This window comes from Rathayibacter sp. VKM Ac-2879 (assembly GCF_015351245.1).
GTDB lineage: Bacteria > Actinomycetota > Actinomycetes > Actinomycetales > Microbacteriaceae > Rathayibacter.
The window spans coordinates 1-85,147 of the sequence record NZ_JADKSO010000006.1 but is presented as its reverse complement, the minus strand read 5'-3'; the positions used below and the strand labels follow the sequence as shown (position 1 = coordinate 85,147).

The window sequence follows — 85,147 nt, the reverse complement described above, 5'->3', positions numbered from 1 at the left end:
CGCTGTTGAGTTCTCAAGAATCGGACACACCCCACCTCCACACCACAAAGATGCTTCACAACGAGAGTGATCGAATAAAAATTGCCATGTGCTTGCTTCACATGAAGCGACTACACTAAGCTTGAGAGAAGTAAAAACCTCTCTGCCGCCGTGGCAACTTGCCTAACCTAGCACATCCACAAGACCCGGTCAAACCCGGTCTCCTTCACGATGCTCGACCAGACCGAAGATCTGATCGTTGCGCCGAAGCCGGAATCGTTGATCCCGTGGAGGCTTTGCATCTTACGCTCGCATCCTGCGATCTTCAAGAGACGAATCTCTTGCGAACCTGGAGCGAGGGGATGGTCCCCGCTTGAGGTGGGCCAGCTGGTCTCGACGCTCTGCGTCCGACTCTCGCTTGCCGCTCCTTTGGGGTGACGAGGAGTTACATTACGTCGGTGCTCGGCGGGCGGCAAATCGCTGATGTCCCGGGCGTGTCGCGATCAGGCTCCATCGGGCGCGCGATCGACGTGCCTCGCCTGTCGCCGGTTCGTCGTGCTCAGCGGACGAACGCGCCGGCGAAGCTCTTCTTGCCCCGGCGCAAGACGGCGATGCCGTCGATGAGGGGCAGATCACCGAGCACGGCGGACTCGTCGGCCACGAGGACGTTGTTCACCGAGAGCCCGCCCTGCGCGAGAGCCCGACGAGCCTCCCCCATGCTCGCGACGAGCCCCGTCTCGAGGAACGCCTGGATCACGGGGGTCGTCGCGCTCACCTCGGTCGACGGCACCGCCTCCAACGCACCGCGGAGGATCGCCGGCTCGATGCCGTCGAGAGCGCCCCGGCCGAAGAGCGCGGCGGACGCCTCCACCACTGCGCGCGTCACGGAGGCGCCGTGCACGAGCGTCGTGACCTCGTCGGCGAGCGCACGCTGCGCCTCCCGACGGAACGGCTCGTCGACACTCGCCCGCTCGAGACGGTCGATCTCGGTGCGCGGGAGGAAAGTGAACACCTTCAGCCGGTCGACGACATCCCGATCATCGGTGTTGAGCCAGAACTGGTAGAAGGCGTACGGGCTCGTCAGCTCGGGGTCGAGCCACACGGCGTTCCCCTCGCTCTTGCCGAACTTCGTGCCGTCGGAGTTCATCACGAGCGGCGTGCCGATCGCATGGACCGAGACCCCCTCGGTGCGGTGGATCAGATCGGTGCCGCTGGTGAGATTGCCCCACTGGTCACTCCCCCCGGTCTGCAACACGCAGCCGTAGTGGCGGTACAGCTCGAGAAAGTCCAATCCTTGGAGGATCTGGTAGCTGAACTCCGTGTAGCTGATGCCCGCCTCGGAGTTGAGCCGCGCGCTGACCGCGTCCTTTTTGAGCATCGTGCCGACCCGGAAGTGCTTGCCGATCTCGCGGAGGAAGTCGATCGCCGAGAGCGGGGCCGTCCAGTCGAGGTTGTTCACGAGGCGCAGCCCGTTCTCTCCGTCGACAGCGAGGAAGCGCGACACCTGGGCCTGTAGCCGCGCCACCCATTCGACGACCGTCTCTCGGGAGTTGAGGGTGCGTTCGGCGGTCGGGCGCGGGTCGCCGATCAAGCCGGTGGAGCCTCCGACGAGACCTAGAGGCCGGTGACCGGCGAGCTGCAGGCGTCGCATCACGATGAGCTGCACCAGGTTGCCGAGGTGAAGGCTCGGCGCTGTGGGGTCGAATCCGCAGTAGTAGGTGATCGGCTCGCCCGAGAGCAGGAGACGCAGAGCATCGCGGTCGGTCGAGACGTGCACAGAGCCACGCCAGACGAGCTCGTCCCAGACGGAGTCGAACGAGCGGTCGAGCAGCGGGGTGGTCGCGGAACCCTGGACGTCCTGGTCGGTCACTCCCCCACGATACCGTGGGTGGATTCCTCTCCTACCGCTTTAATCAAGCTTCAGGACTTGATCGAAGCTGATCAAGCGTGCATGCTTGATTGCGGAGGCCCCATGTTCGTCATCACCGCCGACCAGCGCGACAGCCGTCACGACGACGACCGCGTCGAGACGGCCATCGCCCGCCTGCTCGAGACCACGCTCGAGGGGTTCGTCCTGCCTCCCGAGCGCACCGCGGGAGACGAGTTCCAGCTCGTCCTCGACCGGGCGGACGCGGTCGTCTCGGTCGTCCTCGCCCTGCACCGGAGCACGCACTGGAGCATCGGTCTCGGGATCGGCGCGGTCGAGCGTCCGCTCCCTCCCACCACGCGCGCCGCTCGAGGAGAGGCGTACTTCGCCGCTCGCCGTGCGGTCGAGGCAGCGAAGGGGCGGCCCAGCCGCTTCTCACTCGATCCCGACTCCCCCGTCGGCGCCTTCCCCGCAGCGGCCGACATCCAGGCGCTCGCGGACCCGCTGCTGCACCTCCGAGACGCGCGCACCGAGGCCGGCTGGCAGATCGTCGACTTGCTCGAGAGCGGGCTCTCGCAGAAGGAGGCGGCCGAGCACCTCGACGTGTCCCCCCAGGCAGTGAGCCTGCGGGTGCGCGCCGCGAGCGCCCGGGTCGATGCGCCTGCTCGCGACGCGCTCGCCCGGCTGCTGTCGGTGCTCGACAGTACGCTCGACCCCGTCGACGAAAGGACCTCCCGATGACGGACTTCCCCGCCCCTCCGGGCCTGCTGATAGCCGGGCTGCACGCGAGCTCGCAGCTCGGAGTCGTCCTCGTCCTGATCGCCGGGCTCGTCGGCGCGGTGCTCGCGGTCCGCCTCCGCCGACCGACCCTCGCGTGGATCGCTCTCGGAGCGGCGGCGGCCGCGTTCCTCCTGACGGCGGTCGCGAACGCCTCAGGTCTTCCGGTGCACGGCATGCCGGCGGCCGTGCTCGCTTTCGCGCTGGCGGTCGTCGGCGGTGGTCCGATCGTGCTGCTCACACTCGACCTCGCGACCGCCGACTCGCGTAGCGGCACTCACGGCGGCATCATGGTCGCCGGAGAGCCCCGGCCCTCGACCGAGGCGAGACCCACCGCGATCGGTCAGCCGATCGAGGTGCTGCGCGGCGGCACGACCATCGGGGTCCTCGAGCGGATCGCCGCCGCGGGGGCGATCCTGAGCGGTCTCCCCGAGGGCATCGCCGTGGTCGTCGCGATCAAGGGCGTCGGCCGGTTCAGCGAGCTCGCTTCGCCGGAGGCACGCGAGCGCTTCATCATCGGGACCCTCGCGAGCCTCGCCTGGGCGGCGGCACTCGGCGTGCTGGGCCGGCTCTACCTGGCGGGCTGACTGCGACGCCGGGGCACCGCCGCCCGATAGGGCGAGACCGTCGGATCGCCCACGATGCTGAAACGCCACGGGAAGTCCGCCCCTCCGCCCTGTCCCGAGACCCCGGTCCTCACGCCGGCCACCACCTCGACCGGAGCCTCCCGTCCGCGCAACTCGAAGGCAGCGTCCAGCGGGTCACCCGACTCCTCGAGCCGCACACCGAGCGCCTTCGCCAAACGCGCGGGGCCCCGCGCGAGATCCCGCGAGCGCACCGGGCCGCGCCGGAGCAGGGCGAGCCCCTCGCCGACGACGACCTCGCCGGCCCTCACCAGCACGGCTGAGGCAGTGCCTGCGGGCGAGCAGACGATGTTCATACACGTGTGCATGCCATAGCTGAAGTAGGCATAGACGGAGCCGGGCGAGCCGAACATGGGCTCGGTCCGTCGGGTCGGGCCACGGTGCGCGTGCGACCCGGGGTCCTCGCCGGTGCCGAGGTACGCCTCCACTTCGGTGAGGCGCACCCCGACCACCCCCGCCTCGGTGCGATGCAGGAGCACGCAGCCGAGGAGCTCCGGGGCGACGTCGAGCGCAGACCGCGAGAGATCGGGGACGCCCACCTCTAGAAGAAGCTCTTGCCCGAGACCAGGGTGATCACGAGGACGGCCACGATCACCACCCCCGCGAGGACGACCAGGGTGCGCTGCTGCCAGGGTCGCAGCGGCGGCCGGCTGTCGCCTCCCGGCCCGCGGAGCGTCATGAGCGCTCTCCGCGGAGCGCTGCCCGCACCACACGCACCCGCTCGGTGAGCTGGGCGAGCTGCTCCGCCACTCGGGCGGGCGCGGTACCACCGACCCCGTCGCGGCTGGCGACCGAGCCCTCGATGCTCAGCACCGAGCGCACCTCGGGCGTCAGCAACGGCGACACGGAGGCAAGCGCCACGTCGTCGAGATCCTCGAGGCCCAGGCCGCGGGACTCCGCGAGCTTGACCAGCTCACCGGTGATCTCGTGCGCATCGCGGAACGGCACGTGCTTCTTGACGAGCCACTCGGCGACGTCGGTCGCGAGCGAGAAGCCCTCGGGTGCGAGCTCGGCCATCCGCTCGGTGTGGAAGGTCAACGTCGCGATCATGCCGCTGAAGGCGGGAAGCAGGACTTCGAGCGTCGTGACCGAGTCAAAGACCGGCTCCTTGTCCTCTTGCAGGTCGCGGTTGTAAGCGAGCGGCAGCGCCTTGAGGGTGGCCAGCAGGCCGGTCAGGTTACCGAGGAGGCGGCCGGCCTTGCCTCGCGCGAGCTCGGCGATGTCGGGGTTCTTCTTCTGCGGCATGATCGACGACCCGGTCGAGTAGCCGTCGTCCAGGGTGACGAACGCGAACTCGCGGGTGTTCCAGAGGATGATCTCCTCGGCGATCCGCGACACGTCGACGCCGATCATGGCGCTGACGAAGGCGAACTCGGCAACCAGGTCTCGGCTCGCGGTCCCATCGATCGAGTTCGGCACGCTGGAGCCGAAGCCGAGGTCGCGGGCGACCGCCTCCGCATCGAGACCGAGGGTCGAGCCCGCGAGGGCCCCCGAGCCGTACGGCGAGACGTCGGCGCGCGCCGCCCAGTCGCGCAGACGCTCGAGGTCGCGCAGCAGCGCCCAGCCGTGGGCCAGGAGATGGTGCGCGAGGAGCACGGGCTGCGCATGCTGGAGATGCGTGCGTCCAGGCATGATCGCCGCCGGGTGGGCCGAGGCCTGCGCGGCGATCGCGTCGATGAGCTGCAGGACGAGCTCGGCCACGATGGCGGCATGGTCGCGGAGGTACATCCGCACGAAAGTCGCGATCTGGTCGTTGCGCGAGCGGCCGGCACGCAGCTTGCCGCCGAGTTCGGCCCCCGCCTCGAGCAGAAGGCCGCGCTCGAGGGCGCCGTGCACGTCCTCGTCGGAGTCCTCGGCCGTGAAGCTCCCGTCGGCAACGGCCGTGCCGAGCCGCTCGAGTGCGGCGAGCATTCCCGCGAGCTCGGACTCGTCGAGGTAGCCGGCCGCGGATAACGCTCGCGCGTGGGCACGAGAGCCGGCGAGGTCGTAGGGCGCGAGCTGCCAGTCGAAGTGCGTCGACTTCGACAGTGCGGCGAGCTCGGGCGAAGGACCGCCGGCGAAGCGGCCTCCCCACAGGGCTCCCGCCTCGCCCGCGCGGGCGGAGGGTCGTTCCGTCATGGTTCTCCTCGGTGTCGGTCGTCGAGTCTAGTGAGCGACGCCGGCGACGCCGGCGACGCCGGCGCGCGCGAGGAGCCAGACGAGCAGTGCCTTCTGCGCATGCAGGCGGTTCTCGGCCTCGTCCCAGATCACGCTCTGCGGACCGTCGATCACGTCGGCCGTGACCTCGTAGCCGCGGTCGGCCGGGAGGCAGTGCAGGAACAGTGCGTCGGGAGCCGCCGCCGCCATCGTGCCGGCGTCGACGCGGTAAGCGCCGAAGGTCGCGACCCGCGCGGTCTTCTCGTCTTCCTTGCCCATCGACACCCAGGTGTCGGTGACCACGATGTCGGAGCCGGCAGCACCCGCGACGGAGTCCGTGGTGCTCAGCGCGGAGCCTCCGGTCGTGGCCGCGATGCGCTGGGCATCGGCGAGCACCGCGGAGTCGGGAGCGTACGACTCCGGCGAGACGATGCGCACGTGCATGCCTGCCGTCGCACCGGCGAGGAGGTAGGAGTGCGCCATGTTGCTCGCACCGTCGCCGAAGAAAGTCAGGGTGAGGCCGGCCAGCCGCCCGCGATGCTCGCGGATTGTGAGCAGATCGGCGAGCAGCTGACAGGGGTGGAACTCATCAGACAGCGCGTTCACAACAGGGACGCGGGTGCCGCGCGCCATCTCCTCCAGGCCCGACTGCGCGTAGGTGCGCCACACGATCGCGGCGACCTGGCGCTCGAGCACACGAGCCGTGTCGGACGCCGTCTCCTTGCCGCCGAGCTGGCTGTTCGCGGTCGAGATGATCAGCGGGACTCCGCCCAGATCGGCGATACCGACCGCGAACGACACGCGAGTGCGTGTGGAGGACTTGTCGAAGATCACGGCGACGGTCTGCGGGCCGGCGAGCGGCTTCTGAGCGAAACGGTCGCGCTTGAGCTTGAGCGCCAGGTCGAGGATCTCGGCCTGCTCGGCCGGAGTGATGTCGTCGTCGCGGAGGAAGTGGCGGGTCACGGGTGCAGGTCGCTTTCGATGGAGGGGAAGGTGGGCACGGTCACGCGTCGAGCATCCGGAGCGCGCGTCCGAGGCGGGCGGCGAACTCCTCGACCTCCGCAGAGGTGACGATGAGGGGCGGGGCGAGGCGGAGGGTCCGCTCATTGGCGGCGTTCACGATGAGCCCCTCACGGAGCGCAGCGGCGGCGAGCTCGACACCGACCGGGCGTGCGAGCGCAATGCCCAGGAGCAGGCCCGAGCCGCGGACCCCGTCGATGTCCGGCGAGCCGAGGGCTGCGACCGCCTCGACGATCTGCGCGCCTCGCTCGCGCGCGTTGCGGAGCAGCTCCGCGCGCTCGATCTCGCCGATCACCGCTCTGGCGACGGAGGTCGCGAGAGGGTTGCCGCCGAAGGTGCTGCCGTGTTGCCCCTTCTGCAGCAGATCGGAGGCGTCGCCGAAGGTCACGAGGGCGCCGATCGGGAAGCCACCGCCCAGCCCCTTCGCGATCGTCACCGCGTCGGGGACGATACCGGTCGCCTGATAGGCGAACCAGTGACCCGTGCGCCCGATACCGGTCTGGATCTCGTCCACGATGAGCAGCGCGCCGTGCTCGCGGGTCAGCTCGCGCGCGCCCTCGAGGAATCCCGGGGGAAGCGGGAGGACACCCGCCTCACCCTGGATCGGCTCGACGATCACCGCGGCGACCGAGTCGTCGAGGGCCGCGGCGAGCGCCTCCAGCCGTGCCTCGATGTGCTCGACACCACCGGGCATGGGCTCGAAGGGGGCCCGCATCGCAGCCTTACCGCTGAGCGCGAGCGAGCCCATCGTGCGCCCGTGGAACCCGTTTTGCAGCGCCAGGATGCGGTGGCGGCCACCCGCGGAGTTGAGGCGTGCCAGCTTGAACGCCGCCTCGTTCGCCTCCGCACCCGAATTGGCGAAGTACACGCGGCCGCGCTCGCCCGCGCCGGTGAGGCTGCGGAGGGTCTCGGCCAGCTCGATCTGCGGGCTGGTCGCGAAGTAGTTCGAGACGTGGGCAAGGATGCCCGCCTGGCGCGTGACGGCCTCGACGAAGACCGGATGGGCGTGGCCCAGCGAGTTGACGGCGATGCCGCCGAGGAAATCGAGGTACTCGCGCCCGTCCACGTCCCAGACACGGCAGCCCTCGCCGCGCTCGAGCACCGCGAGCGGTGGCGCGAAGGTGCGCATCATCGCGGCCGAGTACCGGTCGCGGGCCGCGTCGGCGTGCGAGTGGGTGTCGGTGACAGTGGACATGGGGGCCTTTCGATCGGAGCGGTCCGGCCGCGAGGGCCGTCGGTGCGCCGATCCGGGACGGGATCGACGCTCGGAGCCGGGGCCATTGAGGATCAGCGGCCCGACATTCGCTCCCGGTCGCGCGGGTCGGCCGAGGCGACGACCTCGGTGCCGATCCCCTCGGAGGTGAACACTTCGAGCAGGATCGAGTGCGGAATGCGGCCGTCAATGATCGCGGCCTTGTGGACACCGCCGCGCACGGCGTCGAGGCACGCCGTCATCTTCGGGATCATCCCGGACTCGAGAGACGGCAGCATCGCGGCGAGGTCGTCGGAGGAGATGTGCGACACGAGCGAGTCTCGGTCGGGCCACTCGGAGTAGAGGCCCGCGACATCGGTGAGGACGACGAGCTTCTCTGCGCCGAGCGCGACGGCGAGCGCGGCGGCGGCTGCGTCGGCATTCACGTTGAGCGACTGGGTGGGGTCGTCGGAGTCAGGCGCGATCGAGGACACCACCGGGATGCGACCGGCCTCGAGCTGGGCGAGGACCGCCGCAGGGTCGACGGCGATGACGTCGCCGACGAGTCCCAGATCGTGCTCGACGCCGTCGATGACGGCCGAGCGGCGGCGACCGACGAAGAGCCCCGCGTCCTCTCCGGAGATCCCTGCGGCCAGCGGGCCGTGCTCGTTGATCCGGCGGACGATGTCGCGACTGATGCTGCCGGTGAGCACCATGCGCACGACCTCCATCGCCTCGGGGCTCGTCACGCGGTAGCCGCCCCGGAACTCGCTCTCGATGCCCAACCGGTCGAGCATCCGGGTGATCTGCGGGCCTCCGCCGTGCACGACGACGGGCCGGATGCCGGCGTACCGCAGGTAGACGATGTCTTGCGCGAAAGCGCGCTGCAGCTCCTCCGAGACCATGGCGTTACCGCCGAACTTGATCACCATCGTGCGTCCGTGGAAGCGCTGCAGCCACGGCAGCGCCTCGATGAGGGTCTCCGCCTTCGCCGCTGCCGCGTCGCGCAGGGCGAGGCTCTCTGCGGGGGTGGGAGTCACGTCGTCCATCGGCTCAGCTCGAGTAGGCGGAGTTCTCGTGCACGTAGTCGTGCGTGAGGTCGTTGGTCCAGATCGTCGCCGTCGCGTCTCCCGCGTGCAGGTCGATATCGACCGCCACCCGGCGGGGCGCAAGGTCGACGAGGTCGCGGCTCTCGTGCGGCTCGCCGGCACGACACACCTGCACCCCGTTCATCGCCACGTCGATGCCGTACGGGTCGAACTGCGCGTCGGTCGTGCCCACGGCGGCGAGGACCCGGCCCCAGTTGGGGTCGTTGCCGAAGATCGCGGCCTTGAAGAGGTTGCTCCGCGATATGGCGCGGGCGACGACGACCGCCTCGTCCTCGGTCGCGGCGTGGACGACGCGGATCGCCACGTCGTGCGCCGCCCCCTCGGCGTCGGCCTGCAGCTGGAGGGTGAGGTCGCGGCACAGCTCGGTGAGCGCGGCGGTGAAGTCGACGACCTCCGGGCGGACCCCGCTGGCGCCGCTCGCCAGAAGAGCGACCGTGTCGTTGGTCGACATGCAGCCGTCGGAGTCGAGGCGGTCGAAGGTCACCCGGGTGGAGGCGCGCAGGGCGGCATCGAGTTCGGCGGAGTCGAGGACCGCGTCGGTCGTGATGACCACCAGCATCGTGGCAAGACCTGGCGCGAGCATCCCGGCACCCTTGGCCATGCCGCCGATCGTCCACCCGTGCTCGGAACGGACGGTCGACTGCTTGGGCACGGTGTCGGTCGTCATGATCGCGCGAGCGACCGACTCGCCCGCCTCCGTGCCGTCGGCGAGGGCCGCGGAGGCGTCGGTCACGCCGCTCGTGATCTTCGCGAGATCGAGCTGGTCGCCGATGAGCCCCGTCGAGCACACGAGGACATCGCCCGCCGAGACCCCGAGCCGCTCGCCGACGAGCTCGGCGGTGCGGTGCGTGACCTGGAAGCCCGCGGCGCCGGTGTAGCAGTTCGCTCCTCCGGAGTTGAGGACGATCGCCGAGACGACGCCGTCGGCCATCACCTGCTCACTCCAGAGCACGGGGTTCGCCTTGCAGCGGTTGCTCGTGAAGACGGCCGCCGCGTTCTGCAGGGGGCCGAGGTTGTGCACGAGCGCGACGTCGCGCGCGCCCGTGGACTTGAGCCCCGCGACGACTCCCGCCGCGGTGAATCCGGCTGCTGCGGTGACGCTCACGGCGCGACTCCGTTCACGCTGAGGCCGAGGGACTCGGCGAGGCCGAGGGCGATGTTGGCCGATTGGATCGCGGCACCCGCTGTCCCCTTGACCAGGTTGTCGAGGGCGGTGACGACGACGACACGGTGCGCGCGCTCATCGACGGCGATGCCCACGAGGGCGGTGTTCGCTCCGACGACGTCCGCCGTACGGGGGAAGGAGCCTTCGGGCAGCAGCTGCACGAAGAGCTCGTCTCCGTACGCGGCCTCCCACGCGGCGCGGACGTCATGTGCCGAGACACCAGGCGCGAGACGAGCCGTCGAGGTGGCGAGTATGCCCCGGGCCATCGGCACGAGGACCGGCGTGAACGAGATCGACACGGGACCGGCACCGGCCAGGAGGAGGTTCTGCCGGATCTCCGGATTGTGGCGATGGGAGCCTCCGACGCCATAGGCGTGCGCCGAGCCGAGGAGTTCGCTCGCCAAGAGATCCGTCCGCAGGTTCTTGCCCGCGCCCGAGGGCCCGACGGCGAGCACCGACACGAGGTCGGCGGGCTCGATCACCCCCGCATGCAGCCCGGGGGCGAGACCGAGAGTGATCGCCGTGACGTTGCAGCCGGGTACCGCGATGCGCCGGACTCCCCGAAGCAGCTCGCGCTGAGTGCGCCCGCCGCCGATGAGGAGCTCTGGCAGGCCATACGGCCACGCACCGGCGAAGTCGCCGCCATAGTATGCGGCCCAGTCCGCGGGATCGGTCAGTCGGTGGTCGGCTCCACAGTCGACGACGAGGACGTCCTCGGGGAGGGTCGCGGTGATCTCGCCCGAGGCGCCGTGCGGCAGGGCGAGGAAGACGACATCGTGGCCGGAGAGATTCTCGGTCGTCGTGTCGACGAGAACCAGCTCGCGGAGCGAACGAAGATGCGGATGCACGGCCACGAGCGGCTGCCCGGCGTTGGAGTGCGCCGTGACGGTGCGCACCTCGAACTGGGGATGGCCGGCGAGCAGACGCAGCAGCTCGCCGCCCGCGTAGCCGCTCGCGCCGGCCACCGCCACGGAGAAAGTCATGCCGGAAAGCCTAGCCGGTGCCGGTCGGGGCCCCGTTCGTCGGGGAGCCCCGCGCTCACTCGCGCAGGCGCGCGCCGAACCGCTCGGCCGCGAGGGCGACCCCGCTCTCCTTCGCCTGCGTCGCCTCCGCCGCCGTCAGCGTCCGGTCGCTCGCTCGGAAGCGCAGTGCGAACGTGAGCGACTTCGTTCCCGGCTCGAGACCGGTCCCGCGATAGTCGTCGACGAGACGGATCGCCTCGAGCAGGTCGCCAGAGCCTTCGGCGAGGGCCGAGCGCACGTCTCCCGCCGCCACCTCGACCGGGACGACGACCGAGAGATCCTGGGTCGCGGCGGGGAGCGCACCGACCGGACGGGCGACGACGACGCGTCCCGCCCGCGCGATCAGCGGTTCGAGATCGAGCTCGACCACCGCGACGCGGCGCGGCAGGTCGAGGTCGTCGGCGAGCGCGGGGAGCAGCTCGCCCGCGTGGCCGACGGTAGCCCCGTCGAAGAGGACCTCCGCGGTCCGGCCCGGGTGCATCGCCGCATGCGAACCCTGTCGCAGCACGAGCTCGGTGCCGGTCGCGGCAGAGACTTCGCGCACGATGTCGAGCGCATCGCGCCAATCGGCGTCCCGGCTCGTCACGCCCGGCTGGCGCTCCAGGGCCGCGCCGGTCAGCAGCGCCGCGACGTGCAGCGGCTGGGGCGGGATGCCCGCGTCGAGGGCAGCCTCCACCGACGCCGAGGGCCGCACCCCGCCGAGCGGGAGCGTCGCGGAGCCGAAGGGGCGCCCCTTCTCGGGCAGGAACACCGAGCCGAGCTCGTAGATCGCGAGGTCGACGAGCCCGCGGGAGCGATTGCGTGCGGCGGCCTGCGCGAGTCCGGGCAGGAGCGAGATCCGGAGCTGCCCGGCGGTCGCGTCGAGCGGATTCGCGAGGGTCACCTGCTCCTGGGGCTCCCCCGTGACCGAGCCGAGCCGGTCGTTGAGCGCGCGCGACAGGAACGGGTAGGACAGGATCTCGGTCAGCCCGGAGGCGGCGAGCACCTGAGCGACCGTGCGGCGCAAGCGCTGGCCCGGGGTGAGCCCGCGTCCGGGAGGCGCGACGGGGAGGATCGCGGGGATGCGGTCGTAGCCGGTGATGCGGGCCACCTCCTCCGCGAGCGTCGCGCGATCGGTGAGATCGGGCCGCCAGCTCGGCGGGGTGACCAGCAGACCGGCTTCTCGTGCCTCGACGGAGGCGCCGATCTCGACGAGCGCGCCGCGGATCTCCTCCGGGGTGTAGTCCACCCCGATCAGGCCGGAGACGTAGCCGTCGGGCAGCGCGATCGGCTCGACCACGCGAAGGTCGGCGAGGGCTGAGCCGAGCTCGTCGGCGGTGCCTCCCGCCAGCTCGACCAAGAGCTGCACCGCGCGCGCGGCCGCGACGGGAGCGACCAACGGGTCGACTCCACGCTCGAAGCGTCGCGACGCCTCGCTCGGCAGCTTGTGCCGACGGGCGGTTCGGGCCACCGTGACGGGGTCGAAGTTGGCGGCCTCGATCAGGACATCGGAGGTGCCCGCCGAGATCTCGGTGCGCGCGCCTCCCATCACCCCGGCCAGGCCGATCGCGCCGCGGTCGTCAGCGATGACGAGGTCCTCGGCGTGCAGTCGCCTGGTCTGCCCGTCGAGGGTCTCGAGGGTCTCGCCCGAGACTGCGCGCCGCACCAGGATCCCGCCCTGGAGGGTCGCCAGGTCGTAGCCGTGCAGCGGCTGCCCGAGCTCGAACATGACGTAGTTGGTGATGTCGACGACCAGCGAGATCGAGCGGACGCCGGCGAGCCGAAGACGCGCCACCATCCACGGCGGTGTGGGCCGGGAGGTGTCCACGCCACGCACCACGCGGGTCACGAAGACAGAGGCGCCCACGCGAGCGCGGATCGGTGCCTCGTCGGCGATCGTCACCGGGAACACCGGTGCCGAGTCCTCTCGCTCCGGCGCAGCGACGGCCGCCGCCGGGTCGCGGAAGGCTGCTCCCGTCGCGTGCGCGTACTCGCGGGCAATGCCGCGGATCGAGAAGGCGTATCCGCGGTCGGGCGTCACATTGACCTCGACCGCAGCGTCGTCGAGTCCGAGGAGCGCGATCGCGTCGGCGCCCGGCTCCGGGTCCACGCCGAGGGTCGCCAGACGGAGGATGCCGTCATGGTCGTCGCCCAGGCCGAGCTCGCGGCTCGAAGCGATCATGCCGTCGGACACGTGACCGTACGTCTTCCGTGCCGAGATGGGGAACGGGCCGGGCAAGACCGCGCCCGGGAGGGTCACGACGACCTTGTCTCCGACGCCGAAGTTGTGGGCGCCGCAGACGATCCCGCGGACGTCCTCGCCTCCGTCGGCCGCTCGCGCGCCTTCCGGTGCCACTCGGACGCGGCACCAGTTGATCGTCTTGCCGTTCTTCTGCGGCTCGGGAGTGAGATCGAGCACCTGACCCACGACGACGGGGCCGGACACGTCGAAGCGATGCACGTCCTCCTCCTCGAGGCCGACCGACACGAGCGCCGCGTGCACGGCCTCGGTGGTCACCCCTTGCTCGAGGTCGACGTACTCGCCCAACCAGCTCAGCGGGATGCGCATCAGATCACCATCCCGTACTGCCCGCTGAAGCGGACGTCGCCCTCGACCATGTCACGCATGTCCTTCACGTCGTTGCGGAACATCAGGGTCCGCTCGATCCCCATGCCGAAAGCGAAACCGGAATACTCCTCCGGGTCGATTCCCGCTGCCCTGAGCACGTTCGGGTTGACCATTCCGCAGCCGCCCCACTCGATCCAGCGGGCGCCGCCGACGAAGGTGGGATGCCAGATGTCGAGCTCGGCGCTGGGCTCGGTGAAGGGGAAGTAGTTGGGGCGCAGGCGGATCCTTGCGTCCTCGCCGAAGAGGATGCGCGCGACGTGCTCGAGCGTGCCGCGAAGGTGCGCCATCGTCAGGCCGCGATCGACGGCGATGCCCTCGAACTGCGTGAAGACGGGCGTGTGGGTCGCGTCGAGCTCGTCGGTGCGGTAGACCCGCCCCGGCGCGATGACGTAGAGGGGAAGGGGACGCTCGAGCATCGAGCGGATCTGCACCGGCGAGGTGTGAGTCCGCAGCACCAGGTGGGAGTCGACCGGGTCGACGAAGAAGGTGTCCTGCATCGCGCGGGCCGGGTGGTCCTCGTCGAAGTTGAGGGCATCGAAGTTGAACCACTCGTTCTCGAGCTCCGGTCCCTCTGCGATCTCCCAGCCCATCCCGACGAACACGTCGGCGATCGACTCCTGGAGGAGCGAGAGCGGGTGGCGGGCCCCGCGACGGACGAAACTCGCCCCGGCCGTGACGTCGACGCGCTCGGCCTCGAGAGCGGCAGCCTCCTCGGCCTCGACCAGCTCGATCTCGCGGGCGGAGTAGGCGTCGCCGACCTGCTTGCGGGCGCCTCCCACGAGCTTGCCGGACGCGGCCTTGAGCTCGGGCGGCACCGCGCGCATCTGCGCGTTGAATCGCGCGAGCGTCGACCCTTCGCCCAGATGAGCCGCGCGGGCGGCCTTGAGAGCGGCGGAGTCGTGGGCCGCGCTGATCGCGGTGAGCGCCTCGGCGACGGCCGCCTCGACGGCCTCGTCGGTGATCGGGTTGCTGTCAGACACGGTTCCCCAGTGTAGGCGAGCCCCTGCCGCTCCCCTGCGCGACGGGCGGCCCGCCGGGGCAGAGGCCGTCGCCGGAGGTCGACGGCTCAGTCCTGAGCGGCAATCAGTTGCGTGTCCGTGGTCGCGCGAGCCGCGGGGTGCCCGCCGATCGTGCGTCCGCCGCGCCCGCTCCCGCCCTTCGTGCGGATCTCGATCCACTTCGCCAGTCCCGACAGCAGGAGGCAGATCCCGATGTAGATCGCTCCGATGACGAGGGCGGCGGGGATGATCGGGCTGTCGAGGCTCGACTGGTTGCCGAGATACTTCGCGTAGTAGAGGAGCTCGTTGTAGGTGATGATCGAGCCGAGCGCCGTGTCCTTCAGGGCGACGACGAGTTGCGCGATGATGACCGGCAGCATCGAGCGGATCGCCTGAGGGAAGAGGATGAGTCGCATCACGCCGGACTTCCGCAGGCCGATCGCATACCCCGCCTCCTTCTGGCCCCGCGGCAGGGCTTCGATGCCCGCCCGGAAGATCTCGGAGAAGACGGAGCCGTTGTAGAGCGTCAGCGCGATGACGACGGCGAGGTAGGGCGTGAGCTTGAGCCCGACGAACGGCAGACCGTAGTACATCAGCATCATCAGGATCAGCACGGGGATCGCACGGAAGAGCTCGATGAAGAGGGTGACGGGGATGCCGATCCAGCGACGGTCAGAGAGGCGCCCGACCGCGAGGAGGAGGCCGAGGACGAGGCTGGCAACGCCGGCCGTCGCGAAGGCGGCGAGCGTCTGGCCGAGCGCCCCGAAAATGCTCTGCCAGATGCGCGGATAGCCGAAGGCCCGCCACTTCGCGGCCGAGAACTGGCCGGATTCGGCGAAGCGCCAGAGCACGAACGCGACGATCGCGAGGAGGAGGAGCACGACGGCCACGCCGATGACACGGTTGCGGGCGACGGCGCGCGGTCCGGGGTTGTCGAAGAGGACGGAGCTCATCGGGCGACCCTCCACTTCTGCTCGAGACGGCGTTGGATCAGGGACAGCAGTGTCACGAGGATCACGAAGGCGAGCGCGACCCAGAGCACCACGATGAGGCTGTTCTCGCCGCGCTCGTTGAGCACGCGGACGATGGTGCCCGCCTCCGCGACCGAGAAGCCGGCGGCGACGGTCGTGTTCTTGAGCAGCGCGATCAGCACGCTCATGAGCGGAGGGATCACCGAGCGGAACGCCTGCGGCAGGACCACCTGGGTCATTGTGAGGCCGAAGTCGAGGCCGATGGCGCGCGCCGCCTCCGCCTGCCCGATCGGCACGGTATTGATGCCGGAGCGCAAGACCTCAGCGACATACGTGGCGGTGTAGAGGCTGAGCGCGCTGATGGCGAGGTTCGTGTAGCCGACATCCGGCAGGCCGAGCTTGGGATAGCCGAAGGCGAAGAAGAACATCAGCAGTGTCAGCGGAGTGTTGCGAACGGTGTTGACGTAGACGGTGCCGACGGCGCGTGCGATCGGCACCGGCGACACGCGCATCGCGCCGATGACGGTCCCGATGATCAGGGCGAAGACGAGCGAGACGGCGAACAGCAGCAGCGTGTTGCCGAAGGCAGGGACGAACACGTCGAGGTTGTTCAGCAGAACGTCCATGCGGCGGGCCCTTTCATCAGGGGGAGGGAGCGGTGAGCGCGGGAAGAACGGCCCCCGGACGGCGCGGACGCCGCCCGGGGCGCCTCCTAGTAGTCGTCGACCGCGGGCTGGGCGACCTTCGTGCCCGACTTGCCGAGCGTGGCGTCGTAGATGCTGGTCCAGGTGCTGCCGCCGTCCGTGAACATCGCGTTCACGAAGTGACGGAGCGCCGCATCGTCCTTCGGGAGGCCGACGCCGTAGCGCTCGGTGCTGAAGGGCTCGCCGACGACCTTGAGCTCCTCGGGGTTCTGTGCGGCGTAGCCGATGAGGATCGCGCCGTCGGTGGTGACCGCGTCGACCTGGCCGTCGCGCAGGGCATCGACACACTGCGAGTAGGTGTCGAACTCGACCGGCTTCACGTCAGGGTAGTTCGCGCGGATGTTCTGGATCGGGGTGGACCCGGTGGCCGAGCAGACGCTCACTCCGGCCGTGAGATCGTCCGGGCCGGTGATCGTCTCGTTGTCGGCTTTCACGAGCAACTGCTGGCCGGTCTCGAAGTAGGGACCGGCGAAGCCGACCTGGTCCTTGCGCTTGTCGGTGATCGAGTAGGAGCCGACGTAGTAGTCGATGTCGCCGTTCACGATCGCGGCCTCCCGGTTGGCGGAGGGGATCGCGGTGTAGTTGATCTTGTCGGCGGAGAAGCCGAGGGAGGCGGCGATCCACTTCGCGATCTCGATGTCGAAGCCGGAGCGCTCACCCGTCGCCGCGTCGAGGTAGCCGAGTCCGGGCTGGTCCTCCTTCACGCCGACCGTGACCGTTCCGTCGGACTTCATGGCGTCGAAGGTGGGGCTGCCCTCGAGGGTCACGTCGGAGGCGACCTCGTAGGTCGTCCCGCCCCCCGAGGCGCCCGGGTCGCCGGCGCAACCGGCGAGGGCGAGCGTCGCGGCGGCGAGGCCTGCGGTCATGAACATGAGCGTGGAGCGCATGATCGTCCTTCCTGGGTATGGCCCGCACGAGCGGGCGATGGTCGAGGTCTGATCCCGGTGGGGGCGACCCGTGTGCTGGCTTCGGGGACGGAGCGCTGTCTAGTGCGTGATGAGCTTCGAGAGGAAGTCCTTGGCCCGGTCGGTGCTGGGAGCGGTGAAGAACGACTCGGGGTCGGTGTCCTCGAGGATCTCGCCGTCGGCCATGAACACGACTCGATCAGCGGCCTTGCGGGCGAAGCCCATCTCGTGGGTGACGACGATCATCGTCATCCCGTCCTTGGCGAGGCCGACCATGACGTCGAGCACCTCGTTGATCATCTCGGGGTCGAGCGCCGAGGTCGGCTCGTCGAAGAGCATGACCTTGGGCTTCATCGCGAGGGCGCGAGCGATCGCGACGCGCTGCTGCTGCCCACCCGAGAGTTGCGCCGGGGTCTTGGAGGCCTGGTGGCCGACGCCGACCCGATCGAGCAGCGCGCGGGCCTGCGCCTCCGCCTCCTTGCGCGGGATCTTGCGCACCTTGATCGGCCCGAGGGTGACGTTCTCGAGGATCGTCTTGTGCGCGAAGAGATTGAACGACTGGAAGACCATGCCGACGTCGGCGCGCAGGGCGGCGAGGCCCTTCCCCTCCTCGGGCAGCATCTGGCCGTCGATCGAGATCGTGCCGCCCGAGATCGTCTCGAGACGGTTGATCGTTCGGCACAGCGTCGACTTGCCCGAGCCCGATGGGCCGAGGACGACGACGACTTCACCGCGGTGGACCGTGAGGTCGATGTCTTTCAGCGCTTGGAACTCGCCGTAGTGCTTCTGGACACCGTCGAGGACGACGAGAGGGTCACCGACGGGCGCGGAGGACCGCTCGTCCTGGGGAGCTGCAGCCATGCCGCCAGGCAAGCACACGGGAATGGGCAGGTCAAATCATGAGCGGATTCTTAACAAGGGCGTGACAATCGGGCCCTGTTCCCAGTCTCGCGCGCCTTTCGGGGCGAATCCTCTCAGGAACGCAGGGCGAAGGCGCTTTCGTAGAGACAGACGGAGGCGGCCGTCGCGAGGTTCAGCGACTCCGCCGCCCCATAGATCGGCACCGAGACGACGCCGTCGACGAGCTCGAGCGACTCGTCCTCGAGCCCCCTCGCCTCGTTGCCGAACACCCACACGGTCGGCTGGGCGAGGTCTCCGCGCGCCCGCACGGCGAGCAGATCCTCGCCTTTCACATCGGCCGCGACGGGACGCAATCCGGCTCCGCGGAGGCGCTGCAGGACGTCCGAGAGCTCGGCACCGACCGCGACGGGCAGATGGAAGAGCGATCCGGTCGTCGAACGGACCACCTTCGGGTTGTAGAGGTCGACGGAACGACCGGTGAGCACCACCGCGTCGGCTCCCGCAGCATCCGCGGCGCGCACGATGGTGCCGAGATTGCCCGGGTCACGCACCTCCTCAAGGACCGCGACGAGACGCGGGGAGGAGGCGACGATGTCCTTCAACGAGGTCGGGAACTGGCGGCAGACCGCCACGAAGCCCTGCGGGGTGACGGTGTCGGCCATCGCGTCGAGCACGTCCTCGGTGACGTACTCGATCTCGACCTCCGCCTCCTCGGCGGCGGCGACGATCTCGGGATGGCGCTCGAGAGCGGTCGGAGTCGCGAACGACTCGACGAGCAGCTCGGGACGGTACTGGAGCGCCTCCGACATGGCCTGCGGGCCCTCGAGCAAGAAGAGCCCCGTCTCCTGGCGAGCCGGACGCCGAGTGAGCTTGGCGACGGAGCGGACACGCGGAGAACGGGGGTTGTCGAGCATGCGTCGAGCCTATCGGCGCGCCCGGCGACCCCTCGGTCGACACGTCGCGCCATCGGGACTGCCGTGCCCGAAGTGCGACGACGGTCCGGGAACGACGAAGGGGGCCACGACCGAGGTCGTGACCCCCGTGTCGGGGAGCTGCGCGGACTACGCGGCCTTCGGGGCCGAGGTGTCGGCGGGAAGGGCGTTCTTCGCAGTCGCGACGAGCGCGGCGAAGGTCGCGGGCTCGGTGATCGCGAGGTCGGCGAGGATACGACGGTCGACCTGAACGCCCGCCAGGGCGAGGCCCTGAATGAAGCGGTTGTAGGTCAGGCCGTTCGCGCGCGACGCAGCGTTGATGCGCTGGATCCAGAGACGACGGAACTCGCCCTTCTTGGCGCGGCGGTCGCGGTACGAGTAGACGAGGGAGTGGGTGACCTGCTCCTTCGCCTTGCGGTAGAGGCGCGAACGCTGACCGCGGTAGCCCGACGCGCGCTCGAGGATGACGCGACGCTTCTTGTGGGCGTTGACGGCCCTCTTCACTCTTGCCATTGCTGTTTCTTCCTATCGATCCTGGTCGGTGAAGTAGCGGACTACTTGCCGAGAAGCTTCTTGGCGACCTTCGCGTCCTGCGGCGCGAGGACCTGGTCCTGGTTGAGGCGACGGGTGCGGACGCTGGACTTGGACTCCAGGTTGTGACGCATACCGGCCTGCTGCTTCATGACCTTGCCGGAGCCGGTCAGCTTGAAGCGCTTCTTGGCACCCGAGTGGGTCTTCATCTTGGGCATGTTCTCTCCTTGTGAACGTCACACCGCGCGCGGCGGGGCGAAACCGATGCCCCGCGAGCGGGGCGTCCACCGGCCCCGTGGCCGGGGCGGCGAAGTATCAGACGGACTCGGCGGCGGCCGACTCCTCGGGGGTGTTCGCCTCTCGGCGCGCGGCACGGACCGCGTTGGCCTCGGCCTTGGCCTCGGACTTGTTCTTCAGTGGGCCGATGACCATCACCATGTTGCGACCGTCGATGGTCGGGGTGGACTCGACCTGGCCGAACTCGGCGACATCCTCCGCGAAGCGCTGGAGGAGTCGGACGCCCATCTCGGGGCGAGACTGCTCGCGGCCGCGGAAGAGGATCATCGCCTTGACCTTGTCGCCGGCCTTGAGGAAGCCCTCGGCACGCTTGCGCTTCGTCTCGTAGTCGTGCTTGTCGATCTTCAGACGGAAACGGACCTCTTTGAGGATCGTGTTCGCCTGGTTGCGACGGGCTTCCTTGAGCTTCTGTGCCTGCTCGTACTTGAACTTCCCGTAGTCCATGATCTTGGCGACGGGAGGCTTCGAGTTGGGAGCAACCTCGACCAGATCCAGGTCTGCGTCCTGCGCGAGTCGCAGGGCGACCTCGATTTTCACGACGCCGACCTGTTCTCCGGCGGGACCCACGAGGCGGACCTCAGGGACGCGGATACGGTCGTTGGTACGGGGATCGCTGATTGCGTTTCTCCTCTGATCTCGGTGTGGCGGCTGCGCGGCCGGAGTGTCCTCCGGCGCACCCCGAGAGAGGTGATCGTCCCGTACGCGTCGTGCTCACAGCACATCGCTCGCACCCTCCGGCGCGGCTGCCGAGGCGGACCTCGGGAACCGCAACCCTGCCCCCTCCGGTCGTGACGACCATCGGAGGCGGAGTGCTTCAGACCCGGTAACCTTGTGAAGCGGTCAAGCGCGGGTGGGAGAATCTCCACTTTCGAAACCGAGGACGTGCCTCGGAGCCCGCATTACCTTAGCAGAATCCCGGCCCGAGCGACAGCGCCGGATGACCGGGGCGCCGCTTCCCCGCCGGAGAGCCTCCGGCCCCACCGAACGAAGGACCCATGGCCCAGTACGACGACGACTACGCGCGACGATTCGGCGACGACGCCTCCTCCGACCTGGACGCCGCTCGCGACATCGCCGAGGTTCCGGCTGTCGAGATCATCACCACCGCGGCCGTCCACCTGATGAGCGCCGCGGCCGTCAAGTGCGGCCTCGCCGACGAGCCCGGCGCTCAGGTCGACCTTGACGAGGCGCGCAAGCTCATCAACGCCCTCGCCGGCCTGGTCACCGCCGGGGCACCGGACATCAGCGACATGCACGCTCGGAGCCTGCGCGACGGCCTGCGGACCCTCCAGCTCGCGTTCCGGGAGGCGTCGCCCCTCCCCGACCCGATCGGCAAGGGCCCCGGAGAGAAGTGGACGGGCCCGGTCACCTGAGCCTCAGCTCGGCGGGGCCGCCACGAGCTGGAGGGTCATCGAGTCGACCCGCGCCGCGACGACCTCGTCAGCGGCCCACCCTTCGCCGAGCCGCGCGAGAAGCGCATGCAGCGCCTCCTCGTCGAGGCCGGGGCGCAGCTCGAGCGCGATGACGAGCTCGGCTCCGCGGAGGCGCTGCGCGGGATCGCCCGCGTGCACCGCGAGAGAGACCACCGCTTCCTCCCTGTCGGCGCCCGAGCGCAGCGCCGCGAGCACCTCGAGATCGCTCGGGCTCGAGCGCCACGGCGTCCCCTCCGCGATGGCCCACAGTGCGGGCCGCCGCACCACGAACTCGTGCTCGGAGGCGGGATCGAGGACCATCACCTCGGTGCCCTCGGCGACGGCCGCCACCGCCGCCCGTCGAGCGTCGACCGGGACGGGGCGCGCAGACGCGTCCCAGCGTCGCATCGCCTCCACACTGCTGAACACCGGCAGCACTGTGCGGCCATCGGGACCCGCGACCGTCACGATCGCGAGCTCCTGGCTCTTGTCGGCGCGGAGACCGTCCACGCCCTCCCCCTCCTCACCCAGATGGGCGACGAGGGGAATGAGCAGCCGGGCGTCCCGCAGGGCGTCCACGACCGCCTCCGGACCCGTCCTCCCGGTGCCGAACGCTGCCCACGCGCGGGCGAGCGCCTCCGGCGCGCTGCCGTCGTCGCCGGCCGCCGTGCTCGGCGAGAAGCGGCGCCCCGCCCACGGGGTGCCCGCCGAGTCGCTCAGGTGTGCGGGCAGCGACGGCGGCTCACTCGGAGGCGACATCCAGTGCCTCCGCGAGCGTGAACGCGCCCGCGTACAGCGCCTTGCCGACGATGGCGCCCTCCAGCCCCTGCGGGACCAGGTCGCGCAGCGCGGCGATGTCGTCGAGGCTCGAGATGCCTCCCGAGGCGATGACCGGGCGGTGCGTACGCGCCATGACCTGCTCGAGCAGCTCGAGGTTCGGGCCCCGGAGAGTGCCGTCCTTCGTCACGTCGGTCACGACGTAGCGGGTGCAGCCCGCTTCCTCGAGGCGGTCGAGGACCTGCCAGAGGTCGCCGCCCTCTTTGGTCCAGCCACGCGCGGCGAGCGTGGTGCCGCGGACGTCGAGGCCGACGGCGATCTGGTCGCCGTACTGCGCGATGACGCTCGCGGCCCACTCCGGGTTCTCGAGCGCCGCGGTGCCCAGGTTGATGCGCTTGGCGCCCGCGCTCAGCGCCGACTCGAGGCTTCGGTCGTCGCGGATGCCACCGGACAGCTCGACGTTGACGCCTTTGACCTGGCGGATGACCTTCTTCATGATGCCGTGGTTGTCGCCCCGACCGAAGGCGGCATCGAGATCGACGAGGTGGATCCACTCCGCGCCCTGGTCGGCCCAATCCCCGGCCGCGTCGATAGGGTCGCCGTAGTTGGTCTCCGTGCCAGCCTCGCCTTGCGTGAGCCGGACGGCCTTGCCGCCCGCCACGTCGATCGCCGGCAGGAGGACCAGGCCCGGGGCCTTGGTGAACTCGCTCATCGTCATCCTCAGTCTCGGAGCTGGTGCCGGCCGCTCGCGGCGCCGACCACCGGCCGATCCTAGTTCGTGCGGAGGCTGCCCAGCCAATTCGAGAGCAGGCGCAGGCCTGCGGCACCGGACTTCTCGGGATGGAACTGCGTCGCCATAAGCGGGCCGTTCTCGACAGCCGCGACGAACGGTCCGCCGTGATCGGCCCAGGTGACCGCTGGACGGGGGAACGGGGGCGTCACGTCGAGCGACCACTCCCGCGCCGCATAGGAGTGCACGAAATAGAAGCGCTCGTCGGCGATGCCGTCGAAGAGCACGGATCCGTTCGGCGCGGACACCGTGTTCCAGCCCATGTGCGGAACGACCGTCGCCGGAAGGAGGTCGACCGTGCCCGGCCACTCCCCCAGGCCCGCGCTCTCGACGTCGCGCTCGACCCCTCTCTCGAAGAGGACCTGCATCCCGACACAGATCCCCAGAACCGGACGTCCGCCGGCAAGGCGCTTCTCGATGATCTCCCCGCCGCGCGCGCGGTTGAGCGCCGACATCACCGCGTCGAACGCGCCGACCCCGGGTACCAGAAGGCCGTCGGCCTCGAGCGCGCGGTGACGGTCGCCGGTCAGCTCGACGTCGGCGCCCGCGAGCTCGAGCGCCTTGACCGCCGAGTGCACATTGCCGGAGCCGTAGTCGTAGACGACGACGGACGGACGGACCACGGTCACAGCGCGCCCTTGGTCGAGGGGATGCCGGCGACGAGCGGGTCGAACGCCTTCGCTTGGCGGAATGCGCGCGCGAACGCCTTGAACTCGGCCTCCGCGATGTGGTGCGGATCGCGGCCGCCCAGCACCGTGACATGCACGGTGAGGCCGGCGTTGAAGGCGATCGCCTCGAAGACGTGCCGGACCATCGATCCCGTGAAGTGGCCGCCGATCAAGTGAAGGGCGAACCCCTCCGGCTCGCCGGTGTGCACGAGGTAGGGACGTCCCGAGATGTCGACGACCGCCTGCACGAGCGCCTCGTCGAGCGGCACGAGCGCGTCGCCGAAGCGCGAGATGCCCGCTTTGTCGCCGAGCGCCTGCCTGATGGCCGTGCCGAGGACGATCCCGATGTCCTCCGCCGTGTGGTGGACGTCGATCTCGACGTCGCCCCGGGCTCGCACGGTGAGGTCGGTGAGAGAGTGCTTCGCGAACGCGGTGAGCAGGTGGTCGAAGAACGGCACACCGGTCTCGAGGTCCGCGATGCCTGTGCCGTCGAGGTCGATCGAGAGCTCGACGCTCGACTCGCTGGTGGCACGGCTGAGGGAGGCGGTACGCCCGGACACGGCGCTCGGGGAGGTCATGGATCAGAGTCTATTCGGGGCCATGCGCGCTCATGGGCGGGCGAGCCGGCCCTCCGCGACCCCTCCTTCGCGAGCCGACGCCGCCGCGGGATCGCGATCGGGCGCGGGGAGCGAGGCGAGCGCGTCGAGGAAAGCGGTCGTCTCCTCCGTCGTGCCCGCGCTCACCCGCAAGTGCCCGGCGATGCCAACATCGCGGATGAGCACTCCGCGCGCCAGGAGCGCCTCGAACGTGGCGTGCGGGTCGGCGACTCCCCCGAAGAGGACGAAGTTGCTGCCTGTCGCGTGCGGGCGGTAGCCGAGCGCGCGCAGACCATCGACCATGCGGTCACGCTGCTCGATGATCTCTCCGACCATCGCGAGCATCTCGTCGGCGTGTGCGAGCGCCGCGGTCGCGGCAGCCTGCGTCAGCGCGGAGAGGTGGTAGGGGAGGCGGACCAGCCGTAGCGCGTCGACCACGGCAGGATTGGCGGCGAGGTATCCCAAGCGCACTCCCGCGAAAGCGAAGGCCTTGCTCATCGTCCGCGAGATCAGGAGGCGTGGCCGCCCGTGCAGGAGGCTCAGCGCCGTCGGCGCCCCCGGACCGGCGAACTCGGCGTACGCCTCGTCCACGACGACGATGCCGTCGGTCGCGGCGTAGACCGCCGCGATGGTGTCGAGGTCGAGCGGAGTACCGGTCGGGTTGTTGGGGGCGCAGAGGAACACGACGTCGGGCTGAGCGCGACGGACCTGCTCCGCCGCATAAGAGGCTCCGACCACGAAGTCGGCTTCACGTTCGATCGGGACCCACGAGGTGCCGCTGGCCGAGGCGAGGATCGAGTACATCGAGTACGTGGGGGTGAAGCCGAGCACGGAGCGGCCCGGGCCTCCGAAGGCTTGGAGCACGTGCTGCAGCACCTCGTTCGAGCCGTTGGCGGCCCAGATGTTCGTGGCGGTGAGCCCGTGACCGACGTATCGGGCGAGAGCTTCACGCAGCTCGAGGAACTCACGGTCCGGGTAGCGGTTGACGCTCCGCAGGGCGACGGAGACCCGCGAGACGATATCGGCGATCACGTCATCCGGAATCGGATGGGTGTTCTCGTTGACGTTCAGTGCCACCGGGACGGTCGCCTGCGGTGCGCCGTAGGGCTCCTTGCCTCGAAGGTTGTCGCGGAGAGGAAGGTCGTCGAGAGTCGTCACCAGGAGATGCTAGCGAAACGACTCAGGCCGACACACGACTCGGGCCGACACACGACTCAGGCCGACAGCGGCAGCAGGCCATGGCGCACCCCGAGGAGGGTGTCAGCCGGCCGGAGCGTACTGCGCGGGGATCGCGAGCCGCTGGCCGGGCTCGAGGCAGGCGCTCTGAAGCTGATTGAGGGAGACGATGTCGTCCACGACGTCACGCGGATCCGCATGCGGCGCGAGGGTCTCGGCGAGCGACCAGAGCGACTCACCCGCGTGCACGGTGACGTACGGGAAGTCGGCGACCACTGCATCGCTCGAGGCGACGGCGCCTCCACCGTTGAGACCGAGAACGAACGCGCCCGCGATGATCGGCAGCGCGGCAAGCGCCCCGAGGACGACCCGGCCGCGGCGCGTCAGGCGGAGTCGGGTGCGGGCCGCTCGCGCACCTTCGCGCGCAGCGTCGGCGGAGTTCAGGCGGGCGCTCAGCGGCAGGGGCTCGCTCGAGCGGATGGGCTGGACGGTCGTCATACTCGCGGTCATGGGGATCGCTCCTCTCAGGAGGGACTCGGGACGGACTCGGCCGAGAGGCCGTCCCGAATCTCTGTTCCGAATATATCTTCGAATCACTCGTTCGGCAACTCGTCGAAGCACCTGGCTGAGCCTTGTGGCGCGAGACGAGCACGACACACTCGAACGAATGTTTCGAACGGGCCGCTCCACCGGATACAGTTTCGAGTGCCCAGGAGTAGTAGAGCAGCGACCACCGACATTCGACGTCGGTGCGCCTGCCGGGCTGGTGCGCACGCGGAGTGCGCGCCGAGAGAGGGATCATCGTGAGCGACGCGCAGACGCCCGAGACGACGCCGGCGGCACCGTCTCCCGCAGCATCGGGGAGCCGAGCGGCGAAAGCGGGCACGAAGGCGACCGCGGGCCGACGTCGCAAGAACCTGAGCGCCAAGCAGCTCGCCATCCTCGACGCCATCCAACGCTCCGTCGCGAGCCGCGGTTATCCGCCGAGCATGCGCGAGATCGGTGACGCCGTCGGGCTCGCCTCGCTCTCGAGCGTGACCCACCAGCTCAACCAGCTCGAGCTCAGCGGCTACCTCCGTCGCGACCCCAACCGGCCGCGCGCGCTCGAGATCCTCATCGACGTGCCGAGCTCGACCGAGGACGACGGCTCTTTCGAGTCGACCGCCACGGTCGCCGATGCCGCGATGGTGCCGCTCGTCGGCCGCATCGCCGCGGGCGTGCCCATCACGGCAGACCAGCAGGTCGACGAGGTGTTCCCCCTCCCCCGTCAGCTCGTCGGCAAGGGCGAGCTGTTCATGCTCAAGGTCGTCGGAGAGTCGATGATCGACGCGGCGATCTGCGATGGAGACTGGGTCGTCGTCCGAGCACAGCGCACCGCCGAAAACGGCGAGATCGTCGCGGCGATGCTCGACGGCGAGGCGACGGTGAAGGTGTTCCGCCAACGCGACGGCCACACCTGGCTCCTGCCGCGCAACTCCAACTTCGAACCGATCTTGGGCGACGAGGCCGAGGTGCTCGGCAAGATCGTCGCGGTGCTGCGCTCCGTCTAACGCGTCGAGACGCCTGTCATGAACGCAGATGGGGGCGGCCGGCGTCGACCGTCCGCCCCCATCATCGCGTCAGACGCGCGCGGGCTCCTCGAGCGCCGAGCGGGCCGCCTCGGTGGCGGCGACCATCGAACGCAGCGACGCGACCGTCTCCTCGTACCCGCGGGTCTTCAGGCCGCAGTCGGGGTTGATCCAGAGCTGGCGGGCGGGGATGCGCTCGAGCGCGGTCGCGATGAGCTCGGCGACCTCCTCCTCGCTGGGCACGCGCGGCGAGTGGATGTCGTAGACGCCCGGACCGATGCCGCGCGAGAAGCCGGAACGTTCGATGTCGTGCACGACATCCATCCGCGAGCGCGCCGCCTCGATGCTCGTCACATCGGCGTCGAGCTGATCGATCGCGTCGATGACCACCCCGAACTCGGAGTAACAGAGGTGGGTGTGCACCTGCGTCGCGGTCGCGGCGCCCGCCGTCGCGAGCCGGAACGAGCCGACCGACCACTCGAGGTAGGCGGGCTGCGCGGCAGTCTCGAGCGGCAACAGCTCTCGTAGCGCCGGCTCGTCGACCTGAACGAGGCGGATGCCGGCGCGCTCGAGATCGGCGATCTCGTCCCGCAGGCTCAACGCCACCTGCTCCGCGGTCTCGGCGAGCGGCTGGTCGTCGCGCACGAACGACCACGCGAGGATCGTCACCGGCCCGGTGAGCATCCCCTTGACGGGCCTCTCGGTGAGCGACTGGGTATAGCGCGACCACTCCACCGTGATCGGCGCCGGGCGCGAGACGTCACCCCACAGCAGCGACGGCCGGGTGCAGCGGCTGCCGTACGACTGCACCCAGCCGTTCCGGGTCACCGCGAAGCCGTCGAGGTTCTCGGCGAAGTACTGCACCATGTCGTTGCGCTCGGGCTCGCCGTGCACGAGCACGTCGAGCCCGATCTCCTCCTGGAGGCGCACGACGCGCTCGATCTCGGCGCGCATGCGATCGTCGTACTGCTCGGCGGTGAGCTCGCCGCGGGCGACGCCGGCGCGCGCGGCGCGGATCTCGCGGGTCTGCGGGAAGGAGCCGATCGTCGTCGTGGGCAGCAGGGGCAGGCCGAGGGCCGCCTCCTGAGCGGCGAGCCGCTCCTCGGCCGGCGCGCGACGGTAGTCCTCGGGACGCAGCGCCGCGGTGCGCTGACGGACTGCTCCGTCGCGCACGCCGGGTGCCGAGCGGCGGTCGGCGAGCGCCTCCTCGGCCGCGCGGAGCTCCGCTTCGACCACCTCACGACCCTCGTCGAGGCCGCGTGCGACCACCGAGATCTGCTCCACCTTCTGGTCGGCGAAGGCGAGCCATGAGGCGAGGCGCGGGTCGAGCTCGGGCTCGTCCGCGACGTCGTGCGGCACATGGAAGAGCGAGGTCGAGGTCGAGACCGCGACGTTCACCCCGCGCTCGCGCAGCGCCTCCGCCTTGGCCAGAGCTGCCGAGAGATCTCCGCGCCACACGTTGTGGCCGTCGATGACCCCCGCCACCAGCACGGTGCCGTCGAGGCCGTCGGTGTCGGCGGGCGCCGCGCCCTTGACGAGGTCGACGCCGATCGCGTCCACCTCCGTGGCGGCGAGCACAGGGAGGGCATCGCCGAGGTCGCCGTAGGGCGCCGCGACGAAGATCGCGGGGCGCGCGGCCGCCGAGCCCAGGACTCCGTACGCCTCAGCCGTCGCCTCCAGGATGCGTTCGCGTGCGACACCGAGCGACTCCGAGACGAGGGCCGGCTCGTCGAGCTGCACCCAGTCGGCACCGGCCTCGCGCAAGCGAGCGAGGAGCTTCACGTAGACCGGGAGCAGCTCGGCGAGACGCGAGAGCGGCTGGAAGCCCGCGGGGGCGACCTCGCTCGGCTTCGCGAGGAGGAGGTAGGTGACCGGGCCGACCAGGACGGGCCTCGTCGTGAAACCGGCGGCACGCGCCTCTTCGACCTCTCGCACGCGACGGGTGTCTGCAAGCGAAAACACCGTCTCGGGCCCGATCTCGGGCACGAGGTAGTGGTAGTTGGAATCGAACCACTTCGTCATCTCGAGCGGTGCACGCTCGCCGTCGCCGCGAGCGAGTGTGAAGGCACCCGCGAGATCGAGCGAGCCGTCGACGACGAGATCGGCGAAACGCTCGGGCACGGCACCGACCGCGAGGGTCGTGTCGAGCACCTGATCGTAGAACGAGTGTGCCTCGGGAATCGACGAGTCGCTGCGGCCGAGACCGAGCCCGAGGAGGCGCTCACGGGTGACGGCCCGCAGCTCGGCCGCGGTCGCCTCGAGCTGCTCGGCGTCGATCGTCCCCGCCCAGAAGGCCTCCACGGCCTTCTTGAGCTCGCGTCGACGCCCGATGCGCGGATAGCCGAGAACGGTTCCGGTGGGGAAAGCGGGTGCAGTGGTGCTCATACGGTTCTCTCCGAGATAGGGGTGGTGGATGCGGGAGTCGTGAGGGCGGGAGCGGCGGGAACGAGCCCGCTCGCCTCCAGCACGGCCAGGACCGCCTCGTGGCGGTTGAAGGCGTACAGGTGGACGGCGGGCGCCCCGCCTGCAACGAGCGTGCGCACGAGCTCGGAGGCGTGGTCGATGCCGATCCGCTCGCGGGCCTCGTCGTCCGGCTCGATGTCGAGGGCTATCGCCAACTCGGCCGGCAGGTCCTCGCCGCTCAGCTCGAGCATTCGACGGAGCCGTGCCGGGCTGGTCACCGGCATGATGCCCGGGATGATGGGCATCCGGACCCCGGCGGCGCGCGCCCGCTCGACGAAGCGCAGGTAGTCGGCGGCGTGGAAGAAGAGCTGCGTGATCGCGAAGGCGGCACCGGCCGCCTCCTTGGCGAGGAGCGTGTCGATGTCCTGCGTGGTGGAGCGTGAGCGCGGGTGGCCGTTGGGGAAGGCCGCGACGGCGACCTGGGCGCGAGGGCGAGCGGCGACGTCCACCCGCTCGGCGTGCTCGGCCCCCGGCACGGGCACCGCGCTGTAAGGCTGACGTTCGGCCTGCACGCGATGGATGAGCTGCACGAGCTCGGCGGCGCTGCCCAGCTCGCCCAGGAAGGGCTCCCCCTCGGCGACTCCCTCCGGCGCGTCGCCCCGGAGCGCGAGGAAGCGCGTCACTCCCGCCTCGAGGAACTCGTGGACGAGCCGGCTCGCCTCAGCGTGGCTCGAGCCGACGCAGGTGAGGTGCGCGAGCGCGTCCGTTCCGGTGTGCTCTTGCAGATACCGCAAAATCTCGAGGGAGGCGCTACGCGAGGAGCCGCCCGCGCCGTAGGTCACGGAGATGAACGAGGGGCCAGCTGCCGCGAGCTGATCGACCGTGTGCAGCAGGGCCGCTGTTCCGGCGGGCGTGCGCGGCGGGTAGACCTCGAACGAGAAAGGGACGCGACGACAGTCGGGCTCCGCGGCGGAATCGGGGGCTGGCGTCGACACGGCTGTCCCTCCGTCGGTTCTCGAACGGGGCGGATGCCGCCCCGGGCGCCGCACGACGCCTCGCCGACCACAGTAGGAACGACTTCCGACACCGTCGATCCGTGTGACGCGAGATGTACTCAGATGACGCCGGATGACACCCTACGGGTGGAGGGCCGGCGATGCGCGACCCCCGATCGGGAGCCGCGCACCGCGTGTGCTAGGCGTCCAGCGCCGCGGCCGGTGCGGCGAACTCCGCGAGAGCGCCTGCGAGGTCGGCATGCACGAGGGCCGTCACCCGCGTTCCGCCCTCGACGTACTGCGTAGAGAGGATCCGACCGCTCCGGTGCAGCTGCGAGACCACATCGCCGCGGTCGTAGGGAACCAGCAGTTCGATCTCGATGTCGGGCTCGGGCAGGATCTCGGCGATCCTCGCTTGGAGCTCGTCGATCCCCTCGCCGCTGCGCGCCGAGACGAACACCGCGTCCGGAGCGAGACCGCGCAGCACGAGCCGCGTGCCCTCGTCGACCAGGTCGGCCTTGTTGAACGCGATGATCTCGGGGATGCCGCGCGCGCCGACCTCGCCGATGACGTCGTGGACCGTCGCCATCTGACCCGCCGGATCCGGGTGGGAGGCATCGACGACGTGGACGATGACGTCCGAGTCGGCGACCTCCTCGAGCGTCGATCGGAACGCCTCCACGAGCTGGTGCGGAAGCGCCCTCACGAAGCCGACGGTGTCGGCGAGCGTGTAGAGGCGGCCGTCGCTCGTCTGCGATTTGCGCACGGTCGCGTCCAGCGTCGCGAACAGGGCGTTCTCGACAAGCACACCCGCGTGTGTCATCCGATTGAGGAGGCTCGATTTTCCGGCGTTCGTGTAGCCGGCGATCGCGACGGAGGGGACCGCATGGCGCTTGCGGTTGGCGCGCTTCGCCTCCCGGGCCGGCTTCATGGCCGTGATCTGCTTGCGGAGGCGCGCCATCCGCGTGTGGATGCGGCGCCGGTCGAGCTCGATCTTGGTCTCACCCGGCCCGCGCGAGCCCATTCCCGCTCCCGCGCCTACCTGGCCTCCGGCCTGCCGCGACATCGACTCGCCCCATCCGCGGAGCCTCGGCAGGAGGTATTCGAGCTGCGCGAGTTCGACCTGCGCCTTGCCCTCGCGGCTCTTGGCGTGCTGGCTGAAGATGTCGAGGATCACCGCGGTGCGGTCGATCACCTTCACCTTCACGACGTCCTCGAGCGCACGCCGCTGACTGGGTGCGAGTTCGGTGTCGGCGATGACCGTGTCGGCGCCGAGGGCCGCGACGAGGGCCGCGAGTTCCTGCGCCTTGCCCTTGCCGAGGTATGTGCTCGGATCGGGGTGGGGGCGTCGCTGGAGCAGCCCGTCGAGGACGGTCGCGCCCGCGGTCTCGGCCAGGGCGGCGAGCTCGCGGAGCGAGTTCTCGGCGTCGTCGAGGGAGTTTTGCGCATAGATGCCGATCAGCACGACGTTCTCGAGGCGAAGTTGGCGGTACTCGACCTCCGTGACGTCCTCGAGTTCGGTCGAGAGACCGGCGACCCGACGCAGCGCCTGTCGGTCCTCACGGTCGAACTGGTCTCCGTCGGCGCCGTCGCCGTCGTGTCCGGCGCTCTGCAGCGCCTGCGCTCCGCCCGCGACGAAGCGTGAGTACCCGGCCGAACGCGACTGCGCGTTGGCCAGGACCCTCGAGACCACGTCCACGGCCTCGGTCGTGTCGGTCTCGTTCAGGTCTTCCGTCATCCGGATAACACTAACTCCTCAGCTGTTGATAGGTTCACTTCTCATGGCCGCCGAGCACTACTTCACGAGTACTCCCGACGGCGAACTCCGACCCCGCAGGATCCCGATCAGGCTCGCCGGCCGTGACCTGGAGGTCACGACATCGGGCGGAGTATTCAGCCCCGGCCACGTCGATCTCGGGACGCGCGTCCTGTTGGACGCGGTGCCTGCTCCTCCCCCGGAGGGGGACCTGCTCGATCTGGGGTGCGGCTGGGGGCCGATCGCCCTCGCGCTCGCTCTCGACGCTCCCGACGCCCGGGTCTGGGCGGTCGACGTCAATCAGCGCGCGCTCGAACTCGTCCAGCGCAATTGCGAAGAACTCGGCATCCACAACGTCAACGCCGTGCTCCCCGAAGATGTTCCCGCCGAGCTGCGGTTCGGCACCATCTGGACGAACCCGCCGATCCGCATTGGCAAGGCGGAGCTGCACGCTCTGCTCGAGCAGTGGCTTCCCCGCCTCGAGCCGGGCGCGGACGGCTGGCTTGTCGTCCAGCGCAATCTCGGCTCCGACTCGCTGCAGGCCTGGCTCTCGGAGGCGTTCGCCGCCCGCCTGGACGTCGAGCGCGACTCCTCAGCCAAGGGCTTCCGGGTGCTGAGGACGACACGGCTCGGCTGATCCGCGCGCTGGCGGCCCTCAACCCGTGCCGCTTCGGCGAGCCCCTTCAGTCGAGGCGGATCGTGCCGGTGAAGACGAGATCGGCCGGCCCGGAGAGGCCGACGTGCTCGCCCTCCTCCGTCGCGAACATGTTCACGCCGAGCGTGCCCCCCGCGACCTCGACACGCCACGACTGCGGTGCACGCGCGCCCGCCCAGTAGCGCACGGCGAGTGCTGCGGCCGCAGCGCCCGTTCCACAGCTGAGGGTCTCGCCGCTGCCACGCTCGTGCACCCGCATCCGGATGCGACCGACGCCGTCGTGGATGAGCGGTTCCCCGGGGACGACGAACTCGACGTTGGCTCCGTCCGCCGGCTCCGGCTCGAGGTGAGGGATGTAGGCGAGGTCGGCAGAGTCGAGCTCCTCGTCGTTGCTGAGCGCTACGACGACATGGGGGTTGCCCAGGTCGATGCCGAGGCCGGGCCGGGCGATCTTGAGCTCCTTCGCGCGCACGAGCGGCTCGCCTCCGGCTAGCTCCCAGCGGCCGAGGTCGACCTGGAAGCCCGCGCCGCTGCGGGTCACGTCGCGCACTCCCGCTCGCGTGCCGATCGGCAGCGTATCGCCGGGCTCGAGGGAGGCGAGGCCGCCCGCGAGCAGGAACGCCGCGTACACGCGGATGCCGTTTCCGCACATCTCGGCGATCGACCCGTCGGCATTGCGGTAGTCCATGAACCACTCCGCCTCGCCCTCCTCGGCGAGTGCCGCAGCCCCCTCGGGCAGTGCTCGGGAGCGGACGGCGCGGATCACGCCGTCGGCACCGACTCCGAAGTGACGATCACAGATCATCGCGACCTGTGCGGGCGACAGCTCGACTTCGCCGTCCGGGTCGCTGAAGAGCACGAAGTCGTTGCCTGTGCCCTGGCCCTTGGTGAAGTGCAGCTCGATCGTCATGGCGCACAGCCTAGCGAGCGGGGGAGGCGTCGAGCTGGGCCGCGGTGCGCGCGCGCGCGACCAGGTCCGGGGCGTCGTAGGGCAGTCGGTGAGCGGTTCCGAAGCGACGGAACCAGCTGTTCTGCCGGCGTGCGTAGCGGCGGGTGAGCGCTTGAGTGGCCGCTACCGCCTCCTCCTCGGTCGACGCACCCGAGCGTTGGGCGAGCGCTTGCGCGTACCCGATGGCACGCCCGGCGGTGACGCCTCGCTCGAGGCCGAGCGGCACGAGGCGTTCGACCTCGTCGAGCATCCCCGCCGCCCACATCCTCTCGACGCGCCGGTCGAGGCGCGGCACGAGCTCCTCGCGGGGCGCCTCCACCAGGAGGATCGTGGCCGGCCGCCATGCGACGGGCTCATCGGACATCAGCGCGCTGTGCGGCGAGCCGGTGAGCTCGGCGATCTCGAGCGCTCGGATGATCCGGCGGGCGTTGTGCGGGCCGATCCGTTCGGCGACGGCGGCGTCGATGGCGCGGAGTCGCTCGACGAGGACACCGATCCCCTCACGGTCGGCCGTCTCCTCGAGCGCACGTCGCACCTCCGGGTCGGTGCCCGCGAAGGAGAACTCGAACACGACGCTCGAGACGTAGAGACCGGAGCCGCCGACGAGGAGAGGGGTCGCTCCGCGCGAGAGGATTTCGTCGATCGCCCCCCTCGCCTCGCTCTGGTAGCGCGCGACCGACGCCTCCTCGGTGACATCGAGCACATCGAGGAGGTGGTGCGGGATGCCGCGCCTCTCGTCCGGTCGTAACTTCGCGGTGCCGATGTCCATGCCGCGGTACAGCTGCATCGCGTCGGCGTTGACCACCTCGGCCGCTCCCCCGCCAGCGGCGATCGACTCGGCGAGGGCGAGGGCGAGCTCCGATTTGCCGGTTCCCGTGGCGCCGACCACGGCGATCAGCTCGGGAGTGCGTACCGTCCGCGGTGCGCTCACCGCCATCGTCGCTCGCTCGGCCTAGCGCTCGCCATCGGTGGCGTCGTAGATCGGGGTCGTCACCGTGGCGGGCGAGGGGGCGATGCGGAGCGACGGGAGTCCCAGCGAGACGCGGGGGGTGCCGGTCGTCGATGCGCCTTGCGGCGTCGGGACTCCGCACGACTCCGTCTGGGCTCGGTCCCACGCGTCGCCCGCGCGCGTGCGGCGAATGCGGAGGGGGGCTCCGTCGGTCGAGTCGGCGAGGAGATAGAAGGGAGCGGCGCGGGTGACGACGACCGACACGACGTCGCCCGGGCGGGGTTGCTCGGAACCGTCGGGGGCGTCGAAGTGAACGAGCCGGCTGTCTTCGGCGCGACCGCTCAGACGGTGGGTCTCGGCGTCGCGACGCCCCTCGCCGGTCGCGACGAGCACCTCGACCCGCCGTCCGACGACGGTGCGGTTCTCGCGCTCGCTGATGGCGTCTTGGAGCGCCATGAGTCGCTCGTAGCGCTCCTGGACGACGGCCTTGGGAATCTGGTCGGGCAGGGTCGCAGCGGGAGTGCCGGGCCGGATCGAGTACTGGAAGGTGAAGGCGGAGGCGAAACGGGCCTCCTCGACGACGCGCAGCGTCTCGGCGAAGTCGTCCTCGGTCTCGCCGGGGAAGCCCACGATGATGTCGGTGCTGATCGCGGCATGCGGGATGCGGGAGCGGACCCTGTCGAGGATGCCGAGGAAGCGGTCGGAGCGGTAGGACCGGCGCATGGCGCGGAGGATGCGATCGGAGCCGGACTGCAGTGGCATGTGCAGCTGGGGCATGACAGCGGGAGTCTCGGCCATTGCGTCGATGACGTCGTCGGTGAAGGCTGCCGGATGCGGGCTCGTGAACCGGATGCGCTCGAGTCCCTCGATCGCGCCGGCGGCTCGGAGAAGTTTCGAGAAGGCCTGGCGGTCACCGAACTCGACGCCGTACGAGTTGACGTTCTGGCCGAGCAGGGTGACCTCGATCGCCCCGTCGTCGACGAGGGCCTGGATCTCGGCGAGGATGTCGCCTGGGCGCCGGTCCTTCTCTCTGCCTCGTAGCGAGGGGACGATGCAGAACGTGCAGGTGTTGTTGCACCCCACCGAGATCGAGACCCAGCCGCTGTAGGTGGAGTCGCGCTTGGTGGGCAGCGTCGACGGGAATACGTCGAGCGATTCGAGGATCTCGAGCTGAGCCTCCTCGTTGTGCCGTGCGCGCTCGAGCAGGCTCGGCAGCGAGCCCATGTTGTGGGTGCCGAAGACGACGTCGACCCAGGGGGCCTTGTCGAGGATGACGTTCTTGTCCTTTTGGGCGAGGCAGCCGCCGACGGCGATCTGCATCCCCTCATGTCGGCGCTTGACCGAGGCGAGGTGACCCAGATTGCCGTAGAGCTTGTTGTCGGCGTTCTCGCGTACCGCACAGGTGTTGATCACGACGACGTCGGCCTCGGCGCCCTCCGCCCGGATATAGCCAGCGGCCTCGAGCGAGCCGCTCAGGCGCTCGGAGTCGTGCACGTTCATCTGGCAGCCGAAGGTACGGACCTCGTAAGTCCTCGGACGCGTCTCGAGGACGGCGCCCGCCGTCGTGCTGTTCGTCTCGGTGCCGGTCGTGTTCATGGTGTGCGATTCTACGTGTCGAGTCGGCCGGCTTCTGCCGCCGCTCAGCGGAAGCGGACCCCGGAGCCGGGTCGCCGGACGGTCTCGCGGACGACTCTCTGGACGAGGGCGCCCCCGTACCCGCGGCGGGCAAGGAAGCCCGTCAGACGCCGCTCGGCGACGTCGTCGGAGAGGGAGCGGAGGCTCGGGAGGCGCTTGCGGGCAAGGTCGAGCGCCGTGCGGTACTCGTCGTCGCCGTCGAGCTCGTCGAGGGCGGAGGCGATCGCCTCGGGATCGAGCTTGCGTGCTCGGAGCTCCTGCTGGATCAACGACCGCCCGAGCTTCTTGCGGTCACGCAACGACACCACGAGCTGCCCGGCCATCCGACGATCGTCGAGATAGCCGAAGCGCGTGAATCGTTCGACGATCTCGAGTGCGTCCTTCTCGCTCACACCCTCGGCGTAGAGCCGGGCCTCGACCTCGGCGACCGAGAGGCTCTTGCGCACGAGCCCTCGGACGATCCGGTCGGCGATTCGTTCGGGATCGATCTCTTCGGGGACCTCGGCGATGATGTCGCCGTCTGGGTCGGCCTCCTCGCCCTCGCCGGCCTCCTCGAACGTGGGCAGGCGACGGGCGACGTGCGCCGATGGCTCGGCGCTGCGCTCGGAGGCGCCGGGACGGCGGCCGGGGGCGGACGGCGCCCAGCCCCGCTCTCCCGCGTCGTCGGGGGAGCCGAGCGGCGCTTCGGATGCCGTCTCGGGACCGACCCAGGGGAGGAAGGCCACGGGACGGCCCCCGGCCCCCTCCGTGGCCTTCTCTCGCACGGGCTAGGCGCCCTTGCGAACGGGCTGCTTCGTCTCGATCGCGACCGGAGCGACGTCGGCGACCGCGTTCGGGTCGGCGATCACCCCGAGCTTGACCAGGATGCGCTTCTCGATCTCGGCCGCGACGTCGGAGTTGTCGATGAGGAACTGACGCGCCTTCTCTTTGCCCTGCCCGAGCTGATCGCCGTCATAGGTGTACCAGGCCCCGGACTTGCGGACGATCTCGTGCTCGACTCCGAAGTCGATGAGGCTGCCCTCGCGAGAGATGCCGATGCCGTAGAGGATGTCGAACTCGGCCTGCTTGAAGGGCGGCGCCATCTTGTTCTTGACGACCTTGACCCGGGTGCGGTTGCCGACCGCGTCGGTGCCGTCCTTGAGGGTCTCGATGCGTCGGATGTCGAGGCGCACCGAGGCGTAGAACTTGAGCGCCTTGCCGCCCGCCGTGGTCTCGGGACTCCCGAAGAAGACACCGATCTTCTCGCGCAGCTGATTGATGAAGATCATGGTCGTGTTGGTCGTGTTGAGACCGCCCGTGAGCTTGCGGAGCGCCTGCGACATGAGGCGCGCCTGGAGGCCGACGTGCGAGTCGCCCATCTCGCCCTCGATCTCGGCTCGCGGCACGAGCGCCGCGACGGAGTCGATCACAATCAGGTCGATCGATCCGGAACGCACCAGCATGTCGGCGATCTCGAGTGCCTGCTCACCCGTGTCGGGCTGCGACACGAGGAGGGAGTCGATGTCGACGCCGAGCTTCTTGGCGTACTCGGGGTCGAGTGCGTGCTCGGCGTCGATGAACGCAGCGATCCCTCCATTGCGCTGCGCGTTGGCGATGGCGTGCAGGGTGAGGGTCGTCTTACCGGAGGACTCCGGGCCGTAGATCTCGACGATACGACCGCGCGGGAGCCCGCCGATGCCGAGGGCGACGTCGAGGGCGATCGAACCGGTCTGGATCACCTCCACGGGCGCCCGCTCGTCGCTGCCGAGGCGCATGACCGCGCCCTTGCCGAACTGGCGGTCGATCTGCGCGAGTGCGGTCTCGAGGGACTTCTCGCGGTCTGAGGAACTGGGCATGGCCGTCTCGCTCTCGTGTTCGTGGTGGTGTCGCCCACAGGCTGTCGCGACATGACGGCGGCTGTCTGAAGGACAGCGCCGCCCGGCTGCGACAAGGCGGTGAAGCAGGCCGTTCAGGTGTCTTCGACGGTACGCCCGACCACCGACATCGGGATCGAGCGACAGCGACTCTGTGGAGACAGAGCCGATCCTGCTTCTGGGGAGGAGCATACGCCCCTTCGAACACGGATTCGAGAACGACACGCTCGGCATGTCGAACACGACTTCGGGTCGAGGTGCACGTAGACCCTCAGCCGCGACGCTTCCGCGGATCGGTTCCGTGCCACCGCGCCTCCGGCACATCGTTGGCCCGACACAGCGCGAGCCAGACCTCCCGAGGCTCCGCTCCGTCGCGGAGCGACTGCTCCGCCGTCCGGCCGTCGAGTTCGGTCAGCACCAGGTCCGAGACGAGCACGCGTGCGTATGCTCCCCCGAACTCCTCGTCGACCAGTCGCTGGAACTCACTCAGGCGCATGCGTCCACGCTAACCGCTCCACGCCCTTCCGACTCCGGGATAACGGCAACCACGACGCCCCACGCCGAAGGGCGCCCCGACCGGAGTCAGGACGCCCTTCGCGTGGAATGAGGGTGGGAGGAGCGGACCGCCTAGCGCGCGACGAGATCCGCGTCGAAACCGGCGACCATGTCGGCGGGAATGGTGTCGGGGATGGTGTCGATGCCCTCGATGACGGCGAGACGATCGCCGACTTCGCGCATGATGACCGAGATGGGAGTGTCGAGGGCGTCAGCAACCGAAGCGAGGATCTCCGAGGAGGCCTCCTTCTGACCGCGTTCGACCTCGCTCAGGTAGCCGAGCGCGACGCTCGCCTTGCTCGCCACCTGACGGAGCGTACGACCCTTCTGCAGGCGAAAGTCCCTGAGGACATCGCCGATCTCTTGACGAACTAGAACCACTGGACCCTCCTTCTCCACGTCAACCGCTTGTCGCGCACCTGGCCGGGAACACTGCCGCGGCAGATGATCGAGGGGGTGGGACGAGAGAACCGGATAGCTGTTCACTACCCGGTCCGTATTGCGTCGACTCTAATACCGGATGACTGGGCTTTGCGTGTGAGCGACGCCAGATGTAACAGGGTCGGAACACAGGACATTCCTCGCAGACGCGGAAACTCGCGGGAAGACCGTCAGGACAGGTGGACGAGGAGCTCCCGCCCGAGCGAGATCGCCTCCCGCACGGCCGCAGCGCGAATCTCGGCCCGGCCACCCTCGAAGCGGAACCCGCGCACCAGCTCGCCCTCGCCGAGAACCGCCGCGACGAAGACCGTGCCGACCGGCGCATCACCCTGTGGTTCCGGCCCTGCGACCCCTGTCGTCGCCAGTCCCATCGTCGGCTCGCTGCCTCTGGCGAGTCGGGAGGCGACTCCGCGCGCCATCTGCGTGGCCACGACCGGATGGACCGGGCCTTCTGCGGCGAGCAGTTCGGAGTCGACTCCGAGGAGGCGGTGCTTGAGCTCGGTGGCATAGCTGACGACACCGCCGCGGTAGACAGCGGACGCTCCAGGCACCTCGACCACGGCCGAGCTCAGAGCGCCACCGGTCAGGGATTCGGCGACGGCAAGCCCGGCACCCCTCTTCCCGAGCTCTCCGAGCAGTTCGGCGGCGCTCATCGCGTCGCGCGCGCCGCTCGGCTCTGGCGGGCGGCATCGGCGAGGTAGTCGACGCCCGTGACGACCGTGAGCACGAGCGCGGCGCTCATCGTGATGCCGTTGACCCAGTGCACCCACTCGCCAAGCACGGCCCAGAGCGGCAGGAGCGCGAGCGAGATCGCGATCGACTGCACGATGGTCTTGAGCTTGCCGCCGCGGGACGCAGGGATGACGCGGTCAGAGAGCACCGCCATCCGGAACACGGTGATGCCGACCTCTCTGACGAGGATCACGATGGTCACCCACCACGGAAGCTCACCGAGGATAGAGAGGCCGACGAGCGCGGCACCCGTGAGCACCTTGTCGGCGATGGGGTCGAGGAGTTTGCCGAGGTCGGTCACGAGCCCACGGCTGCGGGCGATGTGGCCGTCGATGCCGTCGGTCGCGATGGCCGCGATGAACAGCAGCGCCGCCGCGATCCGCAGACCGCCGTCGGCGCCGCCGTCGGCGAGGAGCAGCCAGAAGAAGAGTGGCGCGAGCAGGATCCTGACCACGGTGATGGCGTTGGGAAGGTTCCAGTTGCCGGACCGTGCGGAGGACGATGCCGAGGAGGTGCTCATGCTGCTGCCGTTCGTGGTCGAGGTGGAGGTGCTCAGTCGCGGCCGGTCAGCGACCAGGCGTCCTCGCCCTCGCCTCCGTCGTCGTCGTGATAGTCGGTCGCGACGGGCCCGGAGGGTTCGGCGAGCGGATCGGCGTAGGCATCGGAAGAGACCGCGGACGGTGATGTCGCGTGGCCGCTCGGCTCGTCTCCGCGCATACGGGCGAGGACGCTCGGAAGCTGCTCCGCGGTGACGAGGACGTCCCGGGCTTTCGATCCTTCGGAGGGTCCGACGACTTCGCGGGACTCGAGCAGGTCCATCAGACGACCGGCCTTCGCGAAGCCGACGCGCAGTTTGCGCTGGAGCATCGACGTGGAGCCGAACTGCGTGCTGACCACGAGCTCGGCGGCGGCGATGAGCAGCTCGAGATCGTCGCCGATGTCGGAGTCGACCTCCTTGCGCTGGGCCTGGACGGTGATGTCCTGTCGGTAGTCCGGTTGCGCTTGACGGGTGACGTGCTCGACCACCCTCGCGATCTCGTCCTCGCGGACCCAAGCACCCTGCACGCGCATGGGCTTGTTGGTGCCCATGGGGAGGAAGAGGCCGTCGCCCTGCCCGATGAGCTTGTCGGCTCCCGGCTGGTCGAGGATGACCCGGGAGTCGGTGACGCTCGTGACGGCGAAGGCCAGACGGCTCGGAACGTTCGCCTTGATCAGGCCCGTCACGACGTCCACGCTCGGCCGCTGCGTCGCGAGGACGAGGTGGATGCCGGAGGCGCGCGCGAGCTGCGTGATGCGCACGATGGAGTCCTCGACGTCGCGCGGGGCGACCATCATCAGGTCGGCGAGCTCGTCGACGACGACCAGGAGGTAGGGGTAAGGCTTGAGGACGCGGTTGCTGCCGGAGGGCAGCTTGATCTCGTCGCCGCGGACCGCGGCGTTGAAGTCGTCGATGTGGCGAAAGCCGAACGACGCGAGGTCGTCATAGCGCATGTCCATCTCTTTCACGACCCACTGCAAGGCCTCGGCGGCCTTCTTGGGATTCGTGATGATGGGCGTGATCAGGTGCGGCACGCCTCCGTAGATCGTCAGCTCGACACGCTTGGGGTCGATCAGGACCATGCGGACGTCTTGCGGGCGAGCGCGCATGAGCAGGCTCGTGATCATCGAGTTCACGAAGCTCGACTTGCCGGAGCCGGTGGAACCGGCGACGAGGAGGTGCGGCATCTTGGCGAGGTTCGCGACGACGTAGCCACCTTCGACGTCCTTGCCGACGCCGATGGTCATCGGGTGTGTGGACGTGGTCGACGCGGGAGAGCGCAGCACGTCTCCGAGCGAGACGATCTCGCGGTCGGTGTTGGGGATCTCGACGCCGATCGCGCTCTTGCCGGGGATGGGCGAGAGGATGCGCACCTCGTTGCTCGCGACCGCGTAGGAGAGGTTCTTGCTGAGCGCGGTCACCCGCTCGACCTTCACGCCCGGACCGAGTTCGATCTCGTAGCGGGTGACGGTCGGACCGCGGGAGAAGCCGGTCACGGTGGCGTCGACGTTGAACTGCTGCAACACCTCCGTGATCGCGCGAACCATCTCGTCGTTGGCGGCGGACCGTGCCTTCGACGGCGTACCCGTGGAGAGCGTGGCGGCCGACGGGAGGCGGTACGGCGCACTGTCCTCGAAGGAGGAGTCGAACTCCTCCGCGCCGTCGGCGGAAGCGGGCTGAGGGGTGATCGGGCCGGTCTCGATCGCGGGCGGCACGGGCACGGCCGGCGCCACGTCGAGCCGGTCGAGGCGAATCACCTCGGTCGCATCGTCGTCGACGACTCCCGTCGTGACGCGAGGCGTTCCGCCCCGATCGACGCGGGCGAGAGCAGCCTCGGCCGTCTGGGCCTCGGCGAGGACCTCGGTCGCGTACGAGCGGGTCGGCGGGGCTACGGGCTCGTCGAGCTCCTCGAGCGCGGTGTCAAAACCCGTGGCGCGCCCCCGCTGGGGCACCGATCCCTCGATGACCTCGGTGAAGGAGTCGAGCAGTGGCTCGGCCTGGATCGTCGGCTCGTCTTCTCGGCCGGATGGGGTGCGGCGCCACCACGGCAGCTCACCGCCATCGGCCTGTTCTTCCTCCTCCCGGGCCGACTCCTCCTTGGCCGCCGCTTTCGCGGCCGCCTTCTCTGCTTTGACTCGGGCGCGCTCCTCGTCGTCGAGGACGGGAGCGCCGAAGAGGTAGCCGTAGAGCTCTCTCAACCGTGCTCCGACCCGGTTCGGGGGCGTCTTGGTGATGATGAAGAGCGAGAGGACGATGACCGCCGCGAGGACCACGGTGGCGCCCGGCACCCTCGCAAGAGCCACGAGCGGCGCGCCGACGAGCCAGCCGAGGACGCCTCCGGCTGCCGCCATCTGATCGATGCCCGCGCCCGGCTGAGGCATGCCGGAGTGCGCGTGGCAGAGCCCGGCTGACGCGATCAGGAGGAAGGAGAGGCCGACGCCGATGCGGCCGTTGTCGTCGACCGAGCTCGGGTGGCGGAAGAGCCAGAGCGCGAACACCAGCAGAACGACCGGGAGCACGTAGGCGACGCGACCGAACAGTCCGCCGAAGCTCCACGCGTCGAGCACCAGGGCCACCGGATCGGTGGCGAGGAACCACTCGACGACCGCTCCCGCGAGGGCGAGCAGGAACAAGAGGAAAGGGAGGCCGTCGCGACGCTCCTCTTTCGCGAGACGCTCCGGCCCGAGGGCGCGCGCCGCGCCTCCGGCCAGATGTGCGAGGAGCATCCAGAGCCGGACGAGGGGGTTGGCGCGAGGAGTCGAGTCGAACGCGACCGTCGCCTTCTCGACTGTCGCCTTCGTCGAGCCGCGTCCGGAGCGTGGGGCACTCGGGCGTGAGGCGGCACTGCCGCGTCCGCGGGAGGTCGTCTTGGTACTCGTCGCCATGAGGCCACCGTACCCGGCACCTCCGTCATCGCGGCCTGCCCGCGCCGCTCGCCCCCACAGTCGCTCGCGGACCTCGGGCTGGGGAGGGACGTCGCCCTCCGACCCTCGACGAGCGCTCAGGCCTCGATCACGAGGGGAACGATCATCGGGCGACGTCGATAACTCGTGTTGACCCACCGCCCGACGACCCGACGGACGGCCTGTGAGAGCGCGTGCTGGTCGGTCACCCCGCTCTGCACCGCGTCCTCGAGAGCCTTCGCGATGCGCGGCTTGACCTCGTCGAAGACGCGGTCATCCTCGGCGAAACCCTTGGCGTGGATCTCCGGGCCCACCACGACGCGGCCCGTCCCCGCCTCCACGACGACGATGATCGAGATGAAGCCCTCTTCACCGAGGATGCGGCGGTCCTTGAGGTCGGCGTCGGTGATCTCGCCGACCGAGGAGCCGTCGACGTAGACGAAGCCGAGATCGAGCTGACCCACGACCGTGGCGACACCGTCGAGCAGATCGACGACGGTGCCGTCTTCGGCGATGATCGTGTTCTCCTCCGGGATCCCCGTGTCGCGCGCGAGCCTCGCGTTGGCCACGAGGTGCCGGTACTCGCCGTGCACCGGCATGACGGCGCGCGGCTGGACGATGTTGTAGCAGTAGATGAGCTCGCCCGCGGCGGCGTGGCCCGAGACGTGGACCTTGGCGTTCCCCTTGTGGACGACTGTGGCACCGAGGCGCGTGAGCCCGTTGATGACGCCGTACACCGCGTTCTCGTTTCCGGGGATGAGGCTCGACGCGAGGATGACCGTGTCGCCCTCGCCCGGCTCGATCTGGTGATCGAGGTTCGCCATCCGGCTGAGGACCGCCATCGGCTCGCCTTGCGATCCGGTAGACATGTACACGATCTCGTTCTCGGGGAGGAGCCCCGCCTTCTTCACGTCGATGAGCACTCCCTCTGGCACGGTGAGGTAGCCGAGGTCGGCTGCGATGCCCATGTTGCGGACCATCGACCGGCCCAGGAGCGCCACGCGACGTCCGTTCGCGTGGGCCGCGTCGAGCACCTGTTGCACCCGGTGCACGTGGCTGGAGAAGCTGGCGACGATGACGCGCCGCGTCGCCTCCGCCATGACGCTCTCGATGACCGGGCCGATGTCGCGCTCGTGGGGCGTGAATCCCGGCACGTCGGCGTTGGTGGAATCGACCATGAAGAGGTCGATCCCCTCCTCCCCGAGGCGGGCGAAGGCACGCAGGTCGGTGAGGCGGCCGTCGAGCGGCAGCTGGTCCATTTTGAAGTCGCCGGTGTGCAGCACCGAGCCGGCGTCCGTGATGATCGCGACGGCGAGAGCGTCAGGGATCGAGTGGTTCACCGCCACGAACTCGAGCTCGAACGGGCCGAGGTTCTCGACGTCACCCTCCTTCACGGCCAGCGTGTAAGGCGTGATCCGGTGCTCCTTGAGCTTGGCCTCGACGAGGGCGAGCGTCAGGGTAGAGCCGATCAGGGGGATGTCGCGCTTGAGGCGGAGCAGGTAGGGCACCGCTCCGATGTGGTCCTCGTGCCCGTGCGTGAGCACCACTCCGACGATGTCGTCGAGCCGGTCCTTGATCGGGCCGAAGTCGGGGAGGATCAGGTCGACCCCCGGCTGGTTCTCCTCGGGGAAGAGAACTCCGCAATCGACGACGAGGATCTTGCCGTCGATCTCGAAGACCGTCATGTTGCGGCCGATCTCCCCGAGCCCTCCGAGCGGGATGATCCGGAGCGTCCCGGCGGCGAGCACGGGCGGAGTGACGACGGGACCGGGCATGCGCCCTCCTTCTTCTCTCGGGCGGAGCCGCTCGGGCGGCGTCAGCGCGTCGTGCCCGCGATCTTCGGCAGGGCGCCGCCCGCCGCCGCGTTGCGGTCGGGTCGGAAGTTGCGGAAGTCGACCCCGGCGACGTCGCGCACGAGACCGAGCTCGTCCTCGATGAGCGCCGCCTCCGACTCCTCGGGGCCGACGAGCGGGAGGCGAACGCGCGGCGAAGAGATGCGGCCGAGCCCGTGCAGGATGTATTTCGCTGCGACGGTGCCGGGCACGTGCGTCATCACGGCGCGCACGAGCGGCTCGAGCTGCTGGTGTGCGCGGGTCGCAGTGTGCAGGTCGCCGCGGTTCACGGCGTCGACGATGGTGCGGTACGGGGCGGTCGCGATGTTGGCCGTCACACCGATCAGGCCGGTGGCGCCGATCGCGAGCTCGGGCAGGACGCTCGCGTCGTCGCCGCAGAAGTACAGGAGATCGGTCTGGTTGAGCACTCGGCTGACCTCGGAGAGGTCGCCCTTGGCGTCCTTGACCGCGAGAATGTTCGGGTGCTTCGCCGCGCGGAGGATCGTCTCGTAGCGGATCGGGACACCGGTGCGTCCTGGGATGTCGTACAGGATCACCGGCAGATCGGTCGCGTCGGCGATCATCCGGAAGTGCGTGAGGATGCCCGCCTGAGTGGGCTTGTTGTAGTAGGGCGTGACGATCATGTTGCCGTCGGCGCCGGCTTTCTCGCTCTGGCGCGCGAGCTGCATGGCGTGCGCGGTCTCGTTGGAGCCGCCTCCGGTGATGATCTTGGCGCGGCCCGCGGCGACGGCCTTGCCGACCTCGACGAGCCGGATCTTCTCGGGGTCGGTGAGGGTGCTCGTCTCGCCCGTGGTGCCGGTCACGACGATGCCGTCGGCTCCCGCCGCGATGCAGTCGTCGATGTGCCTCTCGACTCCGGGCCAGTCGACCTCGCCGTCGGGGGTGAACGGGGTGACCAGGGCGACCAGGACCTGGCCGAAGGGATTCTCCGGAGTTGACACGCTGACAGGGTAGCGGGTCGGTGTGACCGGCCCGAGTGCGTCGACGGGTCGGCTACGGGGCGACGCGCCCATTCGCCGTGAAGGCGGCCGCCGTCAGCGGCATGAGCTCCTCGAAGTGGCGCTCCATCTGCTCGGCGGCCATCTCGATCTCGCGCTGCGGGAAGGACGGGAAGGTCGAGTCGGCGCGCTTGGTGCGCAGCGACAGGAAGTTCATCAGCGAGCGCGCGTTCAGGGTCACGTACATCGAGGAGTAGATGTTGAGCGGCAGCACGATGCGCGCGACCTCGCGGGCGACGCCCTCGCCGAGCATCCGCTGGTACGACTCGTACGCCTCGGTGCTGACGCGGCGGGTCTCGACGGCGACCAGCTCGGTCTGCTCGGGCGTGCCGGGGATGTAGTCGTAGGCACCGGGCTTGCCGATCTGCACGAGGTTGCGCTGGGGACCGGGCACGTAGAAGACGGGCCGCAGCTCGCGGTACCGACCCGACTCCTCGTTGTAGGAGGCGATACGGTGCCGCATGAACTCGCGGAACACGAAGATCGGCGCCTGCACGTAGAAGGTCATCGAGTTGTGCTCGAAGGGCGAGCCGTGGCGATCGCGCATCAGGTAGTTGATGAGCCCCCGGTCGCGTTTGCGCTGCAGTTCGGCGTCTGACTCCTCGCCGTTGAGGGCCTCGACGAGCGTCTTCTCGCCCTGCGTCGAGACGCGGGCGGCGAACAGCACGTCGGAGTCGTGGGCGCTCGCCCGGACCAGCTCGACGACCACGTCGGAGCGGAAGGTGATCTGGGTGTCGGGGGCGCTCTGCTCGGTCACGGCTTCGACCCTAGAGCACGGTCGGAGCCTCGCGGACGTCGCGGGGAGTCATGAACGGGCGGCTCACGCGGGACTCGCCTAGCCTTCCCGGCATGGATCCGCTTCTGATCGTCGGCGCGCTGCTCGCCCTCGTCGCGCTCGGGACCCTCCTCGGCCTGCTCCATCGCCGCGCGGCCGGGCGCGTCGCCCCGCGCCCCTCGAACGACTCCGCACGCATCGACCCCGCCGAGCTCGTGGACGGCGCGACCCTGGGCGCCGACGCCACCGTCCTCCAGTTCTCGACGGCGTTCTGCACGCGCTGCCCGGCCGTCCACCGGATGCTCGCCGGTGTCGCGCAGGAGCGTCCCGGAGTCGTGCACCTCGACGTCGATCTCACCCACCGCCTCGACCTGGCCGAGCGGTTCCGCATCCGCCAGACCCCGACCCTCCTCGTCCTCGACGCCCGCGGCGTGCCCCGCAGCCGCATCGCAGGAGCCCCCGCCCGGGCCGTCCTCACCGAGGAGCTCGACCGACTCCAGGAGATCCGATGACCCTCCGCCCGCCTGCCGGAACCGTCGACCCTCGTGGGCCGCGCTTCGCCGCCTCCCTCACCGCCGTGCTGCTGCTCGCGAGCGTCGGTCTCGGGCTCCTCGGAGGAGGGAACAGCCTCGCCGCGCGCGTGCTCCAACCCGGCTTCCTCCTCCTGCTCGCGATCGCCCTGCTGTTCGCCTGGTCGGCGGTCCGCGGCATCGGCTCGGGGCCGTGGGCCGTGGTGTTCCGACGGGCGATCCGACCGCGGCTCGGCCCTCCCCGCGAGTGGGAAGACGCGCGTCCGCCGCGGTTCGCCCAGCTGATCGGCCTGATCGTCACGGGCGCGGGGGTCCTCCTGCATCTCGCGGGGGTCCCCGGGGCGGTCCCCGTCGCTGCGGCTCTCGCGTTCTTGGCCGCGTTCCTCAACGCCGCGTTCGGGCTGTGCCTGGGCTGCGAGCTCTACCTCGTGCTCGCGCGCGCCGGCCTCCTGGGGCGCGCGACCGGCTCCCGGGCCTGAGGCTCTAGGCTGGAGTCCGCTTCGCGGGCGGACCGCGACGGGCCTCGGGAGGCACCATGAGCGACTCAACCGCACGTCCCTCCGATCTCGACGGAGCCGACGCGAGCGGCGAGTCCCCGCGTCGCGCGGCCCGTGCCCTGGGCCAGCACGCGCTCCCCGACGAGAAGGCCGGGACCGCCGAGCAGTCTCCGCGCCTGCGGGTGCTGGTCGCGGGCGCGAGCGGGATGATCGGCTCCGAGCTGTGCCGCCAGCTCCGCTCCGACGGCCACGAGGTCCTCCGCCTGGTGCGCCACTCCCCCGGCAGCAAGGACGAGTTCCACTGGGCACCGACCTCGCACATGCTCGACTTCAGCGTGCTCGACCGCGTCGATGCCGTCGTGAATCTCTCGGGTGCCTCGATCAGCCGACTCCCGTGGACCTCCTCGTACAAGCGCGAGATCCTCGATTCGCGCGTGCAGGCCACGCAGACCCTCACCGATGCGATGCGCATGGCGTCCGCGCCGCCCTCGATCCTGGTCAACGCCTCCGCCGTGGGCTATTACGGCGACCGGCCGGGAGAAGAGCTCACCGAGGCCTCTCCTCGGGGCGAGGGCTTCCTCGCCGACGTCGTCGAGCGCTGGGAGCAGACGGCGCACCTCGCTCCGGAGGCGACTCGGGTCGTCACCGTCCGTACCGGCCTGGTCCTCGGCAACGGAGGCGCGCTCAAGCCGCTCCTGCCTCTCACGCGACTGGGCCTCAGCGGCCCGCTCGGCGGCGGCCGGCAGTCCTGGCCGTGGATCAGCCTGTACGACGAGGCGGCAGCGATCCGGCACCTGCTGACGTCGAGCATCGCCGGGCCGGTCAACCTCGCAGGCCCGCAGCCGGCGACCGCGAACGAGGTGATGCGCACGCTCGCGGAGCTGCTGCACCGCCCCTTCGCGCTGCCCGTGCCCGAGAAGGCGATCGAGCTCCTGCTGCGGGACGCCGGCCACGAACTGCTGCTCTCGAGCCAGCGGCTCGTGCCGCAGCGACTGATCGACGACGGATTCGTGTTCCGTCACCGCACGGTGGCAGAGGCCCTGCGGTGGGTCCTCGCCTGACCGCTCAGGCAGACCGTTCGAGCGCGATCGAACGACGGATCGCCGCGCGCGCCCGCTTGCGGTCGCCGCTGGCGTCGTAGGCGAGACCGAGCCGATACCAGGCACGCCAGCTCTCGGGGTGGGCGTCGACCTCGGAGGCGTATCGCGGGAACAGCGCGTCCGCCTCCTCGCGCAGGGGCCGGCCGCTCGCGCGCGCGTCGAGCACCTCCGTAGGCAACGCATCCTCCCCCTCGAGCCGGCGCGCCAGTCGCTCGGCACGGACACCGAAGAGCAACTCGCGAACGAGCCCCCAGACACCGACCGCACCGAGGATCAGCAGGCCCAGCCCCATCACGATCCCGGGGACGGTCCCCGCGGCGAAGGCGACGGCGGAGTATTGCAGGCAGACGAAGAGGTAGAGCGCGAGCAGGACCGCCATGAGCCCCACGCCCACCCTGGTCCTCATCGGGGACTCGTCGCGGCGGCGGCCTGGCCGGAGGGCTGGTCGTCGGCGATCGCGGGCTCCTCGACCGCACGGTCGGCGAGCGGAGCGGCGTCGAACGCAGCACGCAGGTCGAGGAGAGCGTCCAGCCCGACGACCACTCCGGTCGTGCCGCGGACGGCCTCGAGCGCGCGGAGGATCCCCTGCTCGTAGGAGGCCTGAGAGGAGGTGTCGTGGCGGATGGTGACCGTCTCGCCGGTGCCGCCGAAGACCACCTCCTGGCGCGCCTCCACCCCGGGCAGCCGGAGGCTGTGCACGGGGACGCTCGCGACCTGCTGACCGCGCGCACGCTGATCGGTGTGCGGCGCCTGCACCGGGCCGAGCTCGGCCCGGGAGCGCAGCAGCAGCTCGGCCGTGCGCACGGCGGTGCCGGAGGGCGAATCGACCTTGCGGGCGCCGTGCGTCTCGACGATCTCGATCGCATCGAAGAAGCGTGCGGCGACCGTCGCGAGAGCCGTCGCAACCACCGAGCCGAGTGAGAAGTTCGGGACGATCACGACTCCCGCCTCCGGCTGCGCCGCCACCGTGCGGCGCAGGGCCGCGATGCGGTCGCCCGTCCAGCCGGAGGTGCCGACGAGCACCTTCTTGCCATGCTCGACCGCGAAGTCGACGATCTGCTGGCTGACCGAGGGCACCGTCATGTCGACGACGACGTCGGCGGCGAGCAGCTCGCTCAGCTCGCTCCGGGAGCCGAGCCGGGCGACGAGCGCGAACTCCTCCGAGGCCTCGATGAGCGAGCAGGTGAAGGAGCCGAGTCGGCCGGACGCGCCGACCACGGCGACGGAGGTAGTCACCCGGTCAGCGTAACAACCCGCTGGCCCGCCCCCGCGTGGCGCGGGCGTGCCGGGGAGGCGTCCGCGAGGACGTGCAGGGCTGGCTCGTCCACGACCGACTCGGTCCGTGGAGGATCCCGGTCTCTCAGTACGGCTGCGCCTCGGGCAGCCCCGTGCGCAGTTCGACGGGGAGGTGTGAGAGGTCGTTGTGCACGACCAGCACGGGAGGCTTGCGCGAGCGCACGCGCAGGATGGTGAGTCCGCAGTTCGCCTGGTTGAGGCCGAGCCACCGCCACTCCGGCGCGTCGAAGACATGCCGGACGAACCAGCCGATCACGAAGTTGTGCGTGATCAGCAGGTCGTGCCGGTCGTCACGGGAGGGAGCGAGGAACTCGGCGACGGCATCCTGCATCTGCGCATGGCCCGCGTCGATCTCGGCGGGCGTGACGCTACCGAAGAACGGCTCGAACGCCCGCGGCATGTCGGGGGTCGGGCCCGAGGGGATGCAGTCGAACAGGAGCGAGGACGGCTCGATCGAGAGTCCTGGCAGGACGGTGCGGAATCGCGCGGCCGTCTCCTCCGCCCGGCGCAGGGGCGAGTGCCACGCTCCCGTGAAGGGCACTCCGCCGAGGCGCTCGGCGATCAGCCGAGCCTGCCGTTCGCCGCGCGCCGACAGCGGCCCGTCGGGCATGCCGTGCTCGGCGTCTTGCTGCTCGCCGTGACGAACGAGGTAGATGTAGTGGGACACGGGGTCCTCCCTGGTACGGCGCGACGGTGCGTGATCAGCGGTCGAACGGATCGGGTCGCCGCGGGACGCGGCGGGGATCAGATCGCGGGAGCGCTGTGCGCCTCGGTCACCGCCGCGAAGGTCGACTCGTCGACCGCCCCGACGGCCGAGATCGATGCCGGCCCCCCGATCAATTCTGCCGCGAGAGTCTGGACGTCCTCCGTCGTCACGAGCGCGAGTCGTCGGAGGCTCTCGTCGAGGTCGACGAACTCGCCGAAGGTCAGCTCGGCGCGGCCGAGTCGAGACATGCGTGTGTCCGAATCCTCGAGCGCCAGGGCCGCCGCTCCGGAGAGCTGGCCCTGTGCCCTGGCGAGCTCCTCCGCGCTCACGCCGTCCTCAGCGAGCCGGCGGAACTCGGCGAGCAGCAGCTCGGCGACGGTGCCCGCCTTCGCCGGCGTGCATGCCGCAGAGAGGCCGAAGATGCCGGCATCGGAGTAGGAGGGAGCGAAGGAGTAGACGGAGTAGGCGAGGCCGCGCTTCTCGCGCACCTCCTGGAAGAGACGCGAGGACATGCCGCCTCCCAGGATCGAATTGAGCACACCCATCGTGAGCCGTCGCTCGTCGCCGGCCGCGATGCCCGGGAAGCCGATCAAGAGGTTGGCCTGCTCGGTTGGCCGCTGCACGAGCGAGAGGGCGGAACCGCGCTCGAAGACGGCGACGCCTCCGACCCGCCGCGCGACCGGGGACGCGGAGGTGTCGAGATCGCAGCCCCCGGAGGAGAGGACGCGCTCGAGCAGCGCGACGAGCGCGTCGTGGTCGACCGCTCCCGCGACCGTCACGACCAGATCGCGCGGACGGTAGGCGGCGCAGTAGTGCGCCCACACGGCCTCTCGTGTCGCCTCGGCGATGGTCGCCGCGGTGCCGCCGATCGGGCGTCCCAGGGGGTGCTCGCCCAGGACGGCCTCGAACAACCGCTCGCTCGCGACGTCCGCCGGATCGTCGTCGGCCATCGCGAGCTCCTCGAGGATGACTCCGCGCTCGGTCTCGAACTCGTCCGTCTCGAGGAGGCTCGAGGTCACCATGTCGGCGATGACCTCTATGGCCATCGGAAGGTCGCGGTCCTGCACCTTGGCGTAGTAGCAGGTGTACTCCTTGGCGGTCAGCGCGTTGTGCTCGCCGCCGACCGAGTCGAAGGCGACGGCGATGTCGAGCGCCGAGCGCGTACGCGTGCCCTTGAAGAGGAGGTGTTCGAGGAAGTGCGTGGACCCGAAGTTGGAGGGTTCGGACGGGCGCCCCTCGGCGGCAGGACGGCCGGGCCGCTCGTCGCGCGAGCCGGCGGCCACCCAGAAGCCGATCGTCGCGCTTCGCGCACCCGGCACCGCCTCACTGAGGATGCGGACGCCGCTGGAGAGGATGGAGCGCCGCACGAGGGATCCTCCTGCGGCTCGAACCGTCGTCTCGGGCCGGTCGAGAGGCAGGGGCACACCGTTGTTCACCGTGCCCACACTAGGGCACGCCTCGCGCTCGACCCTGAGGAGGCGCGTCAGCGGCGAGCCCGCTCCAGCGCGGCGAGGTGCCCCTCGTCCAGGTAGAGCGAGACGCCTCGCATCATCGCGTCGACGTCGGAGGCGGAGCGCGGGTCGACGGTGGCCGCGGCGATCCCCGGACGCGCGAGCAGCCACGCGAGGGCGACCGCGGCGGGAGCGGCGGAGAGCTCGGCGCCGATCGCGTCGAGCGCGGCGAGCATCCGCCGGCCCCGTCGACCGAGGTGGGCGGAGGCGAGGGCGCCCTCGGGCAGGCGCGCCAGCTCACGACGCGACCGGGCAGCGCCGTGGAGGAAGCCGTGCGCGAGCGGGACGGTCGAGAGCAGCGAGAGCCCCTGGGCCGCGGCGACGAGGCCGACGTCTCCCTCCGCCTCCTCGCGCTCGAGCACGTTGTAGCGGACCTCGACGGCGGCGAAGCGCGGGAGGCCGTGGGCGGCGAGCACGCGTGCCTCGAAGAGCTCCTCGGCCGCGAAGCCGGAGGCGACCACGGCGCGCACGAGCCCGCGCGAGAGCAGGACGTCGACAGCCGTGAGCAGCTCGTCGAGCCGACCCGCGCCATCGGGACGTACCGCGAGAACGTCGAGGCGGTCGGTGCGCAGTCGCCGCAACGCGCCTTCGACAGAGGCGACGAGGGCGCGCGGGCTCGGCGCGGCGGCGACGGAGGCGCCGAAACGCCCGACGAGTAGGAACCGGTCGCGGTGGCCGCCGACCCAGCGCCCCACCTCCTCCTCGCCCGCCTCGGAGCCCGCGGTGTCGGTGACGAGCACGCCATTGCCGCCCCACGCGCTGAAGCGCTCGAGCAGCCCGGGGCCCCCGTGCTCCGCGCGACGACCCGCGACGGCGGCATCGAGAACGAGCGGGAAGAGAGCGGCTCCGGTGTCTCCGAGCGAGCGTCGCAGCGTCGCGATCGCCGTGACGGCGGAGGCGTCGACGGGAGGGATGGTTCCGAGCCGTCTGTCGTCCTTCACCGCGCCGTGGCGGGCGGTGCCCTCGGTCGCGCCGGACCTGACCCTCGTCACGCCACCCCACTTCCTCGGCGGCCAGGGCGCCCGCCTCCAGCGAGGGTAACCGAGGCCCGAGGTCGCCACTCGGAGGGGACGGAGACGGTTAACCGGATCGTTACACACCCCGACGGCGGAGAACCGCGCGCGGCGTCATGTCGGTGGTCGGCGCTAGATTCGGCGGCATGGAACCGGACGCCGCAAGCCCTTCGACCCCGTGGTGGACCAGCGCGGTCGTCTATCAGATCTACCCTCGCTCCTTCGCCGACTCGAACGGCGACGGCATTGGCGACCTCGGCGGCATCCGCTCGAAGCTCGACCACCTCGCCGACCTCGGGGTCGACGTGATCTGGCTCTCCCCGCTCTACCCCTCGCCGCAACACGACAACGGCTACGACATCTCCGACTACGACGACATCGATCCGCGCTTCGGCACGCTCGCCGAGTTCGAGCTCTTCGTGGCCGAGGCCCACGAGCGTGGCATCCGGATCCTCATGGACCTCGTGGTCAACCACACGAGCGACGAGCACGCGTGGTTCGTGCAGTCCCGCTCCTCGCAGGAGGACGCGAAACGCGACTGGTACTGGTGGCGACGCGGCCGTGCGTCGGCAGAGCCCGGGCGCGAGCTCGAGGCCGCGGCCTCGGCCGGCATCGACGGGACGGAGCCCAACGGCTGGCGTTCCTACTTCTCGGGCCCCGCGTGGACGCTCGATCCCGCGACCGACGAGTACTTCCTCCACCTGTTCGCGGTCCAGCAACCCGACCTCAACTGGGAGAACCCGGAGGTCCGCCATGCCGTGCACGCGATGATGAACCGCTGGCTCGACCGCGGCGTCGATGGCTTCCGGATGGACGTCATCAACCTCATCTCGAAGAACCTCGACGAGATCGACGGAGCGGGAGGCGGCGCGGGCATCGTCGAGGGTGTCGGCCCGCGCCTGCACGAGTTCCTCCGCGAGATGAACGAGGCCGTGTTCGCGGGCCGGGAGGGCTCGTTCCTGACGGTCGGCGAGATGCCGGGCGTCACACTCGAGGAGGCGATTCTCGTCACCGATCCCGAGCGTCACGAGCTCGACATGGTCTTCCAGTTCGAGCACGTGGCCCTCGACCACGGCGTCGACAAGTTCCATCCGGTTCCACTCGATCTCGTCGCCCTCAAGGCGAACCTCGCCCGCTGGCAGGACGGCCTGGCCGAGCGGGGCTGGAACAGCCTCTACCTCGGCAATCATGACCAGCCGCGCCTCGTCTCCCGCTTCGGCGACGACGGCGCGTGGCGCTACGAGTCGGCGACGCTGTGGGCGACCCTTCTGCACCTCCAGCGCGGCACGCCATACATCTATCAGGGCGACGAGATCGGCATGACCAATGTGCCTTTCGCCGGGATCGACGACTTCCGCGACGTCGAATCGCTCAACTACTACGCCGAGGCGGTGGGCGAGCGGGGCGAGGATCCCGAGGTCGTGCTCGCCGGTCTGCGTGCGCAGAGCCGCGACAATGCACGCACCCCCGTGCAATGGGACGACGGCCCGGAGGCCGGCTTCACGACCGGCGAGCCGTGGATCGCGGTGACCCCCAACGCCTCCGTCGTCAACGTGGCCGCCGACCGCGCGGCGGAGCGCTCGGTCTTCGAGTACTACCGGGCCCTCATCGCCCTGCGGCACGACGACAAGACGGTGCAGCTGGGCCGCTTCGCCCTGCTCGAACCGGAGCACACCACCCTCTTCGCCTTCACACGCACGGGCGCCGACGAGCTGCTCGTCGTGGGCAACGTCTCAGGCGATCCGCTCGAGGTGGCGCTGCTCGATGACTGGGCCGGAGCCGAGACCGTGCTCGGCAACGTCCCCGGGGCCTCGGGGAGCAGCCTCGGGCCGTGGGAGGCGCGCGTCCTGCGCCGGTGACGAGGGCGGCCGAGCCCGCGGCGCCGCTCAGGCCGAGGCGCGGTCGAGCTGGGCGATCTCGCTGCGGGTGAGCGGCAGCGCGCCTGCCGCGAACAGGGTCTCGAGCTCGGCGGCGTCGCGGGCGCGCACGATCGCGGCCGACACCTCCTGATGCGAGAGCACCCACGCGAGGGCGACGACTCCCGGCTCGGTGCCGTGTGCCTGCGCGATCTCGTCGAGCGCCGCCAACACGCGGTTACCGTGGCGACCGACGTAGTCCAGGCCCGCCTCGAACAGGACCGACGCGGGCTCGTCCGAGCGGTGCCTCATGCTGCCCGTCAGATAGCCGCTCGCAAGAGGCAGACGCGCGAGGGTCCCGAGGCCCTGGCGCACCACCTCCGGGGCCACCTCCGCCTCATAGTCCTTACGCTCCATCAGGTTGTACTCGGCGACCACGGCCGAGAAGCCGGGCAGCCCGAGCGACAGGGCAGCCTCCTGCGCCTCGACGAGCGCCGCGGCGCTGAAGTGTGCCGCGCCGAGTGCGCGGACCGAGCCGTCGGCGACGAAAGGGGCCGCTGCGGCCAGGCTCTCGGCGATCGGGATCTCGGGATCTTCGCTGTCGAAGGAAAGCAGATCGATTCGGGTGCCGAGACGTTCGAGGCTGCCCTCGATGGCGACGCGCACATCCTCGGGGGCGAGGCCGAAGGCGTCGGGGTGGCGGCCGACCTTCGTCGCCAGCAGCATCTCCTCACGACGCCCGCTGGCCTCGAACCAGCGGCCGATCATGTACTCGCTGCGACCGGTCGCGTAGTGGTCGGCCGTCGAGATCAGAGTGCCGCCGAGGCGCGTGAACGCGTCGAGCAGCTCCGTGGTGTCGTCGATGCCCGCGGCCCAGCCGAAGACCGAGCCGTCGAGGGCGAGCGGGTGCACGGGAACTCCCGTGCAGCCGAGCAGCCGTGCCGCGGGGGCGAGGACGGGCTCGGGGTGCGTCTCCGGCTCGAGGGCCAGGGGCGTCGGGTCGGTCACGGAATCCTCCGGTCGGGGCGGTGCGGCGGCACGGTCTCGCCACCGTACCCCATCGTCGCGCCGAGACGCGTCCTTCGGGAGACGACGGACGCCCGCCCCACCGGAGGCGGGACGGGCGTCAGGGTCGTGCGGGAGGGATCAGCTCTCGGCAGGCACCTCGACGAGAGCCTCGGCGGCCTCCTCGGCCACGACGGGCGCGAGGGACAGCTTGCCGCGGTCGTCGATCTTGGTGATCTGCACGAGGAGCTTCTGGCCGACCCCGAGGACGTCCTCGACGTTCTCGACGCGCTTGCCACCGGCGAGCTTGCGGACCTCGCTGATGTGCAGCAGTCCGTCCTTACCGGGCAGGAGCGAGACGAACGCGCCGAAGGTCGCGAGCTTGACGACGGTCCCGAGGAACTGCTCGCCGACCTCGGGGTTGGTCGGGTTCGCGATGGCGTTGACCTGGGCGCGAGCAGCCTCGGCCGACGGTCCGTCGACGGCGCCGATGTAGACGGTGCCGTCCTCCTCGATGGAGATGTCGGCGCCGGTCTCGTCCTGCATCGCGTTGATCGTCTTGCCCTTGGGGCCGATCAGCTCGCCGATCTTGTCGACGGGGATCTGCACCGAGATCACGCGGGGAGCGGTCGGGGCCATCTCGTCGGGCTGGTCGATGGCCGCCGTGAGCACCGCGAGGATCGTGGTGCGGGCGTCCTTGGCCTGCTTGAGCGCGGCATCGAGGACGGACGACGGGATGCCGTCGAGCTTCGTGTCGAGCTGGATGGCCGTGACGAACTCGGAGGTGCCGGCGACCTTGAAGTCCATGTCGCCGAGCGCGTCCTCCGCGCCCAGGATGTCGGTCAGCGCCGCATAGCGGGTCTGACCGTCGACGACGTCGGACACGAGACCCATCGCGATGCCCGCGACAGGCGCGCGCAGTGGCACTCCGGCGTTGAGGAGCGACAGGGTCGACGCGCAGACCGAGCCCATCGACGTCGAGCCGTTCGAGCTCAGAGCCTCGGAGACCTGGCGGATGGCGTAGGGGAACTCCTCGCGGCTCGGCAGCACCGGCACGAGGGCGCGCTCGGCGAGGAAGCCGTGCCCGATCTCGCGACGCTTCGGCGAGCCGACACGGCCGGTCTCACCGGTCGAGTAGGGCGGGAAGTTGTAGTGGTGCAGGTAGCGCTTTTTCGTGACGGGCGACAACGAGTCGATCTGCTGCTCCATCTTGAGCATGTTCAGCGTGGTGACGCCCAGGATCTGGGTCTCGCCGCGCTGGAAGATCGCCGAGCCGTGAACGCGCGGGATGACCTGCACCTCGGCGTCGAGCGGACGGATGTCGGCCAGGCCGCGGCCGTCGATGCGGACGCCGTCGCGGAGGATGCGGCCGCGGACGACCACCTTCGTGACGGACTTGTATGCCGCTCCGACCTGGTTGTAGGCCTCGGCCGAGAGCTGACCGGACGCGATGCGCTCGGCGATCTGCTCCTTGACCTTCGCCTTGAGGGCGTCGTCGGCATCCTGTCGCTCGACCTTGTCGGCGATCTGGTAGACGCGGACGAGCTCGTCGTAGCTGAGCTCAGCGACGTTGTCGTAGGTCTCCTGCGCGTAGGGCAGGAAGACCGGGTAGTCCTTGACCGGCTTCGCGGTGGAGGACGCGAGCTTCGCCTGCGCCTCGACGAGAGCACGGAGGAAAGGCTTCGCGGCCTCGAGGCCCTCGGCGACGACGTCCTCGTTGGGCTTGGTCGCACCCGCCTTGATGAGGTTCCAGGAGGACTCGGTGGCCTCGGCCTCGACCATCATGATGGCGACGTCGGAGGAGCCGTCCTCGTTCGTGACGACGCGGCCCGCGACCGTGAGGTCGAAGACGGCGTTCTCGAGCTGCGAGGCCTTGGGGAAGGCGACCCACTGGTCGTTGCCCGAGCCGTCGGACAGGAGCGCGAGGCGCACGCCGGCGATCGGACCGGAGAAGGGCAGGCCAGAGATCTGGGTGGAGGCGCTCGCGGCGTTGATCGCGAGGGCGTCGTAGAACTCGTCCGGCGCGATGCTGAGGACCGTGATGACGATCTGGACCTCGTTGCGCAGGCCCTCGACGAACGAGGGGCGCAGCGGCCGGTCGATCAGACGGCAGACGAGGATCGCCTCGGTGGAGGGACGGCCCTCACGGCGGAAGAACGAGCCGGGGATCTTGCCTGCCGCGTACGAGCGCTCCTCGACGTCGACGGTCAGCGGGAAGAAGTCGAAGTTGTCCTTCGGGTTCTTCGACGCCGACGTGGCCGAGAGGAGCATGGTGTCCTCGTCGAGGTACGCGGCGACGGCTCCCTGAGCCTGCTGCGCGAGGCGGCCGGTCTCGAAGCGGACGGTGCGGGTGCCGTACGAACCGTTGTCGAGAACGGCTTCGGCGAATGTGATTTCAGGACCTTCCAAGAGGTCTGTCTCCTTTAACGTCTGCAGCGGCACCCCTTCTGGGCACCGGCGTTCGTCGGAGCAGCTGTCCGGTCAGGAACCGAGACGATCCCACGGCAGGGCTTCGCGCCGTGCCGTCGTGTGGAGGGCGTTCGTGCTGGCCACCAGTAGAAGGGCTCCGGGTCTGCCTCCGATGCGACGCCGCCGCACCCGTGATCCGGGACTCCACCACCGAGGACCAGCTTCCTGCCAGCCTGCTCCGTGGTTCGAACCCGGGGGCGACCGGCGGTCGCTTTCGAGTTCGGAACCGGCTCATGCTATCAGTCCGGGTGTGGATCCTCCAGGACGGGCAGCCGCCGAGGACGGGCCCTGCCGGACCGCGCGACCGAACGTCGCCGGCTCACCCCCGCGTCTCGTGCATCAGCAGCGTGACGCGCAGGCCGCCCTTCGTGGTGGCGATGCGGGCCGGGATGCGCGCCGGTTTGCCGGCCTCGGCCAGGCGCGCGAGTGCGGCATCGACGACGTTCTCGAGCCCGCGGGGCACGAAGCCCACGACGTCGGAGGGCCGCTGGTTCGCGAAGAGCCGGACGGGCATCGGCGCGTCGACACGCTCCTCCTCGAGCGTGCGGCGCGGGACGACCGCGCTGACGTCCTCGCCGGCGAGTGCGAGGACGCGTGCGAGCTCCTCCTGGCGCGGAAGCGAGTCGGCGAGGCCGAGCAGCGTGTCGCCTCGGCGCGCCCGGGGCCGCAGCTCGTAGTCGTAGTCATCGAGAGCGCCCGAGCCGCGATCGTTGCGCGGCAGGGGGTTCACGTCGTGGCGTCCGAACGGGAAGAGCCTCATCCGTCCATTGTGGGGCGGAGGGACCGATCCGCGCGTCGATCAGACCGAACGGAGCATCCGTGCGATGGCCGCCAGCACGAGCGCCAGCACCACGGCGACGAAGCCGAGGAGGACCGGCACGGCCGGCACGAGCGCGAGCGCCGCCCCAATCGCCAAGACCGGCACGGCCAGGCCGAGGTAGGCGGCCAGAAACATCGCCGCGAGCACTTCGCCGCGGGTCTCCTCCGTGGCGAGTGCCCCCGCGACTCCGAGGGCGAGGCGGAAGAGCAGCCCGACGCCCGCCCCGGCGAGCACTCCTCCGACGATGAAGGCAGGCGACGAGACGACCAGAGCACCGAGGGCCACCAGCACCAGGCCGACCGTGAGCGCCAGGGCGGCCCAGCGCAGCGCCTGCACGGTGGCGAGCCGCGCCGAGACGAGCTGAGCCACGGCTCCGGCCGCGAAGACGCCGAACGAGACGGCGCCGGCGACCAGAGGGGAGGTCTCGCCGAAGCGGCCCGCGAGGAAGGTGGGTGCGAGCGAAGTGAACAGGCCGAAGACGGCGAACCCGGAGAAGGCCGCCACGGCGGCCGACAGGAACACCCCGCGGGAGGCGGCGGGCACGGCGAGGCGCTGTAGGCGGTAGACGGGCAGGATCTCGCGGCGTTCGACGGTCTCGGGGACGAGGGCGACGCCGAACCCGAGCACGACCAGCAGCACGAGGAACACCGCGTCGGGGACGACCAGCGGCTCGCGCACGGACACGGCGAGGATTCCGCCGACAAGCGGACCGAGGGCGAGTCCTCCCATGTTGACGAGCGCGGACACGGCGCGGGCCGTGCCCGGCCCCTCGTGTGGGTGGGCGGTCGCCCTCAGCTCAGAAAGGTGGGCTGTGGCGGTCGCCGTGAGCGCTCCGACGCCGAGACCCGTGAGCAGGCGCGCGACGATCAGCCCGGGAACCTCGGGCCAGAGGAGGAACACCACCGCGGCCACCACCTCGGTCACGATCGACGCGAGCAGGATGCGGCGGCGGCCGAGCCAGTCGCTGACGTGGCCAGCGAGGAAGAGGCTCGCGACGACTCCGACCGCATAGGCGGCGAACACCACGGTCACGATGACGGCGGGAAAGCCGTCGCGCTGCTGATAGATCGCGTAGAGCGGGGTCGGGACGGTCGAGAACGCCATGACGGCGAGGAACGCGACGGCGATGATCCAGAAGCCATGACGGTGCGAGAACTCATGGCGGCGGGCGGCGGGGAGGAGGCGGTCGGCGAGGGTCACGACATCAGGGTGCTCCGCCCGTTCATCCCTGTCCAACGGAAGATCTCGGAGGAATTGATCGTCTTGGATGGATAATCAACACATGGACGACCGTCAGCTGGCCGCCTTCGTCGCGGTGGCCGAGGAACTCAGCTTCACTCGCGCCGCGACACGCCTGTTCGTGGTGCAGTCGACCCTCTCGGCGACCATCCGCGCCCTCGAGCAGGAACTCGGCTCACCGCTGTTCGCCCGCTCGACCCGCCGCGTCGCCCTCACCACCGTCGGCGAGGCCCTGCTCCCCTCCGCACGCTCGGCGATCGACAGCCTCGACCGGATGCGCTCGCTCGCGGCCGAGGACGCCGCCGGCTTGCGCGGTCGCGTGCGGGTGGGCACCTTCTCGGCCCTCGATCTCGTCGATCTGCCCGGCGCCCTCGGGCTCTTCCGAACCCGTCATCCGCTGGTCGACCTGCTCCTGCGTACGTCGACCACGGGCTCCACCGGTCTCGCGGAAGACCTGCGCCGGGGGCTGCTCGACGTCGCCTTGCTGGCCCTGCCTGCGACGCACCTGCGCGAGCTGGCCGTGACCCGCCTCGTGCGCAGCGACTTCGTCCTCCTCGTCGAGAGCGGGCACCCGCTCGCCGCGCACGCGGCGCCGACGCCGCACGACCTCGACGGGCTGACGTTCGTCGACACACCCGCCGGCTTCGGCAACCGGCTCAGTGTCGATCTCGCGTTCCGCGCGGCCGGGGCCAGGAGGCGCGTCGCCACCGAAGTCGCCGATCTCCCCGGCATCCCCCGCTTCGTGCAGTCCGGTCTCGGCCCGGCGATCGTGCCGCGGGCGGGCGTCGAGGCGCTGGAGGGAGTAACCGCGATCGGGCTCGACTGGCCCGGGCTGGAGTGGGAGCTCTCCGTCTGCACGGCCCCACGCCCCTCCGCGGCCGTGCAGGCCCTCACGGCGCTACTCGTGGAACGCTCGGGCTAGGGCCCAGCAGTCGATCCGTCCAGCGGTTGGCCGCCCGGGCCGCCCGGGACTAGCCTCCGAGCGGGAGGTGGCAGCGATGGGCAGGCGTGGCGTGGCGCTCCTCCTCGCCGCCGTCGCGCTCGCGAGCGTGACCGCCTCCGGGGTCGCCGTCGCCGCGGTGGCCGTCCACGAGGCGCCCGCCGCCTCCGACGGCCCCGAGCCGGTCGCGCCCCGGAACTGCGACGAGTCCCGCGAGCTGCTTGCCGCCTCCTCGGCCCTTGACGGCGGAGCCGGGGTGCCCGCCGGGCACCTGATCGCCTGCATCGACGACGACCACCGTCGACTGACGATCCACAACCGCACGCCGATCGTCTGGAGCCTCGGCGACGCCTCGGTCCGCGGCGTCACCAACGGCACGGACGGCGTGACGGGACTGCTCGCCCTGCACGCCTCGCAGTCGTCGTCGGGGTTGCTCCTCGCCCCGGGCTCGTCGGCCTCGGTGTCGGCCGGCGACGGGACGATTCGCCCCCGGCCGGACGCGGCGGCCACGCGCATCCTGCTCGCCCTCACGGCGATCGTGTCGGCGCAAGACGAACTGCTGGGCCCGGACGTCGGCCCCGACCGTGTGTTCCGCGCGGCCGCCCTGACCTGCGCGGTCGCCGTGGCCGAATCGGGGAGCGGGTGGGACGTGACGTCCCCCAGAGCGCTCACCGCCGGCGCCGCGGATCCGGTGTGCGGCCGGGACTGGGCGCAGGCGGTACGCAGCGCGGCCGCCTGGCGTATCGCTTTGCCGACGCTGACCGAGGCGCTGGAGGAACCGAGCCGCGCCGGGGTGAACACCTCCCGCGAGGCTGCGGCCGCAGCCTGGTTCGAGTCGTCGCGGGGCTTCTCGTGGGGAGGCGTCGAGCGCCCGGCACCCCTGCCGTGAACGACCGCGGCGCTCCGAGAACGCACGAACGGGCCGTCCTCCCGAAGGAGAACGGCCCGTTCTGCACGATGTTCGCGGTGTCATCGAGACCCCGCGCCGGTTCGGTGAGGAACTAGCGGCGGAGACCGAGACGCTCGATCAACGCGCGGTAGCGGCTGATGTCCACATCCGCGAGGTAACCGAGGAGCCGGCGACGCTGGCCCACGAGCAGGAGCAGACCACGACGCGAGTGGTGGTCGTGCTTGTGCTCCTTGAGGTGCTCGGTGAGGTCCTTGATCCGACGGGTCAGGACAGCTACCTGGACCTCGGGGGATCCGGTGTCACCGGGGTGGGTCGCGTACTCTTCGATGATCGCCTTCTTGACATCTGCTTCGAGTGCCATAGATGGATCCCCTCTCTCTCGTTGCGCGGTGCCCGGCGCCTGATGCGTGGGCTCTCTTGATCCGCGGCCGTTGAACGGCAACCGGACGAGCTTACCAGAGTGCAGGGCGACTGGTGCAGGGCGACTCAGGAGCCGACGGCGCGGTTCCAGAGCTCGACGAGCCACGGCGAGACCAGCAGCTCCCAGTAGACGAGGACGAGCAGGTTCACGACGACACCGATCCACCCCGCGACGGGAATCCGGCCCGAGCGGCGACGAGCGCGGATCGAACCGGCGCCGAGAAGGACGCCGGCGAGGAGGAGCGCATGCACGATCGCCGTATACACGACGGCGAGGATCAGGTCGCTGACCGCTTGCTGGCCCGGATAGGCGCCAAGCGAGATGATCGCGTACCAGGCGAAGAACGAGATCGGTATGACGATCAGGCCGAGGAGGATCGAGGAGAGTGCGGCGCCGTGACGGCGCCCCAGCGAACCGGCCGTCGTCGTCGCCACGGTGCTGCGGCCCGCGCGGCGCGAGCCTCCGGCGCCCGCGGCCCGTCGGGCTCCGGCCTCGGCGGAGAGGCGGATGGAGCGCCGAGACGGTGCGGCGCCGGCTGCTCGTGGTGCGGAGGAACCCTGGCGCGGGGGCGCGCCGTCGGGTGACGTGCTCATGCCTCATACCCTAGGGGGTCCCTCCCGTGAGCCTCCGAGGAGGGGCTCGTTCGCGCCCGCGCGCGGCGAGCGCCTCGCGGATTCTGCGACTACGACGCTCCACCCGGTGGCGCGAACGCCGCGGGTCGTCACTCCCCCGCGTAGGCGTCCGCGCCGCTGCCCTCGGTCAGGGTGTCGTCGGACACCTCGCCGCTGTCGTCGTCTCGACCCTCGACTCGGACGGGTCGATAGACGTGGAAGCCCTCGTCGTCGGGTTCCAACTCCCAGACGACCTCGACCTCCTCGCCGTCGATGTCGGCGACACGGGTGACGGTGCGCTGCGGGGATCCGTCGACGAGGTCGAGACGGATGCTCTCCTGCTCCTCCCCGCTGTCGAGGATGGCCGTGTAGCTCGTGTCGGTGTCCATGCCTCGACGCTAGGCACGCGGGGAGGAGCCCCGCCACCCCTTGCGGTCGCCCGTGGCGCGCGTAGCGTCGGCCCCATGACCGATACCGACATCACCCCCGCCGACCCGAACGACGTCGCCCAGATCGCCGAGCTCGTGAAGAGCGCGAAGATCGGACTGCTGACGACCGTCACGGCGACCGGGCAGCTCGTGAGCCGGCCGCTCGCCGCTCAGGACACCGACTTCGACGGCGTGCTCTGGTTCTTCACTCAGGACCCGTCGGCGAAAGTCGACGACATCCGTGCGAACCCGAGCGTCAACGTGGCGTTCGAGTCGAAGAAGGGCTACCTGTCGGTCGCGGGCTCGGCGACCGTCGTGCACGACTCCGCAAAGGTCGACGAGCTGTGGTCGCCGTCGCTCTCTGGCTGGTTCCCCGACGGCAAGGACGACCCGACCGTCGCGCTGATCCGCGTCGAGGCCGAGACCGTCGAGCTCTGGGCGAGCGACGAGCCTCGCCCGGTCGTCCTCTTCACGGTGCTGAAGGCGGCCCTCACCGGCGGCCGCCCCGACGTAGGCGACAACCGCACCGTCTCCTTCGAGTGACGCCCCCTGCCCCGTCCCCCGCGAGATGCCACTTATGAGCCTCCGACGCGGCGTGTCGTGCTCATAAGTGGCATCTCGCGGAGGGCGGGCGGGCGGGCGGAGGGGGTCAGGCGCCGCCGAAGCGCTCGGTGCGGATGCGCTCGGGTGGATGGCCGTGCGCCACGAGGGCGGAAGCGACGGTCTCGACGAATGACGTCGGGCCGCAGACGTAGACGGTCGGCTCGATCGAAGGCGGCAGCGTCGCCTCGGCGAGCAGGGACGGAGTGACGCGGCCGGCCAGCCGGGCGGCTCCCTCCGGCGCGACGCGCGTGTAGAGCAGTTCGGTCGCCACGCCTCCCGAGCCCGCCGACCGCTCGGCGAGCGCGAGCAGCTCGTGACCGTAGTAGACGGACGCCGGCGAGCGCACCGAGTAGAGGAGCCGCATCGGCGCCGCGCTGCCCGCGCGGGCGTGTTCGCGAGCCATGGCCATGAGCGGGACGACGCCGCTGCCTCCCGCGATGAGTTGCACGGGCTCGGTCTGGTCGGGCGACCAGACGAACCAGCCGCCGATCGGGCCCCGCACCTCGAGGGAGTCGCCCGCCTCCAAGACGTCGACGAGGAACGGTGAGACCTCTCCGTCGTCGAGCCGCTCGACCGCCACCTCGACCAGCTCTCCGGCGGAGGGTGCACCGATCGAGTACGAGCGGCTCGCCTGATATCCGTCCGGCGCGGTCAGTCGCACGTCGAGATGCTGACCGGCGCGGTGGCCAGGCCAGCCTGGCACGCGCAGAGTGATCAGGCGCGACGTGGGCGTGAGCAAGGCGACTGACTCGGCCACCGCCTCCGTCCACGTCACGAGTAACGCTGCTCGGTCCAGGGGTCTCCGTGGGAGTGGTAGCCGTTCTGCTCCCAGAAGCCTGGCTCGTCGCCCGGCATCAGGCGGAGGCTGCGCACCCATTTGGCGCTCTTCCAGAAGTACAGGTGCGGCACCAGCAGACGGGCGGGGCCGCCGTGCTCGGGCGCGAGCGGAGCACCCTCGAACTCGGTGACGACCCAGGCACGGCCGCCGCGGATCTCGGCGAGCGGCACGTTGGTGGTGTAGCCGCCGAAGCTCGTCGCCATGACGAAACGGGCCTCGCTCTCGACGCCGTCGAGCAGGGTGTCGACCGAGACGCCGCGCCAGCTCGTGCCGAGCTTCGACCACCGGGTCACGCAGTGGATGTCGGTGTGGACATCCTCGTGCGGGAGCGCCGCGAACCCGTCCCAGCTCCAGCGGCGGACTCCGCCGGGTCCGGCGTCGATCGAGAAGGCCCACTCGTGGATGTTCGGCGTCGGTCCGATCGAGAGGACGGGAAAGCCGCGCTCGAGGTATTGACCGGGCGGGAGCGCGGGATCCGCCTCTCGCTTGCCGAAAAAGCCTCGCGTGATGACGCCCATGTCTGCCCTCGTCGTCCTCGAGGCAGAGCCCCGGATGGGTGGAAACCGCAGACTCAGGCTAGCGCGCGTTACCGCATCCCCGGCGGCGCTGCGAGCCCGAGCCCGTGTCGGTGGTCGATGCGAGGATCGAGGGCATGAGACGAACCGTTGTGCCGCCGTATCTCCTCGTCCGCATCGCGCGCCTCGACGATCCCGCGTTCGCGCGGGCTGCTCGGGCGGCGAGCCGCTCGCTCGAACGCGACGCGCCGTTCCGTCGAGTGCGGCTGGGCGAGCCCGCTCCGGGCCGTTCGACGGCCACAGGTGCCCCGGCGGCCGCGCAGCGCTCGAAGCTCCACTCCCTCCAACGCACCATCTCGGATGCGAGGACGACCGAGACGCTCCCGGGCACGACCGTCAGGGTCGAGGGTGCGCCGGCGACCGGCGATCACGCCGTCGACGAGGCCTACGACGGCCTGGGCGCGATGTTCGGCTTCCTGCAGCGGGCCTACGGGCGCGACTCCATCGACGATGCATGGCTGCCGCTGGACGCGACCGTCCACTACGGCGACGACTACGACAACGCCTTCTGGGACGGCTCCCGGATGGTGTTCGGCGATGGCGACGGCCAGGTGTTCCGCCGCTTCACCGTCTCCCTCAGCGTGATCGGCCACGAGCTCGCCCACGGCGTCACCGAGTACACGGCAAACCTGGTCTATCGCGGCCAGTCCGGAGCGCTCAACGAGTCGATCTCGGACGTCTTCGGCGCGCTGCTCGAGCAGTTCGAGGCGGGTCAGGAGGCGGGCGAGGCGAGCTGGCTCATCGGCGAGGGCCTGTTCACCGAGGAGGTCCAGGGGGCCGCCCTGCGCTCGATGCTCGCCCCCGGCACCGCCTACGACGACGACGTGCTCGGACGAGACCCGCAGCCGGCGTCGATGGCCGACTACGTCGACACCGAGGAGGACAACGGCGGCGTCCACATCAACTCGGGCATCCCCAACCGCGCCTTCGCGGTGGCGGCGACGACGCTCGGGGGCGCAGCGTGGGAGCGGGCCGGCCAGGTCTGGTACGACGTGCTCACGGGAGGCGTGCTCACGGCGACCGCCGACTTCGAGGTATTCGCGGCGCTCACCGTGTCGGCCGCGGCGGCGCGCTACGGCGCCGGGTCCGAGGTCGAGTCGGCGGTGCGCACTGGATGGACGACGGTGGGGGTCGCGGTGCCGGGCGCCTGACTCCGCGCGGAGGCGCCCAGAGCGGACGTTCGCGCCGAGCGCGTAAGAGCCGAGCGCCCAATGCCAAGCACCCCCGTGCCAAGCACCCCGGATTCCGGCGGTGCCGGCGGGTAGCATCGCGCGCATGGACGTCATCGTGTCGCGCAGCGGCGGCTTTGCCGGGCTCCGCCGGGTCTGGCGGGTCGACGTCGCCGAGCAGCCCGACCAGCCGGCCTGGCGCGAGCTCCTCGACTCGCTCCCGTGGGACGACGGCGACCGCTCGTCCCCCGCGCGCCCCGACCGCTTCGTCTATGAGATCCGCGTCCAGACGCACCACGTCCGGCTCGGCGAGACGGAGCTCGACGGCGCGTGGCGCGAACTCGTCGACCGCGTGAAAAAGGCGCAGCCCCGATGACCGGACGCTGCGCCTTCGACGGCTCGGACTACTTGGTGCCGAGCAGATCGATCACGAAGATGAGGGTCTTGCCCGAGAGAGGGTGCCCTCCCCCGGCCGGCCCGTAGGCGAGGGCCGGCGGGCAGACGAGCTTGCGACGGCCGCCGACCTTCATGCCGGGGATGCCCTGCTGCCAGGCGCGGATCAGGTTGTTGAGGGGGAAGTTGATCGACTGGTTGCGGCTCCACGAGGAGTCGAACTCTTCGCCGGTGTCGTACTCGACACCGAGATAGTGCACCTCGACGGTCGAGCCGGGCTGGGCCTCGGCCCCGTCGCCGACGACGATGTCCTCGATGACGAGGGAGTCGGGCGCCGGGCCCACGGGGGCGTCGACCTCGGGCTTGGTCAGGTTCTCGCTGCTCATGCCTCAATCCTAGAGCGCGAGCGGGCCCAGTCTGAGAGCGCGCTGCGAGCGGAGGCGTGTCACTCCACCAGAGTGAGCCGCTGCGTCGGACGGGTCATCGCGACGTACAGCGCTGCCGCGCCGCGCTCGCCGGTCTGCGCGATCAGCCTCGGACGGGCGATGACCACCGAGTCGAACTCCAGTCCCTTGGCCTCGCTCGTCGAGAGCACGGCGACGGCGCGGTCGAGACCCTTCGCACCACGGCCGACCGCGCGACCGAGCTCCTGCTCCAGTCGGATCGCGATCGCGTCGAGTTCCGCGTCGGGCGCGATGACGGCGAGGGTCCCCTCCGACGCGATCTCGCGATCCTCGAGGACAGCGGCCAGCACGCGGTCGGCGAGCGGAGCGTCGCCGCGGTCGCGGACGGTGCGCACGGGCCACTCCGTCGAGCGCACCGCCTGGCCGGGCGTGATCTCGAGCCCGTTCTCGCGCGCGGTGCGCTCCGCGAAGGCGACGATCTGAGCGGGGGTGCGGTAGTTGACCGTCAGCTCCTCCAACCGCCACGGCGCGGCCTCGACACCGCGGTGCTGACGGCCGAAGGTGTCACGCAACGCCGCCTCCCAGCTCGAGGCGGCGGAGGCGCCTGATGCCTGCGCGACATCGCCCACGATCGTGAACGAGCGCATCGGGCAGCGGCGCAGCAGGACGCGCCACTGCATGGGCGACAGCTCCTGAGCCTCGTCGACGACGATGTGGCCGTAGGTCCACGAGCGATCCGCTGCAGCACGCTCCGCTGTCGTGCCGGAGGACGTGCGCTCGGCAAAGCCCGCGGCGAGCTCCTTCGCGTCGACGAGGCCCTTCACGCCCATGTTGCGGATCGCCGCCTCCGCGTTCTCGATGTCGCGGCGACGCTGCTCCTTCTCGGCTTTCTTCGACGCATCCGCGTGATCGTCGTAGCTGCCGAGGAGCTCGGCCGCCTCATCGAGCAGCGGCACGTCCGACACGGTGAAGGGCGCCTCGCGGTCGCGGCGCAGCAGCGCCCGCTGCGGACTGGTCCATCGCGGGGTGAGGGAGGCGAACCAGTTCGGTCGCGCGTAGAGGTCCTGCAGCAGCTTCTCGGGGGTGAGGGGCATCCAGGCCGTGTTGAGGGCCACACGCACGTCGTAGGCGCTGCGCACGTCGTCGCGCAGCACCGTCTCGTCGGCCTCGTCGACGGTGTTGCCGTGCGCACGGAGCTGGTCGGCGAGCTGTCGCGTGAGGCGGGTGAGCATCGCCTTGACGAAGGTCACCCGCGCCTCATTGTGCGGCTTGCGGGAGTCGCGGGCCCGCGCGATCGCGCGCTCCACCTCGTGCGGCTCGAGATGCAGCTTCTCACCGTTCACGTCGAGCACTTGCGTCTCGTGCGGCACCACCTGGCGGGAGCGGACTGCCCGCCTGAGGAGTTCGGCCATCCGCGCCGAGCCTTTCACGCGCGCGACGGCGGGCTCGTCCTCGTCGACGAGATCGCGTCCGGGAAAGAGCTGCCCGAGTGTCGACAGGACCACTCCCCTCTCACCCAGCGAGGGCAGCACGGCCTCGATGTATCGCAGGAACGACCGTGAGGGGCCGACGACGAGCACGCCCGAGGAGGCGATCCGATCGCGGTAGGAGTAGAGCAGATAGGCGGCGCGATGCAGAGCGACCGCGGTCTTGCCCGTGCCGGGTCCGCCCTGCACGACCAGCACGCCGCGCAGCTCGGACCGGATGATGCGGTCCTGCTCGCTCTGGATCGTCGCGACGATGTCGTGCATCCGCCCTGTGCGTTGGGCACCGAGCGCAGCCATCAGCGCGCCCTCGCCCTGGAGCGCGGTGCCTTCGCGCAGCAGCTCCTCGTCGAACACCTCGTCCTCGAAACGGAGCACCTCTCGCCCGCGGGTGGTGAGGTGACGGCGCGCGCGAGTGCCCATCGGTCGAGCGGCGGTCGCCTGATAGAAGGCGGCCGACTGGGGGGCGCGCCAGTCGAGGAGGAGCGTGTCCTGCTCGTCGTCGCGCAGAGCGATGCGGCCGATGTAGCGGTGCTCGGAGTCGCCGTCCGCGAGCGTGAGCCGTCCGAAGGCAAGGCGCTCGTCGGCGCCGGTGAGCGAGCGGATGCGGTCCTCGTAGAGCCGGGCGAAGGCGTCGCGCTCGGAGCGGCTCTGATGGTTGCCGCCGACGCTCTGGATCCGCACCTCGTCGAGGGCGTCGCGGGCCTGGGCGATCAGCTCGTCGAGCCGCGCGTAGAGCGCCGCCACGTACTCGCGCTCCCGAGAGAGCTCGGTGTCGAGGACCGTGCTTCCATCCGTCATGGTGCGCCTCCCGTGCATGCGCCTGCGCGGGCCGGAGCGCCGGATGCGCTTCGGAGCCGCGGGAAAAACAGGCGGTCCAGTCTAACGAGCGTTCGCAGGCGCGAGTCTCCGGAACGGGATCCCGACGCCTCTTGCGGATCGCCGCGCGGAGGAGCATGCTCGTTCTCACGAAGAGCTCGACGCCCCGTCAGAGCAGCCGGCTGCGCCGCTGCCGCAGGGCGTCGAGCTCTTTAACCCCCGTTGGCCATCCCCCGTCAGTCAGGTGGCGATCCGGGGCGACGCTCGCCGCGGGAAGAGAAGCGGTCGACTCACTGTTGCACGCCGCATGGCTACTCCGAGCAGCAGTGTCACCGCCCCCTCCCGCGCACCGATCGACCTCGCCGAGTCAGCACGTGCCGGCTGGGAGTCGTGGCTCGTGCGACGCGCCGAACGCGTCACCGCTCCTCGCGGCGATCTTGCACTGGTCGAGACCCGCTGGCTCGCGCCGGGCGAAAGCGTGGACGATGCTGCGGCGCTGGCCGGCTACGGCCCCACCGCCTCCCTCACCCGCATGCGACGCGAGAGCCTCGAGACGGGCGAGCCCGAGTATGGCTACAGAGTGTGGGATGCGGCGTCGCCCGGCATCCGCTCGTTCGATGCGATCGAGACCTTCCCCTTCGACCCGGCCTGGGTCCTGGAGGCGTGGTTCGAGCCGGTGGGCGAGGACCGTACGATCCCCTTCGAGCACCTGCGCGACAACGGCGCCACCCGCGAGCTGGTCGTGCCCGGCGACATCACCTTCTCCCTCATCGACGACGGCCGGGCGCACGAATACACGATCGCCGCCTTCGACGATGGCGGCACGCTCCTCGTGCCGTTCGCCGATCCGACCAACCGCAGCGACGATCCCGAGCTGGCCAGCTACCCGGTCGGTCGATTCCTCGTGGTGCAGAGGATCGGCGGCGCCGCCGACGCGGGAACGCCAGGCCCGGTGCTGCTCGACTTCAATCGCGCCTACATCCCTCCGTGCGGTTTCTCACCGCACTACAACTGCCCGCTGCCGCCCGCGCAGAACCGGCTCGGCGTCGCCGTGACCGCCGGCGAACGGGGCGTGCGGACCACCCCCGCGGCCTGAGCGGAGGCGCGCACGGGACCCCGCCCGAGCGGATCGGCCCTTCCTCCGCGCTGTACTCGGGCTCCGCGCCTGTCGCCGGCGGTCCGGCACTCCGGGGTCGTGTCCGATTCCCGCCATGTGGGCGGCCCTCGCCGTGACAGGCTCGACGGCATGAACCCCGACGCGCTCTTCGAGGAGCGATACCGCGCCGTCGCCTCCCGCGACACCCGCTTCGACGGACGGTTCTTCACGGGCGTGCACTCGACCGGGATCTACTGCCGGCCGAGCTGTCCCGCCACCACTCCCCTCCGCACCAACGTGCGCTTCTACCCGACAGCCGCCGCCGCGCACGAGGCGGGACTCCGCGCCTGCAAGCGGTGCCTCCCCGACGCGGTGCCGGGCTCCCCCGAGTGGAACCTCCGCGACGACACCGCCGCCCGAGCCATGCGCCTCATCGCCGACGGCATCGTCGACCGAGAAGGAGTGGAGGGACTCGCGGCACGACTCGGGTACGGCACACGCCAGCTCGGGCGGATCCTGCGGGAGGAGCTGGGCGCGCCTCCGCTCGCCCTCGCCCGCGCGCAGCGGGCGCAGACCGCGCGCCTCCTCCTGACGGGCACGGATCTGCCCGTGTCGGACGTCGCTTTCGCGGCCGGCTTCTCGAGCATCCGACAGTTCAACGCCACCCTCGCCGAGGTGTACGAGCGCACCCCGACGGCCCTGCGCGCCTCCGCCCGCAACGCCCGTTCGGGCACAGCGGTGCACGCGGGGGCGACGACGCTCGAGCTGCGGTTGGCCGTCCGGGCGCCGTTCGATCCCGGCGTCCTGGCCTTCCTCGGCTCCCGCGCGGTCGAGGGGCTCGAGGAGGCGTGGCCGGGCGGCTACGGCCGCTCGCTCTCGCTGCCGGGAGGGCCGGCGGCCGTGTGGCTCGAGGCCGACGGGGAGGCGATCCGCTGCACGGCCACGCTCGCCTCCGTCGCGGACGTCGGGCCGCTGGTGGCGCGGGTGCGTCGCCTCCTCGACCTGGACGCCGACCTCCGCGCCATCGACGACGCGCTCTCCGACGACCCCGCGCTCGCCCCGAGCATCGCGGCGCGACCGGGCATCCGCCTCCCCGGCTCGGTCGATGCCGCCGAGACGCTCGTGCGGACGCTGCTCGGCCAGCAGGTCTCGGTTGCGGCGGCGCGCACGGCCGCCACCGGCCTGGTGGCCGCGCTCGGCGAGACCCTGCCGGACGCGATCGCGGGCGGCACGATCGCGCGCGCATTCCCCTCCCCAGCCGTGATCGCCGAGCGCGGTGCAGAGGTGCTGCGCGGGCCGGCGCGACGCATCGACACCGTGCGGCGCGTCTGCGGGCTGCTCGCCGAAGGCGCGCTGAGCCTCGAGGGGAGTCGGGAGGACCTCGCGGCGGAGCTGCTCGCGATCCCCGGCATCGGCCCGTGGACCGCCGGCCTGGTCTCGCTTCGCGTGACCGGCGATCCCGACGTCCTCCTCACCGGCGACCTCGCCCTGCGGAACGGCGCGGGCGCGCTGGGCCTTCCCGAGCAGCCCCATGCCCTCGCCGAGGCGGGACGTCGCTGGGCTCCGTGGCGCAGCTACGCCGGGATGCACCTGTGGGCGGCGGCTACTGCGGCGCGGGCGGGTCGATGACGGGGATCGCTGCAGTCATCGCCTCGATGCCCGAGAGCCGCGCCGGCGAGATGAGTCGCATGACGTCCTCGCGAGACATCAGCCCCGCCTCGACGACGAGATCGGCGACGTTACGGCCTGTCGCGAGCGCCGCCTTCGCGAGCGCGGCGGAGGCCGTGTAGCCGATGCTCGGCGTGAGAGCGGTGACGACGCCGACCGAGGAGGCGACCATCGCCTCCAGCCGGTCGACGTTCGCGGTGATGCCGTCGATGCAGTTCTCGCGGAGGGTCGCGCACGCCTGCGTCATCCACGTGATGCTCTGCAGGAGCGAGTGGGCGATGACCGGCTCGAAGGCATTGAGCTGCAACTGACCCGCCTCGGCCGCCATCGTGACCGTGACGTCGGCTCCCGCGACCGAGTAGGCGACCTGGTTCACCACCTCCGGGATCACCGGATTGACCTTGCCCGGCATGATGCTCGAGCCCGCCTGACGCGGCGGCAGATTGATCTCGCCGAAGCCCGCCTGCGGGCCAGAGGAGAGCAAGCGCAGGTCGTTGCAGATTTTGGAGAGCTTGATGGCCGAGCGCTTGAGCGCGCTCGAGAACGACATGAAGACTCCGGCGTCGCTCGTGGCCTCGACGAGGTCTTGCGCCATCTCGAGGTCGAGGTCGGTGATCGCGTTGAGGTGACGCACGGCGGCGGCCCCGTATCGCGGGTCGGCGGTGATCCCCGTGCCGATCGCGGTCGCTCCGATGTTCACCTCGGCGAGCAGCCAGATCGTCTCGGACAGCCGGGCGTGGTCTTCGCCGAGGGTGGTCGCGAAGCCGTGGAACTCCTGCCCGAGGGTCATCGGCACCGCATCCTGCAACTGGGTGCGGCCGACCTTGAGGACGCTGCCGAACTCGACCGCCTTGCGCGAGAACGAGGCACGCAGGAGGGCCAGCTCGTCGAGCAGGCGACGCAGCGACCAGGTCATCGCGATCTTGATCGCCGTCGGGTACACGTCGTTCGTCGACTGGCTGCGGTTGACGTCGTCGAGGGGGTGCAGCTGGGAGTAGTCGCCCTTGGCATAGCCGCCGATCTCGAGGGCGACGTTGGCGACGACCTCGTTGGCGTTCATGTTGGTGGAGGTGCCGGCTCCCCCCTGGATCACGCCGACGACGAACTGATCGTGGAACTCCCCGTCGATGATGCGCCCGCAAGCTGCCTCGATGAGCTCGGCCTTGGCCGGAGCGAGGCTGCCGAGCTCGGTGTTGGCACGGGCAGCCGCGAGCTTGACGGTGGCGAGGGCACGCACGAGGTCGGGATAGATCGAGATGGGGCGCTTCGAGATCGGGAAGTTCTCGAGCGCGCGTGCGGTGTGGATGCCCCAGTAGGCATCGGCGGGGATCTCGAGGGATCCGAGCGAGTCGGTCTCGGTGCGGGTCGGCGCGTTCTCCGGGGTGTCCAGGGCTCGTCCTTCCGGGTCGTTCTCGGGCAGTGTGCTCGCTGCGAGGCTCACGTCCAGCTCCGTTGCTGTCGTCGTGCGACCCCACGGGTGCAGGGGGCCGCGATCTGCCCGGCCAGCCTAACGTCGGCCGCGGCGGAGGTGTCGGGGCCGCGGCGGCCGTACGACCGGTCTTCAGCCGCACCCGGTCCTCAGCGCAGGAGCGGTACCACGATTCCGACGAAGGCGAGCGCGGCCAGGAGGGCCGCCACTCCGAGCATCACGGAGTTGAGGACGATCCCCCAGACCGCCATCGTGCGGCCCGTCGGCTCGCGACGCACCCCGAGGATGCCGAACACGAGTCCCGCTGTCGGGGCGAGGATCAGGAACCCGAAGAAGATGGAGATGATGCCGAGGAGGAGGCTCACGAGCGAGAACGTGGTCGCGGGAGAGACGACGACAGGCGGGGAGGCGGGAAGGGCTCGGCATCCTGGAGCCGAGGACGCGGCGGGGTATGTCGAGTAGTCGGTCGGGGTCGTGTTGCCCGGAGTGGGGGCCTCGGCCAGCACCGCCGTGGAGCCGACGCTGTCGGTCGGCTGCTCGTCGGTGGCGAGGAGAGGGTTGCGGTCGTTGGTGGTCATGGTGCTCCTTCGGTGGTCATCGCGGCAGTGGTTCCACGCTAGGGAAGCGGTCTCCGCCGCTCCATCCGGTCAACCCCCCGACGACTCGGGCGGCCCCCACCGCGGGTGAGGGGGGCGGATGCGAGACTGACGGGAGGCGCGAGGAGGCGATGGGCGGATGGACGAGGATGAGCTCCGGCATCGCACCCGCGACAGACGAGGCGCTCGGGCGATCTGGTTCGCCGGGCTTTCGGCGCTGGCCGGTTTCGTGGTGCTCTCGCCGGTGATCTCACTCACCGCCACCGCGATGACGTGGGGCGCCCGCCGTCGGACCGGCACGCTCAGCGACCGCAACGGCGTCGTGGCCGTCAACTGGCAGCTCACCTACCTCGCCTTCCAGCTGATGCTCGTGCCGCTGCACCTCGCTCTCGTCTCGGTCCGAGACTCGCTCGGCGCAGACTGGCCGCTCGCGACGATCTCGGCGATCCTCCTCCTGGCGGCGCTGAACCTGGTGCTCTGCACGGTGCTCGGCATTCGCTCGGGGCGCGGGCACCTCGTGCGCCTGCCCATCGCGGTGCCGTTCGTCCGCTCCTCGCGACCGGAACGATGAGGAACCCGCGAGCGAGCGCCGCCTCCGTGAGCGGTGCCAGTCTGGAGGTGTGATCGCCTTCCCGCCGCCCCTGCTCGTCGTCGCCGACGACGGCACCCATCTGGCCACCTACTCCGTCGGCGAGGAGGATGCGCCCACAGTGCTCGCCGTGCACGGATTCGCGTCGAACGCCGTGCTCAACTGGGAGACGGCCGGCTGGCTACGGACCCTGTCCCGCGCCGGGTACCGCGTGGTCGCGCTCGACCAGCGCGGGCACGGCGCCAGCGAGAAGCCGCACCGCCCGGACGCGTACGGCGTGGACGCGATGGTCGCGGACATCGTGCGGGTCATCGAGTCCTACGACCTGATCGCCCCGCACTACCTCGGCTACTCGCTCGGCGCACGCCTCGGCTGGGTGCTGGGGCTCGAGCATCCCGAGCTGGTCGCGACGCTGAGCCTCGGCGGCCTGTCGGTCGGAGAGGCGCTGCGACACTTCGATGCCGACGCCGCGCGGGCACGCGTGGCGGGCGGAGGAGAGATCGACGACAGCTTCACCCGCGCCTTCATCGGCATGGCGGAGGGCGTACGCGGCAACGACCTGGCGGCGCTCGTCGCGGTGGCCGACGGAGTTCGCGGCGGCACGCATCCCGAGACAGGGCGACACCCCGCGGTGCCGACGCTGCTGGTCACGGGCGACGCCGACCCGATCGCCAGCGGAGGCGCGCGGCTCGCCGAGGAGGCCGGCGCGCGCTTCGTGAGCGTGCCGGGCCGCGACCACACCAGCACCGTGCCTGCCCGGGCCTTCAAGGACGCCGTGCTGGAGTTCCTCGCCGAGCACTGACGGGGCGCGGGCGGGGCCCGGGCCAGGTAGCCCTGCGGGCCGCCTCCCGTGCGATGCCGCCCGCCCAGTGCTGCGGAGCGCATGTGGAGCGGCCTCGGAGGTGGGCCGCGTAGCGTGCCTCTGGTGCAGGCGATCCGCGTCGAGAACCCCGGCCCCGACTCCCGGCTTGTGCTCGAGGACGTGCCCCGCCCCTCCGTCAGGGCCGGCGAGGTCCTGATCCGCGTCACGGCAGCGGGCGTCAACCGCGCCGATCTCGGGCAGCGCGGAGGCGTCTACCCGCCGCCGCGGGGCGCCTCCGAGATCCTCGGGATGGAGGTCTCCGGCACCGTCGTGGAGGCCGCAGCCGACGTCCGTGAGGGCGACGAGGTGTGCGCCCTGCTCTCGGGAGGCGGCTACGCCGAGTACGTCGCGGTCGATGCAGGCCTCGTGCTCCCCGTCCCCGCGGGCATCGACCTCGTATCCGCAGCGGCGCTGCCCGAGGCCATCGCCACGGTGTGGTCGAATCTGGTCATGGTGGCCGGGCTGGGGCCAGACGACACGGTCCTGATCCATGGCGGCGGCAGCGGCATCGGAACGGCGGCGATCCAGGTCGCCTCCGCCCTCGGAGCGCGCGTCGCCGTGACCGCGGGCAGCCCCCGGAAGCTCGAGGCCTGCCGCAGCCTCGGGGCAGACATCCTCATCGACTACCACGAGGAGGACTTCGTTCAGCGCGTTCATGCCGAGACGGACGGGCGCGGAGTCGACGTCATCCTCGACCCGATCGGCGGCGACTACCTTGCGCGCAACATCGAGGCGCTTGCGACAGGCGGTCGCGTGGTCGTCATCGGCAACCAGTCGGGCGCGCTCGGCTCGGTCGACCTCGGCGTGCTGATGCGTAAGCGCGGAGCCGTGCACGCCACGACCCTCCGCGCCCGGCCGCTGGACGAGCGACGTGAGATCGTCAGGCAGCTGCGCTCTCAGGCATGGCCGCTCATCGCGGAGGGACGGGTGCGCCCGGTGGTCGACGACGTGCTCCCCCTCGCCGACGCCGAGCGCGCGCACGAACGGATGCGCGCCTCCCGGCACATCGGCAAGCTGCTGCTCACGCCGTAGTCCTGCACAACATCAGCTGAGACAGCTCGTCGCGCACGATGGTGCACGAGAGCGCGTCTCAGCTGACGCTGTGTTGCGGACCGCGCGGCGAGCGCCGCTCAGAGCCCGGTGCGCAGCAGCCCGAGCGAGCGGTTGATGGCGTCGATGTCGACTGCCGCAGGGTCGAAGGAGGCACCCGGCGCGAGTCCGAGAGCCTCCAGCGCCTCCGCATGGTCGGCCGAGGAGGGGTCGGTGGCCGCGCGGACGGTGTCGGCCCAGGCGGCCGGGCCGCCGCTCGCGTCGAGAGGCGCCGCGCCGCGCGCACCCGTGCACCGCGGCAGAGCCGCTCGCAAGGGCGCGATCGCCTCAAGACGGATGACGTGGCGCCACTCGTCCTCGAGGTCATACACGTAGAAGAGCTCATCCGCCACATCGTTCAGCACCTCGGCGAGCACGACGCTCGCCTCGTCGACGAGATCGGAGCCGAGCTCCTCGGCGTCGGACGGCGAGCCGATACGCGCGTGATCCTCGTCAGGGACTCCCACGCTGAAGTAGTGCGGCTGCGCGTCGCTCCAGCCGAGCGCGAGCTGCACGGCGAGGTGCAGATCGCGCAGCGTCGACTCCGACGAGAGTTCGAGCGTGCGCCACACCGCGGGCTTCGTGCCGAGCACGGCGACGCGGAGCGCGTAGGCGGCGGCGGTCTCGTCGGTCGCCTCGTCGAGAATCTCGAGGCGACTGGCCTCTCGTGCACCGAGCAGCAGAATGCTCGCGCGCACGACGGACGCGATCACGGGCCGCAGCGCGTCGGGCACGGTATAGCCGAACTCGGGCGAGTGCAGGAGCAGGCCGAGCTCGGCGGCGTCGTCGAGCATCCGCTCGGCAGCGCCGACCATCCGCTCGCGCTCGTCGAGCGCCTCCTCGAGCAAGACTTCGGAGTCGGCTGCGAGCTCGTCGATCAGCTCGCCGACGACGAGGCCGGGGTGCATCGACGCCTGGCAGGCGACCGCCATGCGGACGAGCACGGCGTCGGTGATCGTGATCGCACGCACCTCGGGCGTGAACGCGCCGTTCTCGGTGTCGGCGGCAGCCAGACCCGCCTGCGCGCTGCGCGCCCACAGGTCGAGGAAGTGCGCGACGTAGGCAACGCGCTCCGCCGCCGCCTCCTGCGCGTCGGAGCTGCGCCAGAGCACGGCTGCCTCGCCGAGCACGGCAGAGCGCCCGTCGGCCTCGAGGACCTCGGAGGAGAGGAGAGCATCCCACCATGCTGCGACCGGGATGCGCACCGCGTCGTCGCTCGGGGTCGACCCGGCGGAGGCGATGCCCGCCTCGACCGCGATCTCGCGGGCCGCGCGCTCCGTGAGCGTCGCCTCATCGGTCGCGGCGAGATGCTCGACGACCACATCGGCGGCGTGGACCAGCGCGGAGGCGCGGACGGCGGCCAGCTGCTCGGCGGCGGGCACCTCCTCGAGCTCGGTGAGGTCGTCGAGGACGGCATCGATGAAGGAGCCCGCCAGGTCGAGGACCTCGTCGAGGACGGCCTGGCACTCCTCGAGCTCTTCGTCGGTGCCGGTCCAGAGATCCTCCTCGGTGAGGAAGTCGAGGAAGTGCTCGACGACCTCGGCGACGGTGAAGAGGGTGTCGTCGAGATCGGCCTCGCTCTCGTCGCCCGAGAGGTCGGCTTCGATCTGGTCGAAGACCGCCTCGAGCAGCTCCGCATCGGGGCGCGCGAAGGAGCCGCGGGGTCGGAGATCACGGGTCATCGCGAAGAGGTCGGTGAGGACGTCGACGGCCTCATCGACCTCGAGGTGCTCGTGCAGAGCGCCGACGTCGGCCAGGTGCGCGCGGTACCAGCTGCGGAACCGCACCATCAGCGCGGTCTCGGCGGTGCGCCCGCCGCCCTGTCCGCCTCCCTCGCGCCCGCCTCCGGATCGACCCTGATTGCGCTTCTTGCCCATCGTTCCTCCGCGACCGCTCCACTCACGACGAAGCAGTACAGCCTACCCAGCGCGACGACCCGGTGGAACGCCGAGAACGGGTGCTCACCGGACGTTCATCCGTCTCGCACATCCGGCGCGGAGTCGACGTCGACCGGGCGCGGTGCTGAACAGGGGGTCTCAGCGACCTCGCGTCTTCTGCCACTGTGGGAGGCCCGCTTGTCCTGCTCACCCTGGAGCACCTGTGAACCCCTCCTTCGGCGCGCCCTCCCGACGCAGCGTCTCGGCCCTCGCCGCCTGGAGCGTCCCCGTCGTCGCCGTAGCGCTCGCGGCCCCCGCCGCGGTCGCCTCCGAGACGCTGTCCGCGCCCGCCGAGCAGGAGGGGTGGAACGTCGCCGCGCGCTCGGGAACCAGCCTCTCCTCGGGCGGCCTGAGCGGCTATACGGGTTTCGCGTTCCAGGAGACGGCTGGTCGGGTCCCGGCCCCCGTGATCGCCTTCGTCGAGACGTACATCCTCGACATCACCGCGACGTGGAGTGAGTTCGAGAGCAGCTCCTCTGCGCGTGCGGAGGCACTCGGCCTCGCGGCCTCGGTGATGCTGGCGACCCTCGTGGCGCCGACCTCGACCACCGCGGGAGTCTCGGTCGGGGCCTGGAGCGCCGTCGCAGGTCCGAGCGACCAGGGTCCGACGTATGGGATCTATAACGGAGTGATCAACGGTGGCGTCTGGAACCAGGTGATCCGATGGCGCGCGACCCGCACCGTCACGGTGACGCAGCTCGGCGCCCTGGGGCAGGCGGGGTACAGCGAGGTCGCGAGCGTCGAGCGCCCCTACGGCAGCCAGACGACCGCCTTCTCGTTCTCGCTCACACCGGTCGCCGGGAGCGGTACGGTCGCCGACGACGACACGCCTGTTCTTCGGGGCACAGTCACTGTCGCGCCAAACCCGGGCCCCCCTTCCAACGGAGGCGGGGGCACGTTCCAGCCCGACAGAGGCGGAAACGGGCCGACGATCCCGCCGTCGCCCCCGGGCGGCACGCCCTTTCCGCAGCCGACCACGGGCAATCCCACGTCGGGCCCGTCCATACCGGTGCGGTGACGCCGGGCCTCGGCGTCGCGCATGTCGTGACGGCACGGCCGCCTCGCTCGCTCCTCCTCCGACCTCGCCGCCGGCGATGCGTGCGCACAGCGCCCGATGTCAGGCCCGTGCGAGCGCGGAGGCGAGCACGGCCCCGCCGACCAACAGACCGACCGTCGTCGCGTAGTAGCCGAGAATGAGGGCGAAGAGCGCCAACCCCCAGCCGGCCTCGCCGGTGCGGCGGATCTGCGCGCGCGCGACGTGTCCGCAGACCACTCCTCCGATGCCGGCGAAGAACGAGAGCACGAAGGCGACGACGGCCACCGTGTTCACGCGCGGATCGGTGACGAGGCCGGCATCACGGCGCGCCCGGCCCTGCGCGAGCGCGATCGGGAGCCCGATCGCCAGCACGATCACCGGAGAGAAGACGACGAGGATGAGGAGCAGGTGCCAGCCCTGCAGTCCAGCGAACATGCTTCGACGGTAGCGGAACACGCCTCCTCAGAGCGCGGGCGGAGTCAGCCGGCGAGACGGAGGTGGCGCGTGGCGATCCACCAGCAGGAGCCGTAGGCGAGGACGTCGCCCGCGAGCGAAGCGCAGGCGCCGCGCGTCGCGGAGGACACAGAGCAGCCGGCCGACTCTTCGTCTCGCGGCTCGGCGTCGGTCGTCAGCTCGTCGTGGCGGCGGGCATGTCACTGCCCTCCGATGCCGCCGTGGCGGCGGCGACACCTCGACCGAAAGCCTGGCCCTGCAGGATCGCTCCCAGGTCGACGCCGGTCGCCGACTTGACGCTGTCGAACGTGGCGGCGAGGCTCGCCGCCTGCTCGCGGGCGATGTGCGTGCCAGCGGTATCGCCGCCGATCAGCGTGATGGTGCCGACGTTCTGATAGCCCTTCGCGAACTCGGCCATGAGCGCCGGGAGCTGCCCGACGAGCTCGCGACCGAGGACCGCCTCCTGGTTCTCGCGGAGCGCCTCCGCCTCGGCCTGGATGGCCGCCGCGCTCGCCTCGCCCTTGGCGCGCAGAGACTCCGCCTCGGCCGCGGCCCTCACCCGCAGAGCCTCCGCCTCTGCGCCCGCCTGGGCTCGCAGCGCCTCCGCTTCCGCCTCAGCACGCGCACGGACGGCAGCCGCCTCGGCCGCGGCCGACGCCTGCCGGGCCTCAGCCTGTCGCTGGACGGCATAGGCCTCGGCGTCGGACTCCTGCTGCGCGACCTGACGATCGGTCTCGGCCTTCTTCTGGCGTGCGTACGACTCCGCATCGGCCTCGGTCTGGCTGCGGTACTTCTCGGCATCAGCGACGCGCTTGACGTCGGCGTCGAGCTCGGCCTGCCGATTCTCGGCCCGCTGCACGAGAACGGCCTGCTCGCGCTCGGCGCGGGCGAGATTCTCGGCCTGCTCGGCTTCGGCGTTGGCGCGACCGACCTCGGACTTCGATGCGGCGGTGTTCTTGTCGTACGCGGTCTGCTCGATCAGATTCGCTTCTTCGGTCGCGAGCTGACGTGCCTTGACCTCGCGGGCCGCGTTGATGCGAGCGACCTCAGCCTCCCGCTTGACCCGCTCGACCTCCTGAGCGCCGAGGGCGTCGATGTACCCGTTGCGGTCGGTGACACCCTGGATCGCGAACGAATCGAGGACGAGGCCCTGGGCGAGCAGGTCACCCTTGATGCCCTCGGCGATCTCGTCGCCGAGCTTCTGTCGGTCCTGCATGACTTCTTCGACGCTGAGCTTCGCCACGACACCGCGAAGGGCGCCCTCCAGCTGCTCGGTCGTGAAGACATCGATCGCCTGGTCCTGCGAGGCGAATCGCTCCGCGGCAGCACGCACCTGGTCCGGCGTGGATCCGATCTTGACGAGGGCGACACCGGCGAGGTGGATCGTCACGCCGTTCTTCGTCTGGGCGACTGGCTCCATCTTGATCTGACGGGAACGCAACGAGATGCGGTCGGACCGCTGGGTCAGTTTGTTGACGAAGGCTCCGCCTCCCGTGATGACGGTCATGTTCGAGGTCAGTCCGTCGTCGCCGCGCTGCTTTTTGCCGATGATCACGATCGCCTCGTCCGCTTGCGGCACCTGATACCAGGCCCGGAAGATGAAGAAGCCGATGAGCGCACACAGCAGCACCGCGCCGACGGCGACCCCTACGGCGACGATCCAGAACAGATCGAGTTCCATGGACGAGCGACCCCCTTCATCGAACCCGCCGGGCGCGGGTTTCTGAGAGAACTATAAGGCGCAGGGGACACCGAGGGATCCGATGTGGCAGGCGCCAGGCGAGGTGGCGCCGGGGTTCTTCGCGCGCTGCACCGCCACGATGCGCGGATGCGCGCAATTGCTCGGTTCAAGAAATCAACGAGAGAGCGCTCTTGTCGATCAGTTCAATCCACGAACCCCCGCACTCGAGCAAGATCGAAGACCCCCAGAAGAAGCGTAGGAGGATGTTCGGCGAACACGATCAAATTATCCTCCTTGAAAAGTTGGACGGAGTCGGCTTCTCGTCCGACCATGTGAACAGCGCCAAGAGAATGTAAGTCCGCGAAAGAGCGAGTCGCGCGCAGAGATACCGCTCTGCTTCGCGCCACAGCTCCGACGTCGACGCACGCAGAGATCGTTCGAAAGCATCGAGGGCCAACCTCGTCCGGTCCGAGTTCAACATAGCCTGACCAGCCAGGCGACGAGCACCCCCGATTCGCGACGTAGCGCCGTACCGGGCAGAAATTTCGCTTTTCCCCAGTGGTCAAGCAGAACGGTTGAACAATCAGTCTCTCTGGCCCAATTAGACTTATCGCACGAGCATCGTAATCAATCCTTTGTATACCAGATCATCCGCTTGTCCAACCCAGTACCATCGGGCCGAGTATAGGGCAACATGAACATTCTTGCGTACGTTCTCATCCATAATTGTGATCATAAGCCCGCGCTCATCACCCTCAAAAAATTTGATTCGGCCGAGATCTGCGTCTACCAGACAGCTCCTGTCGATTTTTGCGGCCAAGTATAATTCATGGTCGTTAGACCAGATATTAACGTAATTTTCGGAAAGAGTAATACCGACAAATCTTTTTTTATCGGCCACAAACCGACCTTCGCTCGAAGGGTGACTTCTGATAAATTTCCGAAAATCGCGAGCCGGTCTCGCGATCCAAAATTCAGTATTATTCCCCCGAATCAGTGCGCTTTTCAACCCAAGCGCCTGTCCTATGACCACGTAGTAGACAATACACAAAGGAATAAATGCTGAACTAAGACCCAGGAGGAATTCAGGTCCGATCGAAATGCCGTTGCCTTTCCAAACGACCAAGGTAGTTACGACGGTGGTAGCAGCTATTGCGATGACCGCGACCAAATAGCGGAGCGACAAACGCGGACCATGCGGATTTCCGTTAGAACTCATTATTACACCTTGTAACTGGATTCGAAGGCGCTTAACGAACTCATCAGCAATTCGCCTTGTGCGGCGGGTTGTGGTGCCAAGATTACCCGGGAATATTCTTGATGACGGCACGAAGGGCAATGACACGCCATCTGCGCCCGATAGCACGAAAGCTGGCGCGAACTGGACTCTATAGAATTCCACGTAATCGATTTCAACACCGTTGATCCACTTCCGAGGAATGCGCGCAACGACTCCCGTCCTGTCATGAAGGACTAATCCATCACTGTTTGCTTCAGCCAGGAAAAGTCGCCCCGTGGGCCAAATCCCAAAGGCTTCAGGCATGTCAGGCAGACGCTCTTGATTACAGAACACTTCGCTCGCCGGGTTAACTTGAAGGGTCTTGAAGAAACCCCTGTACTTTACGCGCATGAATACGACCATTACGGCGAAAATTAGCAAGACTGGAACGAGGACCCAGATGGCTCCCCCACTCAGGCTGCTTTCGCGTCGAAAGTCGAGCCATATGAAAGCGCCAACGAAAAGTAGAACTCCGGTCGCGTAGAGGGGGTATACAAATCGCTTCACGTTATTCTTCCTCAAAATTGTTGAACAACATCGCCGCTGAGCATGGTGAGGTCCCATCTTAGTTCCCGCGCGCCCGCGGCCATGGAACCCCCGAATGGCCCCACCGCTTCAAACATCAGTGCTGTTCGGCAGGTTGGAGTAGAGACACCGACCCCCATGCAGGTGTAGAGAGTGGACAGCCCTCCTGTGATGGCCGCAATTGGAGCCGCGATCGGAGCCGCTCCGGGTATCAACGCGATGATTGCAGCGCCGATTGCAATCCAGCCAATGACAGTTCCCATATCTTTGAGATTGGACTTTACTTGAGCATCGGAAATCTTTGCGGGCTGCGGACTGGGTCCACCTGTACAGGAATTTCGGATACAACCCGATTTTGGGGCGATGGGTGTAGCGGAAGGTCGGCTCGATGTAATGCCACCCTTGCCATCAGGAACGATGGTGTACCCGCTCTTGTTATTGACGAGTCGCTCCGCAGAATCCGCTGAGAGCTCGCCGGTGAGGTCGAGCTTGTTGATTGGATCGAGAGGGTAGTTGTAGTCGTTGTCCACTCCTCCCTCTACTGGGTCGGTGGAGAGGAAGCGGCCGAGCGCTGC

General features: G+C 70.0%; 84 protein-coding genes. 20 read left to right on the top strand and 64 right to left on the bottom strand.

Annotation, left to right across the window (positions count from 1 at the left end):
- Positions 1-538 precede the first annotated feature (538 nt).
- The gene (tyrS, locus tag ITJ45_RS13855) at positions 539-1,849 is read right to left on the bottom strand and encodes a tyrosine--tRNA ligase (RefSeq protein ID WP_194610862.1); all 1,311 of its coding nucleotides are present in this window, start codon (positions 1,847-1,849) and stop codon (positions 539-541) included.
- A gap of 102 nt (positions 1,850-1,951) precedes the next feature.
- Here tyrS and ITJ45_RS13850 point away from each other — a divergent pair, with 102 nt between their 5' ends.
- Positions 1,952-2,587 (top strand): helix-turn-helix domain-containing protein, encoded by a 636-nt coding sequence (locus ITJ45_RS13850; protein ID WP_194610864.1) that lies wholly within the window; start codon positions 1,952-1,954, stop codon positions 2,585-2,587.
- Complete coding sequence (locus tag ITJ45_RS13845; RefSeq protein WP_228493988.1) at positions 2,584-3,210, top strand: hypothetical protein; 627 nt, start codon at positions 2,584-2,586, stop codon at positions 3,208-3,210. Before ITJ45_RS13850 ends, ITJ45_RS13845 begins: the two co-directional genes overlap by 4 nt.
- Here the strand turns inward: ITJ45_RS13845 and ITJ45_RS13840 are convergent.
- From ITJ45_RS13840 to infC, 18 genes are all read right to left on the bottom strand, one after another.
- Positions 3,195-3,806: a DNA-3-methyladenine glycosylase gene (locus tag ITJ45_RS13840; protein ID WP_194610866.1), complete on the bottom strand. Its 612-nt coding sequence runs from the start codon at positions 3,804-3,806 to the stop codon at positions 3,195-3,197. The genes ITJ45_RS13845 and ITJ45_RS13840 overlap by 16 nt on opposite strands.
- A 2-nt stretch (positions 3,807-3,808) precedes the next feature.
- A complete protein-coding gene (locus ITJ45_RS13835; protein ID WP_194610868.1) occupies positions 3,809-3,946 on the bottom strand; it encodes a hypothetical protein in 138 nt (45 codons plus the stop codon).
- The gene (gene argH / locus ITJ45_RS13830; RefSeq protein WP_194610870.1) at positions 3,943-5,385 is read right to left on the bottom strand and encodes an argininosuccinate lyase; all 1,443 of its coding nucleotides are present in this window, start codon (positions 5,383-5,385) and stop codon (positions 3,943-3,945) included. Before argH ends, ITJ45_RS13835 begins: the two co-directional genes overlap by 4 nt.
- Positions 5,386-5,412: 27 nt before the next feature.
- On the bottom strand, positions 5,413-6,366 hold the full coding sequence (argF, locus tag ITJ45_RS13825; protein ID WP_194610873.1) for an ornithine carbamoyltransferase: 954 nt from the start codon (positions 6,364-6,366) through the stop codon (positions 5,413-5,415).
- A gap of 40 nt (positions 6,367-6,406) precedes the next feature.
- Entirely contained in the window at positions 6,407-7,618 is a 1,212-nt protein-coding gene (locus tag ITJ45_RS13820; RefSeq protein WP_194610875.1) for an acetylornithine transaminase, read from the bottom strand.
- 92 nt (positions 7,619-7,710) lie between these two features.
- Positions 7,711-8,664 (bottom strand): acetylglutamate kinase, encoded by a 954-nt coding sequence (gene argB / locus ITJ45_RS13815; RefSeq protein ID WP_194610877.1) that lies wholly within the window; start codon positions 8,662-8,664, stop codon positions 7,711-7,713.
- A 4-nt stretch (positions 8,665-8,668) separates the two neighbouring features.
- Positions 8,669-9,829 (bottom strand): bifunctional glutamate N-acetyltransferase/amino-acid acetyltransferase ArgJ, encoded by a 1,161-nt coding sequence (gene argJ / locus ITJ45_RS13810; RefSeq protein WP_194610879.1) that lies wholly within the window; start codon positions 9,827-9,829, stop codon positions 8,669-8,671.
- A complete protein-coding gene (gene argC / locus ITJ45_RS13805) occupies positions 9,826-10,872 on the bottom strand; it encodes an N-acetyl-gamma-glutamyl-phosphate reductase (protein ID WP_194610881.1) in 1,047 nt (348 codons plus the stop codon). Before argC ends, argJ begins: the two co-directional genes overlap by 4 nt.
- 55 nt (positions 10,873-10,927) lie before the next feature.
- A complete protein-coding gene (pheT, locus tag ITJ45_RS13800) occupies positions 10,928-13,459 on the bottom strand; it encodes a phenylalanine--tRNA ligase subunit beta (protein WP_194610883.1) in 2,532 nt (843 codons plus the stop codon).
- Positions 13,459-14,499: a phenylalanine--tRNA ligase subunit alpha gene (gene pheS / locus ITJ45_RS13795; RefSeq protein ID WP_194610885.1), complete on the bottom strand. Its 1,041-nt coding sequence runs from the start codon at positions 14,497-14,499 to the stop codon at positions 13,459-13,461. Before pheS ends, pheT begins: the two co-directional genes overlap by 1 nt.
- An 86-nt stretch (positions 14,500-14,585) precedes the next feature.
- Entirely contained in the window at positions 14,586-15,470 is an 885-nt protein-coding gene (locus ITJ45_RS13790; RefSeq protein ID WP_194610887.1) for an amino acid ABC transporter permease, read from the bottom strand.
- Complete coding sequence (locus ITJ45_RS13785) at positions 15,467-16,114, bottom strand: amino acid ABC transporter permease (protein WP_194610889.1); 648 nt, start codon at positions 16,112-16,114, stop codon at positions 15,467-15,469. Before ITJ45_RS13785 ends, ITJ45_RS13790 begins: the two co-directional genes overlap by 4 nt.
- 86 nt (positions 16,115-16,200) lie before the next feature.
- Complete coding sequence (locus ITJ45_RS13780; protein ID WP_194610891.1) at positions 16,201-17,079, bottom strand: glutamate ABC transporter substrate-binding protein; 879 nt, start codon at positions 17,077-17,079, stop codon at positions 16,201-16,203.
- Between the two features lie 99 nt (positions 17,080-17,178).
- Positions 17,179-17,958: an amino acid ABC transporter ATP-binding protein gene (locus tag ITJ45_RS13775; protein WP_194610893.1), complete on the bottom strand. Its 780-nt coding sequence runs from the start codon at positions 17,956-17,958 to the stop codon at positions 17,179-17,181.
- A 113-nt stretch (positions 17,959-18,071) separates the two neighbouring features.
- Complete coding sequence (locus ITJ45_RS13770) at positions 18,072-18,872, bottom strand: TrmH family RNA methyltransferase (RefSeq protein WP_194610896.1); 801 nt, start codon at positions 18,870-18,872, stop codon at positions 18,072-18,074.
- Positions 18,873-19,019: 147 nt separating this feature from the next.
- Entirely contained in the window at positions 19,020-19,403 is a 384-nt protein-coding gene (rplT, locus tag ITJ45_RS13765; protein WP_194610898.1) for a 50S ribosomal protein L20, read from the bottom strand.
- Between the two features lie 41 nt (positions 19,404-19,444).
- Complete coding sequence (rpmI, locus tag ITJ45_RS13760) at positions 19,445-19,639, bottom strand: 50S ribosomal protein L35 (RefSeq protein WP_194610900.1); 195 nt, start codon at positions 19,637-19,639, stop codon at positions 19,445-19,447.
- A gap of 97 nt (positions 19,640-19,736) precedes the next feature.
- Positions 19,737-20,285: a translation initiation factor IF-3 gene (gene infC, locus ITJ45_RS13755; RefSeq protein ID WP_416365305.1), complete on the bottom strand. Its 549-nt coding sequence runs from the start codon at positions 20,283-20,285 to the stop codon at positions 19,737-19,739.
- 428 nt (positions 20,286-20,713) lie between these two features.
- Between infC and ITJ45_RS13750 the strand changes: the two genes are divergently transcribed.
- The gene (locus ITJ45_RS13750; RefSeq protein ID WP_194610901.1) at positions 20,714-21,091 is read left to right on the top strand and encodes a DUF1844 domain-containing protein; all 378 of its coding nucleotides are present in this window, start codon (positions 20,714-20,716) and stop codon (positions 21,089-21,091) included.
- A 3-nt stretch (positions 21,092-21,094) separates the two neighbouring features.
- On the opposite strand, the gene ITJ45_RS13745 is transcribed toward ITJ45_RS13750, so the two are convergent.
- The 6 genes from ITJ45_RS13745 to ITJ45_RS13720 form a co-directional block, all read right to left on the bottom strand.
- Positions 21,095-21,889 (bottom strand): SseB family protein, encoded by a 795-nt coding sequence (locus tag ITJ45_RS13745; protein ID WP_194610903.1) that lies wholly within the window; start codon positions 21,887-21,889, stop codon positions 21,095-21,097.
- Entirely contained in the window at positions 21,873-22,619 is a 747-nt protein-coding gene (gene priA / locus ITJ45_RS13740) for a bifunctional 1-(5-phosphoribosyl)-5-((5-phosphoribosylamino)methylideneamino)imidazole-4-carboxamide isomerase/phosphoribosylanthranilate isomerase PriA (protein WP_194610905.1), read from the bottom strand. Before priA ends, ITJ45_RS13745 begins: the two co-directional genes overlap by 17 nt.
- Positions 22,620-22,678: 59 nt before the next feature.
- A complete protein-coding gene (gene hisH / locus ITJ45_RS13735) occupies positions 22,679-23,320 on the bottom strand; it encodes an imidazole glycerol phosphate synthase subunit HisH (RefSeq protein WP_194611023.1) in 642 nt (213 codons plus the stop codon).
- A 2-nt stretch (positions 23,321-23,322) separates the two neighbouring features.
- Entirely contained in the window at positions 23,323-23,943 is a 621-nt protein-coding gene (gene hisB, locus ITJ45_RS13730) for an imidazoleglycerol-phosphate dehydratase HisB (RefSeq protein ID WP_194610907.1), read from the bottom strand.
- Between the two features lie 30 nt (positions 23,944-23,973).
- Positions 23,974-25,119, bottom strand: a complete 1,146-nt coding sequence (locus ITJ45_RS13725; protein WP_194610909.1) for a histidinol-phosphate transaminase — start codon at positions 25,117-25,119, stop codon at positions 23,974-23,976.
- Positions 25,120-25,221: 102 nt separating this feature from the next.
- Complete coding sequence (locus ITJ45_RS13720; RefSeq protein ID WP_194610911.1) at positions 25,222-25,647, bottom strand: LysM peptidoglycan-binding domain-containing protein; 426 nt, start codon at positions 25,645-25,647, stop codon at positions 25,222-25,224.
- Between the two features lie 407 nt (positions 25,648-26,054).
- Here ITJ45_RS13720 and lexA point away from each other — a divergent pair, with 407 nt between their 5' ends.
- Positions 26,055-26,687: a transcriptional repressor LexA gene (gene lexA / locus ITJ45_RS13715; protein ID WP_228493994.1), complete on the top strand. Its 633-nt coding sequence runs from the start codon at positions 26,055-26,057 to the stop codon at positions 26,685-26,687.
- Between the two features lie 69 nt (positions 26,688-26,756).
- Here lexA and metE read toward each other — a convergent pair whose 3' ends face one another.
- The 3 genes from metE to hflX all read right to left on the bottom strand — a co-directional run bounded on the left by metE (position 26,757) and on the right by hflX (position 31,841).
- Positions 26,757-29,090 carry a 5-methyltetrahydropteroyltriglutamate--homocysteine S-methyltransferase gene (metE, locus tag ITJ45_RS13710; RefSeq protein ID WP_194610915.1) on the bottom strand — a complete coding sequence of 778 codons (2,334 nt, stop codon included), beginning with the start codon at positions 29,088-29,090 and terminating at the stop codon, positions 26,757-26,759.
- Entirely contained in the window at positions 29,087-30,103 is a 1,017-nt protein-coding gene (locus ITJ45_RS13705) for a methylenetetrahydrofolate reductase (RefSeq protein WP_194610918.1), read from the bottom strand. Before ITJ45_RS13705 ends, metE begins: the two co-directional genes overlap by 4 nt.
- A 199-nt stretch (positions 30,104-30,302) precedes the next feature.
- Positions 30,303-31,841 carry a GTPase HflX gene (gene hflX / locus ITJ45_RS13700; protein ID WP_194610920.1) on the bottom strand — a complete coding sequence of 513 codons (1,539 nt, stop codon included), beginning with the start codon at positions 31,839-31,841 and terminating at the stop codon, positions 30,303-30,305.
- 43 nt (positions 31,842-31,884) lie between these two features.
- Here hflX and ITJ45_RS13695 point away from each other — a divergent pair, with 43 nt between their 5' ends.
- The gene (locus ITJ45_RS13695; RefSeq protein ID WP_194610922.1) at positions 31,885-32,496 is read left to right on the top strand and encodes a class I SAM-dependent methyltransferase; all 612 of its coding nucleotides are present in this window, start codon (positions 31,885-31,887) and stop codon (positions 32,494-32,496) included.
- A gap of 46 nt (positions 32,497-32,542) precedes the next feature.
- On the opposite strand, the gene dapF is transcribed toward ITJ45_RS13695, so the two are convergent.
- The 13 genes from dapF to thyX all read right to left on the bottom strand — a co-directional run bounded on the left by dapF (position 32,543) and on the right by thyX (position 46,677).
- Positions 32,543-33,424 carry a diaminopimelate epimerase gene (dapF, locus tag ITJ45_RS13690; protein WP_194610923.1) on the bottom strand — a complete coding sequence of 294 codons (882 nt, stop codon included), beginning with the start codon at positions 33,422-33,424 and terminating at the stop codon, positions 32,543-32,545.
- Between the two features lie 10 nt (positions 33,425-33,434).
- Positions 33,435-34,394, bottom strand: a complete 960-nt coding sequence (miaA, locus tag ITJ45_RS13685) for a tRNA (adenosine(37)-N6)-dimethylallyltransferase MiaA (RefSeq protein ID WP_323743057.1) — start codon at positions 34,392-34,394, stop codon at positions 33,435-33,437.
- A 21-nt stretch (positions 34,395-34,415) separates the two neighbouring features.
- Complete coding sequence (gene miaB, locus ITJ45_RS13680) at positions 34,416-36,008, bottom strand: tRNA (N6-isopentenyl adenosine(37)-C2)-methylthiotransferase MiaB (protein WP_194610927.1); 1,593 nt, start codon at positions 36,006-36,008, stop codon at positions 34,416-34,418.
- Positions 36,009-36,052: 44 nt separating this feature from the next.
- Positions 36,053-36,772 carry a regulatory protein RecX gene (locus ITJ45_RS13675; RefSeq protein WP_194610929.1) on the bottom strand — a complete coding sequence of 240 codons (720 nt, stop codon included), beginning with the start codon at positions 36,770-36,772 and terminating at the stop codon, positions 36,053-36,055.
- Between the two features lie 42 nt (positions 36,773-36,814).
- Positions 36,815-37,882 (bottom strand): recombinase RecA, encoded by a 1,068-nt coding sequence (gene recA / locus ITJ45_RS13670; RefSeq protein WP_194610931.1) that lies wholly within the window; start codon positions 37,880-37,882, stop codon positions 36,815-36,817.
- A gap of 289 nt (positions 37,883-38,171) precedes the next feature.
- Positions 38,172-38,396, bottom strand: coding sequence for a DUF3046 domain-containing protein (locus tag ITJ45_RS13665; RefSeq protein ID WP_194610933.1), 225 nt, complete (start codon positions 38,394-38,396; stop codon positions 38,172-38,174).
- Positions 38,397-38,527: 131 nt separating this feature from the next.
- On the bottom strand, positions 38,528-38,836 hold the full coding sequence (locus ITJ45_RS13660; RefSeq protein ID WP_173173004.1) for a helix-turn-helix domain-containing protein: 309 nt from the start codon (positions 38,834-38,836) through the stop codon (positions 38,528-38,530).
- Between the two features lie 230 nt (positions 38,837-39,066).
- Complete coding sequence (locus tag ITJ45_RS13655; RefSeq protein ID WP_194610935.1) at positions 39,067-39,549, bottom strand: CinA family protein; 483 nt, start codon at positions 39,547-39,549, stop codon at positions 39,067-39,069.
- Entirely contained in the window at positions 39,546-40,148 is a 603-nt protein-coding gene (pgsA, locus tag ITJ45_RS13650) for a CDP-diacylglycerol--glycerol-3-phosphate 3-phosphatidyltransferase (protein WP_194610937.1), read from the bottom strand. Before pgsA ends, ITJ45_RS13655 begins: the two co-directional genes overlap by 4 nt.
- A gap of 32 nt (positions 40,149-40,180) precedes the next feature.
- Positions 40,181-43,051 carry an FtsK/SpoIIIE family DNA translocase gene (locus ITJ45_RS13645; protein WP_194610939.1) on the bottom strand — a complete coding sequence of 957 codons (2,871 nt, stop codon included), beginning with the start codon at positions 43,049-43,051 and terminating at the stop codon, positions 40,181-40,183.
- Between the two features lie 116 nt (positions 43,052-43,167).
- A complete protein-coding gene (locus ITJ45_RS13640) occupies positions 43,168-44,844 on the bottom strand; it encodes a ribonuclease J (RefSeq protein WP_194610941.1) in 1,677 nt (558 codons plus the stop codon).
- A 41-nt stretch (positions 44,845-44,885) separates the two neighbouring features.
- Complete coding sequence (gene dapA / locus ITJ45_RS13635) at positions 44,886-45,863, bottom strand: 4-hydroxy-tetrahydrodipicolinate synthase (protein WP_194610943.1); 978 nt, start codon at positions 45,861-45,863, stop codon at positions 44,886-44,888.
- Between the two features lie 52 nt (positions 45,864-45,915).
- Positions 45,916-46,677 carry an FAD-dependent thymidylate synthase gene (gene thyX, locus ITJ45_RS13630; RefSeq protein WP_194610945.1) on the bottom strand — a complete coding sequence of 254 codons (762 nt, stop codon included), beginning with the start codon at positions 46,675-46,677 and terminating at the stop codon, positions 45,916-45,918.
- Between the two features lie 92 nt (positions 46,678-46,769).
- Here thyX and ITJ45_RS13625 point away from each other — a divergent pair, with 92 nt between their 5' ends.
- Genes ITJ45_RS13625 through ITJ45_RS13615 form a run of 3 tightly spaced genes read left to right on the top strand, consistent with a single transcriptional unit; the run spans position 46,770 to position 48,783 of the window.
- On the top strand, positions 46,770-47,207 hold the full coding sequence (locus tag ITJ45_RS13625) for a thioredoxin family protein (protein ID WP_194610947.1): 438 nt from the start codon (positions 46,770-46,772) through the stop codon (positions 47,205-47,207).
- Positions 47,204-47,704, top strand: coding sequence for a DUF4395 domain-containing protein (locus tag ITJ45_RS13620; RefSeq protein WP_194610949.1), 501 nt, complete (start codon positions 47,204-47,206; stop codon positions 47,702-47,704). The genes ITJ45_RS13625 and ITJ45_RS13620 overlap by 4 nt, the downstream gene beginning before the upstream one ends.
- A gap of 56 nt (positions 47,705-47,760) precedes the next feature.
- On the top strand, positions 47,761-48,783 hold the full coding sequence (locus ITJ45_RS13615; RefSeq protein ID WP_194610951.1) for a TIGR01777 family oxidoreductase: 1,023 nt from the start codon (positions 47,761-47,763) through the stop codon (positions 48,781-48,783).
- 4 nt (positions 48,784-48,787) lie between these two features.
- Here ITJ45_RS13615 and ITJ45_RS13610 read toward each other — a convergent pair whose 3' ends face one another.
- From ITJ45_RS13610 to ITJ45_RS13590, 5 genes are all read right to left on the bottom strand, one after another.
- Positions 48,788-49,228, bottom strand: a complete 441-nt coding sequence (locus ITJ45_RS13610) for a hypothetical protein (protein WP_194610953.1) — start codon at positions 49,226-49,228, stop codon at positions 48,788-48,790.
- A complete protein-coding gene (dapB, locus tag ITJ45_RS13605) occupies positions 49,225-50,058 on the bottom strand; it encodes a 4-hydroxy-tetrahydrodipicolinate reductase (RefSeq protein WP_194610955.1) in 834 nt (277 codons plus the stop codon). The genes ITJ45_RS13610 and dapB overlap by 4 nt, the downstream gene beginning before the upstream one ends.
- A 124-nt stretch (positions 50,059-50,182) precedes the next feature.
- The gene (locus ITJ45_RS13600) at positions 50,183-50,785 is read right to left on the bottom strand and encodes a histidine phosphatase family protein (protein WP_194610957.1); all 603 of its coding nucleotides are present in this window, start codon (positions 50,783-50,785) and stop codon (positions 50,183-50,185) included.
- Positions 50,786-50,862: 77 nt separating this feature from the next.
- Entirely contained in the window at positions 50,863-52,260 is a 1,398-nt protein-coding gene (locus tag ITJ45_RS13595; RefSeq protein WP_194610959.1) for a M16 family metallopeptidase, read from the bottom strand.
- Positions 52,261-52,307: 47 nt separating this feature from the next.
- Positions 52,308-53,327 (bottom strand): aldo/keto reductase, encoded by a 1,020-nt coding sequence (locus ITJ45_RS13590; protein ID WP_194610961.1) that lies wholly within the window; start codon positions 53,325-53,327, stop codon positions 52,308-52,310.
- A gap of 167 nt (positions 53,328-53,494) precedes the next feature.
- Here ITJ45_RS13590 and ITJ45_RS13585 point away from each other — a divergent pair, with 167 nt between their 5' ends.
- Positions 53,495-55,207, top strand: a complete 1,713-nt coding sequence (locus tag ITJ45_RS13585; RefSeq protein WP_194610963.1) for a glycoside hydrolase family 13 protein — start codon at positions 53,495-53,497, stop codon at positions 55,205-55,207.
- A gap of 27 nt (positions 55,208-55,234) precedes the next feature.
- On the opposite strand, the gene ITJ45_RS13580 is transcribed toward ITJ45_RS13585, so the two are convergent.
- From ITJ45_RS13580 to ITJ45_RS13565, 4 genes are all read right to left on the bottom strand, one after another.
- Positions 55,235-56,212, bottom strand: coding sequence for an aldo/keto reductase (locus ITJ45_RS13580; protein WP_194610965.1), 978 nt, complete (start codon positions 56,210-56,212; stop codon positions 55,235-55,237).
- 138 nt (positions 56,213-56,350) lie between these two features.
- Positions 56,351-58,618, bottom strand: coding sequence for a polyribonucleotide nucleotidyltransferase (locus ITJ45_RS13575; protein ID WP_194610967.1), 2,268 nt, complete (start codon positions 58,616-58,618; stop codon positions 56,351-56,353).
- A 379-nt stretch (positions 58,619-58,997) separates the two neighbouring features.
- On the bottom strand, positions 58,998-59,438 hold the full coding sequence (locus tag ITJ45_RS13570; protein ID WP_194610970.1) for a hypothetical protein: 441 nt from the start codon (positions 59,436-59,438) through the stop codon (positions 58,998-59,000).
- 39 nt (positions 59,439-59,477) lie between these two features.
- Positions 59,478-60,698, bottom strand: a complete 1,221-nt coding sequence (locus ITJ45_RS13565) for an MFS transporter (protein WP_323743058.1) — start codon at positions 60,696-60,698, stop codon at positions 59,478-59,480.
- An 82-nt stretch (positions 60,699-60,780) separates the two neighbouring features.
- Between ITJ45_RS13565 and ITJ45_RS13560 the strand changes: the two genes are divergently transcribed.
- Positions 60,781-61,659, top strand: coding sequence for a LysR family transcriptional regulator (locus ITJ45_RS13560; RefSeq protein ID WP_194610972.1), 879 nt, complete (start codon positions 60,781-60,783; stop codon positions 61,657-61,659).
- 76 nt (positions 61,660-61,735) lie between these two features.
- The gene (locus tag ITJ45_RS13555; protein ID WP_194610974.1) at positions 61,736-62,566 is read left to right on the top strand and encodes a hypothetical protein; all 831 of its coding nucleotides are present in this window, start codon (positions 61,736-61,738) and stop codon (positions 62,564-62,566) included.
- A 112-nt stretch (positions 62,567-62,678) separates the two neighbouring features.
- On the opposite strand, the gene rpsO is transcribed toward ITJ45_RS13555, so the two are convergent.
- From rpsO to ITJ45_RS13540, 3 genes are all read right to left on the bottom strand, one after another.
- Positions 62,679-62,948: a 30S ribosomal protein S15 gene (gene rpsO, locus ITJ45_RS13550; protein ID WP_194610976.1), complete on the bottom strand. Its 270-nt coding sequence runs from the start codon at positions 62,946-62,948 to the stop codon at positions 62,679-62,681.
- Between the two features lie 125 nt (positions 62,949-63,073).
- Positions 63,074-63,601, bottom strand: a complete 528-nt coding sequence (locus tag ITJ45_RS13545; RefSeq protein ID WP_194610978.1) for a hypothetical protein — start codon at positions 63,599-63,601, stop codon at positions 63,074-63,076.
- A 128-nt stretch (positions 63,602-63,729) separates the two neighbouring features.
- Complete coding sequence (locus ITJ45_RS13540; protein WP_194610980.1) at positions 63,730-64,008, bottom strand: hypothetical protein; 279 nt, start codon at positions 64,006-64,008, stop codon at positions 63,730-63,732.
- A 75-nt stretch (positions 64,009-64,083) separates the two neighbouring features.
- Between ITJ45_RS13540 and ITJ45_RS13535 the strand changes: the two genes are divergently transcribed.
- Positions 64,084-64,590, top strand: coding sequence for a pyridoxamine 5'-phosphate oxidase family protein (locus tag ITJ45_RS13535; protein ID WP_194610983.1), 507 nt, complete (start codon positions 64,084-64,086; stop codon positions 64,588-64,590).
- 106 nt (positions 64,591-64,696) lie between these two features.
- Here ITJ45_RS13535 and ITJ45_RS13530 read toward each other — a convergent pair whose 3' ends face one another.
- Positions 64,697-65,407, bottom strand: coding sequence for an FAD-binding oxidoreductase (locus ITJ45_RS13530; RefSeq protein ID WP_323743059.1), 711 nt, complete (start codon positions 65,405-65,407; stop codon positions 64,697-64,699).
- A gap of 14 nt (positions 65,408-65,421) precedes the next feature.
- On the bottom strand, positions 65,422-66,006 hold the full coding sequence (locus ITJ45_RS13525) for a molybdopterin-dependent oxidoreductase (protein ID WP_194610987.1): 585 nt from the start codon (positions 66,004-66,006) through the stop codon (positions 65,422-65,424).
- 134 nt (positions 66,007-66,140) lie between these two features.
- Between ITJ45_RS13525 and ITJ45_RS13520 the strand changes: the two genes are divergently transcribed.
- Positions 66,141-67,214 carry a M4 family metallopeptidase gene (locus ITJ45_RS13520; RefSeq protein ID WP_194610989.1) on the top strand — a complete coding sequence of 358 codons (1,074 nt, stop codon included), beginning with the start codon at positions 66,141-66,143 and terminating at the stop codon, positions 67,212-67,214.
- A gap of 124 nt (positions 67,215-67,338) precedes the next feature.
- Positions 67,339-67,608 (top strand): protealysin inhibitor emfourin, encoded by a 270-nt coding sequence (locus tag ITJ45_RS13515; RefSeq protein WP_194610990.1) that lies wholly within the window; start codon positions 67,339-67,341, stop codon positions 67,606-67,608.
- A gap of 28 nt (positions 67,609-67,636) precedes the next feature.
- Here ITJ45_RS13515 and ITJ45_RS13510 read toward each other — a convergent pair whose 3' ends face one another.
- Both ITJ45_RS13510 and ITJ45_RS13505 read right to left on the bottom strand, forming a co-directional pair.
- Positions 67,637-68,011, bottom strand: coding sequence for an FKBP-type peptidyl-prolyl cis-trans isomerase (locus ITJ45_RS13510; RefSeq protein ID WP_194610993.1), 375 nt, complete (start codon positions 68,009-68,011; stop codon positions 67,637-67,639).
- Between the two features lie 59 nt (positions 68,012-68,070).
- On the bottom strand, positions 68,071-70,314 hold the full coding sequence (locus ITJ45_RS13505; protein WP_194610995.1) for a HelD family protein: 2,244 nt from the start codon (positions 70,312-70,314) through the stop codon (positions 68,071-68,073).
- Positions 70,315-70,639: 325 nt separating this feature from the next.
- On the opposite strand from ITJ45_RS13505, the gene ITJ45_RS13500 reads away from it, so the two are divergent.
- Both ITJ45_RS13500 and ITJ45_RS13495 read left to right on the top strand, forming a co-directional pair.
- A complete protein-coding gene (locus ITJ45_RS13500; protein ID WP_194610997.1) occupies positions 70,640-71,428 on the top strand; it encodes a DUF1684 domain-containing protein in 789 nt (262 codons plus the stop codon).
- A gap of 150 nt (positions 71,429-71,578) precedes the next feature.
- Complete coding sequence (locus tag ITJ45_RS13495) at positions 71,579-73,057, top strand: AlkA N-terminal domain-containing protein (protein WP_194610999.1); 1,479 nt, start codon at positions 71,579-71,581, stop codon at positions 73,055-73,057.
- Here ITJ45_RS13495 and ITJ45_RS13490 read toward each other — a convergent pair.
- Together ITJ45_RS13490 and ITJ45_RS14125 are read right to left on the bottom strand one after the other, a co-directional pair.
- Positions 73,032-74,516, bottom strand: coding sequence for an aspartate ammonia-lyase (locus ITJ45_RS13490; protein ID WP_416365306.1), 1,485 nt, complete (start codon positions 74,514-74,516; stop codon positions 73,032-73,034). The genes ITJ45_RS13495 and ITJ45_RS13490 overlap by 26 nt on opposite strands.
- Before the next feature lie 158 nt (positions 74,517-74,674).
- The gene (locus ITJ45_RS14125) at positions 74,675-75,103 is read right to left on the bottom strand and encodes a DUF4190 domain-containing protein (protein WP_228493990.1); all 429 of its coding nucleotides are present in this window, start codon (positions 75,101-75,103) and stop codon (positions 74,675-74,677) included.
- Positions 75,104-75,260: 157 nt separating this feature from the next.
- Between ITJ45_RS14125 and ITJ45_RS13480 the strand changes: the two genes are divergently transcribed.
- From ITJ45_RS13480 to ITJ45_RS13470, 3 genes are all read left to right on the top strand, one after another.
- Positions 75,261-75,692 carry a DUF4870 domain-containing protein gene (locus tag ITJ45_RS13480; protein ID WP_194611001.1) on the top strand — a complete coding sequence of 144 codons (432 nt, stop codon included), beginning with the start codon at positions 75,261-75,263 and terminating at the stop codon, positions 75,690-75,692.
- A gap of 49 nt (positions 75,693-75,741) precedes the next feature.
- Positions 75,742-76,512, top strand: coding sequence for an alpha/beta fold hydrolase (locus ITJ45_RS13475; protein WP_194611003.1), 771 nt, complete (start codon positions 75,742-75,744; stop codon positions 76,510-76,512).
- A 123-nt stretch (positions 76,513-76,635) separates the two neighbouring features.
- Complete coding sequence (locus tag ITJ45_RS13470; RefSeq protein ID WP_323743060.1) at positions 76,636-77,604, top strand: NAD(P)H-quinone oxidoreductase; 969 nt, start codon at positions 76,636-76,638, stop codon at positions 77,602-77,604.
- Positions 77,605-77,702: 98 nt separating this feature from the next.
- Here the strand turns inward: ITJ45_RS13470 and ITJ45_RS13465 are convergent, their stop codons facing one another.
- On the bottom strand, positions 77,703-79,538 hold the full coding sequence (locus ITJ45_RS13465) for a plasmid pRiA4b ORF-3 family protein (RefSeq protein ID WP_194611008.1): 1,836 nt from the start codon (positions 79,536-79,538) through the stop codon (positions 77,703-77,705).
- A 223-nt stretch (positions 79,539-79,761) separates the two neighbouring features.
- Between ITJ45_RS13465 and ITJ45_RS13460 the strand changes: the two genes are divergently transcribed.
- Entirely contained in the window at positions 79,762-80,616 is an 855-nt protein-coding gene (locus tag ITJ45_RS13460; protein WP_194611010.1) for a hypothetical protein, read from the top strand.
- Between the two features lie 99 nt (positions 80,617-80,715).
- On the opposite strand, the gene ITJ45_RS13455 is transcribed toward ITJ45_RS13460, so the two are convergent.
- The 4 genes from ITJ45_RS13455 to ITJ45_RS13440 all read right to left on the bottom strand — a co-directional run.
- On the bottom strand, positions 80,716-81,069 hold the full coding sequence (locus tag ITJ45_RS13455) for a DUF4190 domain-containing protein (RefSeq protein ID WP_194611012.1): 354 nt from the start codon (positions 81,067-81,069) through the stop codon (positions 80,716-80,718).
- 193 nt (positions 81,070-81,262) lie between these two features.
- The gene (locus ITJ45_RS13450; protein ID WP_194611014.1) at positions 81,263-82,768 is read right to left on the bottom strand and encodes an SPFH domain-containing protein; all 1,506 of its coding nucleotides are present in this window, start codon (positions 82,766-82,768) and stop codon (positions 81,263-81,265) included.
- A 607-nt stretch (positions 82,769-83,375) separates the two neighbouring features.
- Positions 83,376-84,398, bottom strand: a complete 1,023-nt coding sequence (locus tag ITJ45_RS13445) for a hypothetical protein (protein WP_194611017.1) — start codon at positions 84,396-84,398, stop codon at positions 83,376-83,378.
- A gap of 167 nt (positions 84,399-84,565) precedes the next feature.
- The coding region (locus tag ITJ45_RS13440) for a hypothetical protein (RefSeq protein ID WP_228493991.1) at positions 84,566-85,147 on the bottom strand (582 nt) is incomplete at its 5' end.

Coding starts and splice junctions, on each gene's coding strand:
- dapF (WP_194610923.1), bottom strand. CDS start 33,424: ATGACGATCGAGCTGCACTTCACCAAGGGCCAGGGCACAGGCAACGAC.
- ITJ45_RS13545 (WP_194610978.1), bottom strand. CDS start 63,601: ATGAGCACGTCACCCGACGGCGCGCCCCCGCGCCAGGGTTCCTCCGCA.
- ITJ45_RS13640 (WP_194610941.1), bottom strand. CDS start 44,844: ATGCCCGGTCCCGTCGTCACTCCGCCCGTGCTCGCCGCCGGGACGCTC.
- ITJ45_RS13450 (WP_194611014.1), bottom strand. CDS start 82,768: ATGGAACTCGATCTGTTCTGGATCGTCGCCGTAGGGGTCGCCGTCGGC.
- rpmI (WP_194610900.1), bottom strand. CDS start 19,639: ATGCCCAAGATGAAGACCCACTCGGGTGCCAAGAAGCGCTTCAAGCTG.
- ITJ45_RS13645 (WP_194610939.1), bottom strand. CDS start 43,051: ATGGCGACGAGTACCAAGACGACCTCCCGCGGACGCGGCAGTGCCGCC.
- ITJ45_RS13770 (WP_194610896.1), bottom strand. CDS start 18,872: ATGCTCGACAACCCCCGTTCTCCGCGTGTCCGCTCCGTCGCCAAGCTC.
- ITJ45_RS13560 (WP_194610972.1), top strand. CDS start 60,781: ATGGACGACCGTCAGCTGGCCGCCTTCGTCGCGGTGGCCGAGGAACTC.
- ITJ45_RS13555 (WP_194610974.1), top strand. CDS start 61,736: ATGGGCAGGCGTGGCGTGGCGCTCCTCCTCGCCGCCGTCGCGCTCGCG.
- pheT (WP_194610883.1), bottom strand. CDS start 13,459: ATGCGCATCCCGCTGAGCTGGTTGGGCGAGTACGTCGACCTCGAGCAA.
- ITJ45_RS13745 (WP_194610903.1), bottom strand. CDS start 21,889: ATGTCGCCTCCGAGTGAGCCGCCGTCGCTGCCCGCACACCTGAGCGAC.
- ITJ45_RS13665 (WP_194610933.1), bottom strand. CDS start 38,396: ATGCGCCTGAGTGAGTTCCAGCGACTGGTCGACGAGGAGTTCGGGGGA.
- ITJ45_RS13500 (WP_194610997.1), top strand. CDS start 70,640: ATGGCTACTCCGAGCAGCAGTGTCACCGCCCCCTCCCGCGCACCGATC.
- argB (WP_194610877.1), bottom strand. CDS start 8,664: ATGGACGACGTGACTCCCACCCCCGCAGAGAGCCTCGCCCTGCGCGAC.
- ITJ45_RS13465 (WP_194611008.1), bottom strand. CDS start 79,538: ATGGGCAAGAAGCGCAATCAGGGTCGATCCGGAGGCGGGCGCGAGGGA.
- ITJ45_RS13695 (WP_194610922.1), top strand. CDS start 31,885: ATGGCCGCCGAGCACTACTTCACGAGTACTCCCGACGGCGAACTCCGA.
- ITJ45_RS13785 (WP_194610889.1), bottom strand. CDS start 16,114: ATGGACGTTCTGCTGAACAACCTCGACGTGTTCGTCCCTGCCTTCGGC.
- ITJ45_RS13480 (WP_194611001.1), top strand. CDS start 75,261: ATGGACGAGGATGAGCTCCGGCATCGCACCCGCGACAGACGAGGCGCT.
- hflX (WP_194610920.1), bottom strand. CDS start 31,841: ATGACGGAAGACCTGAACGAGACCGACACGACCGAGGCCGTGGACGTG.
- miaB (WP_194610927.1), bottom strand. CDS start 36,008: ATGAACACGACCGGCACCGAGACGAACAGCACGACGGCGGGCGCCGTC.
- ITJ45_RS13535 (WP_194610983.1), top strand. CDS start 64,084: ATGACCGATACCGACATCACCCCCGCCGACCCGAACGACGTCGCCCAG.
- ITJ45_RS13610 (WP_194610953.1), bottom strand. CDS start 49,228: ATGAGGACCAGGGTGGGCGTGGGGCTCATGGCGGTCCTGCTCGCGCTC.
- ITJ45_RS13520 (WP_194610989.1), top strand. CDS start 66,141: ATGAGACGAACCGTTGTGCCGCCGTATCTCCTCGTCCGCATCGCGCGC.
- ITJ45_RS13720 (WP_194610911.1), bottom strand. CDS start 25,647: ATGACCGCGAGTATGACGACCGTCCAGCCCATCCGCTCGAGCGAGCCC.
- ITJ45_RS13615 (WP_194610951.1), top strand. CDS start 47,761: ATGAGCGACTCAACCGCACGTCCCTCCGATCTCGACGGAGCCGACGCG.
- ITJ45_RS13585 (WP_194610963.1), top strand. CDS start 53,495: ATGGAACCGGACGCCGCAAGCCCTTCGACCCCGTGGTGGACCAGCGCG.
- ITJ45_RS13775 (WP_194610893.1), bottom strand. CDS start 17,958: ATGGCTGCAGCTCCCCAGGACGAGCGGTCCTCCGCGCCCGTCGGTGAC.
- ITJ45_RS13625 (WP_194610947.1), top strand. CDS start 46,770: ATGGATCCGCTTCTGATCGTCGGCGCGCTGCTCGCCCTCGTCGCGCTC.
- ITJ45_RS13845 (WP_228493988.1), top strand. CDS start 2,584: ATGACGGACTTCCCCGCCCCTCCGGGCCTGCTGATAGCCGGGCTGCAC.
- ITJ45_RS13455 (WP_194611012.1), bottom strand. CDS start 81,069: ATGTTCGCTGGACTGCAGGGCTGGCACCTGCTCCTCATCCTCGTCGTC.
- ITJ45_RS14125 (WP_228493990.1), bottom strand. CDS start 75,103: ATGACCACCAACGACCGCAACCCTCTCCTCGCCACCGACGAGCAGCCG.
- pgsA (WP_194610937.1), bottom strand. CDS start 40,148: ATGAGCACCTCCTCGGCATCGTCCTCCGCACGGTCCGGCAACTGGAAC.
- ITJ45_RS13540 (WP_194610980.1), bottom strand. CDS start 64,008: ATGGACACCGACACGAGCTACACGGCCATCCTCGACAGCGGGGAGGAG.
- ITJ45_RS13570 (WP_194610970.1), bottom strand. CDS start 59,438: ATGAGGCTCTTCCCGTTCGGACGCCACGACGTGAACCCCCTGCCGCGC.
- ITJ45_RS13750 (WP_194610901.1), top strand. CDS start 20,714: ATGGCCCAGTACGACGACGACTACGCGCGACGATTCGGCGACGACGCC.
- ITJ45_RS13525 (WP_194610987.1), bottom strand. CDS start 66,006: ATGGGCGTCATCACGCGAGGCTTTTTCGGCAAGCGAGAGGCGGATCCC.
- ITJ45_RS13790 (WP_194610887.1), bottom strand. CDS start 15,470: ATGAGCTCCGTCCTCTTCGACAACCCCGGACCGCGCGCCGTCGCCCGC.
- argC (WP_194610881.1), bottom strand. CDS start 10,872: ATGACTTTCTCCGTGGCGGTGGCCGGCGCGAGCGGCTACGCGGGCGGC.
- ITJ45_RS13820 (WP_194610875.1), bottom strand. CDS start 7,618: ATGTCCACTGTCACCGACACCCACTCGCACGCCGACGCGGCCCGCGAC.
- rplT (WP_194610898.1), bottom strand. CDS start 19,403: ATGGCAAGAGTGAAGAGGGCCGTCAACGCCCACAAGAAGCGTCGCGTC.
- ITJ45_RS13850 (WP_194610864.1), top strand. CDS start 1,952: ATGTTCGTCATCACCGCCGACCAGCGCGACAGCCGTCACGACGACGAC.
- ITJ45_RS13515 (WP_194610990.1), top strand. CDS start 67,339: ATGGACGTCATCGTGTCGCGCAGCGGCGGCTTTGCCGGGCTCCGCCGG.
- metE (WP_194610915.1), bottom strand. CDS start 29,090: ATGAGCACCACTGCACCCGCTTTCCCCACCGGAACCGTTCTCGGCTAT.
- ITJ45_RS13495 (WP_194610999.1), top strand. CDS start 71,579: ATGAACCCCGACGCGCTCTTCGAGGAGCGATACCGCGCCGTCGCCTCC.
- ITJ45_RS13445 (WP_194611017.1), bottom strand. CDS start 84,398: ATGCGCGTAAAGTACAGGGGTTTCTTCAAGACCCTTCAAGTTAACCCG.
- ITJ45_RS13655 (WP_194610935.1), bottom strand. CDS start 39,549: ATGAGCGCCGCCGAACTGCTCGGAGAGCTCGGGAAGAGGGGTGCCGGG.
- priA (WP_194610905.1), bottom strand. CDS start 22,619: ATGAGCGAGTTCACCAAGGCCCCGGGCCTGGTCCTCCTGCCGGCGATC.
- ITJ45_RS13835 (WP_194610868.1), bottom strand. CDS start 3,946: ATGACGCTCCGCGGGCCGGGAGGCGACAGCCGGCCGCCGCTGCGACCC.
- argH (WP_194610870.1), bottom strand. CDS start 5,385: ATGACGGAACGACCCTCCGCCCGCGCGGGCGAGGCGGGAGCCCTGTGG.
- ITJ45_RS13780 (WP_194610891.1), bottom strand. CDS start 17,079: ATGCGCTCCACGCTCATGTTCATGACCGCAGGCCTCGCCGCCGCGACG.
- ITJ45_RS13620 (WP_194610949.1), top strand. CDS start 47,204: ATGACCCTCCGCCCGCCTGCCGGAACCGTCGACCCTCGTGGGCCGCGC.
- recA (WP_194610931.1), bottom strand. CDS start 37,882: ATGCCCAGTTCCTCAGACCGCGAGAAGTCCCTCGAGACCGCACTCGCG.
- hisB (WP_194610907.1), bottom strand. CDS start 23,943: ATGACCTCCCCGAGCGCCGTGTCCGGGCGTACCGCCTCCCTCAGCCGT.
- ITJ45_RS13510 (WP_194610993.1), bottom strand. CDS start 68,011: ATGAGCAGCGAGAACCTGACCAAGCCCGAGGTCGACGCCCCCGTGGGC.
- rpsO (WP_194610976.1), bottom strand. CDS start 62,948: ATGGCACTCGAAGCAGATGTCAAGAAGGCGATCATCGAAGAGTACGCG.
- ITJ45_RS13505 (WP_194610995.1), bottom strand. CDS start 70,314: ATGACGGATGGAAGCACGGTCCTCGACACCGAGCTCTCTCGGGAGCGC.